100 protein-coding genes are annotated in these 112,078 nt (G+C 56.0%); 66 read left to right on the top strand and 34 right to left on the bottom strand.

Translation table 11 applies throughout. From position 1 onward, the window contains the following. Positions 1-608: 608 nt before the first annotated feature. Positions 609-998, bottom strand: a complete 390-nt coding sequence (gene panM / locus CWM52_RS12930) for an aspartate 1-decarboxylase autocleavage activator PanM (RefSeq protein WP_100684481.1) — start codon at positions 996-998, stop codon at positions 609-611. A gap of 421 nt (positions 999-1,419) precedes the next feature. Between panM and livK the strand changes: the two genes are divergently transcribed. The 10 genes from livK (at position 1,420) to ugpQ (ending at position 11,763) form a co-directional block, all read left to right on the top strand. Beyond that, positions 1,420-2,529 (top strand): high-affinity branched-chain amino acid ABC transporter substrate-binding protein LivK, encoded by a 1,110-nt coding sequence (gene livK, locus CWM52_RS12920; RefSeq protein ID WP_100684480.1) that lies wholly within the window; start codon positions 1,420-1,422, stop codon positions 2,527-2,529. Positions 2,530-2,582: 53 nt separating this feature from the next. Next, the gene (gene livH / locus CWM52_RS12915; protein WP_004868550.1) at positions 2,583-3,509 is read left to right on the top strand and encodes a high-affinity branched-chain amino acid ABC transporter permease LivH; all 927 of its coding nucleotides are present in this window, start codon (positions 2,583-2,585) and stop codon (positions 3,507-3,509) included. Further along, positions 3,506-4,783 (top strand): branched chain amino acid ABC transporter permease LivM, encoded by a 1,278-nt coding sequence (livM, locus tag CWM52_RS12910; RefSeq protein ID WP_100684479.1) that lies wholly within the window; start codon positions 3,506-3,508, stop codon positions 4,781-4,783. The genes livH and livM overlap by 4 nt, the downstream gene beginning before the upstream one ends. Continuing rightward, entirely contained in the window at positions 4,780-5,547 is a 768-nt protein-coding gene (livG, locus tag CWM52_RS12905; RefSeq protein ID WP_032690417.1) for a high-affinity branched-chain amino acid ABC transporter ATP-binding protein LivG, read from the top strand. Before livM ends, livG begins: the two co-directional genes overlap by 4 nt. Positions 5,548-5,549: 2 nt before the next feature. Further along, positions 5,550-6,263, top strand: coding sequence for a high-affinity branched-chain amino acid ABC transporter ATP-binding protein LivF (gene livF, locus CWM52_RS12900; RefSeq protein ID WP_004868545.1), 714 nt, complete (start codon positions 5,550-5,552; stop codon positions 6,261-6,263). A gap of 270 nt (positions 6,264-6,533) precedes the next feature. Then, entirely contained in the window at positions 6,534-7,850 is a 1,317-nt protein-coding gene (gene ugpB / locus CWM52_RS12895) for a sn-glycerol-3-phosphate ABC transporter substrate-binding protein UgpB (RefSeq protein ID WP_100684478.1), read from the top strand. Between the two features lie 106 nt (positions 7,851-7,956). Further along, positions 7,957-8,844, top strand: coding sequence for a sn-glycerol-3-phosphate ABC transporter permease UgpA (gene ugpA, locus CWM52_RS12890; protein WP_100684477.1), 888 nt, complete (start codon positions 7,957-7,959; stop codon positions 8,842-8,844). Continuing rightward, complete coding sequence (gene ugpE / locus CWM52_RS12885; protein ID WP_100684476.1) at positions 8,841-9,686, top strand: sn-glycerol-3-phosphate ABC transporter permease UgpE; 846 nt, start codon at positions 8,841-8,843, stop codon at positions 9,684-9,686. Before ugpA ends, ugpE begins: the two co-directional genes overlap by 4 nt. A gap of 269 nt (positions 9,687-9,955) precedes the next feature. Continuing rightward, positions 9,956-11,026, top strand: a complete 1,071-nt coding sequence (locus CWM52_RS12880) for a sn-glycerol-3-phosphate import ATP-binding protein UgpC (protein WP_100684475.1) — start codon at positions 9,956-9,958, stop codon at positions 11,024-11,026. Then, a complete protein-coding gene (ugpQ, locus tag CWM52_RS12875; protein WP_100684474.1) occupies positions 11,023-11,763 on the top strand; it encodes a glycerophosphodiester phosphodiesterase in 741 nt (246 codons plus the stop codon). The genes CWM52_RS12880 and ugpQ overlap by 4 nt, the downstream gene beginning before the upstream one ends. A gap of 18 nt (positions 11,764-11,781) precedes the next feature. On the opposite strand, the gene CWM52_RS12870 is transcribed toward ugpQ, so the two are convergent. After that, positions 11,782-12,105: a DUF2756 family protein gene (locus tag CWM52_RS12870; RefSeq protein ID WP_100684473.1), complete on the bottom strand. Its 324-nt coding sequence runs from the start codon at positions 12,103-12,105 to the stop codon at positions 11,782-11,784. A gap of 117 nt (positions 12,106-12,222) precedes the next feature. Here CWM52_RS12870 and ggt point away from each other — a divergent pair, with 117 nt between their 5' ends. Next, positions 12,223-13,965 carry a gamma-glutamyltransferase gene (gene ggt, locus CWM52_RS12865; protein WP_100684472.1) on the top strand — a complete coding sequence of 581 codons (1,743 nt, stop codon included), beginning with the start codon at positions 12,223-12,225 and terminating at the stop codon, positions 13,963-13,965. Between the two features lie 263 nt (positions 13,966-14,228). On the opposite strand, the gene yhhY is transcribed toward ggt, so the two are convergent. Beyond that, the gene (yhhY, locus tag CWM52_RS12860) at positions 14,229-14,717 is read right to left on the bottom strand and encodes an N-acetyltransferase (RefSeq protein WP_100684471.1); all 489 of its coding nucleotides are present in this window, start codon (positions 14,715-14,717) and stop codon (positions 14,229-14,231) included. A gap of 343 nt (positions 14,718-15,060) precedes the next feature. Between yhhY and CWM52_RS12855 the strand changes: the two genes are divergently transcribed. From CWM52_RS12855 to CWM52_RS12795, 12 genes are all read left to right on the top strand, one after another. Beyond that, the gene (locus CWM52_RS12855) at positions 15,061-16,098 is read left to right on the top strand and encodes an oxidoreductase (RefSeq protein ID WP_100684470.1); all 1,038 of its coding nucleotides are present in this window, start codon (positions 15,061-15,063) and stop codon (positions 16,096-16,098) included. Between the two features lie 121 nt (positions 16,099-16,219). Next, entirely contained in the window at positions 16,220-16,915 is a 696-nt protein-coding gene (gene yhhW, locus CWM52_RS12850) for a quercetin 2,3-dioxygenase (RefSeq protein ID WP_100684469.1), read from the top strand. 126 nt (positions 16,916-17,041) lie between these two features. After that, on the top strand, positions 17,042-18,037 hold the full coding sequence (gene gntR, locus CWM52_RS12845) for a gluconate operon transcriptional repressor GntR (RefSeq protein ID WP_100684468.1): 996 nt from the start codon (positions 17,042-17,044) through the stop codon (positions 18,035-18,037). A 185-nt stretch (positions 18,038-18,222) separates the two neighbouring features. Beyond that, positions 18,223-18,753: a gluconokinase gene (gntK, locus tag CWM52_RS12840; RefSeq protein WP_004868532.1), complete on the top strand. Its 531-nt coding sequence runs from the start codon at positions 18,223-18,225 to the stop codon at positions 18,751-18,753. After that, positions 18,753-20,093, top strand: a complete 1,341-nt coding sequence (gene gntU / locus CWM52_RS12835; protein ID WP_100684467.1) for a gluconate transporter — start codon at positions 18,753-18,755, stop codon at positions 20,091-20,093. The genes gntK and gntU overlap by 1 nt, the downstream gene beginning before the upstream one ends. Before the next feature lie 424 nt (positions 20,094-20,517). Then, positions 20,518-21,624, top strand: coding sequence for an aspartate-semialdehyde dehydrogenase (gene asd, locus CWM52_RS12825; protein WP_100684466.1), 1,107 nt, complete (start codon positions 20,518-20,520; stop codon positions 21,622-21,624). 246 nt (positions 21,625-21,870) lie between these two features. Beyond that, complete coding sequence (gene glgB / locus CWM52_RS12820) at positions 21,871-24,057, top strand: 1,4-alpha-glucan branching enzyme (RefSeq protein ID WP_100684465.1); 2,187 nt, start codon at positions 21,871-21,873, stop codon at positions 24,055-24,057. Beyond that, the gene (glgX, locus tag CWM52_RS12815; protein WP_100684464.1) at positions 24,054-26,030 is read left to right on the top strand and encodes a glycogen debranching protein GlgX; all 1,977 of its coding nucleotides are present in this window, start codon (positions 24,054-24,056) and stop codon (positions 26,028-26,030) included. The genes glgB and glgX overlap by 4 nt, the downstream gene beginning before the upstream one ends. A gap of 80 nt (positions 26,031-26,110) precedes the next feature. Then, positions 26,111-27,406, top strand: coding sequence for a glucose-1-phosphate adenylyltransferase (gene glgC / locus CWM52_RS12810; protein WP_100684463.1), 1,296 nt, complete (start codon positions 26,111-26,113; stop codon positions 27,404-27,406). Then, positions 27,406-28,839, top strand: a complete 1,434-nt coding sequence (glgA, locus tag CWM52_RS12805) for a glycogen synthase GlgA (RefSeq protein WP_100684462.1) — start codon at positions 27,406-27,408, stop codon at positions 28,837-28,839. The genes glgC and glgA overlap by 1 nt, the downstream gene beginning before the upstream one ends. A 17-nt stretch (positions 28,840-28,856) precedes the next feature. Next, positions 28,857-31,304, top strand: a complete 2,448-nt coding sequence (gene glgP / locus CWM52_RS12800) for a glycogen phosphorylase (RefSeq protein WP_100684461.1) — start codon at positions 28,857-28,859, stop codon at positions 31,302-31,304. A 189-nt stretch (positions 31,305-31,493) separates the two neighbouring features. Then, positions 31,494-32,249, top strand: coding sequence for an IclR family transcriptional regulator (locus CWM52_RS12795; RefSeq protein ID WP_100684460.1), 756 nt, complete (start codon positions 31,494-31,496; stop codon positions 32,247-32,249). A gap of 179 nt (positions 32,250-32,428) precedes the next feature. On the opposite strand, the gene CWM52_RS12790 is transcribed toward CWM52_RS12795, so the two are convergent. Genes CWM52_RS12790 through CWM52_RS12780 form a run of 3 tightly spaced genes read right to left on the bottom strand, consistent with a single transcriptional unit; the run spans position 32,429 to position 36,424 of the window. Further along, positions 32,429-33,334 carry a dihydrodipicolinate synthase family protein gene (locus CWM52_RS12790; RefSeq protein WP_100684459.1) on the bottom strand — a complete coding sequence of 302 codons (906 nt, stop codon included), beginning with the start codon at positions 33,332-33,334 and terminating at the stop codon, positions 32,429-32,431. Positions 33,335-33,377: 43 nt separating this feature from the next. Then, positions 33,378-35,093: a dihydroxy-acid dehydratase gene (gene ilvD, locus CWM52_RS12785; protein WP_100684458.1), complete on the bottom strand. Its 1,716-nt coding sequence runs from the start codon at positions 35,091-35,093 to the stop codon at positions 33,378-33,380. Next, a complete protein-coding gene (locus CWM52_RS12780; RefSeq protein ID WP_100684457.1) occupies positions 35,090-36,424 on the bottom strand; it encodes an MFS transporter in 1,335 nt (444 codons plus the stop codon). The genes ilvD and CWM52_RS12780 overlap by 4 nt, the downstream gene beginning before the upstream one ends. A gap of 328 nt (positions 36,425-36,752) precedes the next feature. Here CWM52_RS12780 and CWM52_RS12775 point away from each other — a divergent pair, with 328 nt between their 5' ends. Then, positions 36,753-37,877, top strand: coding sequence for a glycerol dehydrogenase (locus CWM52_RS12775; RefSeq protein ID WP_100684456.1), 1,125 nt, complete (start codon positions 36,753-36,755; stop codon positions 37,875-37,877). Positions 37,878-37,945: 68 nt separating this feature from the next. On the opposite strand, the gene glpD is transcribed toward CWM52_RS12775, so the two are convergent. After that, positions 37,946-39,454, bottom strand: a complete 1,509-nt coding sequence (gene glpD / locus CWM52_RS12770; protein ID WP_100684455.1) for a glycerol-3-phosphate dehydrogenase — start codon at positions 39,452-39,454, stop codon at positions 37,946-37,948. 215 nt (positions 39,455-39,669) lie between these two features. On the opposite strand from glpD, the gene glpE reads away from it, so the two are divergent. The 3 genes from glpE to CWM52_RS12755 all read left to right on the top strand — a co-directional run bounded on the left by glpE (position 39,670) and on the right by CWM52_RS12755 (position 41,778). Then, positions 39,670-39,999: a thiosulfate sulfurtransferase GlpE gene (gene glpE / locus CWM52_RS12765; protein ID WP_032690433.1), complete on the top strand. Its 330-nt coding sequence runs from the start codon at positions 39,670-39,672 to the stop codon at positions 39,997-39,999. 121 nt (positions 40,000-40,120) lie between these two features. Then, positions 40,121-40,951: a rhomboid family intramembrane serine protease GlpG gene (glpG, locus tag CWM52_RS12760; RefSeq protein WP_100684454.1), complete on the top strand. Its 831-nt coding sequence runs from the start codon at positions 40,121-40,123 to the stop codon at positions 40,949-40,951. A 68-nt stretch (positions 40,952-41,019) separates the two neighbouring features. After that, a complete protein-coding gene (locus CWM52_RS12755; protein WP_100684453.1) occupies positions 41,020-41,778 on the top strand; it encodes a DeoR/GlpR family transcriptional regulator in 759 nt (252 codons plus the stop codon). 6 nt (positions 41,779-41,784) lie between these two features. On the opposite strand, the gene malT is transcribed toward CWM52_RS12755, so the two are convergent. Next, positions 41,785-44,490, bottom strand: a complete 2,706-nt coding sequence (gene malT, locus CWM52_RS12750; RefSeq protein WP_100684452.1) for an HTH-type transcriptional regulator MalT — start codon at positions 44,488-44,490, stop codon at positions 41,785-41,787. A gap of 621 nt (positions 44,491-45,111) precedes the next feature. On the opposite strand from malT, the gene malP reads away from it, so the two are divergent. Together malP and malQ are read left to right on the top strand one after the other, a co-directional pair. Beyond that, on the top strand, positions 45,112-47,502 hold the full coding sequence (gene malP, locus CWM52_RS12745; protein WP_100684451.1) for a maltodextrin phosphorylase: 2,391 nt from the start codon (positions 45,112-45,114) through the stop codon (positions 47,500-47,502). Between the two features lie 10 nt (positions 47,503-47,512). Continuing rightward, positions 47,513-49,600: a 4-alpha-glucanotransferase gene (malQ, locus tag CWM52_RS12740; RefSeq protein WP_100684450.1), complete on the top strand. Its 2,088-nt coding sequence runs from the start codon at positions 47,513-47,515 to the stop codon at positions 49,598-49,600. 102 nt (positions 49,601-49,702) lie between these two features. On the opposite strand, the gene gntT is transcribed toward malQ, so the two are convergent. The 3 genes from gntT to gntX all read right to left on the bottom strand — a co-directional run bounded on the left by gntT (position 49,703) and on the right by gntX (position 52,676). Beyond that, complete coding sequence (gene gntT, locus CWM52_RS12735) at positions 49,703-51,019, bottom strand: gluconate transporter (RefSeq protein ID WP_100684449.1); 1,317 nt, start codon at positions 51,017-51,019, stop codon at positions 49,703-49,705. Positions 51,020-51,367: 348 nt separating this feature from the next. Beyond that, positions 51,368-51,943 carry a Fe-S biogenesis protein NfuA gene (nfuA, locus tag CWM52_RS12730; protein ID WP_032690439.1) on the bottom strand — a complete coding sequence of 192 codons (576 nt, stop codon included), beginning with the start codon at positions 51,941-51,943 and terminating at the stop codon, positions 51,368-51,370. Positions 51,944-52,001: 58 nt separating this feature from the next. Then, the gene (gene gntX / locus CWM52_RS12725) at positions 52,002-52,676 is read right to left on the bottom strand and encodes a DNA utilization protein GntX (protein WP_100684448.1); all 675 of its coding nucleotides are present in this window, start codon (positions 52,674-52,676) and stop codon (positions 52,002-52,004) included. 37 nt (positions 52,677-52,713) lie between these two features. Between gntX and bioH the strand changes: the two genes are divergently transcribed. Both bioH and CWM52_RS12715 read left to right on the top strand, forming a co-directional pair. After that, the gene (gene bioH, locus CWM52_RS12720; protein ID WP_100684447.1) at positions 52,714-53,496 is read left to right on the top strand and encodes a pimeloyl-ACP methyl ester esterase BioH; all 783 of its coding nucleotides are present in this window, start codon (positions 52,714-52,716) and stop codon (positions 53,494-53,496) included. Between the two features lie 109 nt (positions 53,497-53,605). Next, a complete protein-coding gene (locus tag CWM52_RS12715) occupies positions 53,606-53,875 on the top strand; it encodes a YdgH/BhsA/McbA-like domain containing protein (RefSeq protein WP_100684446.1) in 270 nt (89 codons plus the stop codon). Between the two features lie 62 nt (positions 53,876-53,937). Here the strand turns inward: CWM52_RS12715 and feoC are convergent, their stop codons facing one another. The 5 genes from feoC to greB form a co-directional block, all read right to left on the bottom strand. Beyond that, on the bottom strand, positions 53,938-54,174 hold the full coding sequence (gene feoC, locus CWM52_RS12710) for a [Fe-S]-dependent transcriptional repressor FeoC (protein WP_100684445.1): 237 nt from the start codon (positions 54,172-54,174) through the stop codon (positions 53,938-53,940). A gap of 9 nt (positions 54,175-54,183) precedes the next feature. After that, the gene (gene feoB / locus CWM52_RS12705; protein ID WP_100684444.1) at positions 54,184-56,502 is read right to left on the bottom strand and encodes a Fe(2+) transporter permease subunit FeoB; all 2,319 of its coding nucleotides are present in this window, start codon (positions 56,500-56,502) and stop codon (positions 54,184-54,186) included. Between the two features lie 29 nt (positions 56,503-56,531). Then, positions 56,532-56,759 (bottom strand): ferrous iron transporter A, encoded by a 228-nt coding sequence (gene feoA, locus CWM52_RS12700; RefSeq protein ID WP_004868486.1) that lies wholly within the window; start codon positions 56,757-56,759, stop codon positions 56,532-56,534. 405 nt (positions 56,760-57,164) lie between these two features. Continuing rightward, positions 57,165-59,495 (bottom strand): Tex family protein, encoded by a 2,331-nt coding sequence (locus tag CWM52_RS12695; protein WP_100684443.1) that lies wholly within the window; start codon positions 59,493-59,495, stop codon positions 57,165-57,167. A 101-nt stretch (positions 59,496-59,596) separates the two neighbouring features. Then, the gene (gene greB / locus CWM52_RS12690; RefSeq protein WP_100684442.1) at positions 59,597-60,070 is read right to left on the bottom strand and encodes a transcription elongation factor GreB; all 474 of its coding nucleotides are present in this window, start codon (positions 60,068-60,070) and stop codon (positions 59,597-59,599) included. Between the two features lie 247 nt (positions 60,071-60,317). Here greB and ompR point away from each other — a divergent pair, with 247 nt between their 5' ends. Together ompR and envZ are read left to right on the top strand one after the other, a co-directional pair. Next, positions 60,318-61,037: a two-component system response regulator OmpR gene (ompR, locus tag CWM52_RS12685; RefSeq protein WP_001157751.1), complete on the top strand. Its 720-nt coding sequence runs from the start codon at positions 60,318-60,320 to the stop codon at positions 61,035-61,037. Further along, positions 61,034-62,395 (top strand): two-component system sensor histidine kinase EnvZ, encoded by a 1,362-nt coding sequence (gene envZ / locus CWM52_RS12680; RefSeq protein ID WP_100684441.1) that lies wholly within the window; start codon positions 61,034-61,036, stop codon positions 62,393-62,395. The genes ompR and envZ overlap by 4 nt, the downstream gene beginning before the upstream one ends. Before the next feature lie 88 nt (positions 62,396-62,483). Here envZ and pckA read toward each other — a convergent pair whose 3' ends face one another. The 5 genes from pckA to CWM52_RS12655 form a co-directional block, all read right to left on the bottom strand. Next, entirely contained in the window at positions 62,484-64,106 is a 1,623-nt protein-coding gene (pckA, locus tag CWM52_RS12675; RefSeq protein WP_100684440.1) for a phosphoenolpyruvate carboxykinase (ATP), read from the bottom strand. 363 nt (positions 64,107-64,469) lie between these two features. Next, positions 64,470-65,348 carry an Hsp33 family molecular chaperone HslO gene (gene hslO / locus CWM52_RS12670; protein ID WP_100684439.1) on the bottom strand — a complete coding sequence of 293 codons (879 nt, stop codon included), beginning with the start codon at positions 65,346-65,348 and terminating at the stop codon, positions 64,470-64,472. A 46-nt stretch (positions 65,349-65,394) separates the two neighbouring features. Next, on the bottom strand, positions 65,395-65,796 hold the full coding sequence (gene hslR / locus CWM52_RS12665) for a ribosome-associated heat shock protein Hsp15 (protein WP_100684438.1): 402 nt from the start codon (positions 65,794-65,796) through the stop codon (positions 65,395-65,397). Beyond that, positions 65,793-66,476, bottom strand: coding sequence for a GMP/IMP nucleotidase (gene yrfG, locus CWM52_RS12660; protein WP_100684437.1), 684 nt, complete (start codon positions 66,474-66,476; stop codon positions 65,793-65,795). The genes hslR and yrfG overlap by 4 nt, the downstream gene beginning before the upstream one ends. A gap of 59 nt (positions 66,477-66,535) precedes the next feature. Next, the gene (locus CWM52_RS12655; RefSeq protein ID WP_100684436.1) at positions 66,536-68,665 is read right to left on the bottom strand and encodes an intracellular growth attenuator family protein; all 2,130 of its coding nucleotides are present in this window, start codon (positions 68,663-68,665) and stop codon (positions 66,536-66,538) included. Between the two features lie 329 nt (positions 68,666-68,994). Between CWM52_RS12655 and nudE the strand changes: the two genes are divergently transcribed. Next, complete coding sequence (nudE, locus tag CWM52_RS12650; RefSeq protein ID WP_100684435.1) at positions 68,995-69,555, top strand: ADP compounds hydrolase NudE; 561 nt, start codon at positions 68,995-68,997, stop codon at positions 69,553-69,555. A 68-nt stretch (positions 69,556-69,623) separates the two neighbouring features. Here the strand turns inward: nudE and mrcA are convergent, their stop codons facing one another. Then, the gene (gene mrcA, locus CWM52_RS12645; RefSeq protein WP_165785390.1) at positions 69,624-72,182 is read right to left on the bottom strand and encodes a peptidoglycan glycosyltransferase/peptidoglycan DD-transpeptidase MrcA; all 2,559 of its coding nucleotides are present in this window, start codon (positions 72,180-72,182) and stop codon (positions 69,624-69,626) included. A gap of 118 nt (positions 72,183-72,300) precedes the next feature. On the opposite strand from mrcA, the gene CWM52_RS12640 reads away from it, so the two are divergent. From CWM52_RS12640 to trpS, 12 genes are all read left to right on the top strand, one after another. Beyond that, complete coding sequence (locus tag CWM52_RS12640) at positions 72,301-73,086, top strand: pilus assembly protein (RefSeq protein WP_100684433.1); 786 nt, start codon at positions 72,301-72,303, stop codon at positions 73,084-73,086. A gap of 2 nt (positions 73,087-73,088) precedes the next feature. Beyond that, positions 73,089-73,628, top strand: coding sequence for a PilN domain-containing protein (locus CWM52_RS12635; RefSeq protein ID WP_100684432.1), 540 nt, complete (start codon positions 73,089-73,091; stop codon positions 73,626-73,628). After that, positions 73,612-74,061 carry a hypothetical protein gene (locus tag CWM52_RS12630; protein WP_100684431.1) on the top strand — a complete coding sequence of 150 codons (450 nt, stop codon included), beginning with the start codon at positions 73,612-73,614 and terminating at the stop codon, positions 74,059-74,061. The genes CWM52_RS12635 and CWM52_RS12630 overlap by 17 nt, the downstream gene beginning before the upstream one ends. Then, positions 74,051-74,440: a HofP DNA utilization family protein gene (locus tag CWM52_RS12625; protein ID WP_100684430.1), complete on the top strand. Its 390-nt coding sequence runs from the start codon at positions 74,051-74,053 to the stop codon at positions 74,438-74,440. Before CWM52_RS12630 ends, CWM52_RS12625 begins: the two co-directional genes overlap by 11 nt. Further along, positions 74,379-75,617 carry a DNA uptake porin HofQ gene (gene hofQ, locus CWM52_RS12620; RefSeq protein ID WP_100684429.1) on the top strand — a complete coding sequence of 413 codons (1,239 nt, stop codon included), beginning with the start codon at positions 74,379-74,381 and terminating at the stop codon, positions 75,615-75,617. Before CWM52_RS12625 ends, hofQ begins: the two co-directional genes overlap by 62 nt. Before the next feature lie 381 nt (positions 75,618-75,998). Beyond that, positions 75,999-76,520 carry a shikimate kinase AroK gene (gene aroK / locus CWM52_RS12605; protein ID WP_004868452.1) on the top strand — a complete coding sequence of 174 codons (522 nt, stop codon included), beginning with the start codon at positions 75,999-76,001 and terminating at the stop codon, positions 76,518-76,520. Positions 76,521-76,574: 54 nt separating this feature from the next. Further along, positions 76,575-77,669 (top strand): 3-dehydroquinate synthase, encoded by a 1,095-nt coding sequence (aroB, locus tag CWM52_RS12600; protein ID WP_100684428.1) that lies wholly within the window; start codon positions 76,575-76,577, stop codon positions 77,667-77,669. 84 nt (positions 77,670-77,753) lie between these two features. Beyond that, positions 77,754-79,019 (top strand): cell division protein DamX, encoded by a 1,266-nt coding sequence (damX, locus tag CWM52_RS12595; protein ID WP_100684427.1) that lies wholly within the window; start codon positions 77,754-77,756, stop codon positions 79,017-79,019. A gap of 79 nt (positions 79,020-79,098) precedes the next feature. Then, complete coding sequence (dam, locus tag CWM52_RS12590) at positions 79,099-79,923, top strand: adenine-specific DNA-methyltransferase (protein ID WP_100684426.1); 825 nt, start codon at positions 79,099-79,101, stop codon at positions 79,921-79,923. Between the two features lie 16 nt (positions 79,924-79,939). After that, a complete protein-coding gene (gene rpe / locus CWM52_RS12585) occupies positions 79,940-80,617 on the top strand; it encodes a ribulose-phosphate 3-epimerase (RefSeq protein ID WP_100684425.1) in 678 nt (225 codons plus the stop codon). Then, the gene (gene gph / locus CWM52_RS12580) at positions 80,610-81,371 is read left to right on the top strand and encodes a phosphoglycolate phosphatase (RefSeq protein ID WP_100684424.1); all 762 of its coding nucleotides are present in this window, start codon (positions 80,610-80,612) and stop codon (positions 81,369-81,371) included. The genes rpe and gph overlap by 8 nt, the downstream gene beginning before the upstream one ends. Then, positions 81,364-82,368: a tryptophan--tRNA ligase gene (gene trpS / locus CWM52_RS12575; protein ID WP_100684423.1), complete on the top strand. Its 1,005-nt coding sequence runs from the start codon at positions 81,364-81,366 to the stop codon at positions 82,366-82,368. Before gph ends, trpS begins: the two co-directional genes overlap by 8 nt. Positions 82,369-82,485: 117 nt before the next feature. On the opposite strand, the gene cysG is transcribed toward trpS, so the two are convergent. The 3 genes from cysG to nirB all read right to left on the bottom strand — a co-directional run bounded on the left by cysG (position 82,486) and on the right by nirB (position 86,881). Further along, positions 82,486-83,859, bottom strand: coding sequence for a siroheme synthase CysG (cysG, locus tag CWM52_RS12570; protein ID WP_100684422.1), 1,374 nt, complete (start codon positions 83,857-83,859; stop codon positions 82,486-82,488). A gap of 155 nt (positions 83,860-84,014) precedes the next feature. Next, complete coding sequence (gene nirD, locus CWM52_RS12565) at positions 84,015-84,341, bottom strand: nitrite reductase small subunit NirD (RefSeq protein WP_100684421.1); 327 nt, start codon at positions 84,339-84,341, stop codon at positions 84,015-84,017. Further along, on the bottom strand, positions 84,338-86,881 hold the full coding sequence (gene nirB, locus CWM52_RS12560; RefSeq protein WP_100684420.1) for a nitrite reductase large subunit NirB: 2,544 nt from the start codon (positions 86,879-86,881) through the stop codon (positions 84,338-84,340). The genes nirD and nirB overlap by 4 nt, the downstream gene beginning before the upstream one ends. Before the next feature lie 240 nt (positions 86,882-87,121). Between nirB and CWM52_RS12550 the strand changes: the two genes are divergently transcribed. Beyond that, entirely contained in the window at positions 87,122-88,447 is a 1,326-nt protein-coding gene (locus CWM52_RS12550) for a cytosine deaminase (protein WP_100684418.1), read from the top strand. On the opposite strand, the gene tsgA is transcribed toward CWM52_RS12550, so the two are convergent. Next, positions 88,444-89,628 (bottom strand): MFS transporter TsgA, encoded by a 1,185-nt coding sequence (tsgA, locus tag CWM52_RS12545; RefSeq protein ID WP_100684417.1) that lies wholly within the window; start codon positions 89,626-89,628, stop codon positions 88,444-88,446. The genes CWM52_RS12550 and tsgA overlap by 4 nt on opposite strands. A 276-nt stretch (positions 89,629-89,904) precedes the next feature. Here tsgA and ppiA point away from each other — a divergent pair, with 276 nt between their 5' ends. The 5 genes from ppiA to argD all read left to right on the top strand — a co-directional run bounded on the left by ppiA (position 89,905) and on the right by argD (position 93,246). Continuing rightward, the gene (gene ppiA, locus CWM52_RS12540; protein ID WP_004868429.1) at positions 89,905-90,474 is read left to right on the top strand and encodes a peptidylprolyl isomerase A; all 570 of its coding nucleotides are present in this window, start codon (positions 89,905-89,907) and stop codon (positions 90,472-90,474) included. Between the two features lie 106 nt (positions 90,475-90,580). Beyond that, complete coding sequence (locus tag CWM52_RS12535; RefSeq protein WP_100684416.1) at positions 90,581-90,748, top strand: YhfG family protein; 168 nt, start codon at positions 90,581-90,583, stop codon at positions 90,746-90,748. Beyond that, a complete protein-coding gene (locus tag CWM52_RS12530) occupies positions 90,738-91,328 on the top strand; it encodes a putative adenosine monophosphate-protein transferase Fic (RefSeq protein ID WP_100684415.1) in 591 nt (196 codons plus the stop codon). The genes CWM52_RS12535 and CWM52_RS12530 overlap by 11 nt, the downstream gene beginning before the upstream one ends. A gap of 44 nt (positions 91,329-91,372) precedes the next feature. Further along, positions 91,373-91,936, top strand: a complete 564-nt coding sequence (gene pabA / locus CWM52_RS12525; protein WP_100684414.1) for an aminodeoxychorismate synthase component 2 — start codon at positions 91,373-91,375, stop codon at positions 91,934-91,936. 89 nt (positions 91,937-92,025) lie between these two features. Then, on the top strand, positions 92,026-93,246 hold the full coding sequence (gene argD / locus CWM52_RS12520; protein WP_100684413.1) for a bifunctional acetylornithine/succinyldiaminopimelate transaminase: 1,221 nt from the start codon (positions 92,026-92,028) through the stop codon (positions 93,244-93,246). On the opposite strand, the gene CWM52_RS12515 is transcribed toward argD, so the two are convergent. Continuing rightward, entirely contained in the window at positions 93,236-95,314 is a 2,079-nt protein-coding gene (locus CWM52_RS12515) for a YccS/YhfK family putative transporter (protein WP_100684412.1), read from the bottom strand. The genes argD and CWM52_RS12515 overlap by 11 nt on opposite strands. Positions 95,315-95,365: 51 nt before the next feature. After that, positions 95,366-95,998 carry a cAMP-activated global transcriptional regulator CRP gene (gene crp / locus CWM52_RS12510; protein ID WP_000242758.1) on the bottom strand — a complete coding sequence of 211 codons (633 nt, stop codon included), beginning with the start codon at positions 95,996-95,998 and terminating at the stop codon, positions 95,366-95,368. A 306-nt stretch (positions 95,999-96,304) separates the two neighbouring features. On the opposite strand from crp, the gene CWM52_RS12500 reads away from it, so the two are divergent. Further along, on the top strand, positions 96,305-96,709 hold the full coding sequence (locus CWM52_RS12500; RefSeq protein ID WP_100684410.1) for an OsmC family protein: 405 nt from the start codon (positions 96,305-96,307) through the stop codon (positions 96,707-96,709). Between the two features lie 60 nt (positions 96,710-96,769). Here CWM52_RS12500 and CWM52_RS12495 read toward each other — a convergent pair whose 3' ends face one another. The 5 genes from CWM52_RS12495 to CWM52_RS12475 all read right to left on the bottom strand — a co-directional run bounded on the left by CWM52_RS12495 (position 96,770) and on the right by CWM52_RS12475 (position 101,588). Further along, positions 96,770-97,636: a phosphoribulokinase gene (locus CWM52_RS12495; protein ID WP_100684409.1), complete on the bottom strand. Its 867-nt coding sequence runs from the start codon at positions 97,634-97,636 to the stop codon at positions 96,770-96,772. 36 nt (positions 97,637-97,672) lie between these two features. Next, positions 97,673-97,891: a YheU family protein gene (locus CWM52_RS12490; protein ID WP_004868412.1), complete on the bottom strand. Its 219-nt coding sequence runs from the start codon at positions 97,889-97,891 to the stop codon at positions 97,673-97,675. Continuing rightward, entirely contained in the window at positions 97,888-98,910 is a 1,023-nt protein-coding gene (locus CWM52_RS12485; RefSeq protein ID WP_100684483.1) for a hydrolase, read from the bottom strand. Before CWM52_RS12485 ends, CWM52_RS12490 begins: the two co-directional genes overlap by 4 nt. A gap of 207 nt (positions 98,911-99,117) precedes the next feature. After that, a complete protein-coding gene (locus tag CWM52_RS12480) occupies positions 99,118-99,570 on the bottom strand; it encodes an ester cyclase (protein WP_100684482.1) in 453 nt (150 codons plus the stop codon). A gap of 113 nt (positions 99,571-99,683) precedes the next feature. Then, positions 99,684-101,588 carry an ABC transporter ATP-binding protein gene (locus tag CWM52_RS12475; protein WP_100684408.1) on the bottom strand — a complete coding sequence of 635 codons (1,905 nt, stop codon included), beginning with the start codon at positions 101,586-101,588 and terminating at the stop codon, positions 99,684-99,686. A 173-nt stretch (positions 101,589-101,761) separates the two neighbouring features. Here CWM52_RS12475 and kefG point away from each other — a divergent pair, with 173 nt between their 5' ends. From kefG to slyD, 4 genes are all read left to right on the top strand, one after another. After that, on the top strand, positions 101,762-102,325 hold the full coding sequence (gene kefG, locus CWM52_RS12465; RefSeq protein WP_100684407.1) for a glutathione-regulated potassium-efflux system ancillary protein KefG: 564 nt from the start codon (positions 101,762-101,764) through the stop codon (positions 102,323-102,325). Beyond that, positions 102,312-104,117: a glutathione-regulated potassium-efflux system protein KefB gene (kefB, locus tag CWM52_RS12460; protein WP_100684406.1), complete on the top strand. Its 1,806-nt coding sequence runs from the start codon at positions 102,312-102,314 to the stop codon at positions 104,115-104,117. The genes kefG and kefB overlap by 14 nt, the downstream gene beginning before the upstream one ends. Positions 104,118-104,130: 13 nt before the next feature. Continuing rightward, positions 104,131-104,331, top strand: a complete 201-nt coding sequence (locus CWM52_RS12455) for a YheV family putative zinc ribbon protein (protein WP_015585624.1) — start codon at positions 104,131-104,133, stop codon at positions 104,329-104,331. A 94-nt stretch (positions 104,332-104,425) separates the two neighbouring features. Continuing rightward, positions 104,426-105,010, top strand: a complete 585-nt coding sequence (gene slyD, locus CWM52_RS12450; RefSeq protein WP_100684405.1) for a peptidylprolyl isomerase — start codon at positions 104,426-104,428, stop codon at positions 105,008-105,010. A gap of 188 nt (positions 105,011-105,198) precedes the next feature. Here slyD and CWM52_RS12445 read toward each other — a convergent pair whose 3' ends face one another. Then, positions 105,199-105,417, bottom strand: a complete 219-nt coding sequence (locus CWM52_RS12445) for a protein SlyX (RefSeq protein ID WP_100684404.1) — start codon at positions 105,415-105,417, stop codon at positions 105,199-105,201. A gap of 222 nt (positions 105,418-105,639) precedes the next feature. Between CWM52_RS12445 and fkpA the strand changes: the two genes are divergently transcribed. From fkpA to CWM52_RS12400, 9 genes are all read left to right on the top strand, one after another. Then, positions 105,640-106,470 (top strand): FKBP-type peptidyl-prolyl cis-trans isomerase, encoded by an 831-nt coding sequence (gene fkpA, locus CWM52_RS12440; protein WP_100684403.1) that lies wholly within the window; start codon positions 105,640-105,642, stop codon positions 106,468-106,470. A 357-nt stretch (positions 106,471-106,827) separates the two neighbouring features. Further along, positions 106,828-107,550 carry a helix-turn-helix transcriptional regulator gene (locus CWM52_RS12435; RefSeq protein WP_004868391.1) on the top strand — a complete coding sequence of 241 codons (723 nt, stop codon included), beginning with the start codon at positions 106,828-106,830 and terminating at the stop codon, positions 107,548-107,550. Further along, positions 107,550-107,936, top strand: a complete 387-nt coding sequence (gene tusD / locus CWM52_RS12430) for a sulfurtransferase complex subunit TusD (protein WP_100684402.1) — start codon at positions 107,550-107,552, stop codon at positions 107,934-107,936. The genes CWM52_RS12435 and tusD overlap by 1 nt, the downstream gene beginning before the upstream one ends. Continuing rightward, a complete protein-coding gene (gene tusC / locus CWM52_RS12425) occupies positions 107,936-108,295 on the top strand; it encodes a sulfurtransferase complex subunit TusC (RefSeq protein WP_100684401.1) in 360 nt (119 codons plus the stop codon). Before tusD ends, tusC begins: the two co-directional genes overlap by 1 nt. Positions 108,296-108,302: 7 nt before the next feature. Beyond that, positions 108,303-108,590, top strand: a complete 288-nt coding sequence (gene tusB / locus CWM52_RS12420; RefSeq protein ID WP_100684400.1) for a sulfurtransferase complex subunit TusB — start codon at positions 108,303-108,305, stop codon at positions 108,588-108,590. A gap of 124 nt (positions 108,591-108,714) precedes the next feature. Continuing rightward, positions 108,715-109,089: a 30S ribosomal protein S12 gene (gene rpsL, locus CWM52_RS12415; protein ID WP_002920115.1), complete on the top strand. Its 375-nt coding sequence runs from the start codon at positions 108,715-108,717 to the stop codon at positions 109,087-109,089. A 95-nt stretch (positions 109,090-109,184) separates the two neighbouring features. After that, positions 109,185-109,655 (top strand): 30S ribosomal protein S7, encoded by a 471-nt coding sequence (gene rpsG / locus CWM52_RS12410; protein ID WP_004106370.1) that lies wholly within the window; start codon positions 109,185-109,187, stop codon positions 109,653-109,655. 96 nt (positions 109,656-109,751) lie between these two features. Then, a complete protein-coding gene (gene fusA, locus CWM52_RS12405; protein WP_100684399.1) occupies positions 109,752-111,866 on the top strand; it encodes an elongation factor G in 2,115 nt (704 codons plus the stop codon). A gap of 70 nt (positions 111,867-111,936) precedes the next feature. Then, positions 111,937-112,078 (top strand): GTP-binding protein (locus tag CWM52_RS12400; RefSeq protein ID WP_074437493.1); only part of this gene is annotated, 142 nt, incomplete at its 3' end.

Here is a 112,078-nt window from a genome sequence, read left to right as displayed (position 1 = left end):
TAATCCGGGATTTCCCCGGTGGCTTGATGCGTACCGGGGCTACGGTCAGAGGTAGCCCGGGTAAGGCGTTGATGCCGCGACCCGGTATTTCCCCGGTGGCTTGATGCGTACCGGGGCTACGGTCAGAGGTAGTTCGGGTGAGGCGTTGACACCGCGACCCGGGGTTTCCCCGGTGGCGCTGCGCTTACCGGGGCTACGGTCAGAGGTAGTCCGGGTGAGGCGTTGACGCCGTAATCCGGGATTTCCCCGGTGGCTTGATGCGTACCGGGGCTACGGTCAGAGGTAGCCCGGGTAAGGCGTTGACGCCGTAACCCGGGATTTCCCCGGTGGCGCGATGCTTAGCGGGGCTACGGTCAGAGGTTGTCCGGGTAAGGCGTTGACGCCGTAACCCGGGGTTTCCCCGGTGGCGCTGCGCTTACCGGGGCTACGGTCAGAGGTAGTTCGGGTGAGGCGTTGACGCCGCGACCCGGTATTTCCCCGGTGGCGCTGCGCTTACCGGGGCTACGGTCGGAGGTTGTCCGGGTAAGGCGTTGACGCCGTAGCCTGGTAGTTCCCCGGTGGCGCTGCGCTTACCGGGGCTACGGTCGGAGGTAGCCCGGGTAAGGCGTTTAGCGGAGCGACCTTTCCCAGCCATTCTGTCGGGCGCTAAAACCCAGCGCCTGCATAAAGGCGGACATCACCGCGTTATCTTCCACCCCCGCATCGCTGACCTGCCAGCGGCTGATTTCCGGATTATTGCGCAACACTTCTTCGACTAAATATTGCCCGACGCCGCGCCGACGGGTGACTTCGCGTACGCACAACGCGCTGATCTCGCCTTCATTGCCGTGCAGCGTGACGCGCACGGCGCCCAGCAGACGTTCGTTAAAACGGGCGGCGTAAAGTCGGTTATGATCGTCCAGAGGGATCGCGTCGGGATCCTGCGACGGCCAGATTTTCCCTAAGTCGATGCGATCCTGATCGCTGAAAAGTGGTAATCGAATAATGGTCAGTTTCATGCGCGACAAGTCCAGTCAGAACGAATAGGGCAGTGTACCCAAATTTGCTGTCTGCAGGGACGCTGTTTTTTATCCGTTCATTAGGGGATTCGTTCTTCTGGCGAGTTCAGAGTAGAGCAATCCGTCACGGATCGAAAAATAAGCAGGATTTTAGCCTAATGTGTAGCGTTTTATTCCGCCTTATGTATCGTTATTTTATGCTGTGAAGGGGACTTTTTTTGTTTATCTTCGCTTGAATACAGAATATTATATTTGCTTAATCGCCTGAAAAATAGAGATTTTAATCTAAATTCAGGCAAAAAACATCGCTAAACCATTAAAGATAATGGTAAAAGTAGCGTTGTTTAATAAAAGCACAGAATGCTTTTTAACCATAAAAATACAAAATATTTACACCACATCACGAACGGGGTTCTGAAGCATGAAAAGGAACGCAAAAACCATTATTGCGGGATTCGTTGCACTGACGATGTCGCACGCGGTCATGGCTAAGGATATTAAAGTTGCCGTCGTTGGCGCGATGTCCGGCCCGGTAGCTCAGTGGGGCGACATGGAGTTCAACGGCGCGCGGCAGGCCATTAAAGATATTAACGCGCAGGGCGGCATTAAAGGCGATAAGCTGGTTGGCGTTGAATTCGACGATGCCTGCGACCCGAAACAGGCCGTGGCGGTCGCCAACAAAATTGTGAATGAAGGCATCAAGTACGTCATCGGCCATCTGTGTTCCTCTTCTACCCAGCCTGCCTCCGATATCTATGAAGACGAAGGCATTCTGATGATCTCTCCGGGTGCGACGAACCCGGAACTGACCCAACGTGGCTATCAGTACATCATGCGTACCGCTGGCCTGGACTCCGCACAGGGGCCGACCGCCGCCAAATACATCCTCGAAAAAGTGAAACCGCAGCGTATCGCCATCCTTCATGACAAACAGCAGTATGGCGAAGGTCTGGCACGCTCCGTCCAGGAGAGCCTGAAGAAAGGCAAGGCGAATATCGTCTTCTTTGATGGCATCACCGCCGGGGAGAAAGATTTCTCCGCGCTGCTGGCACGTCTGAAAAAAGAAAATATCGACTTCGTTTATTACGGCGGCTACTACCCTGAAATGGGGCAGATGCTGCGTCAGGCACGCTCCGTAGGGCTGAAAACTGTCTTCATGGGTCCTGAAGGCGTCGGCAACGCATCGCTGTCGAATATTGCCGGCGCAGCGGCGGAAGGCATGCTGGTAACAATGCCGAAACGTTATGACCAGGATCCGGCCAACAGCGCTATTGTTGACGCGCTGAAAGCAGAGAAAAAAGATCCGAGCGGTCCATATGTCTGGATCACCTACGCTGCCGTGCAGTCATTGGCGCAGGCGATGGACAGAAGCAGCAGCCAGGAGCCGCTGGACTTAATCAAAGATCTGAAAGCTCACGGGGCGAAAACCGTGATTGGGCCGCTGAATTGGGACGAAAAAGGCGATTTGAAGGGATTTGAGTTTGGTGTCTTCCAGTGGCATGCGGATGGATCATCCTCTGTCGCAAAATAAGATGCGTTATCCCACCGCCCGTGTGAAGCGGGCGGCATGAAAAAGGTTACCTTATGTCCGAGCAGTTTCTCTACTTTCTGCAGCAGATGTTTAACGGCGTCACGCTGGGCAGTACCTATGCGCTGATCGCCATCGGCTATACGATGGTGTACGGCATTATCGGCATGATTAACTTCGCCCACGGCGAGGTATACATGATTGGCAGCTACGTCTCCTTCATGATCATCGCCGCCCTCATGATGATGGGGATTGATACCAGCTGGCTGCTGGTGGCCGCCGGGTTTATCGGGGCGATTATTATCGCCAGCGCCTACGGCTGGAGCATTGAGCGCGTGGCCTATCGACCGGTGCGCAGTTCCAAGCGCCTGATTGCGCTGATCTCCGCCATCGGGATGTCCATCTTCCTGCAAAACTATGTCAGCCTGACGGAAGGTTCGCGCGATATCGCGCTGCCGAGTCTGTTTAATGGCCAGTGGATTATTGGCAGCAGCGAAAACTTCGCCGCCACCGTGACCACAATGCAACTGGTGATTTGGGTCGTGACTTTTGTTGCGATGCTGGCACTGACGCTGTTTATCCGCTATTCACGCATGGGCCGCGCCTGCCGCGCTTGCGCAGAAGATCTCAAAATGGCGAGCCTGCTCGGTATCAATACCGACCGGGTGATTGCGTTGACGTTTGTTATCGGAGCGGCGATGGCGGCGGTAGCGGGCGTGCTGCTGGGCCAGTTTTACGGCGTCATCAACCCGTATATCGGCTTTATGGCCGGGATGAAAGCCTTTACCGCAGCGGTACTGGGCGGTATCGGCAGCATTCCTGGCGCGATGATCGGTGGCCTGATTCTGGGCATTGCCGAAGCGCTCTCGTCTGCCTACCTCAGCACGGAATATAAAGACGTCGTCTCCTTTGCCCTGTTGATTCTGGTGCTGTTGGTGATGCCTACCGGCATTCTGGGCCGCCCGGAGGTCGAGAAAGTATGAAACCGATGCATATTGCTATGTCGCTGCTGTCAGCGGCGATGTTCTTTGTCCTCGCTGGTGTGTTTATGGGCGTGCAGCTGGAGCTGGACGGCACCAAACTGGTTGTCGATACCGCAGCCGATATCCGCTGGCAGTGGATCTTCATCGGCACCGCGGTGGTCTTCTTCTTCCAGCTGATGCGTCCGTTGTTCCAGAAAACCCTGAAAAACGTCTCCGGGCCGAAGTTTATTATGCCGGCCATCGACGGTTCGACGGTTAAGCAGAAGCTGTTCCTGATGGTGCTGCTGGTCATCGCCGTGGCGTGGCCGTTCATGGTGTCGCGCGGGACGGTGGATATCGCCACGCTGACCATGATCTATATCATTCTCGGCCTTGGGCTTAACGTGGTGGTGGGGCTGTCCGGCCTGCTGGTGCTGGGCTATGGCGGCTTCTACGCCATCGGCGCCTACACCTTTGCGCTGCTGAACCACTATTACGGTCTTGGCTTCTGGACCTGTCTGCCGCTGGCCGGGCTGGTGTCTGCAGCCGCGGGCTTCCTGCTGGGGTTCCCGGTGCTGCGTCTGCGCGGCGACTATCTGGCGATCGTCACGCTTGGCTTCGGCGAAATCGTGCGTATCTTGCTGCTTAATAACACCGACATCACCGGCGGCCCCAACGGCATCAGCCAGATCCCTAAACCGACGCTGTTTGGCCTTGAGTTTAGCCGCAGCGCCCGCGAAGGCGGCTGGGATACTTTCAGTAACTTCTTCGGCCTGAAGTACGACCCGGGCGATCGGGTTATTTTCCTCTATCTGGTGGCGCTGCTGCTGGTTGTGTTGTCGCTGTTTGTGATCAACCGCCTGCTGCGTATGCCGCTGGGCAGGGCATGGGAGGCGTTGCGTGAAGACGAAATCGCCTGCCGTTCTCTGGGCCTGAGCCCGACGCGCATCAAGCTGACCGCCTTTACCATCAGCGCCGCGTTTGCCGGTTTTGCCGGTACGCTGTTCGCCGCGCGCCAGGGCTTTGTCAGCCCGGAATCCTTCACCTTTGCCGAGTCGGCTTTCGTGCTGGCGATTGTGGTGCTGGGCGGGATGGGATCGCAGTTTGCGGTCATTCTCGCCGCGGTGCTGCTGGTGGTATCGCGCGAGTTAATGCGTGATTTCAACGAATACAGCATGCTGATGCTCGGCGGGTTGATGGTACTGATGATGATCTGGCGTCCGCAGGGTCTGCTGCCGATGACGCGTCCGCAGCTGAAGCTGAAAAAAGGTCAGGCGAAAGGAGAGCAGGCATGAGTCAGCCATTATTATCCGTCAGCGGCCTGATGATGCGCTTTGGCGGCCTGCTGGCGGTCAACAACGTGTCGCTGGAGCTGCGTCCGCAGGAGATCGTGTCGCTGATAGGCCCTAACGGCGCCGGGAAAACCACGGTCTTCAACTGCCTGACCGGTTTTTACAAGCCGACCGGCGGGACCATCATGCTGCGCGATCAGCACCTGGAAGGGCTGCCGGGTCAGCAGATCGCCCGGATGGGCGTTGTTCGTACCTTCCAGCACGTGCGTCTGTTCCGCGAAATGACGGTGATTGAAAACCTGCTGGTGGCGCAACATCAGCAGCTGAAAACCGGGGTCTTCTCCGGGTTGTTGAAAACTCCGTCATTCCGCCGCGCGCAGAGCGAAGCGCTGGATCGCGCCGCGACCTGGCTTGAGCGCATCGGCCTGCTGGAGCATGCGAACCGTCAGGCGAGCAACCTGGCCTATGGCGACCAGCGGCGTCTGGAGATTGCCCGCTGCATGGTCACCCAGCCGGAAATCCTGATGCTCGATGAACCCGCAGCGGGTCTGAACCCGAAAGAGACCAAAGAGCTGGACGAGCTGATCGCCGAGCTGCGCAGTCATCACAACACCACCATCCTGCTGATTGAGCATGATATGAAGCTGGTGATGGGCATTTCCGATCGTATTTATGTGGTAAACCAGGGCACGCCGTTGGCTAACGGTACGCCGGAAGAGATCCGCAATAACCCGGACGTGATCCGCGCATACCTTGGTGAGGCATAAGTATGGAAAAAGTGATGTTATCTTTTGACAACGTAAGCGCCCACTACGGCAAGATTCAGGCGCTGCATAACGTCAGTCTGCATATTAATCAGGGGGAAATTGTGACCCTGATTGGCGCCAACGGCGCGGGGAAAACCACGCTGCTGGGCACCCTGTGCGGCGATCCGCGAGCGTCCAGCGGGAAAGTGGTCTTTGATGGTAAAGATATCACCGACTGGCAGACCGCAAAAATCATGCGCGAAGCGGTGGCGATTGTTCCGGAAGGGCGGCGGGTCTTTTCGCGCATGACGGTGGAAGAGAATCTGGCGATGGGCGGTTTTTTTGCCGATCGAGACCAGTTCCAGACCCGTATTAAGTGGGTCTACGAACTGTTTCCGCGCCTGCTTGAACGCCGTATTCAGCGCGCGGGCACCATGTCCGGCGGTGAGCAGCAGATGCTGGCGATTGGTCGGGCGCTGATGAGCCAGCCGCGCCTGCTGCTGCTTGATGAGCCTTCTCTGGGACTGGCGCCGATCATCATTCAGCAGATTTTCAACACCATCGAACAGCTGCGCGAGCAGGGGATGACTATCTTCCTTGTCGAGCAGAACGCTAACCAGGCGCTGAAGCTGGCTGACCGCGGCTATGTGCTGGAAAACGGTCACGTGGTGCTGGAAGACACCGGCGATGCGCTGTTGGCGAACGAGGCGGTGCGTAGCGCCTATCTGGGAGGCTAATCTCCTCGCTCTTATTCCCGGCCGCCCGGCCGGGATATTCCTTAGCCAGAACGGAGTGCTGACGCCGCTGCCCGGGAATTATCCCCTATATGTGCCTCAGCGCCCACTTTCCTGTCTCCAATCCTTCATCGTCTTGCCATCTCTCTGACGCGTTACTATCTTTTTTTTGTAATAAAAGAGTTATTTTTCTGTAATTCGAGCATGTCATGTTACCCCCGCGAACATAAAACGCGTGAAATCGCGCATCTGGAACAACAAGAGAGATAACCGATGATATCGTTACGACATACAGCTTTAGGACTGGCGCTCAGCCTGGCATGTGCCGGTCAGGCGCTGGCAGTGACCAATATTCCGTTCTGGCATTCAATGGAAGGGGAGTTGGGTAAAGAAGTTGATTCTCTGGCGCAACGTTTCAACGCGGCCAATCCGGATTATAAAATTACGCCGGTGTACAAAGGTAACTATGAACAGAGCCTGAGCGCCGGCATTGCGGCGTTCCGTACCGGTAACGCGCCGGCTATCCTGCAGGTTTATGAAGTGGGTACCGCGACAATGATGGCTTCCAAAGCCATTAAACCGGTGTATCAGGTGTTCAGCGATGCGGGTATCAAGTTTGATGAGTCGCAGTTCGTCCCGACCGTTTCCGGCTACTACACCGATTCCAAAAGCGGCCATCTGCTCTCCCAGCCGTTTAACAGCTCCACGCCGGTGCTGTACTACAACAAAGATGCCTTCAAAAAAGCCGGCTTAAACCCGGATCAGCCGCCGAAAACCTGGCAGGAGCTGGCTGCCTATACCGATAAGCTGAAAGCCGCCGGAATGAAATGCGGTTACGCCAGCGGCTGGCAGGGCTGGATTCAGATTGAAAACTTCAGCGCCTGGCATGGTCTGCCGGTGGCAACCAAAAACAACGGCTTTGACGGTACCGATGCGGTTCTGGAGTTCAACAAGCCGGAGCAGATCAAACATATCGCCATGCTGGAAGCGATGAACAAGAAGGGCGACTTCAGCTACTTCGGGCGTAAAGATGAGTCTACCGAGAAGTTCTATAACGGTGACTGCGCGATAACCACCGCCTCTTCCGGCTCGCTGGCCGATATTCGCCAGTACGCGAAGTTCAATTATGGCGTGGGGATGATGCCATACGACGCCGACGTGAAGGGCGCGCCGCAGAACGCCATTATCGGCGGGGCCAGCCTGTGGGTGATGCAGGGTAAAGATAAAGAGACTTACACCGGCGTGGCGAAATTCCTCGAATTCCTCGCTAAACCGGAAATCGCCGCGGAATGGCATCAGAAAACCGGCTATCTGCCGATTACCACCGCCGCTTATGACCTGACCCGTCAGCAGGGCTTCTACGATAAGAACCCGGGCGCGGATATTGCCACTCGTCAGATGTTGAACAAGCCGCCGTTGCCGTTCACCAAAGGCCTGCGTCTGGGCAATATGCCGCAGATCCGCACCATTGTGGATGAGGAACTGGAAAGCGTGTGGACCGGGAAGAAGACGCCAAAACAGGCGCTGGATTCAGCGGTTGAACGTGGTAACCAGCTGCTGCGCCGCTTCGAGCAAGCGACCAAATCGTAATCTGTAACTTGCCCGGTGGCGCTGCGCTTACCGGGCCTACGATGTGCCCTATGTAGGCCGGGTAAGGCGTAGCCGCCACCCGGCATTGTTCAGGAACCCAATCTCAATGTCATCATCCCGTCCGGTATTCCGCTCGTGCTGGCTGCCTTATGTGCTGGTCGCGCCGCAGCTGATTATCACGATTATTTTCTTTATCTGGCCCGCGGGCGAAGCGCTGTGGTATTCGCTACAAAGCGTTGATCCTTTTGGCCTTTCCAGCCAGTTCGTTGGCCTGGACAACTTCGTGACCCTGTTCCACGACCCGTACTATCTGGACTCATTCTGGACCACTATCAAGTTCAGTAGCATGGTGACCTTCAGCGGGCTGATTATTTCTCTGTTCTTTGCTGCGCTGGTGGATTATGTCGTGCGCGGCAGCCGCTTTTATCAAACCCTGATGCTGCTGCCCTATGCCGTGGCGCCAGCGGTGGCGGCGGTATTATGGATTTTCCTCTTTAACCCCGGCCGTGGACTGATAACCCATTTCCTCGGCGAGATGGGCTACGACTGGAACCATGCGCAAAACAGCGGCCAGGCGATGTTCCTGGTGGTCTTTGCCTCGGTGTGGAAGCAGATAAGCTATAACTTTTTGTTTTTCTTCGCCGCATTACAATCGATCCCGCGCTCGCTGGTCGAAGCGGCCGCCATTGACGGCGCCGGACCGATTCGCCGCTTCTTTAAACTGGCGCTGCCGTTGATTGCGCCGGTCAGCTTCTTCCTGCTGGTGGTCAACCTGGTCTACGCCTTCTTCGATACCTTCCCGGTGATCGATGCCGCCACCGGCGGCGGCCCGGTACAGGCGACCACGACCTTGATTTATAAGATCTATCGCGAAGGTTTCGCCGGGCTCGATCTGTCGGCGTCCGCCGCCCAGTCGGTAGTTCTGATGTTGCTGGTGATTGTGCTGACGGTCGTTCAGTTCCGCTACGTCGAAAGTAAGGTGCGCTACCAATGATTGAGAACCGTCGCGGGCTGACGATTTTCAGCCACATCATGCTGATTGTGGGGATCGCCGTCATCCTGTTCCCGCTGTATGTCGCGTTTGTTGCCGCGACGCTGGATAACAAAGCCGTTTTTGAGACGCCGATGACGCTGATTCCCGGCGGCCATCTGCTGGAAAATATGGCGACTATCTGGACTCAGGGCGTTGGTGCGAACAGCGCGCCATTCTGGCTGATGATGCTGAACAGCTTCATCATGGCCTTCGGTATCACGGTCGGGAAAATCGTGGTCTCGATGCTCTCCGCGTTCGCCATCGTCTGGTTCCGTTTCCCACTGCGTAACCTGTTCTTCTGGATGATTTTTATTACCCTGATGCTGCCGGTTGAGGTACGTATCTTTCCCACCGTGGAAGTCATCGCGAACCTGAAGATGCTCGACAGCTATGCCGGGCTGACGCTGCCGCTGATGGCCTCGGCGACCGCCACCTTCCTGTTCCGCCAGTTCTTTATGACGCTGCCGGACGAGCTGATTGAAGCGGCGCGTATTGACGGCGCCTCACCGATGCGCTTTTTCCGCGATATCGTGCTGCCGCTGTCGAAAACCAATCTTGCGGCCCTGTTTGTTATCACCTTTATCTACGGCTGGAACCAGTATCTGTGGCCGCTGCTGATTATTCAGGATGTGAATCTTGGTACCGCAGTGGCGGGTATCAAAGGCATGATCGCCATCGGAGAAGGCACCACGCAGTGGAACCAGGTGATGGCCGCGATGCTGCTGACGTTGATTCCCCCGGTTGTTATCGTTTTAGCCATGCAGCGTGCGTTTGTGCGTGGTTTAGTGGACAGTGAGAAGTAGGTTGTATCCCTTGATTATTCGTGGCGTCGACGCTGAGCCGAAACCGCGTAATCAAGGCGGAGGATGATGGACATAGTGGGCCTATGTCCAAATCCGACAACGCAGAGTACGCGGTTTCGGCACGCGTCCCGAAGGGCTGGGGCCATTTTTGCCCGGTACCGCGTTACTCGCGTCTTATTTGGGCCCACCAAACTGCGACGTTTGCGCCTTGCCCCGAGCAAAAATAGCCGCCAGCGACGTTCATGAACAATTAAGGGATTCAACCTTTTATGGCAGGTTTAAAACTACAAGCTGTAACCAAAAGCTGGGATGGCAAAACCCAGGTGATTCAACCGCTGACGCTGGATGTTGCCGACGGCGAGTTCATCGTCATGGTCGGGCCGTCCGGCTGCGGCAAATCAACGCTGCTGCGCATGGTGGCCGGGCTTGAACGGGTGACCAGCGGCGATATCTGGATTAACCGCCAGCGCGTGACCGAGATGGAACCGAAGGATCGCGGGATCGCGATGGTGTTTCAGAACTACGCGCTTTACCCGCACATGAGCGTGGAAGAGAACATGGCCTGGGGGCTAAAAATACGCGGTATGGGCAAAGGCCTGATCGACGAACGGGTGCAGGAAGCGGCGCGTATTCTGGAGCTGGATGGCCTGCTCAAGCGCCGTCCGCGCGAGCTCTCCGGCGGTCAGCGCCAGCGTGTGGCGATGGGACGCGCCATCGTGCGCGACCCGGCGGTCTTTCTGTTTGATGAACCGCTGTCGAACCTCGATGCCAAGCTGCGCGTCCAGATGCGTCTTGAACTCCAGCAGCTGCATCGTCGTCTGAAAACCACCTCGTTGTACGTCACGCATGACCAGGTGGAGGCGATGACGCTTGCCCAGCGGGTGATGGTGATGAACAAAGGTATTGCCGAACAAATTGGCACCCCGGTCGAGGTGTATGAGAAACCGGCCAGTCGCTTTGTGGCGAGCTTTATTGGCAGTCCGGCGATGAACCTGCTGGACGGGCGCATCAGTGAAGATGGTCGTCGTTTTGAACTGGAAGGCGGTCTGCGTTTACCGATGAATGGCGAGCATCGCCGCCATGCCGGGCGTAAGATGACGTTAGGTATCCGCCCGGAGCATTTTGCATTAAGCTCCCAGGCGGAAGGTGGCGTACCGCTGGTGATGGATACGCTGGAAATTTTAGGTGCCGATAACCTTGCCCACGGTCGCTGGGGCGAGCAGAAACTGGTGGTCAGGCTGCCGCATCAGCAGCGTCCGCCGGCAGGCAGCACGCTGTGGCTGCATCTGCCCGAGGATCATCTGCACCTCTTTGATGGTGAAACAGGACAACGCGCATGAGCCACTGGCCTTATCCTCACATCGTCGCCCATCGTGGCGGCGGGAAACTGGCGCCGGAAAATACGCTGGCGGCCATCGATGTCGGCGCCCGTTTCGGGCATACGATGATCGAGTTTGACGCCAAGCTGTCGAAAGACGGACAGATTTTTTTGCTGCACGATGACAACCTTGAGCGCACCAGCAACGGCTGGGGCGTCGCCGGCGAGCTGGCCTGGAGCGAACTGCTGAAAGCCGATGCCGGTAGCTGGTATAGCCATGAATTCAAAGGCGAACCGCTGCCGCTGCTGGCCGAGGTTGCCGATCGTTGTCGTCAGCACGGCATGATGGCGAATATCGAGATTAAACCGACGACCGGCACCGGGCCGCTCACCGGGAAAGCGGTGGCGCTGGCGGCTCGTGAGCTGTGGCAGGGCATGACGCCGCCGCTGCTCTCATCGTTTGAAATTGACGCGCTGGAGGCAGCGCAGCAGGCGGTCCCCGAGCTGCCGCGCGGGCTGCTGCTGGATGAGTGGCGCGAGGACTGGCGCGAGTTGACCACGCGGCTGGGGTGCGTTTCGATCCACCTTAACCATCAACTGCTGGATGAGCCGCGAGTGGCAAGCCTGAAAGCCGCGGGTCTGCACATTCTCGTCTATACCGTCAATAAACCCCAGCGGGCGGCTGAGCTGTTGCGCTGGGGCGTGGACTGCATTTGTACCGATGCCATTGATGTCATCGGTCCTGACTTCCAGGCCTGATCCGCTGGCAGACGGCCGCTATGGCGTCGTCTGCCGCTGCAACATCCCTCCGTTGGTATTCGGCAGCATCTGCTGTGACGAATTCAAATTACCGCTCTGGATGACCCGCTGCTGGTTGTTGTTGAGCTGCGTCTGGAGTTGCTGCTGCTGGGCGCGCGCCTGGTTCTGCATATCCTGCTTCAGCATGCTTTGCTGTTGCTGCTGTTGGACCTGCATCTGATTTTGCATCCGCTGCTGGCTGGGGATGACGTACCCCGGCTGGTTGGGGTTGTTGTCCGTATTGAGCGGCTGCGCCAGAACGCTCAGCGGCATCAGCGCCGCCAGAAATAACAGTGCTTTCATGGTTCTCTCCTCCCTGCGTGGGATCACTTAAGTGTACCTCCTTTTCAGCATAACAATGATTTTTTAGGACTTATCAGCCAGGCTTAAGCGGGGAAAAAATACTTCAGGAGTCAGACAATGATAAACACACGTTCATGGCGTCAGGTGGTCATCGCTGCTTTGCTGGTCGGCGGAAGTTTTACCGCCGCGGCAAATCCCGCCCCGCCGCCCGTTTCTTATGGTGTAGAAGAAGATGTCTTTCACCCGGTTCGTGCCCGGCAGGGGATGGTTGCCTCGGTGGATGCGATGGCGACCCGTGTCGGGGTGGATATTTTGCGCCAGGGCGGCAACGCGGTCGATGCCGCGGTGGCCGTGGGCTATGCGCTGGCGGTCACGCATCCGCAGGCCGGTAATATTGGCGGCGGCGGGTTTATGATGCTGCGCACCAAAGACGGTAAAACGACGGCAATTGATTTTCGCGAAATGGCGCCTGAGCAGGCCACCCGCGATATGTTCCTTGACGATCAGGGCAACCCGGATAGCAAAAAATCGCTCACTTCACATCTGGCCTCTGGTACGCCGGGTACCGTAGCGGGCTTCTCATTAGCGCTGGAAAAATACGGCACCATGCCGCTGAACAAGGTGATCCGTCCGGCGATTAAGCTGGCGGAAGAGGGCTTCACGGTGAACGATGCGTTGGCCGACGATCTGAAGACCTACGGGAGCGAAGTTATCCCCAGCCACCCGAACAGTAAAGCCATCTTCTGGAAAAACGGCGAGCCGTTGCAGAAAGGCGACAAGCTGGTGCAAAAACAGCTGGGCAAAAGCCTTGAGTTGATCGCGGAGCACGGTCCGGATGCGTTTTATAAAGGGGCGATTGCCGAGCAGATTGCCGATGAAATGCGCAAAAACGGTGGGCTTATCACCAAAGCCGATCTTGCCGGCTATAAGGCGGTCGAGCGTACGCCGATAAGCGGCGAATATCGCGGTTATCAGGTGTTTTCGATGCCACCGCCTTCGTCCGGAGGGATCCACATCGTACAGATCCTCAATATCCTCGAAAATTTCGACATGCATAAATATGGCTTCGGCAGCGCAGACGCCATGCAGGTGATGGCGGAAGCTGAAAAACATGCCTATGCCGACCGCTCGGAGTATCTCGGCGATCCGGACTTCGTCAAAGTGCCGTGGCAGGCGCTGACCAACAAAGCCTACGCCAAATCGATTGCTGAACAGATTGATATCAACAAAGCCAAACCTTCGAGCCAGATTCGTCCGGGTAAACTGGCGCCGTATGAAAGTAACCAGACCACCCATTTCTCAGTGGTGGATAAAGAGGGTAACGCGGTGGCGGTGACCTATACGCTGAATACCACCTTCGGGACCGGTATTGTGGCGGGGAGTTCCGGGATCCTGCTGAACAACCAGATGGATGACTTCTCGGCGAAACCGGGCGTGCCCAATGTCTACGGGCTGGTGGGCGGCGATGCCAACGCCGTCGGGCCGAAAAAGCGTCCGCTGTCGTCGATGTCGCCGACTATTGTGGTGAAAGAGGGGAAAACCTGGCTGGTGACCGGCAGCCCGGGCGGTAGCCGTATCATTACCACCGTACTGCAAATGGTGGTCAACACCATCGATTTCGGTATGAACGTGGCGGAAGCCACCAATGCGCCGCGCTTCCATCATCAGTGGCTGCCGGATGAGCTGCGGGTGGAGAAGGGGTTCAGCCCGGATACGCTGAAGCTGCTGGAGCAGAAAGGGCAGAAAGTGGCGTTGAAAGAGGCGATGGGCAGTACCCAGAGCATTATGGTGGGCCCGGACGGGACGCTGTATGGCGCCTCCGATCCGCGCTCGCCCGGTGATTTGACGGCGGGGTACTGATTTATTTGCCGGGCGGCACTGCGTTTGCCCGGCCTACAGGATGATGCGGGGTCTCAGGCCCGGCAAGCGTTGCGCCGCCGGGCAAATCCCCGATGGGCTGAACGGGGGTATTTACCCTCCTCCGGCTTATCGATGGGCCGGTAGCGCAGGAGATGGCGGTGAGCGGCGGATAAAATGCCGGGTGGCGGCTGACGCCTTACCCGGCCTACAGGATGATGCGGGGTCTCCCGGCAAGCGTTGCGCCGCCGGGCAATACTTAGCGCTTACTTGAGGCGCGCCATAAAATGCGCATCCACATACTCGCCGTTGCGCAGGGCGAATCTCTTACCGGTCCCTTCCACAATAAAGCCAAATTTGCGGTAAAGCGCTATCGCGGAGGGGTTGTCTGTAAACACGGTTAACTCAATGCGATCGACGCGTAGCCAGTTATCACACAGATTAACCATCTCGCGCATCAGCGCGCTGCCGACGCCACGACCGCGCGCCTGCGCCGCAACGCTCACACCGAAGGTCGCTACGTGGCTGCGACGAGGGCTGGGCTCGACGCTTAGCCTGAGGTGGCCCACCACCTGCTCGTCGACAGTGGCGACCAGATGACGGCTACCGGGTTTCGGTAGCAGGCGTTCCTGCCACATTTCCATCGAGGGATGAGGTAGCTGTAGCGTGTCGTGATAGACCTCTGGATGCGCAGTAAGCTGGCGTAAAGGTTCTGCATCACGCGGTTCAGCGTGGCGTATCACGATATCACTCATTCCTCTTCTCCTGTGCCGCGGCATCGCGGTCTTGATCCCCTTTATTGGCCTTTTAAACATCCCTGACTTTAAAAAATGCGTCAATGCCTAATTTTTGCAAAAAGGGGTAGACAAGTGCGAATGAGAATGATTATTATTGTCCTGCATTCAGGGAGACCCTTGCGGAAAGCCTGAAAGCACGACATTGCTCACATTGCTTCCAGTATTACTTTAGCCAGCCACGCGCTGGCTTTTTTTTTGCTTTTTTGCCGGCCATTTCCACCATCCTGAATGGGTCAGGCGTTAAGTTCATCGCCGGGGTGCGCTATGGTTAGCAGCAGAAACCTCAACACAGGACGGCGTTATGACTCTGCACTGCGCATTTATTGGATTTGGCAAAAGCACTACCCGCTACCACCTTCCGTATGTTCTGCACCGTAAAGACCACTGGCACGTCGCGCATATCTATCGTCGCGGCGTGAAGCCGCAGGAGAAGGCGCCACAGTACTCACATATCCATTTCACCAGCGAACTTGATGAGGTGCTCAATGATCCGCTGGTGAAGCTGGTCATTGTCTGTACCCATGCGGATAGCCATTTTGAGTATGCAAAGCGCGCGCTGGAGGCCGGTAAAAATGTGCTGGTAGAAAAACCGTTTACCGCGACGTTAGCCGAGGCGAAAGCGCTGTTTGCGCTGGCGAAAAGCCGGGGGTTGACCGTGACGCCATACCAGAACCGCCGCTTTGATTCCTGTTTCCTGACGATGAAAAAGGTGATTGAGAGCGGCAAACTGGGCGAGATCGTGGAGGTTGAGAGCCATTTTGACCTCTATCGCCCGGTCGCAGAAACGCAGCCCGGAGTGCCGCAGGATGGCGCATTCTACGGTCTTGGCGTGCATACGATGGATCAGATTATCTCGTTATTTGGCCGCCCGGACCGCGTGACCTATGACATCCGCAGTCTGCGTAACAAAGCCAACCCGGACGATACGTTTGAAGCCCAGCTGTTCTACGGCGACCTGAAGGCGATTGTCAAAACCAGCTACCTGGTGAAGCTGCCGTATCCGAAGTTTATCGTCCACGGCCATAAAGGCTCATTTATCAAATACGGTATCGATCGGCAGGAAACCAGCCTGAAAGCCAATATTATGCCGGGTGAGCCGGGATTCGGCGCGGACGATACGTTTGGCCTGCTGGAGTACGTCAATGAGGCGGGTGAAACCGTGCGGGAAGAGATCCCGCTTGAAACCGGCAACTATGGGCGGGTCTATGATGCGCTGTATGAAACCCTCGTTAACGGTCAGCCAAATTACGTCAAGGAATCTGACGTTCTCACGAATATGGAGATCCTCGGACGCGGGTTTGAACAGCCCTCTCCGGCCATAATAATCCTCGATAAATAAGCCCTCTTGGCTCCTCTGCGATTGTTCATATTTTTTGAACAGAGGAGTCAATTTTCACCCTCTATGATCGTGAGTGGATTGAGTCCACACTGACTCCATCGAAAACATACGGGGGTGCAACATGATCTACTTACGCAAAGCTAACGAACGCGGTCACGCTAACCATGGCTGGCTGGATTCCTGGCATACTTTCTCTTTCGCGAACTATTATGATCCGAACTTTATGGGCTTCTCAGCGCTGCGCGTGATTAACGATGACGTGATTGATGCCGGCCAGGGCTTCGGTACCCATCCGCACAAAGATATGGAAATCCTGACCTACGTGCTGGAAGGGGCGGTGGAGCACCAGGATAGCATGGGTAACAAAGAGCAGGTTCCGGCGGGCGAGTTCCAGATCATGAGCGCCGGTACCGGGATCCGTCACTCCGAGTACAACCCAAGCAACACGGAAAAACTGCATCTGTACCAGATCTGGATTATGCCGGAAGAAAACGGCATCACTCCGCGCTACGAACAGCGTCGCTTTGATGCTCTGCAGGGCAAACAGCTGGTGCTGTCGCCGGATGCCCGTGACGGTTCACTAAAAGTGCACCAGGATATGGAACTGTACCGCTGGGCGCTGCTGAAAGATGAACAGTCGGTGCATCAGATTGCCGCGGAACGCCGCGTGTGGATCCAGGTGGTGAAAGGCGAAGTGACGATTAACGGTACCAAAGCGACCACCAGCGATGGCCTGGCGATTTGGGACGAGCAGGCGATTTCGGTTCACGCCGACAGCGATAGCGAGATCCTGCTGTTCGATCTGCCGCCGGTCTGATGCGATTCTGAAGATGTTTAAATAAATTGCGCAGCCTTCCCGGATGTTTGGGAAGGTTGCGCTTTGTCCGTGATAAACTGAGAAAATGTCTCCCCGTTATCACAGTCAGGAATCACAGTCAGGACGATGAAAAAGAAAAGACCCGTACTTCAGGATGTAGCCGATCTTGTCGGCGTGACCAAAATGACGGTCAGTCGCTTTTTACGTAACCCGGAACAGGTTTCCGAGGCCCTGCGTGGCAAGATTGCCGCTGCTCTCGATGAACTGGGTTATATCCCCAATCGTGCGCCTGATATCCTCTCTAATGCCACCAGTCGCGCCATTGGCGTGCTGCTGCCTTCGTTAACCAACCAGGTCTTCTCGGAAGTGCTGCGCGGAATTGAAAGCGTCACCGATGCCTTCGGCTACCAGACGATGCTGGCGCACTACGGCTATAAGCCGGAAATGGAAGAAAAGCGTCTTGAATCCATGCTCTCATGGAACATTGATGGCCTGATTCTCACCGAACGTACCCATACTCCTCGCACGCTGAAAATGATCGAAGTTGCCGGTATCCCGGTGGTGGAACTGATGGACAGCCAGTCGCCGTGCCTCGATATCGCCGTCGGTTTTGATAACTTCGATGCCGCGCGCCAGATGACCGCAGCGATTATTGCTCGCGGCCATCGCCACGTGGCGTATCTGGGGGCGCGCCTCGATGAACGTACTATCATCAAGCAAAAGGGATACGAACAGGCGATGCGCGATGCCGGCATGACGCCGTATAGCGTGATGGTTGAACAATCTTCATCCTATTCGTCAGGGATTGAGCTGATGCGCCAGGCGCGTCGCGAATATCCGCAGCTCGATGGCATCTTCTGTACCAACGATGACCTTGCGGTCGGCGCCGCCTTTGAGTGCCAGCGCCTGGGATTGAAAATTCCGCACGATATGGCGATAGCCGGTTTCCACGGCCATGATATTGGTCAGGTGATGGAGCCGCGACTGGCCAGCGTGCTGACTCCGCGCGAGCGAATGGGGCGCATTGGTGCCGAGCGGCTGCTGGCCCGCATTCGGGGTGAGGTTGTGACGCCTAAGATGTTAGATTTAGGTTTCACATTGTCACCGGGCGGATCAATTTAGACTGACAAGTTTGAAGTAGATCACACATATTCATTTCTGGCACGAATGGTGATTGCTTATCCCTAAATCCGGCATGACAATGTTACCGATAACAGTTACCCGTAACAATCAATCTGCATACGAGCCTTCACGCTGTATTCTTGCAGCCAGTACGGCTTCGTATATGTGTCCAGTGGGAGGAAGCTTTGAGCACGACTAACCATGATCACCACGTCTATGTCCTGATGGGCGTTTCCGGCAGTGGTAAATCCGCTGTCGCCAGCGAAGTGGCGCATCAGCTGCATGCCGCGTTTCTCGATGGTGACTTTCTGCATCCGCGTAGCAACATCAACAAGATGGCCTCCGGCGAGCCGTTAAACGACGATGACCGTACGCCGTGGCTGCAGGCGCTGAACGACGCCGCTTTTGCCATGCAGCGTACAAATAAAGTCTCGCTGATCGTCTGTTCCGCACTGAAAAAGAGCTATCGCGATATTCTCCGCAAGGGCAATCCGAATCTCTCTTTCGTCTACCTGAAAGGCGATTTTGACCTGATTGAAAGCCGTCTGAAGGCGCGTAAAGGCCATTTCTTTAAAACCCAGATGCTGGTGACCCAGTTTGAAACGCTGCAGGAACCTGGCGCAGACGAAGGCGACGTTTTAATCGTCGATATTGATCAATCGCTGGAAGGCGTGGTCGCGAGCACCATTGAGGTGATCAACAAAGGCAGTAACTAGTGAGTACATTAACGCTTGTTTTAACAGCAGTTGGCTCCGTTTTGCTGCTGCTGTTTTTAGTCATGAAGGCGCGTATGCATGCTTTCGTGGCTTTGATGGTGGTTTCTATTGGCGCGGGTCTCTTTTCCGGAATGCCGCTGGATAAAATCGCGGCGACGATGGAAAAAGGGATGGGTGGGACGCTGGGCTTCCTGGCGATCGTTGTGGCACTCGGGGCGATGTTCGGCAAGATCCTGCATGAAACCGGCGCTGTCGATCAGATTGCTGTGAAGATGTTGAAATCTTTCGGCCACAGCCGCGCCCATTACGCGATTGGCCTCGCCGGTCTTATCTGTGCGCTGCCGCTGTTTTTCGAAGTGGCGATCGTGCTGCTGATCAGCGTGGCCTTCTCCATGGCGCGCCATACCGGTACCAACCTGGTGAAACTGGTTATCCCGCTGTTTGCCGGCGTGGCGGCCGCGGCGGCGTTCCTGCTGCCCGGACCTGCGCCGATGCTGCTGGCATCGCAAATGCACGCTGATTTTGGCTGGATGATCCTGATTGGCCTGTGCGCGGCGATTCCGGGCATGATTATCGCCGGGCCGCTGTGGGGCAACTTCATCAGCCGCTACGTTGAGCTGCATATTCCTGACGATATTAGCGAACCAAGCCTCGGTGAAGGCAAGATGCCGTCCTTTGCCTTTAGCCTGTCGCTGATTCTCCTGCCGCTGGTGCTGGTGGGGCTGAAAACAATCGCCGCGCGCTTTGTGCCGGTTGGCTCCAGCGCTTACGAATGGTTTGAGTTTATCGGCCATCCGTTCACCGCGATTCTGATAGCCTGTCTGGTGGCTATCTATGGCCTGGCGGTACGTCAGGGGATGGCGAAAGATCGGGTGATGGAGATCTGCGGTCATGCGCTGCAGCCTGCGGGGATTATCCTGCTGGTTATCGGCGCTGGCGGCGTGTTCAAACAGGTGCTGGTTGACTCCGGCGTGGGGCCGGCGCTCGGCGAAGCGCTGACGGGCATGGGTCTGCCTGTCGCTATTACCTGCTTCGTGCTGGCGGCTGCGGTACGTATTATCCAGGGTTCTGCAACCGTCGCCTGCTTAACCGCCGTCGGGCTGGTGATGCCGGTCATCGAGCAGCTGAACTACAGCGGCGCGCAGATGGCGGCGCTCTCCATCTGTATCGCGGGCGGTTCCATCGTAGTGAGCCACGTCAACGATGCGGGTTTCTGGCTGTTCGGGAAATTTACCGGCGCCAGCGAAGCGCAAACGCTGAAAACCTGGACGATGATGGAAACTATCCTCGGCACCACCGGTGCCATCGTCGGTATGATCGCGTTTACGCTGTTAAGCTAAACGGCGAAAGATTGCCCGGCCGAGCGACGCGAGGCCGGGCATATCACCCGCCTGATACCGGCAAAATCCCTCTCTGCTGAGCGATAAGACAAAAGGATTACGCCTCGTAAGGCCGCATCAGGCCTGGTTTCCTCCGCTTTCCTCCCCGGCGCGATATCGCTAAATCTCTGCGCAGATCCATAATCCAGATCAATAAAAAAGCGGCGGAAAATATTCCCTTCCTGAGGTAATTCCCCCGATAATCTTCGAGGTTTTTCTGGAGACTGATACCGACAGAAGCTGCGTTCAATAAGTTGCTTTTCTGATTGCCGTGCAATCATTGATTAATTTCACTTGCGACTTTAGCAGCATTTTGTAATGTGAGAGATGATCCAGCAGGAAACTGGCTAGGCACAAACAGCACACATCTCCCAGGAAATACGTTATGAAAAATGTTGGTTTTATCGGCTGGCGCGGAATGGTCGGCTCTGTACTCATGCAACGCATGGTTGAAGAGCGCGACTTCGACGCCATTCGCCCTGTTTTTTTCTCCACCTCTCAGCTGGGGCAGCCGGCTCCATCCTTTGGTGGCAGCGCCGGCGGTACGCTTCAGGATGCCTTTGACCTGGACGCGCTGAAGGCACTGGACATTATTGTGACCTGCCAGGGCGGGGATTATACCAACGACGTTTATCCGAAGCTGCGTGAGAGCGGCTGGCAGGGGTACTGGATTGATGCCGCTTCTTCGCTGCGCATGAAAGACGACGCCATCATTATTCTTGATCCGGTAAACCAGGACGTGATTACCGCTGGCCTGAATAACGGCGTGAAAACGTTTGTTGGCGGCAATTGTACCGTCAGCCTGATGCTGATGTCCCTCGGCGGCCTGTTTGCCCAGGATCTCGTGGAGTGGGTTAGCGTGGCCACTTACCAGGCGGCATCCGGCGGCGGGGCGCGTCACATGCGCGAGCTGCTGACTCAGATGGGCCAGCTGCATAGCCACGTGGCGACTGAGCTGGCGAACCCGGCATCCGCCATTCTGGATATCGAACGCAAAGTGACGGCGCTGACCCGCAGCGGCGATCTGGCGGTGGATAACTTTGGTGTGCCGCTGGCAGGCAGCCTGATCCCCTGGATCGACAAGCAGCTGGACAACGGCCAGAGCCGTGAAGAGTGGAAAGGTCAGGCTGAGACCAACAAAATTCTGGCCACCTCGTCCGTTATTCCGGTCGATGGTCTGTGCGTCCGCGTTGGCGCGCTGCGTTGCCACAGCCAGGCATTTACCATCAAACTGAAAAAAGATGTCTCTGTCCCGACCGTTGAAGAACTGCTGGCCGCACACAACCCGTGGGCTAAAGTGGTACCAAACGATCGTGATATTACGATGCGTGAACTGACCCCGGCTGCCGTTACCGGCACCCTGACCACGCCAGTGGGCCGTTTGCGTAAGCTGAATATGGGGCCGGAATACCTGTCGGCTTTCACCGTCGGTGACCAGCTCCTGTGGGGCGCCGCCGAGCCGCTGCGACGCATGCTGCGCCAGCTGGCTTGATAACTGGATGAACAAAAAGGGGGTGTCTTACACCTCCTTTTTTTTGCGTAATACAAGGAGTAAACGCGGATGTTAGATTTTTCCAACGGAGGTAAGACAGCCCTGGCTATGCTTTAAGTAAGGAACGATAACGTTACCTTACCTGAAGGTGGGACGGAGCAGGAGAAAGCACGGTGTGCTGCACCGTTCAGGTCAAAAAAAGTCGTCAGCTACAGGAAAGGGCGACACTTACAACAGGATGAAACCATGTCTAATCGTATCGATAGAGACGTGATTAATGCGCTTATCTCCGGCCATTTTGCGGATCCCTTTTCCGTACTGGGTATGCATCAAACCGCTGCCGGGCTGGAAGTACGCGCATTATTACCCGATGCCACCGATGTCTGGGTTATTGAACCGAAAACCGGGCGCAAAGTCGGCAAACTCGAATGCCTCGACTCACGCGGATTCTTCAGCGGCGTTCTGCCGCGTCGCAAAAATACTTTTCGTTACCAGCTGGCGGTCACCTGGCACGACCAGCAAAACCTGATTGACGACCCTTATCGCTTTGGGCCGCTGCTGCAGGATCTTGATGTCTGGCTGCTGTCGGAAGGGACTCATCTACGGCCCTATGAAACGCTGGGGGCGCACGCTGACACGATGGACGGCGTCACCGGTACGCGCTTTTCTGTCTGGGCGCCGAACGCCCGCCGGGTTTCCGTGGTCGGGCAGTTCAACTACTGGGATGGCCGCCGTCATCCGATGCGCCTGCGCAAAGAGTCCGGCATCTGGGAGCTGTTTGTGCCCGGCGCGCATAACGGCCAACTGTATAAATTTGAGCTGATTGACGCCCACGGCCACCTGCGCGTGAAGTCCGACCCTTATGCCTTTGAAGCGCAGATGCGTCCGGAAAGCGCATCGCTTATCTGTAGTCTGCCGGAAAAGGTCGAACAGCCGGAGTCCCGCAAGCAGGCCAATCAGTTTGATGCGCCGATTTCGATTTATGAAGTCCATCTGGGTTCCTGGCGCCGCCATACCGATAACAACTTCTGGTTAAGCTACCGCGAACTGGCCGATCAGCTGGTGCCCTACGCGAAGTGGATGGGCTTCACCCATCTGGAGCTGCTGCCGGTAAACGAACATCCGTTCGACGGCAGCTGGGGCTATCAGCCGACCGGCCTGTACGCGCCGACCCGCCGCTTCGGTACTCGTGAAGACTTCCGCTACTTCCTGAACGCTGCCCATGCCGCGGGTCTGAACGTGATCCTCGACTGGGTGCCGGGCCATTTCCCGTCGGATGACTTTGCGCTGGCATCGTTTGACGGCACCGCGTTGTATGAACACAGCGACCCGCGAGAAGGTTATCACCAGGACTGGAATACGCTGATCTACAACTACGGTCGCCGTGAAGTCAGCAACTTCCTGGTCGGGAACGCGCTGTACTGGATTGAGCGTTTTGGTATCGACGCTCTGCGGGTGGATGCGGTCGCGTCAATGATCTACCGCGACTACAGCCGCAAGGAGGGCGAGTGGGTGCCCAATGAGTACGGCGGTCGGGAAAACCTCGAAGCGATTGAGTTCCTGCGTAATACCAACCGCGTGCTCGGCGAACAGACGCCGGGGGCAATCACGATGGCCGAGGAGTCTACCGACTTCTCCGGGGTTTCACGACCTTCTTCGACGGGCGGTCTTGGCTTCTGGTTCAAATGGAACCTCGGCTGGATGCATGACACCCTCGACTACATGAAGCTCGATCCCATCTATCGTCGTCATCATCACGACAAGATGACCTTCGGGATGCTCTACAACTACACCGAAAACTTCGTGCTGCCGCTGTCACACGATGAAGTGGTTCACGGCAAAAAATCGATTCTTGACCGGATGCCCGGCGATGCCTGGCAGAAGTTTGCCAACCTGCGCGCCTACTACGGCTGGATGTTTGCCTTCCCGGGAAAAAAACTGCTGTTTATGGGCAATGAATTTGCCCAGGGGCGGGAGTGGAACCACGACGGCAGCCTGGACTGGCATCTGCTGGAAGGCGGCGATAACTGGCATCACGGCGTCCAGCGTCTGGTTCGCGATCTGAACCATACCTATCGTCACCATAAAGCGCTGCACGAACTCGATTTTGACCCCTACGGCTTTGAATGGCTGGTGGTGGATGACCACGAGCGCTCGGTCTTTATCTTTGTACGTCGCGATAAAGCCGGGAATGAAATCATCGTTGCCAGCAACTTCACTCCGGTGCCGCGCCACGACTATCGTTTCGGGATTAACCAGCCAGGGCGCTGGCGAGAAGAACTGAATACCGACTCGATGCACTACCACGGTAGCAACACCGGTAACGGCGGCATCGTGGAAAGCGAGGCTATCGCCAGCCACGGGCGGGAACATTCTCTCTCAATTACGCTACCGCCGCTGGCGACCGTCTGGCTGGTACGGGAGGCAGAATGACGACACTGGCGGCCGGAAAACCCTCGCCGTTGGGCGCAAGCTATGACGGAAAGGGCGTGAACTTCACGCTCTTTTCCGCCCATGCCGAACGGGTGGAGCTCTGCGTGTTTGATGCGCAAGGCAATGAACAGCGGTTCGATTTACCCGCGCGCACGGGCGATATCTGGCACGGCTGGCTTCCTGCCGCCGGGCCGGGTCTGCGCTACGGCTACCGCGTGCATGGGCCGTGGGATCCGGCGCAGGGGCACCGCTTTAATCCGGCCAAACTGCTGCTCGACCCGTGCTGTCATCGGGTTGAGGGCGAACTGCACGATGATGAGCGCCTCCACGGCGGCGATCTTTCTCCCGATCGTCGCGACAGCGCGGCGATTGCGCCAAAGTCGCAGGTGGTGGATCTGTATTACAACTGGCAGAACGATGCGCCGCCGGGAACGCCCTGGGGCCAGACGGTTATCTATGAAGCCCATGTGAAAGGGCTGACCTGGCTGCATCCCGGGTTGCCGGAGTCTATCCGCGGCACCTATAAAGCGCTGGGCCATCCGGTGATGATCGATTACTTCAGGACCCTTGGCATTACGGCGCTGGAGCTGATGCCGGTGGCGCAGTTTGCCAGTGAACCGCGCTTGCAGAGAATGGGATTAAGCAACTACTGGGGCTATAACCCGATGGCGATGTATGCGCTCGATCCGCGCTATGCCAGCGAGCCTGCGCGTGCGCTGGATGAGTTTCGCGATGCGGTAAAGGCGCTGCATGCGGCGGGCATCGAAGTGATCCTCGACATAGTGCTGAACCACAGCGCCGAAATTGACCTTGAGGGGCCGACCTTCTCTTTGCGCGGAATCGATAACCGTAACTATTATTGGATCAGAGAAGACGGGGATTACTACAACTGGACCGGCTGCGGCAATACGCTCAATCTCAGCCAGCCGAACGTGGTGGAGTATGCCCGCCAGTGTCTGCGGTTTTGGGTCGATGAGTGCCATGTCGATGGCTTTCGCTTTGATCTAGCCTCGGTGATGGGACGCACGCCGGAATTTCGCCAGGATGCGCCGCTGTTTGAAGCGATCCGTCACGATCCGCATCTGGCGGCCGTGAAGCTGATTGCTGAACCCTGGGATATTGGCGCCGGCGGCTATCAGGTGGGGAACTTCCCGCCGCTGTTTGCCGAATGGAATGACCATTTTCGCGATGTCGCGAGGCGCTTCTGGTTACAGCAAAGCGTGTCGCTGGGCGAGTTTGCCCGGCGTTTTGCCGCCTCCAGCGATCTCTTTTCACGTAACGGTCGCCAGCCCGCTGCGGCGGTGAATCTGATCACCGCCCACGATGGTTTCACCTTGCGCGACTGCGTTTGCTTCAATCAGAAGCATAATGAGGCGAATGGTGAAGAGAATCGCGATGGGACTAACAATAACTACAGCAGCAATCATGGTATAGAGGGAACAGGAGGCAGTCTTGATGTGCTTGAACGGCGTCGGGACAGCGTTCATGCCCTGCTCTCGACGCTGCTGCTGGCACAGGGCACGCCGATGCTGCTGGCGGGTGACGAGCATGGTCATAGCCAGCACGGCAACAATAACGCCTATTGTCAGGACAACGCATTGACCTGGCTTGACTGGAACCAGGCAAATAGCGGGCTGACGGCATTTACCGCTGCGCTTATTCACCTGCGTCGATGCATACCGGCATTAACCAGCAACCGCTGGTGGCAGGAAGGGGATGATAACGTTGTTTGGCTAAACCAGTATGCGCAACCGTTAACTGCTGATGAATGGCAGCATGGCACCGCGCGTCTGCAAATTTTGCTGTCTGGCCGTTGGTTAATGACGGTGAATGCCACCGCTGAGGTGGCGCATATGGAATTACCTGAGGGGGAGTGGCATGCCGTTCCTCCTTTCGCCGGAGAGGATAATCCGGTCGTCATGGCTGTCTGGCACGGACCCGCGCACGGAGTGTGCGTATTTCAAAGGTCGTAAGCCCTGAAGCTTCCGGTTGCTCTCGCGGCCGCTGCGCGGCGAGAGGGACAGGAAGGCTGGGATGTAAAAAGGAGTTAATCATGGTTAGGCTAGAAAAGAACGATCCGTTGATGCTGGCGCGTCAGCTCCCCATCAAAACCGTTGCATTGATTCTTGCGGGTGGGCGCGGTACCCGGCTTAAGGACTTAACTATTAAGCGTGCAAAACCGGCTGTCCATTTCGGCGGTAAGTTTCGCATAATCGATTTCGCATTATCTAACTGCATTAACTCAGGTATTCGCCGTATCGGCGTTATCACCCAGTATCAATCGCACACTCTGGTACAACATATCCAGCGCGGCTGGTCATTTTTTAGCGAAGAAATGAACGAGTTCGTGGATTTACTGCCAGCGCAACAGCGGGTACATGGCGAAAACTGGTATCGCGGCACGGCTGATGCGGTGACGCAGAACCTCGACATCATTCGCCGCTATAAAGCGGAATATGTGGTGATCCTCGCCGGCGATCATATTTACAAGCAAGACTACTCGCGCATGTTGATCGATCACGTCGAAAAAGGGGCCCGCTGCACCGTGGCCTGTATGCCGGTGCCCATTGAAGAGGCATCCGCCTTTGGCGTCATGGCGGTGGATGAAAACGATAAAATTATCGAATTCGTCGAAAAACCCGCGACTCCGCCCGCGATGCCGAGCGATGCGACCAAATCGCTGGCCAGCATGGGGATCTATGTCTTTGATGCTGATTATCTTTATGAACTACTGACTGAAGATGACGACGACGAAAACTCCAGCCACGATTTCGGCAAAGATATTATTCCGAAGATAACCGAAGCTGGCATGGCTTATGCACATCCTTTCCCGCTCTCCTGCGTGCAGTCTGATCCGGATGCGGAACCGTACTGGCGCGATGTGGGGACGCTTGAAGCCTACTGGAAAGCGAACCTTGACCTGGCCTCGGTGACGCCGGAGCTGGATATGTATGATCAGAACTGGCCGATTCGGACCCATATGGAGTCTCTGCCGCCCGCGAAGTTCGTTCAGGACCGCTCTGGTAGTCACGGTATGACCTTGAACTCGCTGGTTTCCGGCGGCTGTATTATCTCCGGTTCGGTGGTGGTGCAATCGGTGCTGTTCCCGCGCGTGCGCGTGAATTCATTCTGTAACATTGATTCGGCAGTCTTATTGCCAGAAGTGTGGGTGGGGCGCTCATGCCGCCTGCGCCGCTGCATAATCGATCGCGCCTGTGTGATTCCTGAGGGCATGGTGATTGGCGAACACGCGGAAGAGGATGCGCGTCGGTTCTACCGATCGGAGGAGGGTATCGTGCTGGTTACGCGTGATATGTTGCGGAAGTTGGGGCATAAACAGGAGCGATAATGCAGGTCTTACATGTATGTTCAGAGATGTTCCCGCTGTTAAAAACCGGCGGTCTGGCGGATGTAATCGGCGCGCTGCCTGCGGCGCAAATCGCTGAGGGTATTGATACGCGCGTGCTGCTGCCGGCGTTCCCGGATATTCGCCGTGGCGTCACCGATGCGCAGGTTGTGACGCGCAGAGAGACCTTTGCCGGACGCATGACGCTGCTGTTTGGTCACTATAACGGCGTGGGGATCTATTTGATTGATGCCCCGCATCTCTACGACCGTCCAGGGAGCCCTTACCACGACACTAACCAACATGCTTACACCGACAACGTGCTGCGTTTTGCGCTGCTGGGTTGGGTAGGTAGCGAGATGGCCTGCGGGCTGGACCCTTTCTGGCGTCCTGATGTCGTGCATGCTCACGACTGGCATGCGGGCCTGACTCCTGCCTATCTGGCAGCGCGTGGACGACCGGCGAAATCGGTCTTTACGGTACACAACCTGGCTTATCAGGGCATGTTCTATTCATGGCATATGAATGAGATAGAGCTGCCGTGGTCGTTCTATAACATGCATGGTCTGGAGTTCAACGGCCAGATCTCGTTCCTTAAGTCTGGACTCTATTTTGCCGATCATATTACGGCGGTCAGCCCGACCTACGCGCGTGAAATCACCGAACCGCAATTTGCCTACGGCATGGAAGGGCTGCTGCGTCAGCGTCAGCACGAGGGGCGGCTATCGGGGATTCTGAACGGCGTGGATGCGGGTATCTGGAACCCGGAAAGCGACCTGCTGCTGGCGTCGCGTTATGATCGCGATTGCCTTGAAGACAAAGCGGAGAACAAGCGCCAGCTGCAAATTGCGATGGGGTTGCAAGTCGACGACAAAGCCCCGCTGTTCGCCGTGGTCAGCCGTCTGACCAGCCAGAAAGGGCTGGATTTAGTTCTCGAAGCGCTGCCGGGCCTGCTTGAGCAGGGTGGGCAGCTGGCGCTGCTTGGCGCAGGGGATCCGGTACTGCAGGAAGGTTTCCTGGCCGCGGCCGCCGAGCATCCGGGCAAAGTTGGCGTGCAGATTGGTTATCACGAGGCTTTCTCACACCGCATTATGGGCGGTGCCGACGTGATTCTGGTTCCCAGCCGTTTCGAGCCCTGTGGCTTAACACAGTTGTATGGCCTGAAGTACGGCACGTTGCCGCTGGTGCGGCGTACCGGGGGGCTAGCGGATACCGTGACCGACAGTTCGCTGGAAAACCTGGCCGATGGCGTAGCCAGCGGTTTTGTCTTTGAAGACAGCAATGCGCTATCGCTGCTGCGGGCTATTCGGCGCGCATTCGTGCTGTGGTCGCGCCCGTCGCTCTGGCGTTACGTTCAGCGTCAGGCGATGAATATGGATTTTAGCTGGCAGGTCGCGGCGAACTCTTATCGAGAACTTTATCAACGCTTGATGTAACCACAGGAGTCATTGCGATGAATGTACCCTTTAGCTACGCATCACCCACGCTGAGCGTTGAGGCGTTAAAGCACTCTATTGCCTATAAGCTGATGTTTATCATTGGTAAAGATCCCGCTATTGCCAATAAGCACGAGTGGCTCAACGCCACGTTGTTTGCCGTTCGCGACCGTATGGTGGAGCGCTGGCTGCGCTCTAATCGCGCTCAGCTTTCTCAGGAGGTTCGCCAGGTTTATTACCTGTCGATGGAGTTTCTGATTGGTCGTACGCTCTCTAACGCCTTGCTGTCGTTGGGCATCTATGAGGATGTGAACTGCGCACTGGAAGAGATGGGGCTGAACCTTGAAGAGCTGATTGACGAAGAGAATGACCCGGGGCTGGGCAATGGCGGCCTTGGGCGCCTGGCCGCCTGTTTCCTCGACTCGCTGGCGGCGTTAGGCTTGCCTGGTCGTGGTTACGGTATCCGCTATGACTACGGGATGTTTAAGCAAAACATCGTTGACGGGCGGCAGAAAGAGTCCCCGGATTACTGGCTTGAGTACGGCAACCCGTGGGAGTTTGAGCGGCATAATACGCGTTACAAAGTGCGCTTCGGCGGGCGCATTCAGCAGGAAGGCAAACAGTCGCGCTGGGTTGAAACCGAAGAGATCCTCGCGGAAGCCTACGATCAGATTATCCCGGGCTTTGATACCGATGCGACCAACACGCTCCGTCTGTGGAGCGCTCAGGCCAGCAGCGAGATTAACCTTGGTAAATTTAATCAGGGTGATTACTTCGCGGCGGTAGAAGATAAAAACCATTCTGAAAACGTCTCCCGGGTACTGTATCCGGACGACTCGACCTACTCCGGGCGCGAGCTGCGCTTGCGTCAGGAATATTTCCTCGTCTCCGCTACGGTGCAGGATATTCTCAGCCGCCATTATCAACTGCACAAATCTTTCGCTAACCTGGCAGACAAAATAGCGATTCACCTCAACGACACCCATCCGGTGCTGTCGATCCCGGAGCTGATGCGCCTGCTGATTGATGAGCATAAGTTCGGCTGGGATGAAGCGTTTGAAGTCACCTGCCAGGTGTTCTCCTACACCAACCATACGTTGATGAGCGAAGCGCTGGAGACCTGGCCTGTCGATATGCTGGGCAAAATTCTGCCGCGCCATTTGCAGATTATTTTCGAGATCAATGACTACTTCCTGAAGACGCTGCAGGAGCAGTATCCCAATGATACCGCGCTGCTGAGCCGCACATCGATTATCGACGAATCCAACGGCCGTCGCGTGCGCATGGCGTGGCTGGCGGTGGTGATTAGTCATAAAGTAAACGGCGTTTCCGAACTGCACTCCCGACTGATGGTGGAGTCGTTGTTTGCCGACTTCGCGAAGATTTTCCCGATGCGCTTTACAAACGTCACCAACGGCGTGACGCCGCGCCGCTGGCTGGCGCTGGCGAATCCGCCTTTATCAAAGGTGCTGGACGAGAACATCGGCCGTACCTGGCGTACCGACCTGAGCCAGCTGAAGGAGCTGGAGCAGCACATTGACTATCCGACGGTGAATCAGGCTGTACGTCAGGCGAAGCTGGAGAACAAGCAGCGGCTGGCAAACGCGATCGCCCATCAGTTGAATGTGGTGGTGAACCCGAAAGCGCTGTTTGACGTGCAAATCAAACGTATCCACGAGTACAAGCGTCAGCTGATGAACATCCTGCACGTCATTACCCGCTACAACCGTATTAAGGTCGATCCCGACGCCGTATGGGTGCCGCGCGTGAATATTTTTGCCGGTAAAGCCGCCTCGGCTTATTACATGGCCAAGCACATTATTCACCTCATTAACGACGTGGCGGCGGTGGTGAACAACGATCCGCAGATTGGCGAGAAGCTCAAAGTGGTCTTTGTTCCGAACTACAGCGTTAGCCTTGCGCAGCTGATTATTCCGGCGGCGGATCTTTCAGAGCAGATCTCGCTGGCGGGTACCGAAGCTTCCGGAACCAGTAATATGAAATTTGCGCTTAACGGTGCCTTGACCATCGGTACCCTGGACGGCGCGAACGTCGAGATGCTGGAGCACGTGGGTGAGGATAATATCTTTATCTTCGGCAATACCGCGGAACAGGTTGAGGCGCTGCGTCGTAACGGCTATAAGCCGCGGGAATTTTACGAACAGGATCCGGAGCTGCATCAGGCGCTGACGCAAATCGGCACCGGGCTGTTCAGCCCGTCGGAGCCGGGCCGCTATCGCGACCTGCTGGATTCGCTGATCAACTTTGGCGACCATTATCAGGTACTGGCTGATTACCGGAGCTATGTGGATTGCCAGGATAAGGTGGATGAGCTGTATCGTCATCCGGAAGAGTGGGCGATGACGGCGATGCATAATATCGCCAATATGGGCTATTTCTCTTCTGACCGTACGATTCAGGAATATGCCGATCATATCTGGCATATCGACCCGGTACGGCTGTAGCCGGTCACGCAGTCACAACGGGGCCACTGGCCCCGTTTTTTATCGCGGTCTATAAATATACGTTTGGCGTCGGGCTGCTGGTTATTCGTCTGCTGAATCTGTTGGCGGCATTTGGCTGCTGTGATGGAAAAAGGGTTGAGTACTGGTGTATAGTATTAGCAGAACAATTCATAATTAATTGATAATAATATGAAAAAAATTACCACATCTATTCCGGCCCTCGATAAAACCATGCGTGTATTTGATTATCTTCTGGAGTGCGGCGGCGCAACGTTTACCCAGATCCATCAAAATTCAGGGATTGCGAAAAGCAGCACCTCATCTTTGCTGAATGGCATGGTGGAACATGGGTTATTACGCCAGGAAAAAGATAAGTATTATCTGGGGTTACGCCTGTATGAATTAGGTAATAAAGCGGCGGAACAGTATGACATTAAAAAAATCGCTTTACCGATTCTCGAAGAGATCCGCGATAACACCGGCCTGACCTGCCATCTTGGCGTGCTGGAAGGCGATGCGCCAATTTATCTTCTGAAAGTCGAAAGTCCGCAGGCTATTGTGATACGAAGCTGGGAAGGCAAGCGTCTCTCATTACATAGCTCAGGTCTGGGAAAAGTGCTGATTGCATGGCTGAGCGAGGAGGAGCTGGAAGAGCTGCTGCCTTCGGATCAAATACTGACGCGTTTTACGCAGACGACGATCACGGATGTGAATATCCTCAAGCAGGAGCTTGCTGGAATCCGCCGCCGCGGCTGGGGTTATGACAACGAAGAGGACTCCCTTGGCGTGCGCTGTATTGCGGTACCGGTATTCAATGCGCAGGGGAAAGTGATTGCCGCGTTGAGCGTATCAGGCGTTGCGTTCCAGATCCCTGACGATAAACGCGAGTCGCTCGCGACATTAATGATGGATGCCAGCCGTAGCCTGACTCACCTGCTGTGCTGAAATCATCATAGCGCGGACAGTAAAGCCCGCCCAGAGCACTGAGGAAGCGTGCTTCTCAGGAATGAGCCCGCGACGCTTCGCTTACATGAACCTACAGATACCTTATCGCATGTTGATAGCCGGGTAAGGGGTCAACCGCCACCCGGCAGAAATATCAGCCCGATATCGAATACAGGCTTTTATAACCCCGCACGCAGCAATACCTGCTTCAGATTAACAATATGACCTTCATTTGCCGGTAAAACGGGTGGCATCACGTGGGGAGAAATATCAACTCCGCTCAGCTGAATCGCCTTTTTGATTATCCCGAAGAAAGGTGAATCCAGGCTGTAAATAGTAGAAAGTGCGGACAGTCTGCGCTGTAAGCCAAACATCGTCTCGTACTCTTTTTCACACCACGCACGGTAGATCCCGCAGGTGAGCTGCGGCGCAAAATTCGCCGTCGCCGGGATCCCGCCGTTGCCGCCTAAAATAAGCGTATCCATCATATATTCATCATAGCCGGAGAAAATAACGAAATCCGGACGCGCTGGCCTGACATTATTGATAATTTCACGGATGTGGCTAATATTATCAACGGTATCCTTAATGCCGATAATATTGGGGTGGTCTTGCGCCAGCCGGGTAATTAAATCAACGCTAAGATCCTGCCCCGTTAGCGCCGGGAAATTATAGAGAATGATCGGGCTTTTGATGTGATTAGCCACGGTGCTGAAATGATGATAAATATACTCATCGGTTAATCTGGCATAGTACGGATTCAGTACCAGGACCGCATCGACTTCGAGCTGGTCGGCATGCTGACCATACTCAATCACTTCCTGCGTGCTGGTGCTGCTAATGCCGAGCAGCACCGGAATGCGGCGGTTAATATGACGAACGCAAAACTCTGCGGTTTCCAGGCGCAGTGCCTTGGTCATATGACAAAACTCCCCCCCGCTGCCCAGCAGTAATACGCCGTTGACCTTGCTTGCAATAAGATGATCGAGCAACGTCGCCATACCGGTTTTATCTAACTCTCCTTGCGCATTAACAATAGTCGGGACTGGCGGAAATACGCCGTGAAATTTCGTAATCTGAGTCATGTATCGATCCTTAAAACAGGCGAGCCGAAGCCCGCCAGGGATATTATTTAAGCCAGGCTCCGGCCATTAATGATGCGGCGTTAGCAGTGAATTGTTTAAAGACACCGCGACGGTTCGAATAATCGGGTTTCTGCCAGTTTGCCCGCCGGTCTTCAAGGCAGCGGCGTATTTCTTCTTCCGTTTTGTGCACCCCGTCGATGCCAACGATATTGAGCCTGCGGCCTTTGACATCCATTTCGATTAAATCGCCATCTTCCACCAGGGCAATCGGCCCGCCGTCGGCCGCTTCCGGCGAAACGTGTCCGACGCATGGCCCGCTGGTTGCGCCGGAGAAACGACCGTCGGTAATCAACGCGACTTTTCCGTCGAGGCGCTTGTCATACACAATGGCATCGGTGGTCATCAGCATTTCCGGGGCGCCAGAACCTTTTGCCCCCTCGTAGCGAATAAAAATGACATCGCCGGGTTCGATATGGTTATGAATGATCGCCTGCTGGGCATCTTCTTCGGAGTTAAAGACGCGGGCCGGGCCGGTATGGTGGTGCATATCCGGCGCACAGGCGGCATATTTAATGACTGCTCCTTCAGGCGCGATGTTGCCCTTCAGTACCGCAATCGACCCTTTCTTAGTGGCATTTTCGGGTGGCCGAATCACCTCTTCCGGGCTGACTTTGTAATTGCTGAGGTAGCCGTGATTGCGGGTGAAGAAGCCGGATTGATGGAGCATTTCCAGATTGTCACCGAGCGTACGGCCCGTCACGGTAAGTGCATCAAGATCCAGATAATCGCGCAGATACCACTGCACCATTGGCACGCCGCCCGCAAACCACATCATTTCGGTAACGTACTCGCCGCTGGGCTGAATGTTGGTCAGATAAGGGATTTCATTATTGATCCGATCGAACAGTTCAGGCTTCAGCTCCCATCCCAGTTCGTGAGCGATAGCCGGAAGGTGGATCATTGCATTGGTGCTGCCGCCGATCGCCGCATGGACTTTGATCGCGTTTTCAAACGCCGCAGGGGTCAGAATCTTATGGGTGGTGATATTTTTCTCCGCCAGATACAGCGCCTGGTGGCCTGCGGTGCGGGCGACGCGGCGAATTTCCGCCAGGGTCGATGGCAGCAGAGCGCTGCCAGGCAGGGCCAGCCCCAATGCCTCCGACATACACTGCATAGTGCTGGCGGTTCCCATAAACTGGCAGGCTCCGGCGGTAGGGCAACCGCATTGCTGCATCGCTTCCACTTGTTGAATGCTGATTTCGCCTTTCTTCAACTTAGCGGTGATCCCGCCGAGGTCAGAAGTACTCATATTCGGGGCAGGACGCATGGAGCCGCCGGGAATATGCAGCAGCGGCAGATTGAGGCGTGCGGCGGCAATCAGATGTGCCGGGATCGATTTATCGCAGCTTGAGATCAGAATCGCGGCATCATAAGGCACCACTGAGGCATGAATTTCGACCATGTTGGCAATGGCTTCGCGAGACGCCAGGATGTAGTTCATCCCATCGTGGCCCTGGCCCCAGCCGTCGCAGATATCCGTCACATGGTGACGGACCGCACGCCCCCCGCTTTCATGCACGCCCAGTACGGCTTCATCGCCCAACTGGTTAAGATGGAAGCTACCAGGATGGCTTTCGCCATAGCAGTCATCGACAAGGATTTGTCGTTTATTGACATCTTCTTTGCTGTAATTCATTCCAAGACGCAGGGCGTCAAGCTGTGACCACAGGTCGCGAGCATGCTGACATTTCTGGCTCATTTGGCGATTCCTTCCTGTTTAAGTGAGGCACCCGGCGTCGGGGTGTCAGGTGTGTTGCTGCTACCAGCAGGGCGTGCGGTAACAGAAGGCAAGCTGAAAAGCAGTCCGACGGCGATAAGCAGGGCGGCAACCAGTACGGTCATCCCTGCCGTTTGCGAGAACGTCACCGTTAACAGCCCTACAAGGTAGGGCCCGATAAAGCCGCCGATATTGCCGAGCGCGTTGATGGTGCCACGCACGCCGCCGAGTACGTTGGGGGCGAAGAGTAAGGGGGGTAGCGTCCAGAATGGGCCGGCATAGGCTTGCAGGAAGAATCCGCAAATCACCATCATGCCGTAGGCGAGCCAGACGTTATCTTTCAGTAATAAGGACAGGGCGAGACAGACCGCGAAACCCAGCAGAGGAATAGCCGTGTAAAGGCGGCGATTCATGGTTTTATCACACCATTTGGCAATGTAATACTGGCCGATAATGCACAGAACGTAAGGCGCTGCGGTGAGCGCCCCAACGATGGTCATGCCGCTGCCGGTCAGGTGTTTAATCAGATTAGGCATCCACAGCGCGAAGCCATAGAAGCCGACCTGTACGAAGAAATAGATACCGACAAGCTTCCACAGATTGACGCTTTTTAATACTCCGCGAACACTGCTTTGCTCGCCGCCAATACTCAATGCGCGATCGGCCAGCAGCTTTTGTTCGATCCAGGCGCGCTCTTTCGGATCCAGCCACTTCGCCTGATGCGGGTGATCGGAAACCAGAGGCAGCCAGACAAAAAGCAGCCCCAGAGAGAGCAAACCTTCGATGATAAACATCTCCCGCCAGCCGTAAGTTTCGATAAGCCAGCCGGAAAGCGGCCCGGTAATGATGGAGGCGGCGGCCAGGTTCATCTGGAAATAGGCGATGGCCCTGGCGCGCTCCTCATTGGGGAACCAGTGGCCAATCAGCGCCAGAATAGCGGGGTATACAGCGCCTTCCGCTACGCCGAGCACAAAGCGAATAATCAGCAGCTGCGTTGGCGTCTGAACAAAGCCGGTCAGCAGTGCAAAACCGCCCCAGGCGACAATAGTCCAGGCAATTAATTTTTTGGCGCTGAGACGCTCGGCTATCTGACCGCCGGGAATTTGCAGGAAGATATAACCAATGAAGAAGATCCCGGCGACCAGACCGGCAAAAGAAGCGGTCATGCCTAAATCTTCATCCATGCCGCCTGCGATCCCAATGGCGATATTGGTCCTGTCCATATAGGCCACGATATAAACGAGGATCGTGGCTGGGATAATATGCAGCCAGCGCCCTCGTGTGGTCGGTTTCTCTGTTTCAATGCTCATCATTGCATCCCTTTAGTATTAAAAATTATTGTTCTGTATATAGAACTTATGTTCTGTATATTGATAATATGATGATGTATTCATATAGCGTCAATTCCATATATTAAGTAAGGTTATGTTTTGTGATTTGCTTCAAAAATGAGCGGAAACAGGGTGAAAAAGAGTGGGTAAGCTAGTGAATAGCGCCTGCTAGCCTGAAATTGTGCGCTGCCTCACAGGATAAAATTATGCTCTCACCTGGTCATTGTATGTTCAGAGTAAACGGCATTAAATTCTTTATATAGAAATTATGTTCCATATATTGAACTTTATTGTCTTTTAAGGAGAAACAATGGTTACTACCGCGATCTTTCCGTCACGATATGTGCAGGGAAAAGGGGCGTTGACAACGCATCTCCCGCAGGAACTGGCCGCGCTCGGTCATAAGGCGCTGATTTTGCAGGATCCTGTTGTCCATAATGGCTACCGGGATACGGTTGCAACGGCACTCCACGGGGTGATTGATTTTGATATCGAGGTGTTCAGTAGCGAGTGCAGCGATGAGGAAATTGCTCGCATCTGCGCACGCGCGCAGGAAATCGGTGCCGATGTGATTGTCGGTATGGGAGGTGGAAAAACCCTGGATACGGCGAAAGCGACCGGTGCCAGCCTGCGGCTGCCTATTGCTGTGGTTCCGACGCTGGCCTCAACGGATGCGCCATGCAGTTCACTGGTTGTTATCTATACGCCGGAAGGGAAATTCAAACGCTACCTGATGATTCCGCGTAACCCGACGCTTGTGCTGGTGGACAGCGGCATTATTGCCGCCGCGCCGGTACGCTTTTTGATTTCTGGGATCGGCGATGCGCTGGCAACCTGGTTTGAAGCGGAAGATTGTCGGATCAAAGGGGCCGGGAATATGACGACCAGGCCAGGGCCGATGACCGCATTTGAGCTGGCGCGGTTTTGCTACTCTACGTTAATGCGCTATGGGCGTCTGGCGAAACTGGCCTGCGAACAACATCAGGTTACCCCAGCGCTCGAACACGTTATTGAAGCGAACACGCTGTTATCCGGGCTCGGTTTTGAAAGCGGCGGGCTGGCGGCCGCACACGCCATTCATAACGGTCTGACCGTGCTACCCGCCACGCACAAATACTGGCATGGTGAAAAAGTCGCTTTTGGCACGCTGGCAATGCTCATGCTCACCGATAGAGCGCCTGAGCTGATCGAGGAGGTGTATCAGTTCTGCGAAGATATCGGCTTGCCAACTACGCTGGCCGATATTGGTCTGGCCGGCGTTAGCGATGATGAACTGCTGGCCGTTGCCCGGGCGTCTTGTCAGACGGGGGAAACGATACATAACGAGCCGTTTACCATCACCCCGGAGGCGGTGCTGGCGGCATTGCGAGCCGCTGATGCCGTTGGTCAGGCGCGGAAAAAAGCGGCTGGCGTTGCGGCCTCTGGCGGAAAGTGATTGAGGAAAGCGTCCGTTAATGCGCATAAGGGGGGTTGATTCCCCCTTATATCGCGTGTGATGTCAATTTACGACGCCAGCGAAAGCTCAGACTTTCCCGCGTGCTGCGCCAGCCATGCGCCGATCCGCGCCTGCTGCTGGTCATTCAGCCACATTCCCTGTTTCGTCCGCCGCCAGATGGCATCCTCAAGAGTGCGTACCCACTCATGCGCCACCAGGTATTTCAGCTCGGCTTCATAGAACTCATGGCCAAAATCTTCGCCCAGATCCGCTATCGATGCCGCCTCTGCAAGGATCAGCTCGCTGTTGCTGCCGTAGGTGCGGGCATAGTGACGCGCCATCGATTCGCTGATAAATGAGAACCGGCGGCGCAGTTTGGCCGCGTAATCGTCGCGGTCGCCGTCGATATCGCCGCCGGGCAGCACGGCCGTTTTGGTCCAGGCCGGACCGATGCCTTTGTAGTAGGGCGTCAGTTTTTCCAGCGCGTGCTCGGCCAGTTTGCGATAGGTCGTCAGCTTGCCGCCAAAGACCGACAGCAGCGGCGCCTGACCCTGTTGGTCATGAATATCCAGGGTGTAATCGCGGGTAATCGCCTGCGGCGAATCCGATTCGTCATCGCACAGCGGACGGACGCCGGAGTAGGTCCAGACGATATCGTCGCGGGACAGCGTCTTTTTGAAGTGCGCGTTATAGGCGTTCAGCAGATAGTTAATCTCCTGGTCATCGATCGCCACTTTCTGCGGATCGCCTTTGTACTCAACGTCGGTGGTACCGATTATCGAGAACTCATCCATCCACGGGATCACGAACACAATGCGTTTGTCTTCGTTTTGCAGAATGTAGGCCTGTTTCTGGGTGTGCACGCGCGGTACCACGATGTGGCTACCTTTAATCAGGCGGATGCCGTACGGCGAGCGCAGATGCATCCCTTCGTCAAAGAAGTGTTTGACCCACGGGCCGGTCGCATTGACCAGGCCACGGGCCTGCCAGCTGAATTTCTCGCCGGTATCGATATCTTCCGCCTCGACAATCCACAGGCCGTTTTCGCGTTTCGCCGAAATTGCCCGGGTGCGGGTCCGGACCTCGCCACCTTTGCGGACCACCATCTGCGCATTAGCCAGTACCAGACGCGCATCGTCTACCCAGCAGTCGGAATATTCGAAACCGCGCACGATTTCAGGTTTTAATACCGATTCTGCGCCAAATCGCAAACTGGTCGAACCGGGTAAGCTGGTGCGTTTCCCCAGGTGATCGTACATAAACAGACCGATGCGGATCATCCAGGCCGGACGCAGGTGCGGGCGGTGCGGCAGGCGAAAGCGCATGGGAAAAGCGAGATGCGGCGCCATTTTTAACAGCACCTCGCGTTCGGCCAGCGCTTCGCTGACCAGGCGGAATTCATAGTGTTCAAGGTAGCGCAGCCCGCCGTGAATCAGCTTCGAACTGGCGCTGGAAGTGGCGCAAGCGAGATCGCGCGCTTCCAGCATCAGTACGGATAAACCACGCCCGGCGGCGTCTGCCGCGATACCGGCACCGTTGATGCCGCCCCCTATCACAATCAGATCTTTGGTTTCCACGTTCGCTACCTCTGGCACTTTCGTTTAAGCTCAAAAATGTTCGTTATCGCTCAATATAGCAAACAAACGCGCCATTGGTAACATCAAAAAAACATTTCGGAGTGATGCGTGTAACATATTGGCGTTTATTTCCCGTCTGACGGTAAACTAGACAGTAGAATCATGGCCGGTTACCTGCCAGCAATATCATTCCGCTATATATAGAGAAAGAGCACATGGACCACTTTGAATGTATCAATGTTGAAGAAGCGCACCAGAAACTGCATCAGGCCATGGCGGTGCTGGTGGATATCCGCGATCCGCAGAGTTTTGCGATGGGGCATACGCCGGGTGCATTTCATCTGACTAACGATACGCTGGGCGCGTTCATGCGCGATAACGACGTTGATACCGCGGTGATGGTGATGTGCTACCACGGCAATAGCAGTAAAGGCGCTGCACAGTATCTGCTACAGCAGGGCTATGACAAGGTTTACAGCGTGGATGGCGGATTCGATGCGTGGCATCGTCATTTCCCGGCGGAAGTGGAACATGGCGCGCTTTAAGCATTAGTACGCCATACCGTCTTTGTGCAGATGGCATGGCTGCTTCAGGGATGCCCAGGGCGCGCCACTCCTGCAACTCGTATATACTAGCCCCCTTTGTGTGGAATAAGCGATCCGCCGTATGTTAATGATTACCTCTTTTGCTAACCCGCGTGTGGCCCAGGCGTTTGTCGACTATATGGCGACGCAGGGCATTATCCTGACCATTCAGCAGCATGATCAGAGCGATGTCTGGCTGGCCGATGAGAGTCAGGCCGGACGGGTGCAGGATGAACTGGCTCGCTTCCTGGAAAACCCCGCCGATCCGCGCTATCTGGCGGCCAGCTGGCAATCCGGGCAGACCAACAGCGGTTTGCACTACCAGCGTTTCCCTTTCTTTGCCACCCTGCGTCACAACGCCGGGCCGTTTACGTGGGTCATTTTGTGTGCCTGCATCCTGGTCTTTGCGCTGCAAAATATCATCGGCGATCGGCCGGTCATGCTGCTGCTGGCCTGGCCTTATGATCCGTCGCTGAAATTTGAAGTCTGGCGCTATTTTAGCCACGCTTTCATGCACTTCTCGCTGATGCATATCCTGTTTAACCTGCTATGGTGGTGGTACCTCGGCGGAGCGGTGGAGAAACGCATCGGCAGCGGTAAGCTGGTGGTCATTACCGTCATTAGCGCCTTGTTAAGCGGGTTTATCCAGCACCAGTTTAGTGGCCCGTGGTTTGGGGGATTATCCGGCGTCGTCTATGCGCTGATGGGCTATGTCTGGCTGCGCGGAGAGCGGGATCCGCAAAGCGGCATCTATTTGCAGCGCGGCCTGATTCTCTTCTCTTTAGTGTGGTTAATTGCTGGATGGTTTGATGTTTTTGGCATGTCGATTGCGAACGGCGCGCATGTGGCGGGTCTCCTGACCGGACTGGCGATGGCGTTTGTCGATACGCAACATGTGCGAAAGCGAACATAGGGCCGCCTTACCCGGCTCTCTGCAACGACAGCGCCTTTATGCGAGTCTTATAATTCCAGGGATATTTCATGAAACAAACACAACGTCATGACGCCATTATCGAGCTGGTAAAAAAACAGGGATATGTCAGCACGGAAGAGCTGGTTGAGCAGTTTGCCGTCAGCCCCCAGACCATTCGTCGTGACCTGAACGACCTTGCCGAACAGAAGATGATCCTGCGTCACCACGGCGGAGCCGCGCTGCCTTCCAGTTCGGTAAATACCTCCTGGCACGACAGGAAGGCCACCCAGAGGCAGGAAAAAGAGCGTATCGCCCGCAAGGTGGCCAGCCAGATCCCCGATGGTGCGACGTTGTTTATCGATATCGGCACCACGCCGGAAGCGGTTGCACATGCGCTGCTGGAACATAACGATCTGCGCATCGTCACCAACAACCTGAACGTGGCTACGACGCTGATGGTGAAAGAGGATTTCCGCATTATTCTGGCGGGCGGCGAGCTGCGCAGCCGGGATGGCGGCATTATCGGCGAAGCGACGCTGGATTTTATCTCCCAGTTTCGCCTTGATTTCGGCATTCTCGGTATCAGCGGCGTAGACAGCGACGGTTCGCTGCTGGAGTTTGATTACCATGAGGTGCGCACCAAACGCGCGATTATTGAAAACTCTCGCCACGTGATGCTGGTGGTGGATCATTCGAAATTTGGGCGCAATGCGATGGTGAATATGGGCAGCATCAGCATGGTCGATGCGGTCTACACCGATGTGATGCCACCGGCGGGCGTACTGAAGGTGATTAAGGACCACAATCTTCAGCTGGAACTGTGCTAAACGGCGTTAAACGCCGTATCCCATCATTTTAAGCAACCGCTGGGCGTGCTGTACCGCGTCCTGGCGGTGTGCAACTCCCAGCTTCTGATACAGATTACGAATGTGAGTTTTAATGGTCGTGGCCGCCACGTCCAGCTCACCGGCAATCTGTTCGTTGCTGTAGCCGGAATAGATTAGCCCCAGCACCTGCCATTCACGTTGGGTCAGCGGGCTGGTGCGAATCAGTTCCGGGACCTCCGGATGACTCAGTAACCGTTCAACAAAGCCCTCATCGAAGTGGGCAAACTTATGGCGATGGTGCTGGTTGATATCGCGCAGGATGCGCTGGGCGCGATGTTGTTCCAGCTCTGGTAGCGTATTGAGCTGAATAAGCTGGCGCAGCTGCTGCGCCATAGCTTCGCCTTCAATCACAAAGTGGTTGATGAAGCCGGTGCGGTTGGCGAGCGCGAGCGCCTCCAGCAGCACTTTCTGTGCTTCGCTTTTCCGTCCCGCCTGCCAGTAAAGCTGGTTGAGCAACAGCAGGTTGCGGTTAATATCGCTCATCAGGCGCAGCGAGCGGGCATTGTCGTTTAACTCTTCCAGCACCATTTCCGCCGAGTCAAAATCACCCAGCAGAATTTGCGCCCGGGCGATGTTGCGCCACTGGCTTTGCAGGAAGTGGTTATTAGCGAATTCCGGTTTCGGCGTCTGGCGCAGCCAGTTGGCGGCCGCGGCTTTATCTCCGACCATCTGCCAGTAGATAACCCGGACTTTATCGGCATTCGAGACCCAGTCGCTATGGTAGTGACCGTTGCCGAGCAGGTTTTCCAGGCGGTTGAGGTGGCTGCGGGCGTTATCCAGATCGCCACGCGCCAGCGAGCACTGCACCATCAGGGCCAGACACTGCAGCTGCTGCTGCGGCTGATAGCCAGACAGGACATTCATACCATTACGAGCGGACGCTTCCGCTTCGTCCAGACGCGCCCAGGCCCACAGCAGCTGTGAGCGAATACGTAGCAGGAATTCATGCATCGGCAGCTGTTCGAGATGCTGCTCGCGGATAAGCTGGAACGCTTTCTCCTGAACTTCCCAGGCGGCCTGCAGGAAGCCCTGGGCCAGGAGAATCTCGCTTTGCTGGATCATGCTCCACAGCGCGTAGTGCCAGATGTCATGGCGGCGTGCCATCTGCTCCGTCTGCTGCATGACCGCCAGCGATTTACTTAACTGACCTTTGCAATGCAGCACTTCGCCGTGGACCGATGTCGCAACAATTCGGCTGTAGTAGCAGGCCAGCGGCAGCTCTTCTAACGCAACCATCGCCAGACGTTCGGCCTCATCCTGATCGCCGGCATTAATAGCCACCTGTGCCCGCAGGGCGTTGAAATCGCCATGCATCGCGGTATCCATTTTTACGTTCATTTCCTGCTCGGCGCGAGCCAGCAGGGTGTTGACTTCGCTGTAACGGTGCTGGCTCTGCATCAGCCAGGCCTGTAACAAAATCAGCTTTGGGTTTTCCAGCAGGTTTGACCAGGGCAGCGCCGCCAGCGATTGTTCAAGCAGCCCCAGCTCGCTGTGGTTAAACATGCCCCAGGCGTGGTTCAGCAGAATATCACGCAGCATGTTGGCATCGCCGGCCGCCAGCGCGTGGTGAATGGCTTCGCTCGGGAAACCCAGCGCCATCCAGCCTTCGGCGGCGGAGCGGTGAATCTCCGGGAGTTCGATCGCCAGCTCCCACTGGCAGCGCTGGCGCAGGAAATTGCCAAACAGGGGGTGATAGCGGAACCATTCGCCGGAGTCGTCCATCCGCTGCATGAACAGCCCCTGACGTTCAATCTCTTCCAGCTGCATTTGCCCGTTTTCTTCCCCGGTCACGCGAACGATGAGCGCATCGTTCATGGAACGCAGCAGCGAGCTTTTCAGCAAAACATTACGCGTACGCGCGTCGACATTGTCCAGAACCTCATCCACCAGATAATCAGAGAGATGGCTGGCATTAATACCGGCAAGACGACGGGCGGAGTGGTGGGCGGAGGTGTTATTCTGGCGGGCTGAAAGGGCAATAAGCTGCAGCGCTGTGGCCCAGCCGGCGACATCGTCGCACAACCTGCTGCTGTCTTCAGCTTCGATTGGTGAGGCCAGGCGACAGTCGAAAAAGAGTTTTGCTTCCTGATGGGTAAACGCCAGCTGCCGGCTGCCAATTTCCAGCAGTTGTTCGCGCACGCGCAGGTTGGCAATGCCGAGCTGCGGCAGGTTACGCGAGAGCACCACCAGGGTCATGTTCTCCGGCTGATGACGGAGGAAGAAGCGCATCGCATCGTGAATCACCGGATTGTTGATCAGATGATAGTCATCAATCACCAGATACAGCGGGCGTTGCCAGTCGGCAAGTTCGATAAACAGCTGCGCAAAAAGCGAGGGCAGGCTGGCATACTGGCGTTTTTGCACCATGGTTTCGCTGGCCACGCAGTGGCCGCCGGTAGCCTGCTGAATGGCGGCGAGCAGATAGCTGGCAAAACGCTCCTGTTGGTTGTCGCCTTCATCCAGCGAAAACCAGCCGAGTTCATTTTTCCCCGCCGCCCACTGAGAGATGAGCGTTGTCTTGCCGTACCCAGCGGGGCTGGTGACCAACACGAGACGGTAATTGTTCGCGCCGGAAAGTTTAGCCAGCAATCGCTCGCGAACCACGGTGTGTTCAAGGCGGACTGGGCGACTTAATTTAGACGGAATCAACATAGTTAATCATTTCGCTGTGCAAGAGAGGATTTGCGATTTTTTTTGCGCTTCGTAATTAATGACCATTAAGGTCGACGATAATGAAAATTATTGCAAGTTATGTCCGGGTTTTATGCTCTTGAATTTGCACCAGGTCACAAATTCCCAATTAAAACCCTGCGGTTGTAAAACCGGTACCAGCACGCGTGGTTACTGGGTTTTCCCCGGTTCAGGTACGGGTAAAATAGCACTCGCGCCATTTTTTTGTAGTTGTATGTTTTTATTCGGTTAATTTCAGGCCAGTCTTATAAATAATCGTTTTGGCGTATTTGTGTCATGAGGAAGGATTATTTTTACACAATGCTTATTTTTATTTCGCGATAATCAGGTAACGGTGTTTTATGCAACGCGTTGTCTCGGCCTGTAACAAATTTTCTTCTGCTGGTGCAGAGCAACATAGTGTTCCTGTACGATGAATTTTTCAGCATATTTCTGGCGGAGAGCTACCGTTATAGTGGCCGAGATCACACTTTTCGCTCATCCCTGCTGCTCCTCCCTGCCTAATCCCCATCGGGATGAGGACGTTGCTTCAGGAGGTCGGCACACTAACGCCAACGTTTTAGTAAAGGACCCGGATTTCTTATGTCACAGACTTCTTTTAATAAAGATCAGTTTCAGGCTGCACTGACCCGTCAGTGGCAGCATTTTGGCTTACAGTCCGCTTCTGAGATGACCCAGCGTCAGTGGTGGCACGCCGTCAGCGGTGCGCTTGCCGAGCTGTTGGCAGCTCAACCGGTGGTGAAACCCGTCAAAGGGCAGCGTCACGTCAACTACATCTCAATGGAGTTTTTGATCGGTCGTCTGACCGGCAACAATCTGCTGAATCTGGGTTGGTATCAAGGGGTAAGCGATGAGCTGCAGGCGCATGATATTCACCTGACCGACCTGCTGGAAGAAGAGATCGATCCGGGTCTCGGCAACGGGGGACTGGGCCGTCTGGCAGCATGTTTCCTCGACTCGATGGCGACCGTTGGCCAGTCGGCGACCGGCTATGGCCTGAATTATCAGTACGGTCTGTTCCGCCAGTCTTTCGACGATGGTCAGCAGGTCGAAGCGCCGGATGACTGGGGGCGTAGCCGCTACCCGTGGTTCCGTCATAACGAACAGCTGGATGTGCAGGTTGGGATCGGCGGTAAGGTCAGCAAAAGCGGCGCCTGGGAACCGGCGTTTGTGATTACCGGCCAGGCCTGGGATCTACCGGTGCTGGGGTATCGCAATAACGTGGCGCAGCCGCTGCGTTTGTGGCAGGCGACCCATGCTCATCCGTTTAACCTGACCAAATTTAACGATGGCGATTTCCTGCGCGCAGAGCAGCAGGGCATCGACGCGGACAAGCTGACCAAGGTGCTTTACCCGAACGATAACCATCAGGCAGGGAAAAAGCTGCGCTTAATGCAGCAATACTTCCAGTGCGCCTGTTCGGTTGCCGATATTCTGCGTCGCCACCATCTGGCGGGGCGCAAGCTGGCAGAACTGGCGGATTATGAAGTTATCCAGCTCAACGATACCCATCCGACCATCGCGATTCCTGAACTGCTGCGTGTGCTGATCGATGAGCACCAGCTGAGCTGGGATGACGCCTGGGCTATGACCAGCAAAACCTTCGCCTATACCAACCACACGCTGATGCCTGAGGCGCTGGAGTGCTGGGACGAGAAGCTGGTTAAAGCGCTGCTGCCGCGTCATATGCAGATCATCAAAGAAATTAACGCCAGGTTTAAGAAGCTGGTCGAGAAAACCTGGCCTGGCGATAAGCCGGTGTGGGCGAAGCTGGCGGTGGTGCATGACAAGCAGGTGCGGATGGCGAACCTGTGCGTGGTCAGCGGCTTTGCGGTCAACGGCGTCGCCGCGCTGCACTCCGATCTGGTGGTGAAAGATCTGTTCCCGGAATATCACCAGCTGTGGCCGAATAAATTCCACAACGTGACCAATGGCATTACGCCGCGCCGCTGGATTAAACAATGCAACCCGGAACTGGCCGCGCTGCTGGATAAGACGCTGAAGAAAGAGTGGGTTAACGACCTCGATCAGCTGATCCATCTGGAGAAATATGCCGACGATGCGGCGTTCCGCCAGACCTGGCGTGAAATTAAGCTGGCTAACAAAGTTCGCCTGGCGGAGTTTGTTAAGGCGCGTACCGGCATCGAGATCAACCCACAGGCGATTTTCGATATTCAGATTAAGCGTCTGCACGAGTACAAACGTCAGCATCTTAATCTGCTGAACATTCTGGCGCAGTACAAAGAAATCCGCGAAAACCCGCAGGCGGACCGCGTACCGCGCGTGTTCCTGTTTGGGGCGAAAGCCGCACCGGGCTACTATCTGGCGAAAAATATTATTTTTGCTATCAATAAGGTGGCGCAAGCGGTGAATAACGATCCGCTGGTGGGCGACAAGCTGAAAGTGGTCTTCCTGCCGGATTACTGCGTCTCTGCGGCAGAAATGCTGATTCCAGCGGCGGATGTCTCGGAACAGATCTCCACGGCAGGGAAAGAAGCCTCCGGTACCGGCAACATGAAGCTGGCGCTGAACGGCGCGCTGACCGTCGGGACCCTGGACGGTGCGAACGTTGAAATCGCTGAACAGGTCGGCGAAGAGAATATCTTTATCTTCGGTAATACCGTTGAAGAAGTTAAGGCGCTGAAAGCGAAAGGTTATGACCCGCTGAAATGGCGTAAAAAGGATAAACTGCTGGATGCGCTCCTGAAAGAGCTGGAAAGCGGCAAGTATAGCGACGGCGACAAGCATGCTTTCGACCAGATGCTGCACAGCCTGCTGAAAGGCGGCGATCCGTACCTGGTGCTGGCGGACTTCGCCGCGTATGTTGCCGCGCAGAAGCGGGTGGATGCGTTGTACCGTGACCAGGAAGCCTGGACCCGCGCGGCGATTCTGAATAGCGCGCGCTGCGGCATGTTCAGCTCCGACCGCTCAATTCGCGACTATCAACAACGTATCTGGCAGGCAAAACGCTAAGGACAGGCCTATGGAGACTAAACGCCTTGATAACGCCGCGCTGGCGGCGGGAATAAGTCCTGACTACATCAATGCGCACGGTAAGCCGCAGTCGATTGCTGCGGCGACTAAACAACGTCTGCTGAATGCGATGCATCGTACAACAACCGCCGCGAAAGCGGCGGTTGTTCCGCTGCCGCCGGTGCAGGTTTTCACTCACGGCAAGAAAATGTCGCTGCCGGTCGCCGGTCGCGGGGAATTTCAGTGGATCCTCACGACCGAAGAGGGCAAACAGTATCAAGGCAACGTGCGTGGCGGGGAGAGCCTCCCGCTGCCAGCCAGACTGCCTGAAGGCTATCATTCGCTGACCCTGACTCAGGATGGCGAACGCTGGCATTGTCGGGCGATCGTGACGCCGGTGCGTTGCTATGAACCACAGGCCCTGAAAGAGGGGAAAAAACTGTGGGGCGCCTGCGTACAGCTTTATACGCTGCGCTCGGAGAAAAACTGGGGCATCGGCGATTTTGGCGATTTGCGCGCGATGCTGCCGGAAATTTCCCGGCGCGGCGGCGCGTTTATCGGTCTGAACCCGATTCATGCGCTCTACCCGGCAAACCCGGAGAGCGCCAGCCCCTACAGCCCATCCTCACGCCGCTGGCTGAACGTTATCTATATTGACGTCAACGCGGTCGATGATTTCCGTCAGAGTAAAGAGGCGCAGGCCTGGTGGCAATCGCCGCAGACGCAGCGGGCATTACAGGCCGCGCGTCAAACCGATGATGTGGATTATACCGCCGTGACCACGCTGAAAATGACCGCGCTGCGCATGGCCTGGAAACGATTTTCCGCCCGTCACGATGAGACGATGGCGGAGTTCCGTCAGTTCGTGCTTCGTGAAGGCGAAAGCCTGTACTGGCAGGCAGCGTATGATGCCCTGCACGCCTGGCAGATACAGCAAGATCCGCTCCGCTGGGGCTGGCCTGCCTGGCCAAAAGCGTATCAGGATATCAGCAGCCCGGAAGTGACAGCGTTTTGCACTGAGCAGGCCGATGAGGTGAGTTTCTACCTCTGGCTGCAGTGGCTGGCGTATTGCCAGTTCGCCGAATGCTGGCACACCAGCCAGCACGATGCGATGCCGATTGGCCTGTACCGCGATCTGGCGGTGGGCGTGGCGGAAGGCGGTGCGGAAACCTGGTGCGACCGCGAGCTGTATTGTCTGCAAGCCTCCGTTGGGGCACCGCCGGACATTCTTGGCCCGCTGGGGCAAAACTGGGGCCTGCCGCCGATGGATCCGCATATCATCGTCGCCCGTGCCTATGAGCCATTTATTGAACTGCTGCGCGCCAACATGCAAAACTGCGGTGCGTTGCGCATCGATCACGTGATGTCGGTTCTGCGTCTGTGGTGGATTCCGTATGGTGAAACCGCCGACCACGGCGCCTATGTGCAGTATCCGGTCGATGATCTGCTGTCGATTATGGCGCTGGAGAGTCAGCGTCATCGCTGTATGGTGATTGGCGAAGATCTGGGTACCGTACCGGTGGAGATCGTCGGCAAGCTGCGTAAGAGCGGCGTCTATTCCTACAAGGTGCTCTATTTCGAAAATGACCATGAGAAGACGTTTCGCGCGCCGCGGACGTATCCGCAACAATCAATGGCGGTGGCGACAACGCATGACCTGCCGACGCTGCGCGGCTATTGGGAAAGCGCAGACCTGACGCTGGGCAAATCGTTAGGTCTGTACCCTGATGAAGTGGTTTTACGTGGTCTGTATCAGGATCGTGAACGGGCGAAGCAGGGGCTGCTGGATGCACTGCATCAATACGGCTGTCTGCCAAAACGCGCCGGGCATCATGCCTCGCTGATGGCGATGACGTCGACCCTCAATCGTGGGATGCAGCGCTACATCGCGGACAGCAACAGCGCATTGTTGGGGTTACAGCCGGAAGACTGGCTGGAAATGGCCACTCCGGTCAATATCCCGGGAACCAGCAGCGAGTATCCGAACTGGCGGCGTAAACTCTCCACCACTCTTGAGCAGATGTTTGCCGATGAGCGGGTGAATAAGCTGATTAAGGATCTGGATAAGCGGCGCAAAGCTGTCGCTAAGAAGAAGTAGTGCCGCCATTTCCCCGGCATCACCGGGGAAATGGTAGCAAAGGGCTAACAAAAAGGCCGGGTCGCACATGCGGACCCGGCCTTTTTTATGCGGATACCTGGCTTACACCACCATCCCCAGCAGCAGACAGCCAATCAGGCCGCACACTGAGATAATGGTTTCCAGCACCGACCACGACTTAATGGTTTCTCCGATGGTCAGGTTGAAGTATTCCTTAAACAGCCAGAAGCCCGGATCGTTAACGTGAGAGAAGATAACGCTGCCGGAGCCGACGGCAATAACCATCAGTTCCGGACTGACGCCGGTGGTGGCAATCAGCGGGGCGGCAATCCCGCCGGCGGTGATGGCGGCAACGGTCGCAGAGCCGAGCGCAATACGCAGTACCGCCGCGATAGACCAGGCCATAAACAGCGGAGACATGTTGGATTCATGCATGATAGAGGCGATGTATTTATCCATGCCGCTATCGACCAGCACCTGCTTGAAGGCACCGCCGCCGCCGATGATCAACAGCATCATGGCGATAATTTTGATAGACGAGGTCAGCGTGTCGTTGATCTGCTCCATCGAACGCCCACGGTTCAGGCCGAAGGTGAACAGCGCGATGAGGACCGCAATCAGGGTCGCCATGACCGGGTCGCCGAAGAACTCGGCAATCGGCAGGAAGGCGTGGCCTTTCGGCAGGATCATTTCGGCAACGGCACGCATCGCCATCAGGATAACCGGTACCAGTGAGGTCCAGACGCTGACGCCAAAGCCCGGCATCTCTTCTTCGGTGAAGGTTTTCGGGTTGTGCAGCCCTTCCGGAATCGGCTTATCGATGCCTTTCAGGAAGCGGGCGAAAACCGGACCGGCAAGGATAACCGTCGGGATAGCCAGAATCGTACCGTACAACAGGGTTTTGCCCATATCGGCGTGGAAGATAGTGGCAATCGCCGTTGGGCCCGGGTGCGGAGGCAGGAAACCGTGAGTCACGGAGAGCGCGGCCGCCATCGGCACGCCGACGTACAGCAGCGGGATGCGGGCAGATGCGGCAATGGTGAACACCAGCGGCAGCATCAGCACGAAGCCAACTTCGTAGAACAGCGCGAAGCCAACGGTAAAACCGGTCAGCACGACGGCCCACTGGATATGCTTCTTACCGAACTTAGCGATTAAGGTTGTGGCAATCCGCTGAGCGCCGCCGCAATCCGCCAGCAGCTTACCGAGCATAGCGCCAAAGCCCATGATCAGCGCGAGACTGCCGAGGGTTCCCCCCACGCCGTTTTTAATGGATACGATGACTTTATCCAGAGGCATACCTTGCATAAGCCCGACGGCGAGCGCCACCAGAACCAGAGCGATGAAGCCGTTCATTTTGAAACGGATCATCAGCAGCAATAACAGGGCAACCCCGATAGCAACGATGACTAATGGCATAATTTACCTGGCCTTTCATTTGTTATGGGTAACGTCAAATTTCAATCTTCTTTCGTTTGCTCCGCCTGGGCTGGCAAACGGTACGGCGCCATAAAATCGACTATCACTCCTGTAAGAAAGGATAGCTGGCTATTTTTATAGCAGCGGTGCCTGAAAGAGATGATACGGGTAACATATGCGGGTTGAGAATCACCCGGCGAGGTAAAATTTTAAATATGAGACTTAAGTCATACTCTTTGCCGGGCTTTTGCCGGGCGGCTCAGGGGCAAATGTTGCGTGGTAACATCGGCAGGGGCGGCCCGGCAGGGTAAATGCCGCCGGGCTTAACATCGGGAAGAGGGGGCGTACTTAGTAGTAGGAGTGCTCGCCGCGCTGGTGTTCGGTCAGATCGCGCACGCCTTTCAGCTCAGGAAATTCGTTCAGCAGCTGTTTCTCGATCCCTTCTTTCAGGGTTACATCGACCATTGAGCAGCCGTTACAACCGCCGCCGAACTGCAGGATAGCCAGACCGTCTTCGGTGATTTCCATCAACGTGACGCGTCCGCCATGGCCGGCCAGCTGCGGGTTAATCTGCGATTGCAGCAGGTATTCAACGCGTTCCATCAGCGGAGCGTCGTCGGAAACTTTGCGCATCTTGGCGTTCGGCGCTTTCAGCGTCAGCTGAGAGCCAAGCTGATCGGTGACGAAGTCAATTTCAGCGTCTTCCAGGTACGGTGCGCTGAGTTCGTCGACATACGCCGTCAGTTGCTCAAACTTCAGCGCCGTGTCGGTGTCTTCCACCGCATCCGGTGGGCAGTAGGATACGCCGCACTCAGCGTTAGGGGTGCCGGGATTAATCACAAATACGCGAATTTGTGTCCCTTCTTCCTGATTTACCAGCAATTTGGCAAAGTGCGCTTGTGCAGCATCGGAAATACGGATCATAGCGTTGGCCTAATAGTTGACTATTTTACTGGGTTATAATACGCCCATCAGCAGGGGTCTACAAGGTACGGCATATACACCATACCTGAACCGTCGCGGCGCCGTTTCGCAAAAGCAGGCGGGATATTTCAGCGACGGTGCTTCCGGTTGTGACGACATCATCCACAATGGCGATATGGAGGTCGCGTACCGATATTTCAAGCTGAAAGGCATTTTTCAGGTTCTGTTTGCGCAAGCGTGCGGAGAGGTGGTGCTGGGTCGCCGTGCGCCGGTTGCGGCGCACGGCATCATGGTGCCAGGCGCACTGCATCCAGTGCGCCAACGGGCGGCATAGCAGGTCGCTTTGATTGAAGCCTCGCCGCCATTGACGGCGCTGCCACAGCGGGACGCTGACGAGACGGTCTGGTCGGGGACATTCTTCTCTCTGGCGAACGCGTAACAGCAGCAGACGCGCCAGCGCTGGCGCCAGTTCCGGACGACGGGAAAACTTAAGCTGATGGATCAAACCGCTCAGCGGCGGCCGGTAATCATTGACCGTCACCAGTCGGTGCCACGGCGGTGGATTCTGCAGGCAGCGACCGCAGGGAAGTTTGCCGGCCGCTGCCGGCAGGCCGCAGCGTGGGCAAAGCGCCGGGGGATGTGTCAGAGAGGCGGCGCAGCGGGAGCAGATGCCCCAACTGGCGATCGCCACCGGCATTTGGCATAGCCAGCATAAGCTGTGTGCTGTTAGCATATTTCACCTCGTCATAGTGGAAAGAGAACAGTAACTGATGAACGACATCTGGTGGCAAACCGTCGGTGAAGGAAATTGTCATCTTGTGCTCCTGCACGGATGGGGGCTGAATGCCAGGGTTTGGGATTGCGTGACGCCGCAACTGGCCTCGCACTTTACGCTGCATCTGGTTGACCTGCCGGGCTATGGTCGCAGCAGCGGCTTTGGCGCCCTGTCGCTGGAGGAGATGGCGCAGCAGGTTCTGAGCCAGGCCCCGAAACAGGCTATCTGGCTGGGCTGGAGCCTCGGTGGGTTGGTGGCCAGTCAGATTGCCTTGCACCACCCCGAGAGCGTACAGGCGCTGGTCACCGTGGCCTCTTCGCCCTGTTTTGGCGCCGATGGCGACTGGCCTGGAATTAAAGCGGAGGTGCTGAGTGGGTTTCAGCAGCAGTTGAGCGAAGACTTCCAGCGTACCGTGGAGCGGTTTCTGGCGCTGCAAACGATGGGGACGGAAAGCGCTCGTCAGGATGCCCGGGCGTTGAAAAGTACCGTGCTGTCGTTGCCGATGCCGTCTTCAGAGGTGTTGAACGGCGGGCTGGAGATCCTGAAAACGGCCGATTTACGCCAGCCGCTGTCCGCATTCGCGCAGCCGTTCCTGCGGCTGTATGGCCGACTGGATGGCCTGGTGCCGCGCAAAATTGTCCCGGTTCTGGATGCATTATGGCCGCAGAGTGAATCGGTGGTCTTTGACAAGGCGGCCCATGCGCCGTTCATCTCGCACCCGCAGGCGTTCTGTGAGCCTCTGGTGGCGTTGAAAAATCGCCTGCGCAATTATTTTTAGCGGGCTGTGGCAAAAATCCCGACCATAGCAATACTTAGGTTGTCGCGGGGAGAATGCGTTTCTGTCGCCCCCGGGGCCAATAAAAACAACCTTATGGAGAGTTGAGGCTATGAAAATAATGACGGGTATTGTTGCATCTCTGGTGATTGGCTCCCTGTCTTTTGGTGCGTTTGCAGCGAAAGAGATTCAAAAAGATGAAGTGGCGTCAATGAAGCTGACGAAAATCGGCAGCATTACGACTTCAAGAACGACTTCACCGATGGATGCAAAGCGCGATCTGTCGAAGAAGGCGGATGAGCTGGGCGGCAAGTACTTTGTGGTGATTGCCGGTTCGAAAAACGAGAAAACCGTTCACGCTAACGCCGACGTCTACAAATAAGCCAAAGCGGGTCTCAGGACCCGCTTTGGTTTTACGACTTAAGGGGCTTAGCCCAGGGGTTATCAGCGCAGCGCCCACCACTCTCGCAAGCAGGCTTTCCCCTCAGGGCAATTTTTGCAGCTCCCGGACAAACAGCCGTCCGCGTCTTCCGTTATGCGCACGGCTTTCCCCATGGCTTCCAGACGACTCAACATGGCATCAACCAGCGGCTGCGGAGTATGCAGGCGAGCGCTGAGTTGCGCCGCCTCCATCCGCCCCTGCAGGGCCAGCATATCGCGTACTTCAATCAACGATGCCATGATAACGCCTTAGTGACAGTCGCCCGCCGGACTCTGGCAGCAGGATGACGGCGTTTTCCGCGTAGCCAGCAGGGAGACATCAACCCGGCTACGGGCCCGGCGTAACAGGCCAAAGACCACGATATTAAACAGCACCACCGACAGAATACACACCAGGCTGTAGCGCGGATGCTGGCTGAAACTCACGGTCTGGTAGTACAGCGTGGAGAGCGAGTAGGCGATGTTCAGTCCCCACAGGATGGAGAATGACATCCAGCCGCGGCTGGATTCGCGAGCGATGGCCCCCATCACCGAGATGCACGGAATATAGAGCAGAACGAAAATCAGGTAACTGTAGGCGGCCGCCGCGCTGCCGAATTTGCTGCCCATGACGCCCATCGCGCCGGTTCCCATTTCACCATCGCCTTTGCTGGCTTCGATAGGGTTAGCCAGGACGCTCAGGCTGAAGGTGTTTTTCAGGCTCTGCCAGGTTTCGTCCAGCGCGGCCAGCAGTTCGTCGCCGAGGTGGAATTCCTGCGGATTAAACGCTTCATTCTGAATATCTTCGGCGGTGTAAAGCGTGTTCAGCGTCCCGACGACCACCTCTTTCGCCATGGCGCCGGTAAACAGCCCGACGGTGGCCTGCCAGTTATCTTCATGCACGCCAATCGGTTTAAAAACCGGCGTGATAATACGGCTGACGGAGGCCAGCGCCGAATCGTTAATGTTATCCACCAGCTTACCGTTGAGCGAGAAGCTGTTCAGGGCGCTAAGAAAAATACTGACGATGACGATAACTTTACCCGCGCGCAGCACAAAGCCTTTCAGCCGCTGCCAGGTCTGGATGACCAGGCTTTTGATATGCGGGACGTGGTAGACCGGCAGCTCCATCACGAACGGCGATGCTTCGCCGCGCATAATGGTGTGTTTGAGCATCAGGCCGGTCAGGATAGCCATCACGATCCCGAGCAGATACAGCGAGAAGACCGCCAGCGCGCCGTTTTGACCAAAGAACGCGGCGGCGAACACGGCGAAGATCGCCAGGCGCGCGCCGCAGGACATAAACGGCGCCATCATGATGGTCATCAGGCGTTCGCGCGGCGCATCCAGCGTGCGCGCCCCCATGACCGACGGTACGTTGCAGCCGAAGCCGACAATCAGCGGAACGAAGGATTTCCCCGGCAGCCCCAGCGCCTGCATCAAGCGGTCCATGACGAAGGCCGCTCGCGCCATATAGCCGGAATCCTCAAGGAAGGAGAGGAACAGATACATCATGCCGATTTGCGGTACCAGCGGCAGCACGGTGTTGATACCGCCGCCCAGCCCCTGGGCAAGGAAAACGGTTAGCCAGTCCGGGAAATGCAGGGTATAGCCCAGCCACTGAATACCGTGAATAAAGATAGCCACGGAACCGGCGTCAAAGATGGGCTGTAACGCGCCGCCGATGTTGATCGCCAGCAGAAACATCAGGTACATGACAAATAAGAAGATGGGCAGTCCCAGCACGCGGCTGAGGATGATTTTGTCCATCGCGGTGGTGAAACGGCTCGGCTCAGCGGTGAGCGTGTTGCTGACGGCATCGCAGATGGCGGCAATGCTCTGATAGCGGGCATCCGCGATATGCAGTGCCGGATCGTCAATGTCCGCGCGCAGATTCGCCAGGGCATCATCGAGCTTATGCGCAGCGTTCCCGGCATACTCGCGGCTGTAAATATCACCCTCCAGCATTTGCAGACCCAGCCAGCAGCGTTGACGCTGGGGGATCTCCGGCACCATCTCCTGAGCCAGCTTTTCGGCTTCGCGCAGCAGCGGCTGCGGGTAGTGCACCAGTTCAAGCGACGTATTTTGCTGGTGGCGATCGATGGCCATTTTTAAAGCTTCGATACCGCGTCCGCGAGTCGAGACCAGCGGAATCACCGGGCAACCCAGTCTGGCCGCCAGCGCGTCAACGTCGATGCGGATTTTTTGCTTCTCGGCAATATCCAGCATATTCAAGGCAACGATGCAGGGGATGCCCAGCTCCAGTAATTGCAGCGTCAGATAGAGATTGCGTTCCAGATTTGAAGCGTCGACCACATTAATCAGCATGTCGGCATCGCCGCTGAGGATATAGTGGCAGGCGATCTGCTCATCTAAAGAGGTCTGTGAAGAGATAGTCGTCAGCGAATAGGTGCCGGGCAGGTCCACCAGCGTGACCTGATGGTCGGTGGTGGTAAAGGCCCCTTCTTTGCGCTCGACGGTGACCCCGGCCCAGTTGCCGACGCGCTGACGGGCACCGGTAAGCTGATTAAATAATGTTGTTTTACCGGAGTTCGGATTACCAATTAAACCAAGAGTTAACTTTTTCATATTTCAGACTCTGAGTACCGGATCAGGTATTATTGTGCGACCGCTTCCAGTTCTATTAAATCGAGATCTTTTTTGCGTAATACCAGGCTTACGCGCCGGGTTTCGATATGTACGGGATCGCCGAGCGGCGCGACGCGGACCACATTAAAAGAGGATCCTGGCAGCATGCCAAGAGACAACAGTTTCTGACGATAAGCCGGACTAATATCGCGAGAGAAACCCGTGATTTTCCACGCACTATCAGGAGTGAATTGCATAGGGCCTACCTGTAATCGCTAACTGAACGAGAGTTTTCCGTGTGCGCTCATCGCACAGCACCGGGGAGCATAGCCAACGGAGAAAAACAGAAACTTACTGCAAATGATGATAATGATAATGGTTTTTATCATCAATACATAAATGGCTTAATAAGCACCATTTGCCGGAAATATGCTGCTTCTTTGATATGGCGCAAGGTCTGCGCTGTAGCGATAAATAAGGGGAATATTTATTTTGTCATCTAATGTTTAATTAAGGTTTCATTGGTTAACAAAATGAAACCTTGAGAATTAACTTATTTACCCGCCTTTATTCGCCGCCGCTAAGCGGTTTTGCAGTAACCCTCTATTGGGTCAGAGAAAGGGGCGGGAAAATGGCCCCTGCAATGAGGGGCCGGGGAGGGATTAGCGTTTTTTACCCATGGCCGCTGCCAGCGCGTCCATCATGGCGCTGTTGCCACCTGACTGTACCTCGCGACCGCGCGGTTTCGCCGCTTTTGCCGCCGGACGAGTGCCCTGCACACGATCGTTACCGCCGCCGCGTCGGGCGTTGCTCTCGCCCGGCTGCTCGTCCAGACGCATGGTCAGCGCGATACGTTTACGCGGCAGGTCGACCTCCATCACTTTAACCTGCACGATATCGCCAGCTTTGACGACGGTATGCGGATCGTCGACGAATTTATTCGACAGCGACGAAATATGCACCAGGCCATCCTGGTGCACGCCGATGTCGACAAAGGCGCCAAAGTTAGTGACGTTGGTGACCGCGCCTTCAAGGATCATGCCCGGCAGCAGGTCGTTCATGGTTTCCACGCCATCGGCGAACTTCGCGGTTTTAAATTCCGGACGCGGGTCGCGGCCGGGTTTTTCCAGCTCTTTGATAATGTCGGTGACGGTTGGCACACCGAATTTTTCATCGGTGAAGTCGGCCGCTTTCAGATTGCGTAACTCGCTGCTGTTGCCCATCAGATCGCTTAACGCCTGCCGGGTGGCGGCCAGAATGCGCTCAACGATCGGGTAGGCTTCCGGGTGAACGGTGGAAGCATCCAGCGGGTTGTCGCCGTGGTTGATGCGCAGGAACCCGGCGCACTGCTCGAAGGCTTTGGGACCAAGGCGGCTGACTTTCAGTAGCTGCTGACGGTTCTGGAACTGGCCGTTCTCATCGCGCCAGGCGACGATATTCTGCGCCATCATCCGAGTCAGGCCCGCTACGCGGGTGAGCAGCGGCACGGAAGCGGTGTTCAGATCCACGCCGACGGCGTTAACACAGTCTTCGACCACCGCATCCAGCTTGCGCGCCAGCTGCGACTGGCTGACGTCGTGCTGGTACTGGCCCACGCCGATGGATTTCGGATCGATTTTCACCAGCTCGGCCAGCGGATCCTGCAGACGGCGGGCGATTGAAACGGCGCCGCGCAGAGAAACATCGAGGTCCGGGAACTCCAGGGCCGCCAGTTCGGAAGCCGAGTAGACGGAAGCCCCGGCTTCGCTGACGATGACTTTCTGCGCGGTGACTTTCGGGAACTGCTGCTGCACATCGAGGAAGAAGCGTTCGGTTTCGCGGGAGGCGGTGCCGTTGCCGATAGCGACCAGCTCAACGTTGTGCTTCTCACACAGCGCGGCGACGACAACCGCTGCCCTGGCGGTCTGCCCGGTGTGCGGATAGATGGTATCGGTGGCGACCAGTTTGCCGGTGCCATCTACCACGGCGACTTTTACGCCGGTACGCAGACCCGGGTCGAGGCCCATGGTGGCGCGCAGCCCGGCGGGGGCGGCCATCAGCAGATCGTGCAGGTTACGGGCAAACACGTTGATGGCTTCATCTTCCGCGCGTTCGCGCACGGTGCCCATTAGCTCGGTTTCCAGATGCATCAGCACCTTAATGCGCCATGTCCAGCTGACAACCCCTTTACGCCAGCTGTCGGCTGCGGCGTTGTTCAGCCGTAAACCGAGATGGTCGATAATAATCTGTTCGCAATGGCTCTCTTTCGGCGGCTCGTCAAACTGCGGATCGGCATTCAGGGCCAGCTGCAGGATGCCTTCGTTACGACCGCGGAACATGGCGAGCGCGCGATGCGACGGGACGGTAGCGACAGGTTCATGGTGATCGAAGTAGTCGCGGAATTTTGCCCCTTCCTCTTCTTTCCCGCTCACCACCGTGGCCACCAGATGCGCATTCTTCCACAGGTAGTCGCGCACCTTCGCCAGCAGCGCAGCATCTTCAGCAAAACGCTCCATCAGGATATAACGCGCGCCATCCAGTGCGGCTTTGGTATCGGCGACGCCTTTATCGGCAGCGACAAACTTCGCGGCTTCTGTTTCCGGGTCGTGGAACGGTTCGTTCCACAGCAGGTCCGCCAGCGGCTCCAGCCCGGCTTCAATGGCGATTTGCCCACGGGTGCGGCGCTTCGGTTTATAGGGCAGGTACAGGTCTTCGAGTTCGGTTTTGCTCAGCGTAGTGCTAATCGCCTTTTCCAACGCCTCGGTCAGCTTACCCTGTTCGCCGATCGATTTGAGGATCGATTGACGGCGGTCTTCCAGTTCACGCAGATAGCCGAGCCGGGTTTCCAGATTACGCAACTGCGTGTCATCCAGACCGCCGGTGACTTCTTTACGATAGCGTGCGATAAACGGCACGGTGTTCCCTTCATCAAGCAGGCGAACGGCAGCTTCTACCTGTTCAGACCTGGCCTGAAGTTCACCCGCAATAATGCGGCAGAGCGAATCATTCATCATGTCTATTTCATCTTGTGGGTCGAAAATCAGGGGATAGTTATACGGACTGACACGGCAAAATGCCAGTCGCTGCATCAGGCTCTCAGATTGTTCCGGGCGCGTTATTTCACATATTCGATATTGTTGACGTACCAGCTGGCTTCGCCGGCGGGCGTGTTGACCACCGCCAGGTCGCCGACCTCTTTTTTCAGCAGCGCGCGGGCCATCGGCGAGTCGATAGAGATGTAGTCTTTGCGTCCGAAAATTTCATCATAACCGACGATGCGAAAGCGCTTGATGTCGCCATCATCGTTTTCGATTTCAACCCACGCGCCGAAAAACACTTTGCCCTCCTGCTGCGGGGAGTAATCGACGATCTTCAGATGTTCCAGACATTTGGTGAGATAGCGTACCCGGCGGTCGATTTCGCGCAGACGCTTTTTGTTGTACTGATAATCGGCATTTTCGCTACGGTCGCCCAGGCTTGCCGCCCAGGTCACTTTTTGGGTGACCTCCGGACGCTCTTCACGCCACAAATAGTCCATTTCTTTTTTAAGTTTTTCATACCCTTCACGGGTGATCAGCGGCGTCTTCATTTATCGTTCTACCTTCTGATTGTCGGACACTGTGTGCGACGATGTGCGGTTGCGCACAATTCGCAGTGCGTAATAATACCGACAGGATAAATAATGTGTCTTATGATTAAATGTATACTTAAGCTGCTGTTAAATATGCTTTGTAACAATTTAGCCCGGAATATATACCAGATTTAGCTGGTCGGCGACCCGGGCTTTTTTGAGAATACGCACTGACCATTGCAGTGAACCTTTGGGAGTATAAACAATGCAAGAGAATTATAAGATTCTGGTTGTCGACGACGACATGCGCCTGCGCGCGCTGCTCGAACGTTATCTGACCGAGCAAGGCTTCCAGGTTCGAAGCGTCGCCAACGCTGAACAAATGGATCGTCTGTTGACTCGTGAGTCCTTCCACCTGATGGTGCTGGATTTGATGCTGCCGGGCGAAGATGGCCTCTCCATTTGTCGTCGTCTGCGTAGCCAAAGCAACCCGATGCCGATCATCATGGTCACGGCGAAAGGGGAAGAGGTTGACCGTATCGTCGGCCTCGAAATCGGTGCGGACGACTATATTCCAAAACCGTTCAACCCGCGTGAGCTGCTGGCCCGTATCCGCGCCGTGCTGCGTCGTCAGGCCAATGAGCTGCCGGGCGCGCCATCGCAGGAAGAGGCGGTTATCGCCTTTGGTAAATTCAAGCTCAATCTCGGCACCCGTGAGATGTTCCGTGAAGATGAGCCGATGCCGCTGACCAGCGGTGAATTTGCGGTACTGAAAGCGCTGGTGAGTCATCCGCGTGAGCCGCTCTCCCGCGATAAACTGATGAACCTTGCTCGCGGTCGCGAATACTCGGCGATGGAGCGTTCCATCGATGTGCAAATCTCCCGTCTGCGCCGCATGGTCGAAGAGGATCCGGCACATCCGCGTTACATCCAGACCGTGTGGGGGCTTGGCTACGTCTTCGTACCGGACGGCTCTAAGGCATGAAACGCGTGCGCTTTTCGCCGCGAAGCTCGTTTGCTCGCACCCTGTTGTTGATTGTCACCTTGCTGTTTGTCAGCCTGGTGACGACCTACCTGGTGGTGCTGAATTTTGCGATTCTACCGAGCCTCCAGCAGTTTAATAAGGTGCTGGCATACGAAGTGCGTATGCTGATGACCGATAAACTGCAGCTGGAGGATGGCACCCAGCTGGTGGTGCCGCCGGCGTTTCGCCGCGAAATTTATCGCGAGCTGGGCATTTCGCTCTATTCCAATGAAGCGGCGGAAGACGCGGGCCTGCGCTGGGCGCAGCATTATGAGTTTTTAAGTCAGCAGATGGCGCACCAGCTGGGTGGGCCAACCGAAGTGCGGGTCGAGGTCAACAAAAGCTCCCCCGTGGTGTGGTTGAAAACCTGGCTCTCCCCCAATATCTGGGTGCGCGTACCGCTGACGGAAATCCATCAGGGCGACTTCTCGCCGCTGTTCCGCTATACCCTGGCGATTATGCTGCTGGCGATTGGCGGCGCCTGGCTGTTTATCCGTATTCAGAACCGGCCGCTGGTCGATCTTGAACATGCGGCGCTGCAGGTCGGGCGCGGCATTATTCCGCCGCCGCTGCGGGAATACGGCGCATCCGAAGTCCGTTCGGTCACCCGGGCCTTTAACCACATGGCCGCTGGCGTAAAACAGCTGGCGGACGATCGTACGCTGTTAATGGCCGGCGTCAGCCACGATCTGCGCACGCCGCTGACGCGTATTCGCCTGGCGACGGAGATGATGGGGGAAGAGGACGGTTACCTTGCCGAGTCGATCAACAAAGACATCGAAGAGTGTAACGCCATCATCGAGCAGTTTATTGATTACCTGCGCACGGGCCAGGAGATGCCGATGGAGCTGGCGGATCTGAACGCCGTGCTGGGCGAGGTTATCGCGGCGGAAAGCGGTTACGAACGTGAAATTGCGACGGACCTGCAGGCCGGCGAGATTCCGCTGCGCATTCATCCGCTGTCTATCAAGCGTGCGCTGGCCAATATGCTGGTTAACGCCGCGCGTTACGGCAACGGCTGGATTAAGGTCAGCAGCGGTAGCGAAGCGAGCAGCGCCTGGTTCCAGGTTGAGGACGATGGCCCGGGGATTAAGCCGGAACAACGCGAGCATCTGTTCCAGCCGTTCGTCCGCGGCGATAGCGCCCGCAGCACCAGCGGTACCGGGCTGGGACTGGCGATTGTGCAGCGTATTATCGATAACCATAACGGTCGCCTGGAGATTGGCTCCAGCGAGCGGGGCGGGCTGTTGATTCGCGCCTGGCTGCCGGTGCCGGTTCAACGCGCGTTAATGCCAACGAAGCAGAGCAAAGAGAGCTGAGCGGCCGCCTGAATCGCGCGAGTCGGCGCGAGAGCATAAAAAAGCCGGGCATTGCCCGGCTTGTTCTTTATGGCTGATGGCTACACGGTTAGCGTTTCGGGCCAGCAGCGACCAGCGCGGCGCCCGCAGGCGTATCGGTGTACTTCTCGAAGTTCTCTACGAACAGCTTCGCTAGCTGGTCGGCTTTCTCCTGCCACTGCTCTGGCGAACCGTAGGTGTTGCGCGGGTCGAGGATGTGCGTATCGACACCTGGCAGTGAGGTTGGGATCTGCAAATCGAACATCGGCAGGGTGAAGGTTTCGGCATTGTCCAGCGACCCGTCGAGAATGGCGTCGATAATGGCACGGGTATCTTTAATTGAGATACGTTTGCCGGTGCCGTTCCAGCCGGTGTTGACCAGATAAGCCTGTGCCCCGGATGCCTGCATGCGTTTTACCAGAACTTCCGCATACTGCGTCGGGTGCAGCGACAGGAACGCGGCGCCGAAGCAGGCGGAGAAGGTTGGCGTCGGTTCAGTGACGCCACGCTCGGTACCGGCCAGCTTAGCGGTAAAGCCAGAAAGGAAGTGATACTGGGTCTGGTCTGCCGTCAGGCGCGATACCGGCGGCAGCACGCCGAAAGCATCCGCGGTCAGGAAGATAACTTTGGTGGCATGGCCCGCTTTCGAGACAGGCTTAACGATGTTCTCGATATGATCGATCGGGTAGGAGACACGGGTGTTCTCGGTTTTCGATCCGTCGTCGAAATCAATCGTGCCGTCCGCGCGAACCACCACGTTTTCCAGCAGCGCATCACGGCGAATCGCGTGATAGATATCTGGCTCTGCGGCTTCGGAGAGTTTAATGGTCTTGGCATAGCAGCCGCCTTCGAAGTTGAAGACGCCATCGTCATCCCAGCCGTGTTCGTCATCGCCGATCAGACGGCGTTTCGGATCGGTGGAGAGAGTGGTTTTGCCGGTGCCGGAGAGGCCAAAGAAGACCGCCACATCGCCTTTCTCACCCACGTTAGCGGAACAGTGCATCGATGCGATGCCCTGCAGCGGCAGCAGGTAGTTCATGATAGAGAACATCCCTTTCTTCATTTCGCCGCCGTACCAGGTGCCGCCAATCAGCTGGATTCGCTCGGTCAGGTTGAAGGCAACGAAGTTTTCAGAGTTGAGCCCCTGTTCCTTCCACTGCGGGTTGGTGCATTTGGCGCCGTTCATCACGATGAAATCCGGCTTAAAGTTGGCCAGTTCTTCATCGTTCGGGCGAATAAACATGTTTTTGACGAAGTGTGCCTGCCAGGCCACTTCGGTAATGAAGCGTACGCTCAGACGCGTGTCGGCATTGGCACCGCAGAACGCATCAACGATGAACAGACGTTTGTTGGAAAGCTGATGAGTGACCAGATCTTTCAGGTGCTGCCAGGTTTCCTGAGAGAGCGGTTTATTGTCGTTTTTACCGTTGCCTTTATCAGACCACCACACGGTATCGCGGGTTGTATTGTCACGAACGATATATTTATCTTTCGGCGAACGACCGGTAAAAATACCGGTATCGACGGCGATCGCGCCCAGATCGGTGAGTACGCCACGCTCATACCCTTCCAGAGTGGGATCGAGTTCTTCTTGATACAACGTATCGTAATCAGGGTTGTGGACGATATCCTGAACGTCATTGATACCATAAGCCTTGAGATCCTGCGGGGTTAAACCATTATTAACGCGCATGTCACTGCTCCTTAGCCAATAATATATACTGCTTCAAATTGTAGGGGTTCTTTCGGGGTATAGACCGCGACCAGGCTCATAGATTTACGTATCTCGACAAACGCCTTACTTACGAAAAACACGGTGACTCCTGTCACGAAACGTGCGTGATTATCTCAGGAAATTGGTCGTTGGTGGGGATGGATGTTTCTTATTGGTTAAAAAGTAATTAAAAAAACTGCCGAATTGTGAATGTAATCGCTTTCTGGAAAGAAAATTACGTAACTCTTTCAGTGAAAATCGATTCATCACGCGAGGAAATGGTTGACAACAGGCGCGGCGGAGGCGAAAAACCTCCGCCGCGAACTCTGGCGGACAGGATTATCAGTGAACCTGCGGGTCGGCCGGAGACGCGTTATTGCGAATCTCGGCGATATCCATGGCGTTGAAGAGGTAATGATTGCCGCAGTAATCGCAGTGCATATCAATTTCACCTTCGTCAGCGAGAATGCTGTCGATCTCTTCATCCGGCAGCGTTTTCAGCGCACCGGCGCAGCGTTCGCGGGAACAGGTACATTTAAATTCCACATTCTGCGGATCGTACACGGTCACTTCTTCTTCGTGATACAGGCGCCACAGGACGTCAGTCGCTGAGAGGGTAAACAGTTCCTCGGCTTTGATCGTCTCAGTCAGCGTGGCCAGATGGTCGAAATCATTGGCCTGCGTCTCTTGCGCCGGCATGACCTGAAGCAGCATGCCGCCCGCCATCAGCTTCCCTTCATGTTCGCCGGTGCGAATGATAAGGCGCGTTGGCAACTGTTCTGAGCGCTGGAAATAATCTTCCAGGCAAGCCGCCAGGGTGTCACCTTCCAGACCGACCACGCCCTGATAGCGCTCGCCTTCATGCGGAGAGATGGTGATGACCAGATACCCGTTACCGACCAGCGTTTTCAGGTCCGCATCTTGCGGAATGTCGCCCTGAGTGCGCGCTACGCCGCGCAGCTGCTGCTGATTCGTGCCGTTAATAACCGCCAGAGACAGAGGACCATCGCCCTGCAGCTGCACGGTGATATCGCCGGCAAACTTCAGCGTTGCGGTCAGCAGGCTGGTGGCAACGAGTAGCTCTGCCAGCACGGTTTTGACCGGCTGCGGGTAGCTGTGGTTCGCCAGAATCTGTTCCAGGGTTTCCGAGACGGTCACCAGTTCACCGCGTACGGCATAGTTTTCAAACAGATAACGATGTAATTGATCGTGTTGAGTCATAATGGTCTCTCTTGCTGGCAACAGCGGTGCCTACAGGTATAGGCGATTACTCACTGTCGCCGTGTTTAAATCTCATCAGGTCGCGGCGTTCTTTCTTGTCCGGACGTCTGTCGGGATGCGGCATGGTTAGCGCGTTCATTTTGCGCGCCAGCGCCATTTTCTCGCGTTTCTCGATGCTTTCTGCCGTCTCTTCATACAGCGCGACGGCTTCACTGGCAGGTCGGCGCTGTTCCGTTATCCCTTTGACCAGCAGGATACGTTCGTCGTTGCCCTGGCGTAGCGTCAGGGTGGCGCCCAGCTCAACGACTTTCCCCGGCTTGCTGCGTTGTCCGTTGTAATGCACCTTGCCGCCTTCAATCATCTCGCGCGCCAGCGCGCGGGTTTTATAAATGCGGGCTGCCCAAAGCCACTTGTCCAGTCTGACGGCTTCGACGGGCTTCTCTTTCATGGCCTCTCCTGTGGGGTCAGCGAAGGGATCAGGCGCCGGTAGTCGTTCAGTCCCGGGTGGCGGGCATAGCTTTTTTCCGCCAGTCCGGAATCCGGATTCGTGACGCCCAGGCAGTAGCGAATACCAAACTGCGCCGCGGCATCGAGAATCGCCTCGCTATCGTCAACAAAGAGCGTTTTGCGCGCATCGAAGCCGGTCTCTTCCGCTACCGCACGCCACAGACGCTGATCTTCTTTTGGATAACCAAATGTGTGGGTAGAAAGTAATAAATCAAGGTGTGCGTCGAGACCGGTATGTTCAAGCTTTACCGCCAGATTGTGCGGATGGGCGTTGGTCAGCAGGATGCGCCGCTTGCCGCTGGCCTTGAGCGCATCAAGGAACGGGACGGTATCTTCACGCAGTGCGGCTCTTGGCCCCTGCTCGCTGGTCATCGCACGAATATCCAAATTCAGGCGCTCGCTCCAGTAGTCCAGACAGTACCAGTTTAGCGTATGCTGCACCGCGTGATACTCCTGGCGCATCGCCTCTTTGGCCTCCGACAGGTTAAGCCCACGTGCCGCCCCCCAGGTTTCAGGAACCAGCTTTTGCCAAAAATAGTTGTCGAAGGCGAGGTCAAGCAGCGTGCCATCCATATCCAGCAGAACGGTATCAACCTCCTGCCAGGCGATATCAAAATGCATGGTGAGTCTCCAGCGAGGGGAAATGCGCGACAGGGTATCACACCCCGCCGCGCAGAGAGTTACTCTTGATGTTCCGGCGAGGGGATGAGTACCGGATTCAGGCAGCTTTGGTAGTATTTCTGTATCTCTTCCATTCGCTGGCGATGACGCTGGTAGCGACGAATCGTCAGGACCCCGTGCCAGGACATGCAGCCCAGCATGGTCAGCAGAAGCAGCGTCGTGCCCAGATAGCGCCACAGGCCTGAACGGTCTGGAATGCGATGCAGGTTAATGTGCCGCGTGCCATTGGCATCGGTATAGAGACTGGTCACAATCCCCTCGGCGTGGAACGGCGTATGCATCAGCATTCGGGCCAGCCGCTGCAGTTCGCCCCACTGTTCCGGCGCCGGATAGTCATACAAGCTGGTGGTCGGCCACGGCTGGCTCACCAGCTCGCTGCCTTCATCACTGACAATCAGGAAACCGCCGGGAGCCGGACTATTAAGGGCCTGCGCCGCGCGTGAGGTTTCACGAATGACAAATGGCGCCGTTGAAGTGGTCACCAGATTTTCCAGCGATTCAGCGCTTACCGGGCGCAGCAGAACGTTGACGCCATCCAGCTTGCCCGAGTTGGCGCGTTTGGTCAGCGTTTCCCAGTTCCGCGTATTACCGAGGTTAACCAGCGCGTTTTTCAAACGGGTACAGTCATCTTTTGCCGCACACAGATTGTTGGTTTTAATGACGATATCGCCAAAATCATCCAGCAGCACCATCCCGGATTGCTGAATCGCCGAGCGCAGCGTGGGGCTGACGCGCGAATCATCGTCCGGATCGGGATGCAGCTGACGCTGCACGGATTGCATCAGCGCCGTGGCTTTGCTGACGACGTCGGACTCCGGGAGCGGCAGGGGAGGCGCGTCATTCCAGATGATCTGCGAGCAATCAAACGGCATAAACGGCGAGTTCTCTTTCGCCGTCCAGCTATCCGGCGAGTGGATATTGCAGGTTCCGGTACCTTGCAATCGCAGCGTATCGCCAATACGTACCTGCGACTTCTCCAGTTGGGCGACGGTCGTCGCTTCCACGGTTTGCGCCCCTTTCAACCAGGAAAGCGTAAACTTAAACGGCATATTCAACGGCACGCTGGCCCACAGCATCACGACCACCAGCAGCGCGCCGATGGCGATAATGGCGCTACGCAGCCAGTACTGTAGCGGGAAGTGTTTCACTTCATCGTGCAGCGACAGGAAGCGCCCCTGGCGCACGACGTGGCGGCTGAGATAGATATCGATATCCGTCTGCTGGCCGAGATCCTGGGCAATCCACGGCTGCCAGTGGCGCGGATAGATCAGATCGATAATCCCCAGGGAGATATTATTGATCTGCTCCTGGTCATTCTCGCCAAACAGACCCCAGCGTTTGGGCATCCCGCGCAGGCAGTGGATCTCCCGGAGCGACGTTTTACGCGGCGGCGCATAGATCCCCCACAGGCCCGCCGCCAGTAACAGCAGCCCGCCGACCAGTAGCCACGGGGTAAAAACATAGGGGCTTATCAGGCTGAAGTAAAACAGCAGGAACGAGGTGACGATAAAGATAGCCTCACGCAGCCCATCCGGGCGGCTCAGCGCGTGCTCCTCCGGCGTTTCCTGGCGAATGCTCAACAGCTCTATCTGCTCGCTCTCTTCCCCGCGGATTGACGCCTGGGTTGACGATGTCCGTTCAAGGGCGTAACTGCGGCTCTCCTGCGGGTAGTCGCTGAGCGCGTGGCCATTGAGCGCAATGACCAGCGGCAGGCTGTCGGTAGGAATCAGCTCAACGCTATTTTCATCATTGATATGCTGCTCCAGGAAGGGAGGGAGATGCACCTCCACCGAGTCGAGGAAGTAGCGCCATTTGTGCGGGTCATCAGTGGTAATGCCATAGCGCGTAATGGCGCGGGTCACCGTGAAGACGGTATCGCTCTGTTGGGTGAGAGACAGTACGGCAGGGGCAACGCTTGCCCCCGACGCCGGCATCTGACGGGCGTGGTTGAGTCCTTCAAGGTACTTTTCCACCGCGCGGCGTTCTGGCTCAGAAAGCGTGCGGGTGACGGCATCGCTAAAGGCATGCAGGAGGGGGAGGCGGCGACGCCTGGCATGCGATCGATACCACCACCCGATAAGCAATGCGCAGATTAGCAGAGCTGTGAAAGAAATCAGAAAGGTGCCCATGCCCATCCCATCGTAGTTATTCTTTTCTTACAGGTGTCTTTAGTTGCTTAACACTTTGCGTGAACCTGCAGGGTGCTCTCGGCAGATATCGTATGTATACGGGAAAATTTATTGTGCGATACAGCAGCATACAAGCTTATCAAAATCGTGAAAATTCAGGAATCAGTAAATTCTCAAAAACATTTCAACCTATTGACTTTTTTATCTTTCTGATTCCCGGATTTTGAGAGCAGAAGTTGCAACTATGTAAATAAGTGGCGAATTGAATTGCCGAAACCGTGCTGCGTATCGCACAATGACTCCTGGAATCACAGCATAGATCGATAACAATGAGCAAATCATTACAAAAACCCACCATTCTCAATGTTGAAACAGTAGCGCGTTCGCGTCTTTTTAACGTTGAAAGCGTGGACCTCGAGTTCAGTAACGGCGTGCGTCGCGTTTATGAACGCATGCGCCCTTCGACGCGTGAAGCCGTGATGATTGTACCGATTGTTGATGACCATCTCATTCTGATCCGTGAATATGCCGTTGGCACCGAATCTTATGAACTGGGGTTTTCTAAAGGGCTGATTGATCCGGGTGAAACCGTCATGGAAGCCGCGAACCGTGAGCTGAAAGAAGAGGTGGGTTTCGGCGCTAATAAGCTGACGTTCCTGAAAAAACTGAGCATGGCACCGTCCTATTTCTCCAGCCAGATGAATATTCTGGTGGCAGAAGATCTGTACCCGGAATCGCTTCCCGGCGATGAGCCGGAACCTTTACCGCAGGTACGCTGGCCGCTGTCGCAGCTGATGACGCTGCTCGATGATGAAGATTTTAACGAAGCGCGCAACGTCAGCGCCCTGTTTTTGGTCCGTGAGTGGCTACGGGCTCAGGGACGCCTGTAGACGTCCGGCCTGCGACCACGGCCTGCAAACAAGAAACAGAAAAAAAGCGCCCGCAGGCGCTTTTTTTGTCAGAACAGTTCGTGGGTTTCCCCGCCGCCGTCGGTGATCGTGGTCCCCACCTCATGCACCGCCTGATGGGTCGGCTGTGTGCCATCAATGAAGTATTCGGCGCGGCTGTTGCCGCCGCTCGCCAGCTGGCCGGTGCTGCGGTCGATATTGACCGTGACCACGCCAGGCGGCGGGGTTAATGGCTCTTCAGGTACGCCTTCCAGCACGCGTTTCATAAAGTCATCCCAGGCTGGCTGGGCGCTTTTGGCTCCCCCCTCATAGCCGGAGATCTGATCTTTAATCGCGCCGGATGCGGTGGTCCGCCCCAGATCGCGGCGGTGATCGTCAAATCCAATCCATACCGACGTCACCACGCCCGGACCGTAGCCGGAGAACCACGCATCTTTTGAGCTGTTGGTGGTCCCCGTTTTACCGCCGATATCGTGGCGCTGCAGATCGCGACCGGCGCGCCAGCCGGTCCCCATCCAGCCCGGTTCGCCGAAGATGTTACTGTTCAGGGCGCTCTTAATCAGGAATGACAGTGGTGTGCTGATCACATGCGGCGCGTATTCCGCAGAACCGGTTTGCGCAACCAGTGCCTGGTTAACCTGTTCAAGCTCTGGCTGCGGCGGCACCGCGGCGTTCTGCGGTGTTGCAGAGGTCGCGACATCTTCGACATCTTTATTTTCCAGCACGTCGGATTTCGGCGTCTCGCCGTAAATAACCGGCAGGTTGCACTGCGGACAGGCAACTTTAGGCCGCTCTTCAAAGATCACGCCGCCCTGATCGGTCTCGATTTTGCTGATAAAGAATGGCGTTATCAGGAAGCCGCCGTTGGCCATCACCGAATAACCGCGCGCAACCTGCATCGGCGTAAAGGATGCCGATCCCAGCGCCAGCGACTCGGTATGCACGATATTTTGCGCCGGGAAACCGAAACGCTGTAGATATTCCGCCGCGTAATCCACGCCCATGGCGCGCATGGCGCGAACCATCACCACGTTCTTCGACTCTCCCAGCCCCTGACGCAAGCGAATAGGGCCAGCGTACTGCGGCGGGGAGTTTTTCGGCTGCCAGTCGGAACCCGCACCGGCGTCCCAACGGGAAATCGGCACATCGTTAAGCATACTGGCCAGCGTCAGACCTTTATCCATCGCCGCGGTGTAGAGGAACGGCTTGATGTTTGAGCCCACCTGGAGCAAGGCCTGGGTTGCGCGGTTGAATTTACTTTGATTGAAGTCGAACCCGCCGACCAGCGCGATAATGGCGCCATTCTGTGGGTTAATCGAAACCAGCGCCGAGTTCACATCCGGTACCTGCGACAACCACCAGCCGTCGCCGACCTGGCGGACCCAAATTTGCTGCCCGGACTGCAGGACATCGGTGACCTTGCGCGGTGTCGCCCCTTGCTGGGTATCGGAGATAAAACGACGAGCCCAGCGGACGCCCTGCATATTCAGGGTGACCGACGTTCCATTACTTAATAGCGCGTGCGCTTCCTGCGGATTTACCGAGGTAATCACCGCCGGAGCAAGCGGCCCGTAGCCGGGCTGGTTTTTCAGCGAGGCGATGATTTTCGCCTGATCCCAGGGCGCTTCACCCTCTTTCCACAGCACGTTGGCCGGACCGCGGTAGCCGTGGCGCATATCGTAATCCAGCACGTTATTGCGCACGGCCTGCTGAGCCGATTGCTGATTTTTACGCGTGATGGTGGTGTAAACGCGGTAGCCATCTTCATACGCCTGCTCGCCATAACGGTTGACCATCTCCTGGCGGACCATCTCACTGAGATACGGCGCGGAGAAGGCGATTTCCGGTGCGTGGTAGCGGGCGTCAATGGCTTCGCTGCGCGCCTGATCGTATTGCGTCTGCGTGATATAGCCTTCGTTCAGCATACGTGCCAGAACAACGTTACGACGCGCGGTCGCGCGGTCTATGGAATAGAGCGGGTTAAACGTCGAGGGTGCTTTAGGCAGCCCGGCGATAACGGCCATTTCGCTCAGGCTAAGCTGGTCGATGGATTTACCAAAGTAAACCTGCGCCGCCGCGCCGACGCCATAGGCGCGGTAGCCGAGATAGATTTTATTCAGATACAGCTCAAGGATTTCGTCTTTATTCAGCAACTGCTCGATGCGAATCGCCAGGAAGGCTTCTTTAATCTTACGCATCAGCGTCTTCTCTGGGCTCAGGAAGAAGTTACGCGCTAACTGCTGGGTAATCGTACTGGCGCCCTGTGAGGCATGACCTGAGAACATAGCGACGCTGGCTGCACGGAAAATACCGACCGGATCGACGCCGTGATGTTCATAGAAGCGACTATCTTCGGTGGCAATAAACGCTTTAATCAGCTCGGGCGGCATGTTTTGCAGCGTGACGGGAATACGGCGTTTCTCGCCATACTGCGCAATAAGCTCGCCATCCGCGCTATAGACCTGCATCGGGATCTGCAAACGCACATCCTTCAAGGTCGCAACGTCAGGGAGTTGCGGCTCAATATATTTGTAGAGGCCAAAAACCGAGCCTGCTCCCAGCAGTACGCAACAGACTGCAAGGATCAATAGATACTTTACGAACTTCACCGGAGATTTCCCATTAAGTTTAATTTGGGCAGTTTATAAACAAACGCGCGGTAGTATAAAGGCAAGCCTGGTGCATTGATAGAGTCGAGCCGTAATGGCGGACAAGGAGATCGTAAGCATGGCTTTCAGCAACTGGCGAATCGGGATGCATATTCAGCAGGACGCGATAGTGCTGGTCGCACTGCGCTACGCGCGTTCCCGTTGGGCGTTATGCCGCTGGTGGGATATCGAACTGGCGCCCGGCATCGTGCGTCATGGCATGGTGGTTGACGTGGTTGCGCTGGCCGAACGGTTGCAGAACTGGCGGCGGGAGCTGCCTTTGCAGCATCAGGTCAGCATTGCGTTTCCGGCCAGCCGAACGCTACAAAAACAGCTACCGCGTCCGCAGCTGTCTCTCAGCGACAGGGAGCGGGCAACCTGGATAGCCAGCGTGATGGCGCAACAGCTGGAGATGCCCGCTGCCTCGCTATGCGTCGATTATTGCGCCGCGCCGGCAAAGAACGAGTGGCGGGTGACGGCGGCGCAGCGCCTGGATATCGACGTGCTACGCCAGCTCGCCGCCCGCCTGAAACTGCGCATCGCGGGAATTGTACCGGACGCCAGCGCACTGGCGGCATTTCTCCCCTGGCTACCCTCCGGTTCGCAAGGCCTGGCATGGCGCCACGATCCTCATTGGCTGTGGGCAACGCGGGAGGGCTGGGGCAGTTTGCCGTGCGCTGAAGCCTCTTCTTTTTCACAACTCTCCCTGCTGATCGATGGTCAATCACTCCAGCACTGCGCCACCCGTTCTGACGATGAGACCTCTTTTGACCCCTGGCGCGTGATTGATCGCCTGCAGCCTCCGCTGCCGGACTGCGGAGAGCGCTATGCCGTGGCGATTGGGCTGGCGTTAGGAGGGCGGTAACGATGACGACGGTGGTGAATTTTTTGCCATGGCGTGAAGCGCGTCGCCGCCAGCGGCTGCGTGTCACGCTGCTGTACGCGGCGGGGTTGCTATTGATCTTACTGACGGTTGCCCAGGTTCACCGGGCAGAACGTCATGCGGTTGAGGCGCTGGCTGCGGTGAGAGCCGCGGCTGAAAACCAGCTCAGTTCCGCGCTCCGGCAACGCGAAAACAGCATGCTGGAGCGGCAGCAGCAAGTACAGCGGCAGCGCCTGCGACAGCAAAGACGGGCATTAACCGAGGCCTGGCAACCCCGATTGCGGGCAATCGCCGCGCAGTTACCGGAGCAGGCCTGGTTAACCCGGCTGGAATACCAGCGCGATACCCTGATGTTAAGCGGTCTGGCGCTGAATCTTAACGCCGTGGCGGGGCTGGAAAAAGCGCTGAACGCGGTTGCCGGGTTCAAACCAGCCAGAGCCGGTGAAACGCGCCGCGGTGAACAGGGGCGCTGGCAGTTTCGCTTTTCTCTGAGCGGAGAGCACGCTGATGCAGGCACTCATTGAACGTGGAATGACGGCATTTTTTTCTCTGCGTGGCGGGTGGCTCGCGCTGCCGATTGTTCTGGGGCTGGTCGCGGTAATTTTTTTGCGGCTGCCGGCTTCGCCTCCACCGCCAGAAACCGACGGACATCTCCGTCTGCGCCAGCAGTGGCTTCGCTTAATGCCGCTGCGAACCGCCTTGCAAAATATCCCCCCGGATGAGCGAAAGCGATTGCTGTTCTCCCCGATTGCACTGCCGGTATCAGGTGCCATGCTGGTGACCTGGCGCCCGTTGGGGCGCGGTGGTGAGCTGCTGCTGGAGGCCAGCTGGCAGGCGGTCCCAGCGCTGTTTTCCTGGCTGGCGGAGTGTGGGATGCGCGTAACGGGTTTTTCGCTGCGACCGGAAAAAGAGGCGCTCCTGATGACGCTGCAGCTGGAGGCCGAAGATGTGGAGTAAGGGCGGGCGTCTGCTGTGGCTGCTTGCGCTCCCGCTTCCATTGTTGGCCGACGAGCGCGATCCGTTTCTGCCTGCGGAGGATCGCTGCCAGACGGCACAGCTGGCGCAATGGCGCTATGGTGGCGCGGTCGGTCATCCGCACTATTGGGTGGGCTATTTACTGGACCATCGCAGCCAATGGCGCCGGGTGCGACAAGATGACGTTTTGCCGGGGGGCTGGCGAATCCGTGTGCTGACGGCGGAGCGGGTTGAAATAACAACAGGGCCTGGATGCGAACCCGCGCATTGGGCATGGCTGCGCGAAAAAGGAGTAAAACATGATGCGATGGATAAGCCTGCTGTTTCTGCTGCTGCCAGCGATAGCGACGGCAAAAAATGAGAACCCCGTGTCGCTGGTGGTTGATGATGTGCCGGTTGCCCAGGTGCTGCAAACGCTGGCCGGGATGCAGCAAAAAAATTTGGTCGTGGCGCCTGACGTCAGCGGTACGGTGTCGCTTCATCTGAAAAACGTGCCCTGGCAGCAGGCATTGCGCGCGGTGATTGATAGCGCCGGGCTGATATCTAACCAGCAGGGCACGGTACTGTATGTGCATACTCTGGCCTGGCAAAATACGCGGCAGGCGCAACAAGAGGCGGCGCGCGCGAAGCAATTGCAGAATCTGCCTTTGCAGAGGCAGAGCGTGGTGCTGCAGCATGCCGATGCGAGCGAGCTGGTAAAGGCCGGGGATAAATTGCTCAGCACCCGGGGAAGCCTGACGGTGGATAAACGCACCAATCGCCTGTTCATTTACGACGATGCTTCACATCTGTCGGCGCTGGTGGCGTGGGCTCAGGAGATGGATCTGCCGGTCGGCCAGGTCGAGCTGGCGGCACATATCGTCTCGATGAGTGAAACCAGCCTGCGTGAGCTGGGGGTAAAATGGAGCATGGCCGAAGCCAGCAGCGCGCCGGGTTCCGGTAAGCTGACGACCTTAAGCAGCCATCAGGCGGTGAACGACGCCAGCACCCGCGTGGGGTTTAATATCGGCCGCCTGAGCGGGCGATTGCTGGAGCTGGAGCTTTCGGCGCTGGAACAAAAACAGCAGGTGGAAATCATCGCCAGCCCGCGTTTGCTGGCCTCTCATATGCAACCCGCCAGCATCAAACAGGGGAGTGAAATCCCCTATCAGGTCTCCAGCGGGGAAAGCGGCGCCACGGCGATTGAGTTTAAAGAGGCGGTACTGGGAATGGAGGTCACGCCAACGGTTCTGCAACAGAATCGCGTGCGCCTGAAACTGCGCATTACGGAGAATACGCCGGGTCAGGTTCTGAAACAGGAAAATGGCGAAGCGTTGGCTATCGATAAACAGGAAATTGAGACCCAGGTTGAAGTGAAAAGCGGCGAAACGCTGGCTCTGGGCGGAATATTTTCGCAAAAAAAGAAATCTGCCCGCGACAGCGTTCCGCTACTGGGTGATATCCCGCTGCTCGGTCAGCTGTTTCGTCGCGACGGTAAAGATAACGAACGGCGTGAACTGGTTGTCTTCATTACTCCACGAATTCTGGCAGTGCATTAAGCGGTTTTTCTTGCTAAACACGTTTCAGGTGTTTGACGTGAGGACGGATTTAGCATACAAGGGGTACCGATTTGAGAGTCGGGTTCGGCATCAATCCTCCCTTTTTGTCCGGTGATTTATCCACAAGATCATTCAGGATGCGTCGAGGCTACCCCCAGAAACATAGATAACTATGCAGCTGGAGGCGGATAAGTGCAGCCGACGGCGAGGTAGTTTGAATAATGACGAGTATATTCAGTTGCCAAACCTGCCTGAGTATTGAGATAATTTTTAGTCTGACTCTCGCTCTATTGCATATGAGGTTTCAGTTCATGTCCTGCTGCGCTGGGTATTCGCGAAGCGGGTTTACCATTAACGAATAGTCTTAGTAGTACCGAAAAAATGGCAGAGAAACGCAATATCTTTCTGGTTGGGCCTATGGGTGCCGGCAAAAGCACTATTGGGCGCCAGTTAGCCCAACAGCTCAATATGGAATTTTACGATTCTGATCAAGAGATTGAGAAACGCACTGGCGCAGATGTGGGCTGGGTTTTCGATGTCGAAGGTGAAGACGGCTTCCGCGACCGTGAAGAGAAGATCATCAATGAGTTGACGGAAAAACAGGGAATCGTGCTGGCGACTGGCGGCGGCTCTGTGAAATCCCGTGAAACGCGTAACCGTCTCTCCGCCCGCGGCGTGGTGGTGTACCTGGAAACCACGATCGAAAAGCAGCTTGCCCGTACGCAGCGTGATAAAAAGCGTCCTCTATTACAAGTTGAAGCGCCGCCTCGCGAAGTTCTTGAAGCGTTGGCCGACGAACGCAACCCACTGTATGAAGAGATTGCTGACGTCACTATCCGTACCGACGATCAGAGCGCAAAAGTAGTGGCAAACCAGATTATTCATATGCTGGAAAGCAATTGATTCTGGCTTAATAAAGAGCGTCAGAGTAAAAGCAACTGAGGTGGACGTCGCGTTATGGAGAGGCTTACTGTAACCCTCGGGGAACGTAGTTACCCGATTACCATCGCGGCTGGTTTGTTTAACGATCCAGCTTCCTTCCTGCCACTGAAATCAGGCGACCAGGTTATGCTGGTTACCAATGAAACGCTGGCGCCGCTTTATCTGGATAACGTTCGCTCTGTACTGGAGCAGGCGGGGGTTAAGGTCGATAGCGTCATTCTACCCGACGGCGAGCAGTACAAAAGCCTGACGGTAATGGACTCCGTCTTTACCGCTTTACTGCAAAAACCGCACGGTCGTGACACCACTCTGGTGGCGCTCGGCGGCGGCGTGGTCGGCGATTTAACCGGCTTTGCTGCGGCTAGCTATCAGCGCGGCGTGCGTTTTATCCAGATTCCCACCACTCTGCTGTCGCAGGTGGACTCTTCGGTCGGCGGCAAGACGGCCGTCAATCACCCTCTTGGTAAGAACATGATTGGTGCCTTCTGGCAGCCGGTTTCCGTGGTCGTCGATCTCAACTGTCTTAAGACGTTGCCGGCCCGTGAACTCTCTTCCGGACTGGCCGAAGTGATCAAATACGGCATTATCCTCGACGGTGAGTTTTTCAACTGGCTGGAAAGCAATATCGATGCGCTGATGGCGCTTGATGAGAAGGCGATGGCGTACTGTATTCGCCGTTGTTGTGAGCTGAAAGCCGAAGTTGTCGCTGCCGACGAGCGCGAAACCGGGTTACGTGCTTTACTCAATCTTGGACATACTTTTGGCCATGCTATTGAAGCCGAAATGGGCTACGGTAACTGGTTACACGGCGAGGCCGTTGCTGCCGGCATGGTGATGGCCGCGCATACGTCCGAGCGATTAGGTCAGTTCAGCGCACAGGATACACAGCGTATCGTGACGCTGCTGCAGCGTGCGGGCTTGCCGGTACGTGGGCCGCAGGAGATGACTGCGCAGGCGTATCTGCCCCACATGATGCGTGATAAAAAGGTGCTGGCAGGCGAAATGCGGCTGGTGCTACCGCTGGCAATAGGGAAAAGCGAAGTTCGCGGCGGAGTGTCGCATGATGTAGTTCTTGGCGCGATTGCTGATACTCAGTTAGCGCAACAATAAGAAGGTCTAGCCGCGTCCGCGCGGCGTTATCATTTCGGGTGACATGCAATAGTCGTGAGCATAAGCCTTTTAGTGGGGTGTTAAATGGATGAATTAAAACCAGAAGACGATCTGAAAGCCGATCGCAGCGATCGTCGTACTGGTCGTTCCCGTCAATCTTCCGAGCGCGATAGCGATCCGCAGATCAATTTTGATGATGTCGATCTTGATGCGGACGACAGCCGTCCGACGCGCGCCAGCAAAGCACGCCGTGAGCGCGATGAAGAAGAGTATGAAGCGGACGTAGAGTCTGAAGACGAGTCCGAAGAGCAGCCGGTTGAGCGTCGCCCGCGCAAGCGCAAGAAAGCGCCCGCGAAGCCAGCCTCCCGCCAGTATATTATGATGGGGGTGGGGATTCTCGTGCTGCTGCTGCTGATCGTTGGCATTGGCTCTGCGCTGAAGTCGCCATCCTCTTCCAGTGAACAAACCGCGTCAGGCGAGAAGAGCATTAATCTGTCAGGCGATCAGTCTGACAATGGACAGTCTGGTAATGGCCAGCCTACCGCTCAGGGCCAGACAGCGGCGAACAACCCGCAGCAGGATGTTTCTCTGCCGCCGATCGCGTCTAACCCGACTCAGGGCCAGACTGCCGCCGAGCCGCAGGGACAGCAGCGTGTTGAGGTTCAGGGCGATCTGAATAATGCCTTGACTCAGCAGCAGGGCCAGATTGACAGCGCCGTTGCGAACTCCACGCTGCCGACTGAACCGGCGACCGTTGCTCCTGTTCGTAATGGCACCGCTCCACGCCAGGCAACAACGGAACATCAGACTGCCGCCGCTCAGCGTCCGGTAGAGCGCAAGCATACGGTGATTGAGCCGAAACCGGTGGCGAAAGCGCCAGTTGAAGCGAAACCGGTCCAGTCTAAGCGTGTCGAAAGCACCGCAGCAGCCGCGCCGGTGAAAGCGCCTGTCGCTCAGCCGGAAAAACCGGTTGCCACCGCACAGACGACGAAGCCGACGACAACCGCGACCGCACCTGCGGCTACCGCTGCGGCGACGGCGGCGACTGCCGGGGGTAAAACCGCGGGCGATGTCAGCTCGATGAAATCGGCGCCGGCGGGTAACTACACTCTGCAACTCAGCAGCTCCTCCAACTACAACAACCTGAATAGCTGGGCGAAGAAAGAGAAGCTGGATAAATATGTCGTCTACGAGACTACGCGTAACGGTCAGCCATGGTATGTACTGGTCAGCGGTATCTATGCTTCGAAAGATGAAGCGAAGCGTGCTGTCGCCACTCTGCCAGCGGATGTGCAGGCGAAAAACCCGTGGGCGAAACCGCTGCATCAGGTGCAGGCCGATCTGAAGTAAGTGCGGTGTAGTCTTAAGCGCAGGATGCTGTCGGAGCTTTCTCCACAGCCGGAGAATGTGGTAATTAGTTAGGCAGCATGTGAAAAAGAATCGCGCTTTTCTGAAATGGGCAGGGGGGAAATACCCCCTGCTTGACGATATTAAAAAACATTTGCCGCAAGGCGATTGTCTGATTGAGCCCTTTGTTGGCGCAGGGTCGGTATTTCTTAATACCGACTTTTCTCGTTATATTCTGGCGGACATCAACAGCGACCTGATCGGTCTTTACAACATCGTTAAATTGCAGACGGATGAGTACGTTGCGGCGGCGCGTGACATGTTTACGCCCGAGAATAACGCGGCAGAGCCGTACTACCAGTTCCGTACTGAATTTAACGAAAGCCAGGATCCGCTGCGGCGTGCGGTGCTGTTCCTGTATCTGAACCGCCATGGTTACAATGGCCTGTGTCGCTATAATCTGCGCGGCGAATTTAACGTCCCGTTTGGCCGTTATAAGAAGCCCTACTTCCCGGAAGATGAGCTGTATCATTTTGCCCAAAAGGCGCAGAATGCGTACTTCTATTGCGAATCGTATGCCGACAGCATGGCGCGCGCGGACGGTTCTTCAGTGGTCTATTGCGATCCCCCGTATGCGCCATTGTCGTCTACCGCCAATTTTACGGCCTATCATACGAACAGCTTTAACGCTGAGCAGCAGGCCCATCTGGCGCAGCTGGCGGAGAACTTGCTGGAGCAGCGGGTTCCGGTTCTGATTTCCAACCACGATACGGCGCTAACGCGCGAATGGTATCGTCAGGCTAAACTGCATGTCGTCAAAGTGCGACGCAGTATCAGCAGCAACGGTGGTACACGAAAGAAGGTGGACGAGCTTCTGGCTCTTTACCGTCCGCCCAAGACTAAATAATTTCAAGGAGATGCGGATGAAGCAGTATTTGATTGCCCCTTCGATTCTGTCGGCTGATTTTGCCCGCCTGGGTGAAGATACCGCCAAAGCGCTGGCTGCAGGTGCGGACGTTGTGCACTTTGACGTGATGGACAACCACTACGTGCCGAATCTGACCATCGGCCCTATGGTGCTGAAAGCACTACGCAACTACGGCATCACCGCCCCGATCGACGTGCACCTGATGGTGAAACCGGTCGACCGCATCATCCCTGATTTCGCCGCGGCGGGTGCCAGCATCATCACCTTCCACCCCGAAGCCTCTGAGCACGTCGATCGCAGCCTGCAGCTTATCAAAGAACATGGCTGTAAAGCCGGCCTGGTGTTTAACCCGGCCACGTCGCTGAGCTACCTTGATTATGTGATGGATAAGCTGGACGTGATCCTGCTGATGTCCGTTAACCCGGGTTTCGGCGGCCAGTCGTTTATCCCCCAGACTCTGGATAAACTGCGTGAAGTGCGGCAGCGCATCGATGCGTCGGGTTATGACATTCGTCTGGAAGTCGACGGCGGCGTGAAGGTCAGCAACATTGCGGATATTGCGGCGGCAGGCGCGGATATGTTTGTTGCCGGTTCGGCGATTTTCGATCGTCCGGACTACAAGGAGGTTATTGATCAAATGCGTAGTGAATTAGCAAAGGTTAGTCATGGATAAATTACACTCTGTTCGCGGTGTCGCCTTTGACCTTGACGGCACGCTGGTCGACAGCGCGCCGGGTTTGACGGCTGCGGTTGATAGCGCGCTCTATGCGCTGGAGCTGCCGATGGCGGGCGAGGCGCGCGTCGTCACCTGGATCGGTAACGGGGCGGATGTTCTGATGGAGCGGGCCCTGAGCTGGGCGCGTCAGGAGCGCGCAACTCAGCGTGCCGCGATGGGGAAACCTTCCGTCGATCATGACGATATTCCTCAGGCAGAGCAGCTAATGGTGCTGCGCAAGCTGTTCGATCGCTACTATGCTGAAGCGGCGGAAGAGGGCAGTTTTCTGTTCCCGGCGGTGGATGATACGCTCGGCGCACTGCATGCGAAAGGCCTGCCGCTGGCGCTGGTGACCAACAAGCCGACGCCGTTCGTTGCGCCAATTCTCGAAGCGTTGGATATCGCGAAATATTTTACGGTCGTCATCGGCGGTGATGATGTGAAGAATAAAAAACCCCATCCGGATCCGCTGCTGCTTGTGGCGCAGAAGCTGGGGCTGGCGCCTGCTGAGCTGCTGTTCGTTGGTGATTCACGTAATGATATCCAGGCGGCTAAAGCCGCTGGCTGCAGCTCTATCGGGCTGACCTACGGGTATAACTACGGCGAGTCGATTGCGCTCAGCGAACCGGACTACATCTTCGACCAATTTAATGAACTCTTGCCCGCACTCGGGCTACCGTACAGTGAAACTCAGGAATTGAAAAATGACTAAGCCCATCGTTTTTAGTGGCGCACAGCCCTCAGGTGAATTGACCATTGGCAACTATATGGGGGCGTTGCGTCAGTGGGTGAGCATGCAGGATGATTATCACTGCATCTACTGCATCGTGGATTTGCATGCCATCACCGCGCGTCAGGATCCTGAGAAACTGCGTAAAGCGACGCTGGATACTCTGGCGCTTTACCTGGCATGTGGTATCGATCCTGAGAAAAGCACCATCTTCGTTCAGTCGCACGTGCCGGAGCACGCGCAGCTGGGCTGGGCGCTGAACTGCTACACCTATTTCGGTGAACTGAGCCGTATGACTCAGTTCAAAGACAAGTCGGCGCGCTATTCGGAAAACATTAACGCCGGTCTGTTTGACTATCCGGTGCTGATGGCGGCGGACATTCTGCTGTATCAGACCAACCAGGTTCCGGTCGGCGAAGATCAGAAACAGCACCTCGAGTTGAGCCGCGATATCGCGCAGCGCTTCAACGCCCTTTACGGTGAAGTGTTTAAAGTGCCTGAGCCGTTTATTCCTAAATCCGGCGCCCGCGTGATGTCCCTGCTTGAGCCGACCAAGAAAATGTCCAAGTCAGACGACAACCGCAATAACGTGATCGGCCTGCTGGAAGACCCGAAATCGGTGGTGAAGAAGATCAAGCGTGCAATGACCGACGGTGACGAGCCGCCTGTTGTTCGCTATGACCAGCAGAATAAAGCTGGCGTTTCCAACCTGCTGGATATCCTCTCGGGCGTTACCGGGCAGAGTATTCCGCAGCTGGAGCAGCATTTCGAAGGCAAAATGTATGGTCACCTGAAAGGCGAAGTCGCCGATGCGGTATCCGGTATGCTGCTGGAGCTGCAGGAGCGCTATAACCGCTTCCGTAACGACGAAGCGCTCCTCAATCAGGTGATGAGAGACGGGGCTGAAAAAGCCAGCGCGCGCGCGTCGCAAACGCTGAAAGCGGTCTATGAAGCCATTGGTTTTGTGGCTAAGCCGTAAGCGATAGCCGGGCGAGAAACAGCAAAGGGGCGGATAAATTCCGCCCCTTTGTTTTATGTGCGATAGATGTTTACCGCTCAGTTTCGCCGCGTCCGCGAGCCTGAGCCGGGTTGAGTATCAGTGGTGTGAGAACCAGTTCAGCTTGTCGCGCAGGCTGACTACGCGACCAACGATAATCAGCGCCGGACTGGCCATTTGCTGCGCCAGAATATCCAGCTGATCTAAGGTGCCGGAGACCACTCTTTGGCTGACCGCTGTGCCGTTCTCAACGATAGCCGCAGGCATATCCGCCGCCATGCCGTGAGCAATCAGGTTCTCTCTGATAGCTGAGGCCTGGTTCAACCCCATGTAAAACACCAGCGTCTGTTTCTCTACCGCCAGGTTTTGCCAATCCAGCTCGCCGCCAGTCTTCAGATGGCCGGTGATCAGGCGGACCCCCTGGGCGAAATCGCGATGGGTCAACGGGATACCAGAATAGGCGGAACAACCTGAAGCCGCGGTAATGCCTGGCACCACCGAGAAGGGGATTCCGGCGTGGCACAGGGTTTCCAGCTCTTCGCCGCCACGGCCAAAAATAAAGGGATCGCCGCCTTTCAGACGCACCACGCGACGTCCGTTCTGCGCCTCGCGCAGCAGGATCTGGTTAATCTCTTCCTGCGGCACGCAGTGATAGCCCGCGCGTTTGCCGACGAAAATCCGATCGGCGTCGCGACGTACCAGATTCATAATGTCGTCGGAGACCAGACGGTCATACACCACGACATCAGCCTGCTGAATCTGCTGGAGCCCTTTGAGGGTCAGCAGCCCGGCATCGCCGGGGCCGGCACCGACCAGCACCACTTCGCCGCGATGATCCAGCGGCTCCGTCAGCAGTTGCTCGGTAGTATCGGCAACGGCCTGGCGGTCTTCATTGGCCAGCGATTGCGCCAGACGGTCGTTGACGAACAGCTTTTCCCAGAAACGTCGGCGTTCGCCGACCGTCGCAAACTGTTTTTTCACCCGCGAACGCAGCTGGCCGGCATAGCGGGCCAGCTGGCCTAAATGGAGCGGCAGAATCGACTCCAGCTTTTCGCGCAGCAGACGCGCCAGTACCGGTGAGGTACCGCCAGAGGAGACGGCGACCATCAGCGGCGAGCGGTCAATGATCGACGGCATAATAAAGCTGGCCTGCTGCGGCGCATCCACCACGTTACAGAATATCCGCCGCGCCTCGGCGGCGTCGCTGACCTGCTGATTGACATCCTCATCGTCGGTGGCAGCGATGGCCAGCCAGCAGGGGTCGAGAAGCGCCGGGTTAAACGGCGCTTGCACCAGGGTCAGCATCTGCGAATCAGCCCACACATGGAACTGCGGCGAAAACGTCAGCGCGTTGACCGTGACTCTGGCGCCGGCATCAAGCAGCAGGCGCGCCTTGCGTTCGGCAACATCACCGCCGCCGACCAGTAAGCAGTCGCGATCGCGCAGCTGACAGAAAATAGGTAAGTGATCCACGGAACATCCTCGCAGCAAAGCAGTGGGAGAGGGTAAGCGGTCGTAGCATAGCAGCAGAGGGAGGGCACAATATACGATTTTTCGGGCACCTACCGCTTAGTTGGCATAAGAAGAAAATATGGCTCCCGCCGGGGCGCGGCGGGAACCTCAGGGCATCATGCCTTCAGCTGAACGTTGCCGTCTTTTACGCGCGAGTCAAAATGCGCTATGGAGTGGCTTTCATCTTCCATGCACAGGCCGTCGCGCAGACGGAATCGCTGTTTCTTCAATGGGCTGGCGACCCACAGTTCACCCTCATGTTCGGCAATGATGCCTCGCGACAGCACGCTGGCATTGAAGAACGGGTCGATATTGCTGATCGCATAGACCCGATCGTCGTGGTAAGGCCGGAACAGGGCGACCTGTTGTTGGCCCAGCAGCGCGCAGACGCCGGTTGCAGGCAGAATATCGTCAATCTTGCAGATGTTTACCCACTGGCTCATGCGTTTTCCTCCACCAGAGTGACCGGGATACGCTCATACGGCGTTGCCGGGCGGTGCTGCTCGCGTTCCGGGACGACCTGTACATTCGGGTCGCGCTGGTTGCTGTTGATAAAGTGTTTGAAACGGGTTTGCGCCGCCGGATTGTTGACCGTCTCGGTCCACTCGCAGGCGACAGCGTCACGCAGACGCGCCAGCTCTGCTTCCAGGTGGGCGTTCAGACCCAGCTTGTCGTCGATAATGACGCTCTTCAGATAATCGATGCCGCCTTCCATGTTGTCTAACCACGGCGCGGTACGCGTCAGCTTATCGGCGGTGCGGATATAGAACATCATAAAGCGATCGAGGTAGCTGAGCAGCGTTTCGCGGTCAAGATCGGCGGCCAACAGGTCGGCGTGGCGCGGCTTCATCCCGCCGTTGCCGCAGACATATAAATTCCAGCCCTTCTCGGTGGCGATAATCCCCACGTCTTTACCCTGTGCTTCCGCACATTCGCGGGTGCAGCCGGAGACGCCAAACTTTATTTTGTGCGGCGTGCGGATGCCTTTGTAGCGGTTTTCCAGCTCGACACCGAAGCCTACGCTGTCGCCGACGCCGTAGCGGCACCAGGTGCTGCCGACGCAGGTTTTCGCCATACGCAGCGCTTTGGCATAGGCGTGGCCGGTTTCGAAGCCCGCTTCAATCAGCTGACGCCAGATCTCCGGCAGGTCGTCTTTTTGCGCGCCGAACAGGCCGATACGCTGGGAACCGGTGATTTTGGTGTAGAGATTGTATTCGCGCGCGATACGCCCCACGGCCACCAGGCCTTCCGGCGTAATTTCGCCGCCGGCGGAGCGCGGGATAACCGAATAGGTCCCGTCTTTCTGGATGTTGGCGAGGAAGTTATCGTTCGTATCCTGCAGCGGAGTATGCTGAGGCTTGAGGATGTACTCATTCCAGCAGGAGGCCAACAGAGAGCCGACGGTCGGCTTACACACTTCGCAGCCGTAGCCTTTTCCGTGTTTCGCCAGCAGCTCTTCGAAGGTTTTAATGCCTTCTACGCGAATCAGGTGGAACAGCTCCTGGCGGGAGTAGGCAAAGTGTTCGCACAGATTGTGGCTCACTTCGATCCCCTGTTTCGCCAGTTCGGCGTTCAGCACCTGGGTCACCAGTGGAATGCAGCCGCCGCAGCCGGTACCGGCTTTGGTTTCAGCTTTCAGCGCGGCGACGGTATGGCAGCCTTTGTTGATGGCGGAAATCAGCATCCCTTTGGTCACGTCGAAGCAGGAACAGATTTGCGCGCTGTCCGGCAGTTTATCGACGCCGATTGACGGCTTACCGCTGCCAGCGTGCGCTGGCAGAATCAGCGAGTCCGGGTTTTCCGGTAGTTCAATACCGTTGAGCACCAGCTGCAGCAGATTGCCGTAATCGCTGGTGTCTCCGACCAGCACCGCGCCAAGCAGCGCTTTATTGTCTTCGCTGACGATCAGTCGTTTATAGACTTCTTTGCTTTCATCAAGATAGACGTAGCTGCGGGCGCCAGGCGTGCGGCCATGCGCATCGCCGATGCCGCCCACGTCAACGCCAAGCAGCTTCAGTTTGGCGCTGAGATCGGCCCCGATAAAGCCGTTGTCGTTGCCGAGGAGATGGTCGACGGTCACCTGGGCCATTTTATAACCCGGCGCCACCAGACCGTAGACACGGTTGTTCCAGCTGGCGCATTCGCCGATAGCATAGATATCCGGGTCGGAGGTCTGGCAGGTGTCATTGATCACGATACCGCCGCGCTGCGCCACGGCCAGGCCGCACTGGGTCGCCAGCTTGTCGCGTGGACGAATACCGGTAGAGAAGACGATAAAATCGACCTGCAGCTCGCTGCCATCAGCAAACTGCATGGTTTTCCGGGCGTCGTTGCCCTGCTGGATAATCTCTTTGGTATTTTTGCTGGTATGGACCTTCACGCCCATACTTTCTATTTTACGCTTGAGTTGCTCGCCGCCCATACTATCGAGCTGCTCGGCCATCAGCATAGGCGCAAATTCGATGACGTGAGTTTCCACGCCGAGGTTCTTCAGCGCGCCGGCGGCTTCGAGACCCAACAGACCGCCGCCGACGACGGCGCCGCGTTTGCTGCGACGCGCGCAGGATTCAATTGCGTTCAGATCTTCAATGGTGCGGTAAACAAAGCAGTCCTGAGTTTCCGCGCCTTTGATCGGCGGGATCCACGGATAGGAGCCCGTCGCCATCACCAGCTTATCGTAAAACACGGTGCGTCCCGCGCTGGAGTGAATCACTTTCTCCTGGCGGTTAATGGTAATCGCGCGTTCACCGATCAGGACCTTAACGCCATGTTTCTCGTAAAAACCTTCACGGACCAGCGAGAGTTCTTCGGCGGTGTGGTGGGAGAAGTAAGACGACAGGTGGACGCGGTCGTAAGCGATACGGGGTTCTTCACAGAACACGGTAATGTCGAACTGTCCGGCAGGCGCCTTATCAAGAAGCTCTTCGATAAAGCGATGGCCAACCATGCCGTTACCGATAATAGCGATTCTGACTTTGCTCATTTTGGCCTCGATTTCTTTTCTATTACCGCCTACCTTAACGATTCAGCCAGGACACTTATTGATACAAATCAAGATCGCCAGCGCCTACCACTTAATGGGTATGATTATGATTTTCCTGGATTTTTATAAGTTATGGAAAACTCAGGCTTTTCCTTTCTGTTGCTTTTGTGTACAAAATGGACGCGGGAGAATGTTCATGGGTTGGGCGAAAAATCGGCACTATTCACGGGAGTCATCAAGATGACAGCAGTTCCGCTTTGGTTGATTGAGAACGTACGTTTGCCTGACCGCGAAGGGCTCTGGCAGATAGCGATAGACAGAGGCTGCTTCGGTGATATCACCCCGATGGGCGGTGCCAGCAGCGAAAGTTATGAGGTGCTCAACGCCCGCGGTGGGCTGGCGATTCCGCCATTTATTGAACCGCATATCCATCTCGATACCACCCAAACTGCCGGCGAGCCAAACTGGAATCAGTCCGGGACGCTGTTTGAGGGAATTGAGCGCTGGGCGGAACGTAAGGCGCTGTTGAGTCACGAAGATGTGAAGGCCCGGGCATGGAAGACCCTGAAGTGGCAAATCGCCAACGGGATTCAGTTTGTCCGCACGCACGTTGACGTGTCTGACCCGACGCTGACGGCATTAAAGGCGATGCTGGAGGTGAAGCAGGAGGTCGCGCCGTGGGTAGATTTGCAGATAGTCGCCTTCCCCCAGGAGGGGATTTTATCTTACCCCAATGGTGAGGCCTTGCTGGAGGAGGCCCTGCGGCTCGGGGCCGATGTGGTCGGCGCCATTCCGCACTTTGAGTTTACCCGTGAGTATGGCGTGGAATCGCTGCATATCGCCTTCCGTCTGGCGCAGCAGTATCAGCGCCCGCTGGATATTCACTGCGATGAAATCGACGACGAGCAGTCGCGGTTTGTCGAAACGGTGGCGGCTCTGGCGTTGAAAGAGGGTATTGGCCCGCGGGTTACGGCCAGCCATACCACCGCGATGCACTCCTATAACGGCGCCTATACTTCGCGGTTGTTCCGGTTACTGAAGCTCTCGGGAATCAACTTTGTCGCCAACCCGCTGGTGAATATTCACCTCCAGGGGCGCTTTGACGACTATCCAAAGCGCCGCGGCATTACCCGGGTGAAGGAGTTGATGGCGGCGGGCATTAACGTTTGTTTCGGCCACGATGATGTTTTCGACCCGTGGTACCCGCTGGGTACCGGCAATATGCTGCAGGTGCTGCATATGGGGTTGCATGTTTGTCAGTTGATGGGCTACCAGCAGATTAACGATGGCCTGAAGCTGATTACCGACAACAGCGCCCGTACCTTTGGTCTGCACGATTACGGCATTGCGCCGGGCAACCCTGCGAATCTGGTTATTCTGCCGGCGGAGAATGGCTTTGAAGCGGTTCGCTGCCAGGTGCCGGTGCGCTGGTCGATTCGCCAGGGACGGGTCATTGCCACAACGCAACTGGCGCAGACCTGGATTCAGACCGACAGAGGGGGAGAGGAGCTGTGCTTTAGCCGAAACGGCCCCTTCACTGAGGCAAAGGGGCCAACAAAGGCTTAGTGGGAGGCCGTTGCCGCGTTGTGCTGGCGGTGGCGGGAGACGAAGCCAAGGATTAAACACATCACAAAGACCACGGCGTAGAGGCCGTTAGCGGTGTGCAGCGCTGCCAGCGGGCCGCTGGCAGCCACAATCGGACCGGTTACCACGAAGGTCAGCATGGTGCCGATGGTGCCGCAGGTCAGTACAAAGTTCACCAGTTTCGGCGACGCGACTTTGGTTTGTAGCGAACCCAGCGTGATAAGCGAGGTGTAAATCGCGCTGGAGAAGAAGCCGAGGGTCAGAATAAACCACGGCATATGTTCCGGCGAACCGTTGATGAACAGGTACATCAGTACGGTGGCGAGACCCGCCAGGATGGTCAGGATGCGCTGCAGGTCGAAGAAGCGCAGGATGAAGCTGAATGACCACATGCCAATCATGTACGACATCCAGAAATCGCTCACCAGCTTACCGCCATCGGCGAGGCTCATGCCCAGGGTCTTGGCATATTCCGGTACCCAGGAGATAAAGCCCAGCTGACCGAGGATATAGCACAGCGCCGCAATCGCGAGGAACAGCACGCCGATGCCCCACTTTTCTTTCACGACCGGCTGGCTGTTGTGCTGCGCTTTTTGGCCGAGGATCGGGAACTCACAGCCGAAGGTCAGAATAAAGATGGCCACATAGACCAGACCAATGCAGGCATAAACCCAGTACCACTCGATGCTGCGGGCCAACAGGAATGCGGCGACCATCGGGAAGATCATTCCCGCCATGCTGAAGAAGGAGTCGGTAAACAGCAGACGCGCGCCACGCTGGCGGCCTTCATACATATGGGTGATCAGGAAGGTCCCGATCGACATGGTAATCCCGCTGACCAGCCCCAGAACGAACATGGACGCGGAAAACAGAGCCAGGCTGTGGCTAAACATCAGCCCGGCAACGGCCAGGACCATCAGAATAAAGCCAAAACGCAGTTGGGTTTTCAGCGGCACAATTTCCATCAGCCAGGCATTCAGGAAGATAGAGATCAGGATACCGGCGTTGAGGAAGGTAAAGGTGTTACTCATACTGGAGACGGGCAGATGGAAATAATCGGCGATATTTCCCATCACCATTCCGGTGACGATCACCAGCGCGCCGGTGAGGGCGTAGGAAAAGAAGCTGATCCATGTGAGCTTGATACGATTGCTGTTAGTCATGACTGGCCTGTGAATAGGAATGTAAAGCGCATTGACTGCGCCAGGGCGGACAGATTTTATTCATTCGAGTGATGTAAGCAAACGTTTATTATGCAATGAAATACTTTTTGCATTAATTAATGTGATGCAGATCGCTTTTGTCTGGCGTACTGGTCAATGCATGCGTCGTAACAACTATTTCAGCTACGTAAAATTAGGTAAAAGGCTGGCCCAGGATGCCAAGGCTCTTTAGAATCAAAGCACTTGCTTTTTATTCTGCTCCGTTAAGGAATTCCCATGCTCAAATCAACTCTGGCGGCGGTGGTTGCCGTTTTCGCCATTTCAGCTTTCTCTCCGGCAATGGCAGCGAAAGGCGATCCTCATGTCCTGCTGACGACGTCTGCGGGCAATATTGAGCTGGAGTTAAATAGCCAGAAAGCACCGATTTCCGTGGATAACTTCCTGAAGTACGTGAATAGCGGCTTCTATAACAACACCACCTTCCATCGCGTGATCCCGGGCTTCATGGTGCAGGGCGGCGGCTTCAACGAACAGATGCAGCAAAAGCAGCCGAACCCACCGATTAAAAACGAAGCCGATAACGGTCTGCGCAACACCCGCGGTACGATCGCGATGGCGCGCACCGCCGACCAGGACAGCGCCACCAGCCAGTTCTTCATCAACATTGCGGATAACGCCTTCCTTGACCACGGGCAGCGTGATTTTGGCTATGCGGTCTTCGGCAAAGTGGTGAAAGGCATGGACGTGGCGGATAAGATTTCTCAGGTTCAGACGCACAATGTCGGACCGTACCAGAATGTACCGTCGAAACCTGTCGTTATCCTCTCAGCGAAAGTGCTGCCATAAGCTTTTCTGTACGCGGGTGACACACCCGCGCCTCGTCGGCCTCTCTGCGTAACCTGAAATTGCTGCTTATACTTGTGGCAAACGGGGGACGATAAGGGAGGAGACCATGCGTTCACTCACCGATAAGCAAAAATCCCAACTCTGGGAACAGACCCGCAATATGAATTTTCAGGCCAGCCTTCGCCTGGAAGGCGCAGCGATCCCGCTGGTAACGCTGACTGCCGGGCAAGCCCTGGCGCGTCTTGCCGAAATCGGGAGGCGCCATGAGCAGTAAATATGGCGACGAGCGCGATCCTTACCTCTATCCTGCGCTCGATGTGATGCGTAACCGCCTCGGCATTCGTCAGGCGCAGCGTCTGGAGCAAACGGTCTGGGAAATCACCTCCCTGCGCGCGGCGACGCTGCCGCTGGGACCGCGCGGCCGCGGACTACCCTACCTCTGTTTTATTCATCATCAGCTCTATCAGGATATCTTCGACTGGGCGGGGCAATTCAGAGACGTCGATATTTATCAGGGCGATACCCCGTTCTGCCATTTTGCGTGGATTGAGAAAGAGGGCAATGCGCTGATGCGGGCGCTGGAGGAAGAGGACTATCTCAGCGGAGTCAATCGCGCGACGTTCGTTACGCGTCTGAGCTGGTACTACGGGGAAATCAACGTCCTGCACCCGTTTCGCATCGGTAGCGGCCTGGTTCAGCGGATTTTCTTTGAGCAGTTGGCGCTTCACGCCGGCTATGTCCTCGACTGGCGGGATATTGACCCCGATAGCTGGAGCCAGGCTAACCAGCTGGGGGCGATGGGCGATCCCGAACCCCTTGAGCGGATCTTTCGCAAAGTGGTAAGCGAAGCGTGAGAATCTGAGTAGAATAGCCCGATTTTATTCTTTCCGGAGCCGCTATGATCCTGCTTATCGACAACTATGATTCTTTCACCTGGAACTTGTACCAGTACTTCTGTGAACTGGGGGCGCAAGTGCAGGTCAGGCGTAATGATGAGTTGACGCTAGAGGAGATAGCGGCGTTGAAGCCGGAGAAAATCGTGATCTCTCCCGGACCCTGCACGCCGAATGAATCAGGCATTTCGCTGGCGGCGATCGCCCATTATGCCGGTCAGATCCCGCTGCTCGGTGTTTGCCTTGGTCATCAGGCTATTGCCCAGGTCTTTGGCGCCACGATCGTGCGAGCGGCGAAAGTGATGCACGGCAAGACTTCCCCCATCCATCATAACGGGCAGGGGGTCTTTCAGGGGCTGAATAATCCGCTGACCGTCACTCGCTACCACTCTCTGCTGATTGATCCCGCAACCCTTCCCGAATGCTTTGAGGTGACGGCTCGCAGCGAAAGCGGTGAGATTATGGCGATTCGTCATCGGGAGTGGGATCTCGAAGGGGTACAGTTCCACCCGGAGAGTATTCTCAGCGAGCAGGGGCATCAGTTGCTGGCAAACTTCCTCAATCGGTGATTTGTAGTTGCCATTGACTGATTTTTTATGCATATTTTGTGATTAGATTATCACAATAATGACCGCATAACGAAGAAGGATGGCATGACATGGCAACTGAGCAACCGGTAATTACCCGCGCCACATTCGATGAAGTTATTCTGCCGATTTATGCACCGGCAGAATTCATCCCGGTCAAAGGTAAAGGTAGCCGCGTATGGGATCAGCAGGGCAAAGAGTACGTTGATTTCGCGGGCGGGATTGCGGTGACGGCGTTAGGTCATTGTCATCCGGCTCTGGTCGCGGCGCTGCATGAGCAGGGCGAAACCTTGTGGCACACCAGCAATGTCTTTACCAACGAGCCGGCGCTGCGTCTGGGTCGCAAGCTGGTGGAGTCCACCTTCGCCGAGCGCGTGGTGTTCATGAACTCCGGCACCGAAGCGAACGAAACGGCGTTTAAGCTGGCGCGCCACTACACCATTACCCGTCACAGCCCGTATAAGACCAAAATCATCGCCTTCCACAATGCCTTCCACGGTCGTTCACTGTTCACGGTATCGGTGGGCGGGCAGGCAAAATATTCTGATGGTTTTGGCCCGAAACCGGCGGACATTATCCATGTGCCGTTTAACGATCTGCATGCGGTTAAAGCGGTAATGGACGATCATACCTGCGCGGTGGTCGTGGAGCCGATTCAGGGAGAAGGCGGCGTGATGGCAGCAACGCCGGAGTTTCTGAAAGGATTACGCGAACTGTGCGATGAGCATCAGGCGCTGCTGGTATTTGATGAAGTTCAGTGTGGGATGGGGCGGACCGGTTCGCTGTTTGCATACATGCACTATGGCGTGACGCCGGATATCCTTACCAGCGCCAAAGCGCTGGGCGGCGGCTTCCCGATCAGCGCCGTATTGACCACCCACGATATTGCCAGCGCATTCCACGCCGGTTCCCACGGTTCGACCTACGGCGGCAACCCGCTGGCCTGCGCCGTGGCCGGGGCAGCATTTGATCTGATCAATACCCCGGAGGTGCTGGAGGGGGTGAGCGCGAAGCGCGCGCTGTTTGTGCAGCATCTCCAGCAAATTGACGCCCAGTTTGACCTGTTCAGCGATATTCGCGGTATGGGGCTGTTGATTGGCGCGGAGCTTAAGCCGCAGCACAAAGGCCGGGCTCGCGATTTTCTTTATGCCGCGGCAGAGGCGGGCGTGATGGTGCTGAATGCCGGGCCGGATGTGATGCGTTTCGTCCCTTCGCTGGTCATTGACGAGAAGGATATTGCCGAAGGCATGGCCCGCTTTGCCCAGGCGGTACAGCAGGTGCTTAGCGCTTAACTGCGCGTAACCAGATGCCGTGATGCGGGCGCTGACGCCATGCCACCGAGGAGATGGTGTGCATGGTGTTCAGATGATCGAGGATCCGCTGCAGATGCTGCTCCATCGTACTTAACGGGCCACGGCTCACTCCCACATCCTGCGACTCCATAATATTCACATCGCCAGCGCTGCCGGGACCGTCGGTATCCAGTCGCTGCTGGCAACGCTGGAGCGCAATCTCACAAGATTCCAGATAGCGTCGGGCCAGCTCCGGCGTCAGCATCGTATGCTCGCGGGCCAGGGTGGTCATGGCGTTGATATGCTCAACAATAAACTGGCTGTGGGTAACCCATAGCTTCATATCGTCAAGATAATGAGTGTTAAACCCGGGTTCCTGCATGGCCTGATTCAGCGAGTTATACAGCGAGTTATGTGCCTGATTGACGCGCATCCGGCGATAGGCCAGCGCCGGGGCCTGATGATCGTCGCTGAGAATCAGCCGGAGCGCTTCCTGATCGGCTTCCAGCGCGTCGTGAGCATTCTTACGCAGTAGCCCGCTTTGCCATTGCGGCCACAGCCAGACCATGCCGCCAAAGGCGATAAGGCAGCCGATAAGCGTATCGATAAGCCTGGCGACAATATACTGCTCGCCGTTGAGCGTCAGAAGCTGCAGGGTATACACCGCCGTCACGGTAAAGCCAACCATCGCCCAGCCGTAATGTTTGCGAATAATCAGGTAGCTCAGCAGCGTGACGAGCAGCATCGCGGAGAGCGTATAGCCCTCCGGGACGTGAAAGTGCAGCGCCAGGCCGGCGATGGCCAGACCGGCAAGCGTACCTGCCGCCCGATGGACAATACGTACCCGCGTCGCGCCATAGCCGTTCTGAGTCACAAAAAGCACTGTCATCAGGATCCAGTAAGGTTTGGGCAGGTTCAGGGCGCTTCCCATCAGGCTCGCGGCCGTTAACATCACGCAGATACGGGCGGCGTTACGTAACGCCGGCGATTTCAACGAGAGATAGTTCTTTAGCGCGGGCAGCAGCGGCAGACGGCGCTCTTTATCGGCCATCAGGTCGCGAGCGTACAGCGGACGCTGGGTGCGCAGCACCCGGGCTATTCGGCTGAAGTGCCAGGCGCAGAATTGCCCTACCGGGTTGTCGGGATGCTGCCAGGCAATTTTCTCCAGTGCGCCGATTTGCTTATCCATATGAAAGCGTTGCGGATAGCGGTGGTAGAGAATGTCATCGGCCACTACCCGCAGGCGGGCGGCAACGGTTTGCGCGTTCCAGCGGATCACCACTTCGGCATGGCTGCGCTCCACCAGTTTTTGTACTTCTTCCGGTTGGTGCAGGCTGACGGAGATATGTTCCTGTAAATCCAGCGCCATCTGAAACACCCGCAGCAGGCGCTTGTGGTCGTTGCGCTGGTTCGCCGCCAGCATATGCATCTGCTGGTAGCATTGGGTGATCAGGTCCACCACCTTCTGCTGGCGCGTGAGCAACGGCGGCAGCGAAGTGCCCGGATCGATGTGCTGGGTCAGCAGGCTGTATTTGGCTTCGCAGTAGTTAGCCAGCTCCCGATAGAGCAGGCTCAGCGATTCACGCAGCGGCTGCTCGCGCCATAGCCAAAACCAGAACCAGCTAAACAGGCCGTACCACAGCGTCCCGAGGGCGTAGATCAGCAGCGGCTCCCAGACGGGCATATTGCCGGCGAGGCTCAGGGTGAAGATAGCGGCAATGAGCGAAGCGGGCAGTAGCCTGGCGTGCAGAGAGCTGATCTCCGCCGTTACGCCGAGCAGCAGCGTCAGGCCGCTGAGAATCAAGGGCAGCGGGATGTCCTGCTGAAGAAGAAGCTGGACGACCAGACTACAGCCGGCAAATAACGAACCGCCAATAATCAGACGCTTAAAAAAGCGTTTGTGCGGGGTATCCAGACCGGCGACGTTACAGCAGGCGGGTACCAGCGAGAACAACAGACCTTGCTGTAAGTGCCCGAGGAGGAGGCCTGTTGCAACCGGCAAGCACAACACCAGCGTTTGCCGCAGTGCATAGTTGACTTCCGGGTGGTAAATCAGCCTGCGCCACATAGGGGAAACAAAAACGGCGTATTGCGGACGCAACACGCCGTTTTTATCGACTTAACGGGTACCGTATACGACGATAGTTTTACCGTGGGCGGAGATCAGATTCTGATCTTCCAGCATCTTCAGGATACGGCCAACGGTTTCACGGGAACAACCCACGATCTGACCGATTTCCTGGCGGGTAATTTTAATTTGCATACCATCAGGGTGGGTCATCGCATCCGGCTGTTTTGCCAGGTTCAGCAGCGTCTGAGCGATGCGCCCGGTGACGTCGAGGAAGGCAAGGTTACCCACTTTTTCTGAGGTCACCTGCAGACGGCGAGCCATCTGCGATGACAAGCGCATCAGGATATCCGGGTTAACCTGAATGAGCTGACGGAATTTTTTGTAGGAGATTTCGGCCACTTCACATGCGGTTTTCGCACGTACCCAGGCGCTACGCTCCTGGCCTTCTTCAAACAAGCCTAATTCACCGATGAAATCGCCCTGGTTGAGGTAAGAGAGGATCATCTCTTTACCTTCTTCATCCTTGATGAGCACAGCCACAGAGCCTTTGACGATGTAGTACAACGTTTCTGCTTTTTCACCCTGGTGGATCAGCGTGCTTTTAGATGGGTACTTATGAATGTGGCAATGAGACAAGAACCATTCGAGGGTAGGGTCTGTTTGCGGTTTGCCAAGCACCATGCGCGGTTATCCTCTGTTATAAGCTATCTCCGGGTGCCGACACTACACGGCATCCGGGCATGCAATCGTATCGTTTCCCTATGCCTGGGAAACGGGCTGGTGACTTTTCTTCAGCCTGTAATGTGAACTCCTCTGCATACATGCAGTACATCAATGTAATACTGTAGCATCCCGACTGTTTTAGCATAGCTTTTGCCGCATGTCTCCTGGTGTCTCGCTTCAGCATGATGCAGGTCGCCTTCCGTTGCGAGAATTGTTATGTACGCGTAATCTGTCCGGAAAATTGCAACCTTGGAGTTAAATTTTATGCAAGCTCGTGTGAAATGGGTGGAAGGGTTAACCTTCATCGGAGAGTCGGCGTCAGGTCACCAGATTCTGATGGACGGCAACTCCGGAGATAAAGCGCCAAGCCCGATGGAGATGGTGCTGATGGCGGCGGGCGGATGCAGCGCTATTGATGTCGTGTCTATTTTGCAGAAAGGTCGCCACAACGTGACTAACTGTGAAGTCAAGCTGACGTCTGAACGTCGGGAAGAGGCGCCGCGCCTGTTTACCCATATCAATCTGCATTTTATCGTCACCGGCAAAGAGCTGAAAGAGGCGGCGGTTTCCCGTGCGGTGGATCTGTCGGCGGAGAAATACTGCTCGGTGGCGCTGATGCTGCAAAAAGCGGTGAACATCACCCACTCGTTTGAGGTGGTGGAGGCGTAATGCCAGATACCCGGTGGCGCGAGCGTACCGGGTTGACACCGTTTTGTCGCGCCGCCCAATTTAAATCGCTTTGCCTTCCATCAAGCGCTCCACCAGCGGCGTCATGATGAGCTCCATCGCCAGCCCCATTTTCCCGCCCGGCACCACCAGCGTATTGATATGTGAGATAAACGAACCCTGCAGCATCGCCAGCAGCCAGGGGAAATCGATATCCCGCAGGTTGCGGAAGTGGATCACCACAAAGCTTTCATCCAATGACGGGATGCCCTTCGCCGCAAACGGGTTGGAGGTATCGACGGTGGGAACGCGCTGGAAGTTGATATGGGTGCGCGAAAACTGCGGTGTAATGAAATTGATATAGTCTTCCATTGAACGGACCACGGAATCCATCACCGCTTCGCGGGAGTGGCCGCGTTCGCTGGTATCGCGGATGAGCTTCTGAATCCATTCCAGGTTAACGATAGGCACCACGCCGACCAGCAGGTCGACATTCTGCGCAACGTTATACTGCGGCGTGACAACCCCGCCGTGCAGCCCTTCATAAAACAGGACATCGGTCGGTTCCGGTAGCGGTTGCCACGGTGTGAATGTGCCCGGCACCTGATTCCACGGCACCGCTTCATCATAGGTGTGCAGATATTTGCGCGACTGGCCACTACCGTTACGCCCGTACTCAAGGAAGGTGTTTTCCAGCAGGCCAAAGTCGTTGGCTTCCGGGCCGAAATAGCTGATGTGTTTGCCCTGATCGCGCGCTTTGCGGATCGCCATGTCCATTTCCGGGCGGGTATAACGATGGAAGCTGTCGCCTTCCACCTCAGCGGCACGCAGGTTTAGCTGGGCAAAAATTTTACGAAAGGCGAGGCTGGTGGTCGTGGTTCCCGCGCCGCTGGAGCCCGTGACGGCAATCACCGGATGTTTGGCAGACATAACAACTCCCAGATTAAAACGATGTGTGGTGCCGCCTTAGCCGTGAAACTGCTTGCGGGGCATGATGTTGACCGTCTCGTGCAGTTCTGACCACACCAGTACGGCTTCTCCGCTTTTCAATTGTTGCTTGACGTCGGCGACTTTATCCGCCAGCGAGCGTTCATGTTCACCATAATCGGTGCCTTCCCGCAACACAAAGCTTTCGATCAGGTTATCCAGCGTTTCGGGATCCAGATCGTGCCAGGGAATAATCATTTTTGTGCTCCCAACCAACGGGTTAACCAGTCCGGGATACGCCTTTCCAGCCACATTTCCGGTTTGCGCAGCGTGCCGCCAACGAATCCGACGTGTCCGCCATTTTCTGTCAGCTGATACTCGACGTTTGCCGGGAGCTGTTCTTGTGGCGGAATGGAGTGGTGGTCCATAAACGGATCGTCTTTCGCGTGAATGATCAGCGTCGGTTTCGTAATGTCGCTGAGCCGCGGCATGGCGCTGCACTGGCGATAGTAGTCCAGCGCATCGGCAAAACCGTGAATCCTGGCGGTGATCATATCGTCAAACTCGCGGATGCGGCGCATGCCTTTAAGCTGGCGCAGATCGACCGGGAGCGAACCGGGATAGGCTTTCAGCTTACGCGCGGCGTTGGCCTTTAACAGATTGAGCAGATAACGTTGATAGACCCGGGAAAAGCCCTTGTCCATATGATAGCTGCAGGCTTCGAGCATGAACGGGGCTGAGACGATAACCGCGGCATCCAGCGGGACATTATCGCCTTCTTTGGCCAGCAGGCAGCCCAGCATATTGCCGCCCAGCGAATAGCCGACGGCGGCGGTCGGCGCCGTGCCCCATTCGCGTTGTAGCCAGTGCAGGAACCAGCTGCCATCTTCGGTTTCACCCGAGTGATAGATGCGGTTATTGCGGTTGGGTTCGCCGCTACAGCCGCGAAAATGCATCACCACGCCCAGCCAGCCGCGCTGCATGGCCGCATGGATAAGGCCATGAGCATAGGGGCTGTGCAGGCTGCCTTCCAGCCCGTGGAACACGACCAGTCGCGGTTTGTGTTGCGCCCCGGCGGGGTCCTCGCTCCACGCCAGATCGACAAAATCACCGTCCGGGAGTTCAAGGCGCTGCCAGTGCGGCGTGAATCCCAGCTTACGGCGAATCAGGCGCGGCAGCATGGTCTGCAGATGACGATTGCCCACGCCGCGCATAGGGTGGAACTCGCGCGAGTCGTCTTCGGGGGGCGTCATTTCTGTGGGGGTGATTTCTACCATAGCACCAGAGCAGTTAATCATCTTATAAAATAGTATACCGCGCATGAAGTGCGCAGGTTATCCAATATGTGGTCTTGCGGCCTGTGCTATAGGTTACACGAAATTACCGCCGGATGATGAGTGCTTGCGGGATAAGGAGGGCCCGCAGCCCGGGAAGGCGATAAGGGGACACAGCCACCGCCCGGCGCGAATGGCTGTGAGACTGGCTCAAAACATGCTGTTGCCGCTGGCGGTTTTTTCCGGAACCGTCTGAATAACATCCCAGTGTTCAACGATCTTGTTCTGCGCATCGAGGCGGAAAATATCGATAATCGCCCGGGTGACGCCCGGCTCGCGGCCGGTGGACGCAACGTGCAGAACGACATAGTCGCCGTCGACAATCACGCGTTTAATCTCGCTGTGAGAGTCGGGGAATTTGTCTTTCAGAAAGGCGATGAATTGACGAAAGCCTTCGGGCCCATCCTTCGCGCCAGGATTATGCTGGATATACTCCTTTCCGAGGTAGATTTTTGCGGCATCAAAGTCTTTATCGTTCAGCGCCTTATTATAAAAAGCGATGACGTTTTCTTTGTTCTTTAATTCGCTCGCGGTGTAGGCGGCAAAGGCGGAGTGGGTCAGGGCGCAAAGCAGTGAGAGGGAGATGAGCGTGTTTTTTACCATGGCAATGCCTCTTCGCAGATGAGTGTTGCGGTTTTTAGCCGGGGGCAGATAACGGCGCATTCCCATAACGCGGCGCCGCTGCGTTTATGCCCCCTGCTTTAGCATAACCGGCTTTAGCCTTCCTGCAGCATCTGCTCCAGCTGCTCTTGTGCTTCAAGCCAGGCCATTTCACACTCTTCCAGACCTGATTTGGCACTGGCCTGTTGCTGCAGACAGGTGGTCAGCTCCGCTTTGCGCGAGGCGTCATACAGCCCGCTGTCGCCGAGCTTCTCTTCCGCCTGAGCGAGCTGCGCGTTGAGCTTATCCATCTCTTTCTCAAGACGGGTAATCTCTTTGCGCAGCGGCTGCGTGAGCGTCCGTAACTCCGCTTCCCGGCGTTTCTGGTCTTTGCGGGCCTGGGCGCTGTTACCGCTCTCTTTCGCCACGTCAGACGACGAGCTTTCCTGCTTCTGCGAGTCGCTGAGCCACTGCTGATAATCTTCCAGGTCGCCATCGAACGGTTCGACTTTGCCGTCATGCACCAGATAGAGATCGTCGGTGGTAGAGCGGATCAGGTGGCGATCGTGCGAGACCACCACCAGCGCGCCTTCGAAATCAATCAGCGCTTCGGTTAAGGCCTGACGCATATCGAGATCGAGGTGGTTGGTCGGTTCATCGAGCAGCAGAAGGTTAGGGCGCTGCCAGACGATTAACGCCAGCACCAGACGGGCTTTTTCGCCACCGGAGAAACGCTGCGTCTCTTCGTTGACCTTATCGCTCTGGAAACCAAACCCGCCGAGATAGTCGCGCAGCTTCTGCTCTGTCTCCTGAGGCGCCAGGCGAGCCAGGTGCTGCAATGGCGATTCGTCAGCGCGCAGGAACTCCAGCTGATGCTGAGCGAAGTAGCCGAGCTTAATGCCTTTAGCGAGGCCAATATCGCCGTGCAGCGGCTGGAGTTCGCCGGCCAGCAGCTTGATAAGCGTCGACTTGCCGGCGCCGTTACGCCCTAACAGGCCAATGCGCGAACCGGGCACCAGGTTTAGCTTGATAGAGTCCAGAATCACCCGTTCGCCATAGCCAGCGCTGACTTTTTCCATTTTCAGCAGCGGGTTTGGCAGGCTCTCCGGCGCGCGGAAACTAAAGTGGAACGGGTTATCGACGTGAGCCGGGGCGATAAGCTCCATGCGTTCCAGCATTTTAATACGGCTTTGCGCCTGCTTGGCTTTGGTGGCCTTGGCGCGAAAGCGGTCGATATAACTTTGCAGATGCGCGACGCGCAGCTGCTGGCTTTCATACATCGACTGCTGCTGTGACAGGCGGGTTGCGCGCTGTACTTCAAATGAGCTGTAGTTGCCGGTGTATTCGAACATTGTTTGCTGTTCGATATGGATAATTTTATCGACGATCGGATCGAGGAAGTCACGATCGTGAGAGATCAGAACCAGCGTGCCGGTGTAGCCTTTCAGCCATTTCTCCAGCCAGATGACCGCATCGAGATCGAGGTGGTTGGTCGGTTCATCGAGCAGCAGCAGATCGGAACGGCAAATCAGCGCCTGGGCGAGGTTCAGACGCATCCGCCAACCGCCGGAAAAGTCGCTGACCGGGCTTTCAAGCTGTTCATTGCTGAATCCCAGCCCGTGCAGCAGGCTGGCGGCGCGCGAACGGATGGTCCAGGCATCGATGGCGTCCAGTTTACCGTGCACCGTCGCGATAGCGTGGCCGTCATTGCGCTCATTGGCCTGGTGTAAATCGGCTTCGAACTGGCGATATTCGCGATCGCCATCAATAACATAATCAATGGCTGGCTGCGCCAGCGCAGGGGTCTCCTGATTAACCCACGCCAGCTGCCAGTTACCCGGAAAGGTCATACTGCCGCCGTCGGCGCTAATCTCGTTTTTCAAAAGCGCTAGCAGCGTGGATTTACCGCAGCCGTTTTTGCCCACCAGGCCGACCTTCTGGCCAGGATTGATGGTAGCGGTGGCGTTGTCCAGAAGGACCCGTACGCCGCGACGAATTTGTAACGAGGAGAAAACAATCATAAGGCGCCGTATGTTCTGACTATGTTAGTTTGTCATTATGATAATGTAATGTGGTAGCAAATTGCTCCACCGGGCCGCAATGGTAGCCCAAAACGAAGATGATACACAAAGTCATTCTGGTTGCGTCGGGACGCAGCCGTTGTACAGGCCACCAGAAGACGTTCGGGAGGGGAATGATGTCTCAGACAGCGAAGGTTTTGCTGCTGTATGCCCACCCAGAATCTCAGGATTCCGTGGCCAACCGGGTTTTACTTGAACCGGCTTTACAGTTGCCTAATGTCACCGTGCACGATCTCTATGCACACTACCCAGATTTTTTTATCGATATTGCCCATGAGCAGGATCTGTTGCGCCAGCATGAGGTGATTGTTTTCCAGCATCCGCTCTACACGTGGAGCTGCCCGGCATTGCTGAAGGAGTGGCTGGACAGGGTGCTGACCCGCGGCTTTGCCAGCGGCGCCGGAGGGAACCAGCTGGCGGGAAAGTACTGGCGTAGCGTGATCACCACCGGTGAGCCCGAGAGCGCCTACCGACGTGATGCCAATCGCTATCCCATGAACGATATCCTGCGTCCATTTGAACTGACTGCCGGCATGTGCCGGATGCACTGGATGAGCCCGATTATTGTCTACTGGGCTCGCCGGCAATCGCCTGATGACCTGAAAAATCATGCGCGCGCGTATCGCGACTGGCTGGCGAACCCTATCGCGGCAGGAGGCATAAATGGAGGGCGCTGATCTGCTGTTAGCGGGGGTATTATTTCTGTTTTCTGCCGTAGTGGCGGTACCGCTGGCCGCCAGGCTGGGCATCGGCGCGGTATTAGGCTATCTGCTTGCCGGAATTGCCATTGGCCCGTGGGGGCTGGGATTTATTAGCGATGTCGATGAGATTTTGCACTTCTCCGAACTGGGCGTCGTGTTCCTGATGTTCATCATCGGGCTGGAGCTGAATCCGGCGAAGCTCTGGCGCCTGCGCAGTTCCATTTTTGGCGTCGGGGCGGCGCAAGTCATGCTCAGCGCGGGTATTCTCGGCGGATTACTGATGGTGACCGGCTTTTCCTGGCAGGCGGCGGTGGTCGGCGGTATTGGGCTGGCGATGTCGTCCACGGCAATGGCGCTGCAGCTGATGCGTGAGAAAGGAATGAGTCGCAGCGAGTCCGGGCAACTGGGTTTTTCCGTGCTGCTGTTTCAGGATCTGGCCGTGATCCCTGCGCTGGCACTGGTACCGCTGCTGGCTGGCTCCGGGGATGGCCATCTTAACTGGGTGACCGTCGGGCTGAAGGTTCTGGCCTTCGGTGGGATGCTGATTGGCGGCCGTTTTCTGCTACGACCTGTTTTTCGATTTATCGCTGGCTCCGGGGTGCGGGAAGTCTTCACCGCCGCAACGCTGCTGCTGGTGCTGGGCTCGGCGTTGTTTATGGACGCGCTCGGTCTGTCTATGGCGCTCGGTACCTTCATTGCTGGTGTGCTGCTGGCTGAAAGCGAGTATCGCCATGAGCTGGAGATCGCCATTGAGCCGTTTAAAGGGCTCTTGCTCGGGCTGTTCTTTATTTCCGTCGGCATGGCATTGAATCTGGGCGTGCTCTACACCCACTTACTGTGGGTAGCGGCAAGCGTTGCCGTGCTGGTGGCGGTAAAAAGCTTCGTGCTGTACGGTCTGGCTCGGGTATACGGGGTGCGTAGCTCGGAGCGGATGCAGTTTGCGGGTGTGCTGAGCCAGGGGGGCGAGTTTGCGTTTGTGCTGTTTTCACTTCCGGCCTCGCTGCGGCTGTTCGAAGACGATCAGATGGCGCTGCTGCTGGTGACGGTCACGCTATCGATGATGACGACGCCGTTGCTGATGACGCTTATCGATCAAATTCTCTCCCGACGCTTTAACCAGCCGGAAGAGGAAGATGAAGCGCCGTGGGTTGAGGACGATAAACCGCAGGTGATTATTGTCGGCTTTGGCCGCTTCGGACAGGTTATTGGCCGTTTGCTGATGGCCAATAAGATGCGGATCACCGTGCTGGAGCGCGATATCAGCGCGGTTAACCTGATGCGGAAATATGGCTATAAGGTCTATTTTGGCGATGCGACGCAGCTGGAACTACTGCGCTCGGCGGGGGCGGAGGATGCGCAGTCGATTGTTATCACCTGCAACGAGCCGGAAGATACCATGAAGCTGGTGGAGATGTGCCAGCAACACTTTCCGCATCTGAATATCCTGGCGCGCGCCCGGGGTCGTGTTGAGGCGCATGAATTGCTGCAGGCTGGCGTGAAACAATTTTCGCGTGAAACGTTTTCCAGCGCGCTGGAACTTGGGCGCAAAGCGTTGATTACCCTGGGCATGCATCCGCATCAGGCGCAGCGTGCTCAGCTGCACTTCCGTCGTCTGGATATGCGTATGCTGCGTGAGTTAATGCCCGTGAATACTGATACGCTGCAGATATCACGCGTGCGGGAGGCTCGCCGCGAGCTGGAAGAGATTTTCCAGCGCGAGATGCAGAAAGAGAGCAGGCAGCTTGACGGTTGGGATGAGTTTGAATAAGGGTCAAATCATGATGGCAGTGCGTAAACGTTTTATTGCCGGCGCAAAATGTCCGGCGTGTCAGGCGCAGGATTCTCTGGCAATGTGGCGTGAGAATAATGTCGATATTGTTGAGTGTGTTAAGTGTGGCCACCAGATGCGTGAGGCGGATAAAGAGGCGCAGGAGCACGTACGCAAAGATGAGCAAGTGATTGGCATTTTTCATCCGGACTAGCGTTATCCGTCGCCTTTTTTTAAGCTAGAGGGTACACGGCTGCAGAATTCCGCTACAATCTGCGCCACTATTCTTCCCATGCTCAGGAGATATCATGAAAGTAGCAAAAGACCTGGTGGTCAGCCTGGCCTATCAGGTACGTACAGAAGACGGTGTGTTGGTTGATGAGTCTCCGGTAAGCGCGCCGCTGGACTACCTGCATGGTCACGGCTCCCTGATTTCCGGCCTGGAAAATGCGCTGGATGGCCATGAAGTGGGCGACAAATTTGACGTAGAAGTCGGCGCGAACGATGCGTACGGCCAGTACGACGAAAATCTGGTTCAGCGTGTTCCTAAAGACGTCTTCATGGGCGTTGATGAACTGCAGGTTGGCATGCGCTTCCTGGCGGAAACCGACCAGGGTCCAGTGCCGGTTGAAATCACCGAAGTGGATGACGAGCACGTCGTGGTTGACGGTAACCACATGCTGGCTGGCCAGAATCTGAAGTTCAACGTTGAGGTTGTTGCGCTTCGCGAAGCGACTGCAGAAGAGCTGGAGCATGGTCACGTGCACGGTGCCCACGGCCACGAGCATGACCACGATCATGAAGGTTGCTGCGGCGGCCACGGCCATGATCACGACCACGGTCATGAACATGGCAAAGGCGGTTGTGGTAACGGCGGCTGCGGCTGTCACTAATACCCGTCTGTCTTTCAAGCCCCAGGCGCATTGGCCTGGCTTTCAAACCCCGGTGACATCGTTCTCTATGCTGCCGGGAGTTCTCAAGCCTGCCGCCGTTCTGCGACTCGAAATTCTTAGGGTATTTAATCCGGTAGACATAGCGCTGCCGGAGACAATCAAGCGGGGAAACCCGCTTTTTTTACGCCTCAATAATGTGGCGGGGGCGTTTCTTCTGCCTGTGATGCGATATGCGATGCCTGGGTGGCTTTCAGTTTTTCAACCATCAGGCGCATATGTTCACGCATCTTCGCCATTTCTATCTCATGGGCGGTGACGGTCTTATTGAGGTCTTCAATGGTGATTTCCTGAAACGCCAGCCGGCTTTCCAGCTCCGCCAGGCGAGTCTCCAGTGTACTGTCGTGCATGAGTAACCTCTTCTGTCTTATCTCGCGAGCGGATTCTACTCAACTTTCACCCTTCGCGCAGCAACCTCGCGTAAGACAGGAAACTTATTTATACAAAAATAGTCTGAAAACTGGCGATATTCAGGAAGGTCCGTATGTAGATTTGCTCTGCAACGTTTTATAGTACCTTTTTTGCTTTTTACGATAACCCTGGGGTGAGATGCCCCGGCCCTGGAGAAATGGATGAAATCACTGTTTAAAGTAACGCTGCTGGCGACCACGATGGCTGTCGCCCTGAATGCACCGCTGACCTTTGCGGCTGATGCTGCCGCGAAGACGGCACCTGCAACGGATAGCAAAGCGGCATTTAAAAATGACGATCAAAAATCTGCTTATGCGCTGGGTGCTTCACTGGGACGTTACATGGAAAACTCCCTGAAAGAACAAGAGAAACTGGGTATCAAGCTGGATAAAGATCAGCTGATCGCCGGTGTTCAGGACGCTTTTGCGAATAAAAGCAAACTGTCCGATCAAGAAATCGAGCAGACCCTGCAAACCTTCGAAACCCGCGTAAAAACTGCTGCTCAGCAGAAAATGGAAAAAGACGCGACTGAAAACGATGCGAAAGGCAAAGCCTATCGCGACACCTTCGCAAAAGAGAAGGGCGTAAAAACCTCTAAATCTGGCCTGCTGTACAAAGTTGAGAAAGAAGGGACCGGCGACGCACCGAAAGACAGTGACACGGTTGTCGTGAACTACAAAGGTACGCTGATTGACGGTAAAGAGTTCGATAACTCTTACACTCGCGGCGAGCCGCTCTCCTTCCGTCTGGACGGCGTTATCCCGGGCTGGACTGAAGGTCTGAAAAACATCAAGAAAGGCGGCAAAATCAAGCTGGTTATCCCGCCGGATCTGGCTTACGGCAAAACTGGCGTCCCGGGTATTCCGGCTAACTCCACGCTGGTCTTCGACGTAGAACTGCTGGATATCAAACCGGCGCCGAAAGCCGATGCCAAGCCTGAAGCGGCGGCTGATGCCAAAGCTGACGCGCAAAGCGCAGACGCGAAGAAGTAATCTGGTTTACGCCGCCGCCGTTAAAGGCGGCGGCTTTTTTATTTGGGGCAGATATAATTAAAACTGGAAAGTGCCTCAAGCGCTGTATTACTTTAGTTAGCTTAATAATGATGATGAGCCTGCCCTGACAAGCTACACCTCATCCTTCAAGCTGCCTCTGCATTGGCTGCATCCGCTTATTCCGGTTACGCACTGGAGTCAGCCCTGAGACGGGATAAGAGACAGGTTTGCCTCTTGCCGCGCCAGCTTACGGCTGGTCAAATTCGTTGTGACGAATGTCTCGGACGTGCACCGTGGCGCACCTTGAACGGTTTTGTGTAAAAAATGACAGGCTCCTGAAAAGGAGTGCTTTTTTTCATGTCCAGGTCGCTTTTAACCAACGAAACCAGTGAGCTTGACCTGCTGGATCAACGTCCTTTCGACCAGACCGACTTCGATATCCTCAAATCCTATGAAGCGGTTGTGGACGGGTTAGCGATGCTCATTGGTTCCCATTGCGAGATAGTGCTGCATTCTTTACAGGATCTGAAATGCTCCGCCATCCGCATCGCCAACGGTGAACATACCGGGCGCCAAATCGGCTCGCCGATTACCGATCTTGCGCTGCGCATGCTGCATGATATGACGGGGGCCGACAGCAGCGTATCCAAGTGCTACTTTACGCGGGCCAAAAGCGGTGTCCTGATGAAGTCCGTCACGATTGCCATTCGCAACCGTGAACACCGGGTCATCGGCCTGCTGTGCATCAACATGAACCTGGATGTGCCGTTCTCACAGATAATGAGCACCTTTATTCCGCCGGAAACGCCGGAAGTGAACTCTCAGGTTAACTTTGCCTCGTCCGTTGATGATTTGGTCGCTCAGACTCTTGAGTTCACTATCGAAGAAGTCAATGCCGACCGCAATGTTTCCAACAATGCTAAAAATCGCCAGATTGTCCTGAATCTCTACGAGAAAGGGATCTTTGATATCAAAGATGCCATCAACCAGGTGGCCGATCGGCTGAATATTTCCAAACATACGGTCTATCTCTATATTCGTCAGTTTAAGAGCGGCGATTTCCAGGGGCTGGATAAGTAATGCGTTTTGCCATTACGGTGACGGGGCCTGCCTACGGTACGCAGCAGGCCAGCAGCGCCTGGCAGTTTGCCCAGGCCGTGTTGCAAGAGGGTCATGAGCTGGCCTGTGTCTTCTTCTATCGTGAAGGCGTCTACAACGCAAACCAGCTGACTGCGCCCGCCAGCGATGAATTTGACCTTGTCCGCGCATGGCAGCGGCTACATGACGATCATGCCGTCGCGCTGCACATCTGCGTGGCGGCAGCCCTGCGTCGCGGTGTCACCGATGAACAAGAAGCTCAGCAGGCGGGGTTGCCTGGTCATAATCTGCAGCCTGGATTCACGCTGAGCGGATTGGGTGCGCTGGCCGAAGCCTCATTAACCTGCGATCGGATGGTGCAGTTCTGATGAAACGCGTTGCCTTTGTTTTTTCTTCTGCCCCGCATGGTTCTGCTGCGGGTAGGGAAGGCCTGGATGCGCTGCTGGCGACTTCAGCGCTGAGCGATGAGATCGGCGTGTTCTTTGTCGGCGACGGCGTCTTTCAGCTGCTGCCCGGGCAACAGCCGTCGGCGGTGCTTGCCCGCGATTACATCGCGACCTTTAAACTCTTACCGCTGTACGATATTGACGCGTGCTGGATATGCGCAGCGTCCGCCCGCGAACGCGGCCTGAATGCCGGGACGTCGTGGGTCGTAGACGCCGGGTGGCTTGAGCCCGAAGCGCTGCGCGCCCGGCTTGATGATTTCAACGTGATTTTGCGTTTCTGAGGACTGAATGCTCCACACACTCAGCACGTCCCCGTGGCATACCGATCTCCATACGATGCTGCGCCTGGTAAAGGATGGCGACGATCTCCTGCTGCTTTCCGATGGCGTGATTGCGGCCATCGTCGGCGGGCCCTTCCTTGAAATCCTGCAGTCTGCCCCCATAACCATTCATGCTCTGCAAGACGATATCGATGCCCGCGGGCTGGCTGGTCAAATTGCGGACAGTGTCGTCAGGGTTGGCTATACTGATTTCGTCAGAATGTCGGTCAAACATCCTGGACAGTTGTCCTGGTAATGGCGGGATCGTTGTATATTTCTTGACACCTTTTCGGCACCGCCCTAAAATTCTGCGTCCTCATATTATATGAGGCGATTTATTACGTGTTTACGAAGCAAAAGCTAAAACCAGGAGCTATTTAATGGCAACAATTAACCAGCTGGTACGCAAACCACGCGCACGCAAAGTTGCAAAGAGCAACGTGCCTGCACTGGAAGCCTGCCCGCAGAAACGTGGCGTATGTACTCGCGTATATACCACCACTCCTAAGAAACCGAACTCCGCACTGCGTAAAGTTTGCCGTGTTCGTCTGACTAACGGTTTCGAAGTCACCTCCTACATCGGCGGTGAAGGTCACAACCTGCAGGAACACTCCGTGATCCTGATCCGTGGCGGTCGTGTTAAAGACCTTCCGGGTGTTCGTTACCACACCGTTCGTGGTGCGCTTGACTGCTCCGGCGTTAAAGACCGTAAGCAAGCTCGCTCCAAGTATGGCGTGAAGCGTCCTAAGGCTTAATGGTTCTCCGTTAAGTAAGGCCAAACGTTTTATATTAATGTCAAACTAAACTCTTTGAGTTTTGGACAATCCTGAATTAACAACGGAGTATTTCCATGCCACGTCGTCGCGTCATTGGTCAGCGTAAAATCCTTCCAGATCCTAAGTTCGGATCAGAACTGCTGGCAAAATTTGTAAATATCCTGATGGTAGATGGTAAAAAATCTACTGCAGAAGCTATCGTATACAGCGCGCTGGAGACCCTGGCTCAGCGCTCTGGTAAAAATGAACTGGAAGCTTTCGAAGTCGCTCTGGACAACGTTCGTCCGACCGTCGAAGTTAAGTCCCGCCGCGTAGGTGGTTCTACTTATCAGGTTCCAGTTGAAGTCCGTCCGGTTCGTCGTAATGCCCTGGCAATGCGTTGGATCGTAGAAGCTGCTCGTAAACGTGGTGATAAATCCATGGCTCTGCGTCTGGCGAACGAACTTTCTGATGCTGCAGACAACAAAGGTACTGCAGTTAAGAAACGTGAAGACGTTCACCGTATGGCAGAAGCCAACAAGGCGTTCGCTCACTACCGTTGGTAATCCCTTCGGAGTCATAGTCACCAGGCGGGCGCTTCAGGTAAGTCGCCCGTGCTGGATAACTTAACTGAACGCCTAAAGAAATAAACGAGGAATCAAATGGCTCGTACAACACCCATCGCACGCTACCGTAACATCGGTATCAGTGCGCACATCGACGCCGGTAAAACTACTACTACCGAACGTATTCTGTTCTACACCGGTGTAAACCACAAAATCGGTGAAGTTCATGACGGCGCAGCCACCATGGACTGGATGGAGCAGGAGCAGGAGCGTGGTATCACTATCACCTCCGCAGCGACTACTGCATTCTGGTCTGGTATGGCTAAGCAGTATGAACCGCATCGCGTTAACATCATCGACACCCCGGGGCACGTTGACTTCACTATCGAAGTAGAACGTTCCATGCGTGTGCTTGATGGTGCAGTAATGGTTTACTGCGCAGTTGGTGGTGTTCAGCCGCAGTCTGAAACCGTATGGCGTCAGGCAAACAAATATAAAGTTCCGCGCATTGCGTTCGTTAACAAAATGGACCGCATGGGTGCGAACTTCCTGAAAGTTGTTGGTCAGATCAAAACCCGTCTGGGCGCGAACCCGGTTCCGCTGCAGCTGGCAATTGGTGCTGAAGAAGGTTTCACCGGTGTTGTTGACCTGGTGAAAATGAAAGCCATCAACTGGAACGAAGAAGACGCAGGCGTCACCTTCACCTATGAAGATATCCCGGCTGACATGCAGGACCTGGCTGACGAATGGCACCAGAACCTGATCGAGTCCGCTGCAGAAGCTTCAGAAGAGCTGATGGAGAAATACCTGGGTGGTGAAGAACTGACTGAAGAAGAGATCAAAAAAGCTCTGCGTCAGCGTGTTCTGAACAACGAAATCATCCTGGTAACCTGTGGTTCTGCATTTAAGAACAAAGGTGTTCAGGCGATGCTGGATGCGGTAGTTGACTACCTGCCATCCCCGGTTGATGTACCTGCGATCAACGGTATTCTGGACGACGGTAAAGATACTCCGGCTGAGCGTCACGCTAGCGATGACGAGCCGTTTGCTGCTCTGGCATTTAAAATCGCTACCGACCCGTTCGTGGGTAACCTGACCTTCTTCCGCGTTTACTCCGGTGTGGTTAACTCTGGTGATACCATCCTGAACTCCGTGAAATCTGCACGTGAGCGTTTCGGTCGTATCGTACAGATGCACGCTAACAAACGTGAAGAGATCAAAGAAGTTCGCGCGGGCGACATCGCTGCTGCTATCGGTCTGAAAGACGTGACTACTGGTGACACCCTGTGTAACCCGGATCACCCGATCATTCTGGAGCGTATGGAATTCCCTGAGCCGGTAATCTCCATCGCTGTTGAACCGAAAACCAAAGCTGACCAGGAAAAAATGGGTCTGGCTCTGGGTCGTCTGGCGAAAGAAGACCCGTCATTCCGCGTATGGACTGACGAAGAATCTAACCAGACCATTATCGCCGGTATGGGTGAGCTGCACCTCGACATCATCGTTGACCGTATGAAGCGTGAATTCAACGTTGAAGCGAACGTCGGTAAACCTCAGGTTGCTTACCGCGAAGCGATTCGTGCGAAAGTTACCGATATCGAAGGTAAACATGCCAAGCAGTCTGGTGGTCGCGGTCAGTATGGTCATGTTGTTATCGACATGTACCCGCTGGAGCCGGGCTCAAATCCGAAAGGATACGAGTTCATCAACGACATCAAAGGTGGTGTAATTCCTGGCGAATACATCCCGGCCGTTGATAAAGGCATCCAGGAACAGCTGAAAGCTGGTCCGCTGGCAGGTTACCCGGTAGTTGATCTCGGTGTGCGTCTGCACTTCGGTTCTTACCATGACGTTGACTCCTCTGAACTGGCGTTTAAACTGGCCGCTTCTATTGCCTTCAAAGATGGCTTTAAGAAAGCGAAACCAGTTCTGCTTGAGCCGATCATGAAGGTTGAAGTAGAAACTCCGGAAGAGAACACTGGTGACGTCATCGGTGACCTTAGCCGTCGTCGTGGTATGCTGCGTGGTCAAGAATCCAACGTTACTGGCGTTGTGATTCACGCTGAAGTTCCGCTGTCTGAAATGTTCGGATATGCAACTCAGCTGCGTTCCCTGACTAAAGGCCGTGCTTCTTACTCCATGGAGTTCCTGAAGTATGATGACGCGCCGAACAACGTTGCTCAGGCCGTAATTGAAGCCCGTGGTAAATAAGCCGTAGGGTTAAAACCAAAATCCCGTGCTCTCTCCTGAAGGGGAGAGCGCTATAGTAAGGAATATAGCCGTGTCTAAAGAAAAATTTGAACGTACAAAACCGCACGTCAACGTCGGTACTATCGGCCACGTTGACCATGGTAAAACTACTCTGACCGCTGCAATCACTACCGTTCTGGCTAAAACCTACGGTGGTTCTGCTCGCGCATTCG

Origin of the sequence: Raoultella sp. T31 (assembly GCF_002806725.1) — a bacterium.
GTDB lineage: Bacteria > Pseudomonadota > Gammaproteobacteria > Enterobacterales > Enterobacteriaceae > Klebsiella > Klebsiella electrica.
Note: the sequence above shows the minus strand (reverse complement) of the source record. Positions and strands in the feature narration are given on the sequence as shown.

What these genes read in the sequence shown, in the direction of transcription:
- panM (WP_100684481.1), bottom strand. Translation starts at nt 998, where the DNA reads ATGAAACTGACCATTATTCGATTACCACTTTTCAGCGATCAGGATCGC.
- livK (WP_100684480.1), top strand. Translation starts at nt 1,420, where the DNA reads ATGAAAAGGAACGCAAAAACCATTATTGCGGGATTCGTTGCACTGACG.
- livH (WP_004868550.1), top strand. Translation starts at nt 2,583, where the DNA reads ATGTCCGAGCAGTTTCTCTACTTTCTGCAGCAGATGTTTAACGGCGTC.
- livM (WP_100684479.1), top strand. Translation starts at nt 3,506, where the DNA reads ATGAAACCGATGCATATTGCTATGTCGCTGCTGTCAGCGGCGATGTTC.
- livG (WP_032690417.1), top strand. Translation starts at nt 4,780, where the DNA reads ATGAGTCAGCCATTATTATCCGTCAGCGGCCTGATGATGCGCTTTGGC.
- livF (WP_004868545.1), top strand. Translation starts at nt 5,550, where the DNA reads ATGGAAAAAGTGATGTTATCTTTTGACAACGTAAGCGCCCACTACGGC.
- ugpB (WP_100684478.1), top strand. Translation starts at nt 6,534, where the DNA reads ATGATATCGTTACGACATACAGCTTTAGGACTGGCGCTCAGCCTGGCA.
- ugpA (WP_100684477.1), top strand. Translation starts at nt 7,957, where the DNA reads ATGTCATCATCCCGTCCGGTATTCCGCTCGTGCTGGCTGCCTTATGTG.
- ugpE (WP_100684476.1), top strand. Translation starts at nt 8,841, where the DNA reads ATGATTGAGAACCGTCGCGGGCTGACGATTTTCAGCCACATCATGCTG.
- CWM52_RS12880 (WP_100684475.1), top strand. Translation starts at nt 9,956, where the DNA reads ATGGCAGGTTTAAAACTACAAGCTGTAACCAAAAGCTGGGATGGCAAA.
- ugpQ (WP_100684474.1), top strand. Translation starts at nt 11,023, where the DNA reads ATGAGCCACTGGCCTTATCCTCACATCGTCGCCCATCGTGGCGGCGGG.
- CWM52_RS12870 (WP_100684473.1), bottom strand. Translation starts at nt 12,105, where the DNA reads ATGAAAGCACTGTTATTTCTGGCGGCGCTGATGCCGCTGAGCGTTCTG.
- ggt (WP_100684472.1), top strand. Translation starts at nt 12,223, where the DNA reads ATGATAAACACACGTTCATGGCGTCAGGTGGTCATCGCTGCTTTGCTG.
- yhhY (WP_100684471.1), bottom strand. Translation starts at nt 14,717, where the DNA reads ATGAGTGATATCGTGATACGCCACGCTGAACCGCGTGATGCAGAACCT.
- CWM52_RS12855 (WP_100684470.1), top strand. Translation starts at nt 15,061, where the DNA reads ATGACTCTGCACTGCGCATTTATTGGATTTGGCAAAAGCACTACCCGC.
- yhhW (WP_100684469.1), top strand. Translation starts at nt 16,220, where the DNA reads ATGATCTACTTACGCAAAGCTAACGAACGCGGTCACGCTAACCATGGC.
- gntR (WP_100684468.1), top strand. Translation starts at nt 17,042, where the DNA reads ATGAAAAAGAAAAGACCCGTACTTCAGGATGTAGCCGATCTTGTCGGC.
- asd (WP_100684466.1), top strand. Translation starts at nt 20,518, where the DNA reads ATGAAAAATGTTGGTTTTATCGGCTGGCGCGGAATGGTCGGCTCTGTA.
- glgB (WP_100684465.1), top strand. Translation starts at nt 21,871, where the DNA reads ATGTCTAATCGTATCGATAGAGACGTGATTAATGCGCTTATCTCCGGC.
- glgX (WP_100684464.1), top strand. Translation starts at nt 24,054, where the DNA reads ATGACGACACTGGCGGCCGGAAAACCCTCGCCGTTGGGCGCAAGCTAT.
- glgC (WP_100684463.1), top strand. Translation starts at nt 26,111, where the DNA reads ATGGTTAGGCTAGAAAAGAACGATCCGTTGATGCTGGCGCGTCAGCTC.
- glgA (WP_100684462.1), top strand. Translation starts at nt 27,406, where the DNA reads ATGCAGGTCTTACATGTATGTTCAGAGATGTTCCCGCTGTTAAAAACC.
- glgP (WP_100684461.1), top strand. Translation starts at nt 28,857, where the DNA reads ATGAATGTACCCTTTAGCTACGCATCACCCACGCTGAGCGTTGAGGCG.
- CWM52_RS12795 (WP_100684460.1), top strand. Translation starts at nt 31,494, where the DNA reads ATGAAAAAAATTACCACATCTATTCCGGCCCTCGATAAAACCATGCGT.
- CWM52_RS12790 (WP_100684459.1), bottom strand. Translation starts at nt 33,334, where the DNA reads ATGACTCAGATTACGAAATTTCACGGCGTATTTCCGCCAGTCCCGACT.
- ilvD (WP_100684458.1), bottom strand. Translation starts at nt 35,093, where the DNA reads ATGAGCCAGAAATGTCAGCATGCTCGCGACCTGTGGTCACAGCTTGAC.
- CWM52_RS12780 (WP_100684457.1), bottom strand. Translation starts at nt 36,424, where the DNA reads ATGATGAGCATTGAAACAGAGAAACCGACCACACGAGGGCGCTGGCTG.
- CWM52_RS12775 (WP_100684456.1), top strand. Translation starts at nt 36,753, where the DNA reads ATGGTTACTACCGCGATCTTTCCGTCACGATATGTGCAGGGAAAAGGG.
- glpE (WP_032690433.1), top strand. Translation starts at nt 39,670, where the DNA reads ATGGACCACTTTGAATGTATCAATGTTGAAGAAGCGCACCAGAAACTG.
- glpG (WP_100684454.1), top strand. Translation starts at nt 40,121, where the DNA reads ATGTTAATGATTACCTCTTTTGCTAACCCGCGTGTGGCCCAGGCGTTT.
- CWM52_RS12755 (WP_100684453.1), top strand. Translation starts at nt 41,020, where the DNA reads ATGAAACAAACACAACGTCATGACGCCATTATCGAGCTGGTAAAAAAA.
- malT (WP_100684452.1), bottom strand. Translation starts at nt 44,490, where the DNA reads ATGTTGATTCCGTCTAAATTAAGTCGCCCAGTCCGCCTTGAACACACC.
- malP (WP_100684451.1), top strand. Translation starts at nt 45,112, where the DNA reads ATGTCACAGACTTCTTTTAATAAAGATCAGTTTCAGGCTGCACTGACC.
- malQ (WP_100684450.1), top strand. Translation starts at nt 47,513, where the DNA reads ATGGAGACTAAACGCCTTGATAACGCCGCGCTGGCGGCGGGAATAAGT.
- gntT (WP_100684449.1), bottom strand. Translation starts at nt 51,019, where the DNA reads ATGCCATTAGTCATCGTTGCTATCGGGGTTGCCCTGTTATTGCTGCTG.
- nfuA (WP_032690439.1), bottom strand. Translation starts at nt 51,943, where the DNA reads ATGATCCGTATTTCCGATGCTGCACAAGCGCACTTTGCCAAATTGCTG.
- gntX (WP_100684448.1), bottom strand. Translation starts at nt 52,676, where the DNA reads ATGCTAACAGCACACAGCTTATGCTGGCTATGCCAAATGCCGGTGGCG.
- bioH (WP_100684447.1), top strand. Translation starts at nt 52,714, where the DNA reads ATGAACGACATCTGGTGGCAAACCGTCGGTGAAGGAAATTGTCATCTT.
- CWM52_RS12715 (WP_100684446.1), top strand. Translation starts at nt 53,606, where the DNA reads ATGAAAATAATGACGGGTATTGTTGCATCTCTGGTGATTGGCTCCCTG.
- feoC (WP_100684445.1), bottom strand. Translation starts at nt 54,174, where the DNA reads ATGGCATCGTTGATTGAAGTACGCGATATGCTGGCCCTGCAGGGGCGG.
- feoB (WP_100684444.1), bottom strand. Translation starts at nt 56,502, where the DNA reads ATGAAAAAGTTAACTCTTGGTTTAATTGGTAATCCGAACTCCGGTAAA.
- feoA (WP_004868486.1), bottom strand. Translation starts at nt 56,759, where the DNA reads ATGCAATTCACTCCTGATAGTGCGTGGAAAATCACGGGTTTCTCTCGC.
- CWM52_RS12695 (WP_100684443.1), bottom strand. Translation starts at nt 59,495, where the DNA reads ATGATGAATGATTCGCTCTGCCGCATTATTGCGGGTGAACTTCAGGCC.
- greB (WP_100684442.1), bottom strand. Translation starts at nt 60,070, where the DNA reads ATGAAGACGCCGCTGATCACCCGTGAAGGGTATGAAAAACTTAAAAAA.
- ompR (WP_001157751.1), top strand. Translation starts at nt 60,318, where the DNA reads ATGCAAGAGAATTATAAGATTCTGGTTGTCGACGACGACATGCGCCTG.
- envZ (WP_100684441.1), top strand. Translation starts at nt 61,034, where the DNA reads ATGAAACGCGTGCGCTTTTCGCCGCGAAGCTCGTTTGCTCGCACCCTG.
- pckA (WP_100684440.1), bottom strand. Translation starts at nt 64,106, where the DNA reads ATGCGCGTTAATAATGGTTTAACCCCGCAGGATCTCAAGGCTTATGGT.
- hslO (WP_100684439.1), bottom strand. Translation starts at nt 65,348, where the DNA reads ATGACTCAACACGATCAATTACATCGTTATCTGTTTGAAAACTATGCC.
- hslR (WP_100684438.1), bottom strand. Translation starts at nt 65,796, where the DNA reads ATGAAAGAGAAGCCCGTCGAAGCCGTCAGACTGGACAAGTGGCTTTGG.
- yrfG (WP_100684437.1), bottom strand. Translation starts at nt 66,476, where the DNA reads ATGCATTTTGATATCGCCTGGCAGGAGGTTGATACCGTTCTGCTGGAT.
- CWM52_RS12655 (WP_100684436.1), bottom strand. Translation starts at nt 68,665, where the DNA reads ATGGGCACCTTTCTGATTTCTTTCACAGCTCTGCTAATCTGCGCATTG.
- nudE (WP_100684435.1), top strand. Translation starts at nt 68,995, where the DNA reads ATGAGCAAATCATTACAAAAACCCACCATTCTCAATGTTGAAACAGTA.
- CWM52_RS12640 (WP_100684433.1), top strand. Translation starts at nt 72,301, where the DNA reads ATGGCTTTCAGCAACTGGCGAATCGGGATGCATATTCAGCAGGACGCG.
- CWM52_RS12635 (WP_100684432.1), top strand. Translation starts at nt 73,089, where the DNA reads ATGACGACGGTGGTGAATTTTTTGCCATGGCGTGAAGCGCGTCGCCGC.
- CWM52_RS12630 (WP_100684431.1), top strand. Translation starts at nt 73,612, where the DNA reads ATGCAGGCACTCATTGAACGTGGAATGACGGCATTTTTTTCTCTGCGT.
- CWM52_RS12625 (WP_100684430.1), top strand. Translation starts at nt 74,051, where the DNA reads ATGTGGAGTAAGGGCGGGCGTCTGCTGTGGCTGCTTGCGCTCCCGCTT.
- hofQ (WP_100684429.1), top strand. Translation starts at nt 74,379, where the DNA reads ATGATGCGATGGATAAGCCTGCTGTTTCTGCTGCTGCCAGCGATAGCG.
- aroK (WP_004868452.1), top strand. Translation starts at nt 75,999, where the DNA reads ATGGCAGAGAAACGCAATATCTTTCTGGTTGGGCCTATGGGTGCCGGC.
- aroB (WP_100684428.1), top strand. Translation starts at nt 76,575, where the DNA reads ATGGAGAGGCTTACTGTAACCCTCGGGGAACGTAGTTACCCGATTACC.
- damX (WP_100684427.1), top strand. Translation starts at nt 77,754, where the DNA reads ATGGATGAATTAAAACCAGAAGACGATCTGAAAGCCGATCGCAGCGAT.
- rpe (WP_100684425.1), top strand. Translation starts at nt 79,940, where the DNA reads ATGAAGCAGTATTTGATTGCCCCTTCGATTCTGTCGGCTGATTTTGCC.
- gph (WP_100684424.1), top strand. Translation starts at nt 80,610, where the DNA reads ATGGATAAATTACACTCTGTTCGCGGTGTCGCCTTTGACCTTGACGGC.
- trpS (WP_100684423.1), top strand. Translation starts at nt 81,364, where the DNA reads ATGACTAAGCCCATCGTTTTTAGTGGCGCACAGCCCTCAGGTGAATTG.
- nirD (WP_100684421.1), bottom strand. Translation starts at nt 84,341, where the DNA reads ATGAGCCAGTGGGTAAACATCTGCAAGATTGACGATATTCTGCCTGCA.
- nirB (WP_100684420.1), bottom strand. Translation starts at nt 86,881, where the DNA reads ATGAGCAAAGTCAGAATCGCTATTATCGGTAACGGCATGGTTGGCCAT.
- CWM52_RS12550 (WP_100684418.1), top strand. Translation starts at nt 87,122, where the DNA reads ATGACAGCAGTTCCGCTTTGGTTGATTGAGAACGTACGTTTGCCTGAC.
- tsgA (WP_100684417.1), bottom strand. Translation starts at nt 89,628, where the DNA reads ATGACTAACAGCAATCGTATCAAGCTCACATGGATCAGCTTCTTTTCC.
- ppiA (WP_004868429.1), top strand. Translation starts at nt 89,905, where the DNA reads ATGCTCAAATCAACTCTGGCGGCGGTGGTTGCCGTTTTCGCCATTTCA.
- CWM52_RS12535 (WP_100684416.1), top strand. Translation starts at nt 90,581, where the DNA reads ATGCGTTCACTCACCGATAAGCAAAAATCCCAACTCTGGGAACAGACC.
- CWM52_RS12530 (WP_100684415.1), top strand. Translation starts at nt 90,738, where the DNA reads ATGAGCAGTAAATATGGCGACGAGCGCGATCCTTACCTCTATCCTGCG.
- pabA (WP_100684414.1), top strand. Translation starts at nt 91,373, where the DNA reads ATGATCCTGCTTATCGACAACTATGATTCTTTCACCTGGAACTTGTAC.
- argD (WP_100684413.1), top strand. Translation starts at nt 92,026, where the DNA reads ATGGCAACTGAGCAACCGGTAATTACCCGCGCCACATTCGATGAAGTT.
- CWM52_RS12515 (WP_100684412.1), bottom strand. Translation starts at nt 95,314, where the DNA reads ATGTGGCGCAGGCTGATTTACCACCCGGAAGTCAACTATGCACTGCGG.
- crp (WP_000242758.1), bottom strand. Translation starts at nt 95,998, where the DNA reads ATGGTGCTTGGCAAACCGCAAACAGACCCTACCCTCGAATGGTTCTTG.
- CWM52_RS12500 (WP_100684410.1), top strand. Translation starts at nt 96,305, where the DNA reads ATGCAAGCTCGTGTGAAATGGGTGGAAGGGTTAACCTTCATCGGAGAG.
- CWM52_RS12495 (WP_100684409.1), bottom strand. Translation starts at nt 97,636, where the DNA reads ATGTCTGCCAAACATCCGGTGATTGCCGTCACGGGCTCCAGCGGCGCG.
- CWM52_RS12490 (WP_004868412.1), bottom strand. Translation starts at nt 97,891, where the DNA reads ATGATTATTCCCTGGCACGATCTGGATCCCGAAACGCTGGATAACCTG.
- CWM52_RS12485 (WP_100684483.1), bottom strand. Translation starts at nt 98,910, where the DNA reads ATGGTAGAAATCACCCCCACAGAAATGACGCCCCCCGAAGACGACTCG.
- CWM52_RS12480 (WP_100684482.1), bottom strand. Translation starts at nt 99,570, where the DNA reads ATGGTAAAAAACACGCTCATCTCCCTCTCACTGCTTTGCGCCCTGACC.
- CWM52_RS12475 (WP_100684408.1), bottom strand. Translation starts at nt 101,588, where the DNA reads ATGATTGTTTTCTCCTCGTTACAAATTCGTCGCGGCGTACGGGTCCTT.
- kefG (WP_100684407.1), top strand. Translation starts at nt 101,762, where the DNA reads ATGATGTCTCAGACAGCGAAGGTTTTGCTGCTGTATGCCCACCCAGAA.
- kefB (WP_100684406.1), top strand. Translation starts at nt 102,312, where the DNA reads ATGGAGGGCGCTGATCTGCTGTTAGCGGGGGTATTATTTCTGTTTTCT.
- CWM52_RS12455 (WP_015585624.1), top strand. Translation starts at nt 104,131, where the DNA reads ATGGCAGTGCGTAAACGTTTTATTGCCGGCGCAAAATGTCCGGCGTGT.
- slyD (WP_100684405.1), top strand. Translation starts at nt 104,426, where the DNA reads ATGAAAGTAGCAAAAGACCTGGTGGTCAGCCTGGCCTATCAGGTACGT.
- CWM52_RS12445 (WP_100684404.1), bottom strand. Translation starts at nt 105,417, where the DNA reads ATGCACGACAGTACACTGGAGACTCGCCTGGCGGAGCTGGAAAGCCGG.
- fkpA (WP_100684403.1), top strand. Translation starts at nt 105,640, where the DNA reads ATGAAATCACTGTTTAAAGTAACGCTGCTGGCGACCACGATGGCTGTC.
- CWM52_RS12435 (WP_004868391.1), top strand. Translation starts at nt 106,828, where the DNA reads ATGTCCAGGTCGCTTTTAACCAACGAAACCAGTGAGCTTGACCTGCTG.
- tusD (WP_100684402.1), top strand. Translation starts at nt 107,550, where the DNA reads ATGCGTTTTGCCATTACGGTGACGGGGCCTGCCTACGGTACGCAGCAG.
- tusC (WP_100684401.1), top strand. Translation starts at nt 107,936, where the DNA reads ATGAAACGCGTTGCCTTTGTTTTTTCTTCTGCCCCGCATGGTTCTGCT.
- tusB (WP_100684400.1), top strand. Translation starts at nt 108,303, where the DNA reads ATGCTCCACACACTCAGCACGTCCCCGTGGCATACCGATCTCCATACG.
- rpsL (WP_002920115.1), top strand. Translation starts at nt 108,715, where the DNA reads ATGGCAACAATTAACCAGCTGGTACGCAAACCACGCGCACGCAAAGTT.
- rpsG (WP_004106370.1), top strand. Translation starts at nt 109,185, where the DNA reads ATGCCACGTCGTCGCGTCATTGGTCAGCGTAAAATCCTTCCAGATCCT.
- fusA (WP_100684399.1), top strand. Translation starts at nt 109,752, where the DNA reads ATGGCTCGTACAACACCCATCGCACGCTACCGTAACATCGGTATCAGT.